A 113484-nucleotide genomic window follows, 5' to 3' on the forward strand; every position below is an offset into this window, starting at 1 on the left:
TTCTGCTGGAACTTGGCGACCCGGCCGGCCGTGTCGAGAACGCGCTGCTTACCGGTGTAGAACGGGTGGCAGGCGCTGCAGGTCTCGACGTGGATGGAACCGCCCTTGGCGGTGCTGCGGGTCGTGAAGGTGCTACCGCAGGAGCAGCTGACCTCGGTGGTCGTGTACTCCGGGTGGATGTTGGACTTCATGTCGCCTCGGTCCTTTCGTGGGTGGTCGCCGGGTCGCCCGTGCGGCGCCGACGCGTGGTGCGCGCCGGGCTCGGGCGTGAACCGGAACCGGTGGCCGATTGACCAGTGTGCCATGGGCGTGGGCCGACCCGTCAGGCGGGCCGCACAGCAGGTCCGGCTTCGTCAACGTGCCGGTCCCCTCCCGCATTCCCGCCCCGCCGCCCCCTATTCGCCCGCCCCGGCAAACCGGACATTCACCCGGAATCGGGGGACGGGTGTCGGATCCCCCGACGACCGGATGCAGGTGGTCCGGATCTCACGGTCCCCCGGCCGCATCGTCTCTCAGGTGGCCGAAGGCGACCCCTGAGCCGTCTCGCGGGGGCCCTGGCACGGGACGGGCCCCGGCCGTTCGCGTTTCCGCGGCGGCCGGGGCCCTTGCTCACCTTCTCAGGCAGCGGGGGTCCGGGCGGCTGCGGCGGCCCTCCGGGTGAGGGCGACGGTGGCCTCGGCGCGGACGCCGTTGACCGTCACCGCGAGCTGGACCGTCGCGCCCGGACGCAGCGCCGTCAGCACGCCGGTCGCCGGGTCGAACCGGGCCACGTGCCAGGGCCGCAGCCCGACGACCGATCCGACGAGGACGCTCGGCGAGGCGGACCAGTCCGCGCTGACCGGGGCGGCCACCGGCACGACTCGCCCGCCCGGCTGGGTCAGCGTCGCGGTGACCCGGGCCGGGGCGCCGACCGCCACCGTCTCCGGCGCGGCCAGCGCGAGCTGGTCGACGTGGGCGTGGAACTCGGCGGCCACCCAGCGGGGGCCCTCGGCGAGCGGGTCGCGGCGGGCCCGCTCGGCCTCGGCCGGGGTGACCGGGTCGACGCCGAACTCCGTCCAGCCGGTGAAGCCGCCGAGCTGCGCCGGGGTGGACGGATTCTTGCCCGAGTTGCCGTTGATCACGTACGGCACCCCGTCGACCCGGTCGGCGTGGAACGTGCCGACGTGGCCGTTGACGACGAGCGCGCCCTTGCCGGTGCGGTGCTGGAAGTCGGCGAGCCACTGCTCGACCAGCGCCGCCTCCTTGCGGTCGCCGAGCTGGCTGGCCTTGGCCGGGCTCGGGTCGCGCGGCGGGTGGTGGAACAGCACGGCCACCGAGCCGACGTTCCGGTCGGCGGCCGCCCGGTCCAGGGTGTCGCGCAGCAGCTCGACCTGGTCGAAGCCGCTGCCGCGCAGCGACCCGGCGGCCGTGTTGAGCGTGACGAACCGGGTGCCCGCGTGGTCGAAGACCCGCGAGGTGGCCCCGAACGCGGCGGTGAAGTTGCCGATCGGGGCACCCATGATCTCGTGGTTGCCGGGGACGTAGTAGTAGGGCAGCTCGCCGCCCAACTCCTCGTCGAGGATCCGCTTCGCCAGGGCGAAGTCCGCCGGGTACGCGGTGTCCACGAAGTCCCCGTTGATCACCAGGAAGTCCGGATCGGCGGCCCGGATCTCGCGCAGCGTGCGGCGGGCCTGGGCGACCAGGTCGCTGTCCGGGGCGGCGGCGACGAACTGGGCGTCGGACATGACCGCGAAGCGCCAGGGCGCCCCGTCGACGGTGCCGTCACGCAACACCACCCGGTCGGTACGCGGCTCCTCGGCCGGCGCGTCGACCGTCGGGGGAACCTTCGCCACCAGGTCGTCGACGACGATCTCGCTGGTGTACTGGGCGGCGGCGTTGGTCTCCGCGACGTAGAACCGGCGCACCCGCACCGGGTACTGCACCCCGGCCGGGACGGCGAACTCGACGTACTTCCAGCCGGTCCAGGTGATCAGCGGGCCGCGCAGCACGTGCTGGGTGTCCTGGGCGTCGTGCAGGTGCAGGCTGGGCCACTCCCCTTTGCCGCTTCCGTTGATCCACATGCCGAACGCCTGCGGCTGGCCGGGCACCTCGATCCAGGCCGGCGGGTCGGCGTACGCGGCGCGGGTGCCGGTGGACTGACTGAAGTCGTACGACATCTTCAGGCCGGTGCCGGTGTGGCCCGGCGCCGGGGCGACGGAGCCGCTGGCCCGGGCCTGGCTGAACTTCCAGGACGCCGCGTCGTCGAAGGTGGCCACCGGGACGTCGGTGAGCCCGACGGTGACCGGCAGCACGGTGGTCCGGGCCCCGACGCGCACGGTGACCAGGGCGGAGCCGCTGTCGGTGAGCGCCTTGACCGAGAGGTTGCCGTCCTCGGTGGGGGTGACGTCGAGCAGGCTCCGGTCGTAGTCGAGCCGCAGGTCGGCGGGCTCGATCGGGGCGGTGTTGCCCTCGGCGTCGTAGCCGACGACGCCGATCAGGGCGGCATCGCCGGCCCGCTTCAGGCCGACCCGGTCCGTGGTCGCGTCGATCCGGGCCAGCGGGCCGAGCACGGTGAGGGCGAGCGTCCCGCTGGCCCCACCCCGCTGGGCGGTGACGGTGGTGCGGCCGGGCAGGAGGGCCCGGAAGACGCCGCCGCGGTCGACCATCCCGTGGACCGCGGGATTCACCCGCCAGGCCGGGGTGCCGGCCGCCGGGCCGTACGTCTCGTCGTGGCCGGCGGCGGTGAGCCGGCGGGTCAGGCCGGGGAAGACCCGGTCGGGCCGGCCGCCCCGGACCGGGGCGACGCCCGGCGCGGCGGTCGGGTCGCTGGTGGTACGCAGCCAGTAGCCGGTGAGCCGGCCGCTGCCCTTCGGCGCGTAGATGGCCAGGCCGTTGGGCACGGCGCGCTCGGCACCGTCGGACGGGCTGTTCGCCACCTCGACGGTCGCCTCGCCGGGGCGGCGGGCCAGCAGGGTCGAGGAGCCGCCGCCGTCGAGGTTGAGCGCGGTCCACGCGCCCAACTCGGCCATCATCCGACCCATCTCGGTCTGGCTGACGCCCCGGCTGTCCACCTGCCGGCCGTCCACGGTGAGCATGATCATGCGCTTGCCGTCGGCGGTGAAGCCGACCGCGGTGCGCGGCGCCAGGGAGGCGTCGGCGATGCTCTGCACCGCCCCGTCGCGGACCAACACGCTGCTGCCGCCGACCGCCGCGCGCAGGGTGCCGCCGTCGGAGGGCTTCGGCTGGTACGCCACGCTCACCGCGTCGCCCGGCCGCAGGCCGGCGAGGGCGTCCGCGCCGGCGTCCCGGCCGAGCAGCACGGTGGTGCCGGCGGGGATCGGGCCGGCGCCGGCCGCCGTGGTCACCGTCGCGACGCGGCCGTCGACCACGGTCACCTCGGCGACGCGCTGCGCCCCCTCCACCGCACGTTCCCGGGTGTACGCGCCCCAGAGCGGGGTGAACAGGCCGATCCCGTTCGCCTGCACCATGTTGTTGAACTGGGTCAGCGGCACCGGGCCGGCGGGCAGGGTGGCGGTGCCGTCGAAGTTCACCTGGATCACCCGGCCGAGGCCGTCGGCGCTGATCGCGACGGCGTTGTTGTGCCCGGCGACGGGCGACTGGACCAACTCCCCGGCGCGTACCCCGATCCCCTGGGCCGCCCCGGAGTTGTTGATGTCGAAGAAGTCGCCGTTGACGGCGGCGACGGCCCGGGACCGGTCCACCGCACCGCGCAGCGGCTCGGCCTTCGCCACCTCGCCGGAGTTGACGTAGTCCACGGTGACCCCGCCGGTGAGGTCGGCGGTCAGCGCGTCGGCGCGTAGCCAGCCGTCGGCGTCGTAGCGGTCGAAGGAGGTCAGGTCGAGGCCGGGGGCGACCGGCCGGACGGTCTTCGCGGTTTCCAGGCCACCGGCCGGCTCGACGCCGGAGGCGGCGGCGCGGGTGGGGGCACTGGCCGCTGCCGGGTCACCGGCGAGGGCGACCGCGTCGGCGGGGGCGGACGAGGCGCGGGGGGCGTCCTCGGCGGCGGTCCCGCCGGCCGGGGCCGGGGGTGGGCCGGCCGTGGCCGGCGCGGGGCCGGTCAGGGTGAGTAGCGGCGTCAGCAGCAGGACGCCGGCGAGGTGAGCGGATCGACTGCGGGTACGCATGGGCGCCAGTCAACCCGACGGTGAACAGAAGTTTCAATACCTGGCGGCTTAACCGAAGGAAAACTTCACGTCGGCCGACCCGGCCGGCCTGCCCCGACGACGCGGAAGGGCACGGCCGCGAGCGGCCGTGCCCTTCCGTCAGTCCCTCCGGGTCACTCCCCCGGCGTGGACTTCGCGATCTGCATCAGGAACTCGATGTTGGTGCGGGTCTGCTTGAGCTTGTCGAGCAGCAGGTCCATCGCCGCCTGCGAGTCCAGCGAGTGCAGGACCTTGCGGAGCTTGTGGAGGATTGCCAGCTCCTCGGGTGCGAGCAGGACCTCCTCCTTACGCGTACCGGACGGGTTGACGTCGATGGCCGGGAAGGTCCGCTTGTCGGCGATCCTCCGGTCCAGCTTCAGCTCCGCGTTGCCGGTGCCCTTGAACTCCTCGAAGATGACCGTGTCCGCCATGGACCCGGTCTCCACCAGCGCCGTGGCGATGATGGTCAGCGAGCCGCCGTTCTCGATGTTGCGGGCCGCACCGAGGAAGCGCTTCGGCGGGTAGAGGGCCGTGGAGTCGATACCACCCGACATGATCCGGCCCGAGGCCGGCGCCGCCAGGTTGTACGACCGACCGAGCCGGGTCACCGAGTCGAGCAGCACGACGACGTCGTGCCCCAGCTCGACCAGGCGCTTCGCCCGCTCGATCGCCAGCTCCGCCACCGTCGTGTGGTCCTGCGGCGGACGGTCGAACGTGGCCGCGATGACCTCGCCCTTGATCGACCGCTGCATGTCGGTGACCTCTTCGGGCCGCTCGTCCACCAGCACCACCATCAGGTGGCACTCCGGGTTGTTGTGCGTGATCGCGTTCGCGATCGCCTGGAGCACCATCGTCTTACCCGCCTTGGGCGGCGACTGGATGAGTGCCCGCTGGCCCTTGCCGATCGGCATGACCAGGTCGATGACCCGGGTCGTCAGGATGTGCGGCTCGGTCTCCAACCGCAGGCGCTCCTGCGGGTAGAGCGGAGTGAGCTTGTAGAACTCCGGCCGACGCTTCGCCTCGTCCGGCTCCATCCCGTTGATGGTGTCCAGCCGCATCAGCGGGTTGTACTTGTCCCGCCGCTGCTCGCCGTCCCGAGCCGAACGCACCGCACCGGTGATCGCGTCACCGCGCCGCAGGCCGTACTTCTTGATCTGGGACATCGAGACGTACACGTCGTTCGGGCCGGCCAGGTAGCCGGTGGTCCGGACGAAGGCGTAGTTGTCGAGCACGTCGATGATGCCGGCGACCGGGACGAGGACGTCATCCTCGCCCACCTGCGGCTCGCGGCCTCCGCCGCCACCGCCACCGCCGACGCCAGCGCCGACGCCGTCCTCGCCGCGCTCACCACGGCCCCGACGGCGGTCCCGGAAGCGACTGCGCCGGCCCCGCCGGCCGCCGTTCTCGTCGTCGTCGTCGTTGTTGTTGTCACGATCTGCGCGCGGGCCCCGGTCGTTACGGTCGCCCCGGTCGTTGCGGTCACCGCGATCGGTCCGCTCGCCACGGTCGGCACGCTCGGCCCGGTCGGCACGCTCGGCCCGGTCGGTCCGCTCGCCACGGTCAGCACGCTCGGTCCGCTCGCCACGGTCGGCACGGTCGGTCCGCTCGCCACGGTCGGTCCGCTCGCCACGGTCGGGCCGCTCGGCACGGTCGGTCCGGTCGGGCCGCTCGGCACGGTCGGTCCGGTCGGGCCGCTCGGCACGCTCGGGCCGCTCGGCACGCTCGGGCCGCTCGGCACGCTCGGGCCGCTCGGCACGCTCGGGCCGCTCGGCACGCTCGGGCCGCTCGGGCCGCTCGGCACGCTCGGGCCGCTCGGGCCGCTCGGCACGCTCGGGCCGCTCGGCACGCTCGGGCCGCTCGGCACGCTCGGCCTGGTCCCGGCCGCCCCGGCCCTCGCCGCGCTCCCGGCGGCCCTCGCCGCGCTCGGCGGACTCGGTGACGGTCGCGGCCGGCGCCTCCTCGGCACGAGGCTCGGCCGGCCGGGTCTCGGCCTCGGCGGCCCGGGACTCGACAGTGGCGGCGGCCCGGCTGCGCCGGGTCCTGGTCCGGCCCTCGGTCGGCGCGGCAACGGCCGGCTCGGCCTGGGCCCGGTTCTGGTCGGCGCCGGACGGGGTCTGGGAGACCTCCACGTGCACCTCCTCACGGGCGGGGGCAGCAGCCGCGACCTCGGCCCGCGGTCGAGGGGTCCCGGTGGCGGCACCGCCCTGACGTTCGGTGATCGCGCTGATCAGCTCGCCCTTGCGCATGCGAGCCGTACCAGAGATGCCGAGCGACGCGGCCAGGCTCTGCAGCTCCGGCAGCAGCATCGCCGACAGACCGGTGCCGCTGCGCCGACGGCGAACGGGGGCGGCGGCGGTGGCGTCGCCAGCGACGTTGGAAACATCCGACGTCACGTCGGTGGTGTCGCTCAATGGATTCCTTCCCTCGATAGGCCGGGACTGCCCGGAGTCGACAAGCAGGTGGCCGGGCGGCCTCGGTGCACCCGCCTCGCATGACGCGTCGCGGGAGACTGTAAACAGCAGCCGGTCGGGGTTCCCGACTCACCAACATCGGTGAGCAGGTCTCGCCGTCTGCGGGCGACCTGCGGAAACTGCGGTGCGGCGTGGGCCTTAAGCAGAGGTGACGGGCTGACCGCCGAGAGCTTCGGGGGTTCGCCGACCCGCAGGAAGATCGCATGCTTCGCGGCTGTGCTAAGTCTAGAGCGTAATCAACTCTTCCGACCTGCGGCAACAGGGTCCCGCTCGGCGTGTCCAAGTCTACCCCGTGCGACCCGTGCTCCGTGCACGTCTATGGCCAACCGCAGAATCCGCCACCCTGTTCCCACCGAGAAGCCCGGGCCAGGCTCGCTCAGCGCCAGCACCGTCGGCCCGGCCCCACTGACCACGGCAGCCACACCGGCCGCACGCAGCGCGTCGACCAGGGCAGACGTGCCGGGCATCCCCTCGGCGCGGTAGTCCTGATGCAGCCGGTCGACCGTGGCGGGCAGCAGCAGGGCCGGCTCGGCGGTCAGTGCGTGCACCAGCAGCGAGGCCCGGCCGGCGGTGAGCGCGGCGTCGGCATGCGGGACGGAGCCGGGCAGCGCGGCCCGGGCCACGGCGGTCAGGCCGCGCTCCTCGGGCACGAAGACCATCGGCCGCACCCGGTCGTCGACGGCCAGCGAGACCGCGCGGGCGCCGGACGGCTCCGTCCAGGCGATCGTGAAGCCGCCGAGCAGACAGGGGGCCACATTGTCCGGGTGTCCCTCGATCTCCGCCGCCAGCCGCAGTGCGCCCGCGTCGTCGAGCCGGGTGTCGCCGTCGACGACCAGCGCCCGGGCGAGCTGCACGCCGGCCACGATGGCAGCCGACGAGGAGCCCAGGCCGCGGGCCTGCGGGATCCGGTTGACACATTCCACGGAAAAGCCCGACGGCTGGCCGCCCAGCGCGTCGAAGGTGGCCCGCATCGCCTGGGCGACGAGGTGCGCGTCGTCGTCGGGCAGCTCACCCGCGCCCTGCCCGGTCACCGTCACCCGGACGCCGTCGGGCACCACCTCGGCGGCCACGTCGTCGTACAGGCCAAGCGCCAGCCCCAACGCGTCGAACCCCGGACCGAGGTTGGCGCTGGTGGCGGGGACCCGGACCTTGACCGGCCCGGACACGAATGTCGTCGGCACGCGCTCATGCTAGGCCGCCGGGGCGGCCCGGCGGCGGTCCGCCCGGCCCGTGGGATTCGTCCGTCCCCGCCAGCCTGCCGGAACGGTCACGAGGCGTGACCCCACTCCCGTCCGACGGTCAGCGGGCCGGCGCGGGCTCGGCGACCGGGTCGGTCAGCGAGAGCCGCCGGGTGGCGATCCGCCAGCCGACCGCGTAGACCAGCGTGACCAGGCCGCAGCCGGCCAGCACCACCCGCTCGTCCACCAGGTCGATCACCCCGGCCACCACGAGCTGGCTGACCGAGACGGCGAGCGTCGCCAGCATCATGTCGGTGGCGAAGACCCGGCCGCGCAGCCGGTCCGGCACCTCGCCCTGAAGGGCGAAATTCGACATCACCCAGTTGCTCCCGCCGGCGAAGTGCGCCACGAAGACCAGCGCCAGCACCAGCGGGAACCAGTCGACCACCGAGGTGCCCAGGTAGGCCAGGCCGTAGAGGGACATCGACAGGGCCAGGCCGGGCAGCAGCCAGGCCCGGTTGGTCAGCACCCGGCGCATCAGGATCGGACCGACCAGCGCGCCGGCGCCGCGCACCGCGAAGAGCAGGCCGGTGCCGATCGCGCCCACCCCGTACAGGCCGGCGAGCAGCGGGAAGACGGTGAGCACGCCGTTGCCCAGTCCCACTGCGGACTTCACGGTGACCAGCCCGAGGACCCGGGGACGGTGACCGATGTAGCCCAGCGCCTCCCGGATCGCCGCCCAGGTGCGCTGGGCGGGCACGGCGGCGTCCCGGGGGGCCTGCAACGGACGGCGGATCAGCGCCGCCAGTCCCACCGCCAGCGTCAGGCCGACCGCGGCCACCCAGAAGCAGACGTACGGGCCTGCGGCGGCGCTGAGCACACCGCCCAGCGAGGCGCCGACGACGGTCATCGTGCCCCAGGCGGAGCCGGCGACCGCGTTGCCTGCGGCCAGTTCCTCCGGGTCGAGGACGTTGGGCAGGGCGGCCTGGGCGGCCGGGGAGTAGAACGCCTTCGCCACCGCCACCACGGCGATCCCCGCCATCGCCAGCCACGCCGTGTCGGCGCTGCGGACGCCGAGCAGCAGCAGCACGCCGAGCAGCGACGCCACGTTGGCCGCCATCATGATCTTCTTGCGGTCGAACCGGTCGGCGATCGTCCCGGTGTACGGCAGCAGCAGCGCCACCACGCCGGTGTCCACGGCCAGCACGAGCGCGCCCCAGACACCGCTGCCGGTCAGCGTCGGCAGCAGCACGAGCAGCGGCACCATGACGAACCAGTCGGCACCGAAGACGACCAGCTCGGCCAGGAAGAGATTGCGGAAGTCCCGGTTGCGGACCAGGACCGAGGTGGTGGGCGACACGTACCGGGACCCTACCCGCCGGCGCGTGGCAGGCTCGCCCGGCTCAGCAGCTCGGAGACGGTGACGAAGGTGAAGCCACGGTCCCGCAGCCCGGTGATCATGTCGGGCAGGCCGCGCAGCGCGATCAGCCGGTTGGCGGGCCCCACGTCGTGGGCGAGCAGGATGGCGCCCGGCTGCACATCGGCGACGATCCGGCGGGCATGCCCGGCGGGGTCGTCCGGGAACCTCCCCTCGAGCATCTGCACCGACCAGAGCACGAGCCGGTAGTTCAGCCGGACGGCGGCGTGCAGCACCGCGCCGCCGAGGTGCCCGTACGGGGGGCGGAGCAGCCGGGGGGCCACCCCGACCGCCTCGGTGATCGCCTCGTGCGAGCGGCGCAGGTCGTCGTAGACCTCGGTGGCGTCCTTCCGGGCCAGGTCGTGGTGTGCCCAACTGTGGTTGCCCACCTCGTGCCGGCCGAGCCGGTCGCGCAGGATGCCGCCGTGCTGGCGGACCCGCTCCCCCACCAGGAAGAACGTGGCCGGCACGGCGTACTGGTCGAGGGTGTCCAGCGCCATCGGCGTCCACTGCGGCCTCGGGCCGTCGTCGAAGGTGAGCGCGACCAGCCGCTGCTCGGTCCGGACCCCCCAGACGACCGACAGCTCGCCCGCGCCGACCTCCTGGCGGTCGCTGCCCAGGGTGGCGCTGGCCGGGCCGCCGGCCAGCGGCAGCTTGCGGTCGGCGATCCAGGTGGTCTCGACGGTCGCCCCGGCCCCCAGAACCCCGCCACCGACGACCAGCCCGGCCCGGCGCAGCACGGCCCGCCGCCCCCACCGACCGACGCCGTCCGCCATTGCCCGCTCCCGCCCCCAGTGAACCGCCGCCGAGAGCGATTCGAGACCGCCATTATGCGCGTGCCGACCAGGCGCACCGAGCCGGGTGTGCGGCGGACCCCGTACGCAACGCGCCCCCGCCGGAAAAACCCGGCGGGGGCGCGTGGTGGCTGCGAACGGCTACTCGGCCGGCGGCAGCGGGGACTGCCGGCTCTTCGGCAGCCGCAGCACCTCGAACTGGTCGGTGCCGTCCACCAGGGCCGCCGAGGGCGCCGGCCGGGCCGGGCCCGCGGGCCGGGCCTCGGACGCACCGGACGGCGAACCCACCAGCGCCGGCTCGCCGGGGCCGGTGACCGGGGCGTCGCCCGCGCCCGGCGCACCGGACTCCGGCGCCGACCCGCCGGTGCGCCGCAGACGGCGGGCCCGCAGCGACCCCTTGGTGTTCTCCACCATCGTGTACAGCGTCGGGACCAGGATCAGGGTGAGCAGGGTGGAGCTGAGCAGGCCGCCGATCACCACGACCGCCAGCGGCTTGGAGATGAAGCCGCCCTCCCCGGTCAGCCCGAACGCCATCGGCAGCAGGGCGAAGATCGTCGCGACCGCGGTCATCAGGATCGGGCGCAGCCGGCGCCGGCCGCCCTCGACCACCGCCTCCTGGACCCCCATGCCCTGCGACCGGTACTGGTTGATCAAATCCAGCAACACGATCGCGTTCGTCACCACGATGCCGACGAGCATCAGCACGCCGATCAGCGCCGGCACGCCCAGCGGGGTGCCGGTGGCCAGCAGCAGGCCGATCGCCCCGGTCGCCGCGAACGGGATCGAGATCAGCAGGATCAGCGCCTGGGTGAGGCTGCGGAACGTCGCCACCATGATCAGGAAGACGATCGCGATGGCGGCCAGCACGGCCAGCCCCAGGTCGGCGAACGCGTCCTCCTGGTCGGCGCTGACGCCGCCGATGCTGATGCTCGCCCCGGGCACGTCGATCGCGTCCAGCTTCTTCTGCAGCTCCTGGCTGGTCGCGCCGAGGTTCGCGCCGGTCCCCGTGCCGGTGACCGTGACGCTGCGCTCGCCGTCGATCCGGGTCACCTGCTGCGGCCCCTCGGCCTGGGTGATGTCGGCGATGTCGTCCAGCTTCACCGGGCCGACCGGGAGGGCGCGCAGCTCCTCCACGGTCGTCGGCGGCTTCCCGCCGCCGCGCAGCACCACGTCCTGCTGCCCGCCGTCGAGGGTCACCTGTCCCAGCGGAACGCCCCGGTACACCTGGGCCACGAGCTGCCCGACGGCCGCCTCGCTGAGCCCGACCCTGGCCGCGGCCAGCCGGTCGACGGTCACGTCCACCCGCGGCACCCGCTCGGCCAGGGTGGTCGAGACGTCCTCGACGTCGGCCGTGCCGGCCATCGCCGCCCGCGCCTGCTCGGCCGCCCGGGCCAGCACCTCCGGGTCGGCCGCCTGGACGACGACCGCCAGCTGGTTGGTCGCGCCCTGGCCCCCGCCGAAGCTCAGCTCACCCACCTCGGCGCCGAGGGCGTCGAACTCCCGGCGCAGCGTCCGCTTCACCTCGGCCGCGTCGGTGTCGCCGTCCAGCGCCACCGAGAAGGTGGCGGCGTTGTTACCCCCGCCGCCCGCCCAGGGCTGGTCGCTGCCGCCGGCGCTGACCTGGTACGTCTCGACGCCGTCGGTGCGCTCCAGCACCGCCTCGACCCGGCGGGCCGCCTCGTCGGTGGCCGCCAGGCCGGTGCCGGCCGGCAGCTGCTGGCTGACGGTCAGGGTGTCCTGGCCCGAGTCGTCCAGGAAGTTGGTCTTGAGCGCGCTGGACAGGCCGAACGTGCCGAGCAGCACCAGCAGGCCCAGACCCAGGGTGATCCAGCGGGTGCCCCGGCCCCGGGTGGCGAACCCGATCACGGGCAGGTACGCCCGCTGCAACGGGCTACGCAGCTCCTTCTCCTCGACCGCACGGCGTGCGGCGGCGTCGTCCGCCCCGCCCCGCTTCGGCTTCAGGAACCAGTACGCCAGCACCGGGATCACCGTCAGCGAGACCAGCAGCGAGGCGAGCAGGGCCACCGTCACGGTGATCGCGAAGGGCGCGAAGAGCTGCCCCACGAAGCCGCCGACCAGCGCGATCGGGGCGAAGACGGCCACTGTGGTCAGCGTCGACGCGGTAACCGCACCGGACACCTCACGGACCGCCGTGAGGATCGCCTCCCGCTTCGGCTCGCCGTACTCCAGATGTCGTTTGATGTTCTCCAACACCACGATCGAGTCGTCCACCACCCGGCCGACGGCGATGGTCAACGCGCCGAGGGTGAGCAGGTTGAGCGAGTAGTCGCCGATCCAGAGCGCGATCAACGCCACCAGCACCGACAGCGGGATGGAGACCGCCGTGACGACGGTGGAGCGCACCGACAGCAGGAAGACCAGGATGACCACGATCGCCATGACCAGGCCGAGCAGTCCCTCGGTGGTGAGGCTCTCGATGGACTTCTCCACGAAAGGCGCCTGGTCGAACACGACGGTCAGGTCCGTGCCGGAGGCCGAACGCAGGTCGGCGAGCCGGTCCCGGATCTCGTGGGAGATCTCGACGGCGTTGCCGTCCGGGGAGGCGATGACCGCGACGCCGAGGCTGTCCCGGCCGTTGGTGCGGGTGAGCGAGGTGGCCGGTGCGAGCTGCTGCTCCACGGCCGCCACATCGCCGAGCCGGACCGGGGCCGCCTTCGGCGCGGTCGGGGCCAGCACGATGTCCTTGAGGTCGTCGACGGAACGGATCGGCGTACCCACCTGGACGGTGAGCGACCGCGAGCCGTCGGAGACCGCACCGGCCGGCACGGCGACGCCGTTGGTCTTCAGGGCCGCGCCGATCGCGGTCGGCGCGAGCTTCGCGGCGGCCAGCTTGGCCGGGTTCGGGGTGACCGTGACGACCTGGTCGCGGGTGCCGGTCACGGCGACCGTGCGGACCCCCTCGATCGATTCCAGCTCCGGCACGACGGTGTCGCGCAGCTTGTCGGCCAGCGCCCGCTCGTCGCCGCCGCCGGCCGCGGCGATCATCACGACCGGGAGGTCGTCGGTGCTGCCCGTGAGGACCTGCGGGTCGACGCCCTCGGGGAGCTGGGCGTCGATCCGGCTCAGCGCGGTCTGCATCTTGTTGACCACGCCGTCCAGGTCGGTGCCGAACGCGAACTGCACCTGGACGGTGGTGGAGCCCTCGCGGGACGTCGAGGTGACCTCCTCCAGCCCGGGGATGCCCTGGAGGCTGTTCTCGATCGGCTCGGTGACCTGAGACTCGACGATCTCGGGCGCGGCACCGGGGTAGACCGCCACGACGAAGGCCCCGGGGAACTCCAGCGACGGCAGGAGTTGCTGCTTCAACGACGGCACGGCGAACAGGCCGAACATCGTCGTGACCACCGCGATGAGGGCGACCAGCCCCCGGTTGGCGAGGCTGAATCTGGCAAGCAGCGACATCGGCGAGGCTCACTCCTGAAGAAGAGGGCGGAACAGTCCGGTGAGGGGGATTCTGCCGCACCGGATCCCTTCTCCGGCGCGCGGGCCTCGGCCGGCGAGCCCGCCCCGGGGTGACCTGGGGAACGTCGGCGGGCCGTCAGGCCAGGTCGAGGGACCGGGCGGCGGCGAGCGGGTCGTTGGCGATGGTGATCGGCGCGGGAGCGGTGGAGATCGCCCACTCCGGGTCCTTGAGGCCGTGGCCGGTGACCGTGCAGACGACCGTGGCGCCGGCCGGGACCTTGCCGGCGTCGGCCTGCTGGAGCAGCCCGGCGACGCTGGCCGCGCTGCCCAACTCGACGAAGACCCCGACCTCGCGGGCGAGCAGCCGGTACGCGGCCAGGATCTCCCGGTCGGAGACGGCGGCGATCAGCCCCCCGGAGGCGTCCCGGGCGTCGACGGCCTTGGTCCAGCTCGCCGGGTTGCCGATCCGGATGGCGGTGGCGATGGTGGACGGCTCGCGCACCACCTGGCCGCTGACGATCGGCGCCGCCCCGGCGGCCTGGAAGCCGTACATCTTCGGGGCCTTCGTGGCGTTGCCGTCGCGCAGGTCCTCCGAGTACCCCATCCAGTACGCGGAGATGTTGCCGGCGTTGCCGACCGGCAGGCAGTGGATGTCGGGGGCGTCGCCGAGCGCCTCGACGATCTCGAACGCGGCGGTCTTCTGCCCGTGCAGCCGGTCCGGGTTGACCGAGTTGACCAGCGCGACCGGGTAGTCCTGGGCGAGCTTGGCGGCCAGCGCGAGGCAGTCGTCGAAGTTGCCGTGGACCTGGAGCAGCCTCGCGCCGTGCACCAGCGCCTGGGCCAGCTTGCCGAGGGCGATCTTGCCCTGCGGCACCAGCACCGCACAGGTGATCCCGGCGCGGGCCGCGTACGCGGCGGCGGAGGCGCTGGTGTTGCCGGTCGAGGCGCAGATGATCGCCTTGTCGCCGTGCTCGACGGCCTTGGAGACCGCGAGGGTCATGCCGCGGTCCTTGAACGAGCCGGTCGGGTTGGCCCCCTCGACCTTGAGGTGGACGTCGCAGCCGAGCCGGGCGGAGAGCACCGGCGCGGGCAGCAGCGGGGTGTTCCCCTCGTGCAGGGTGACGACAGGAGTGGCGTCGGTGACCGGCAGCCGGTCCCGGTACGTCTCGATCAGACCCCGCCACATGTCGCTCTCCTCGCCTCTGACCCGCCCCGCCGCGCCGCGCCGGGGACACCTCCAGCGTGGCCCAGCCTTCCCGACCCGCGCCCGCCGCACCCACGCATAACCACCAGGCGAGACGCGAACGCGGACCGGACTCCTCAGGCCTCGCCCTCGACCCGCAGCACGCTCGTCACCGACCGGACGATGTCCAGCCCGTGCAGCTCCCCCACGGTGGCGGCGAGCGCGGCGTCCGGCGCCACGTGGGTGACGATGACCAGCTCGGCGTCGTCGCCGGAGCCGGGACGGCCACCGCCCGCCGAGCCCTGCCGGACGGTGGCGATGGACACGTCGTGCCGGGCGAACACCCCGGCCACCGACGCCAGCACGCCGGGACGGTCGGCCACGTCGAGGCTGACGTGGTAGCGGGTCAGCGCCTCCCCCATCGGCCGCACCGCCAGGTCGGCGTACGCGGACTCGCTGGCCGCGCGCACCCCGGCCAGCCGGTTGCGGGCCACCGCCACCACGTCGCCGAGCACGGCGCTGGCCGTCGGCGCGCCGCCCGCGCCCCGGCCGTAGAACATCAGCTGCCCGGCCGCCTCGGCCTCGACGAAGACGGCGTTGAACGCGTCGCCGACGCTCGCCAGCGGGTGGGTCAGCGGGATCATCGCGGGGTGCACCCGGACGCTGACCGTGTCGGCCCCGGCGGCGTCCCGGCCCCGGGCGGCGATGCACAGCAGCTTGATCGTGCAGCCCATCGCCTTGGCGCTGGCCACGTCGGCGGCGGTGACCTCGGTGATCCCCTCGCGGTACACGTCCGCGGCGGTGATCCGGGTGTGGAACGCCAGCGAGGCGAGGATGGCCGCCTTGGCCGCCGCGTCGAAGCCCTCCACGTCGGCCGTCGGGTCGGCCTCCGCGTAGCCCAGCTCGGTGGCCTCCTCCAGCGCCTCGGCGAAGCCGGCCCCGGTGGCGTCCATCGCGGAGAGGATGAAGTTGGTGGTGCCGTTGACGATGCCGGTGACCCGGTTGACCCGGTCGCCGTGCAGCGAGTCGCGCAGCGGGCGTAGCAGCGGGATCGCCCCGGCCACCGACGCCTCGTAGTAGAGGTCCGCCCCACCTTCGGCCGCCGCGTCGTGCAGCGCCGCGCCGTCCTCGGCGAGCAGCGCCTTGTTGGCGGTGACCACGCTCTTGCCGGCCCGCAGCGCCTCGACCAGCCAGCCCCGGGCCGGCTCGATCCCGCCGACCACCTCGATCACCACGTCGACGTCGTCGCGCTTGATCAGGCCGAGCGCGTCGGTGGTGAACAGCGCATCGTCGACCGGCAGGGCGCCACGGTCCCGGCCGAGCCGGCGGACGGCGATCCCGACGATCTCCAGGGGCGCACCGATCCGGGCGGCGAGGTCGGTCGACTGCTCGTGCAGCAGCCGTACCACCTCGCTGCCGACCGTTCCGCAGCCGAGCAGCGCCAAGCGAACAGGTGAGGTCATCCGACATCCAATGCGAGCAGGTCTTCTTCCGTCTCCCGCCGGACGATCAGCCGGGCCCGGCCGTCGCGTACCGCGACCACCGGGGGGCGGGGCACGTGGTTGTAGTTGCTGGCCATGCTCCGGCAGTAGGCGCCAGTGCCGGGCACTGCGACAAGATCTCCGGGCTGCACGTCGGCGGGCAGGAATTCATCCTTCACCACGATGTCCCCGGACTCACAATGCTTTCCCACCACGCGGGCGAGCAGCGGCGGCGCGGCCGAGGCCCGGGAGGCCAGCGTCGCCGAGTACGACGCGTCGTAGAGGGCGGTACGGATGTTGTCGCTCATCCCCCCGTCCACGCTCACGTACGTCCGGATCCCGTCGACGTCCTTGACCGTGCCGACCTCGTAGAGCGTGAACACGGCCGGGCCGACGATCGCCCGGCCCGGCTCGATGGACAGGTGCGGCACGGCCAGCCGCTCGGCCGCGCACTCGCCGTCGACGATCTTGCGAAGCCGCTTGGCCAGCTCCTGCGGGGCGGACGGGTCGTCCTGGGTGGTGTACGCGATGCCGAACCCGCCGCCCAGGTCCAGCTCGGGCAGCTCGACGCCCCGGGCGTCGCGGATCTGCGCCTGGAGGGCGAGCACCCGCCGGGCGGAGACCTCGAAGCCGTTGGCGTCGAAGATCTGCGAGCCGATGTGCGAGTGCAGGCCGCGCAGGTCGAGCACGTCCTCGTCGAGGATCTTGAACGCGGCCGCGGCGGCGGCCCCGCCCGAGAGGGAGAAGCCGAACTTCTGGTCCTCGTGGGCGGTGGCGATGAACTCGTGGGTGTGCGCCTCCACGCCGACGGTGACCCGGATCAGCACCCCGGGGCGGACCCCGCGCTCCCGGGCCAGCGCGGTGAGCCGGTCGATCTCGGTGAACGAGTCGAGGACGATCCGCCCCACGCCCGCGTCCAGGGCCCGGGTCAGCTCGGCCATGGACTTGTTGTTGCCGTGGAAGCCGATCCGCTCCGGGGGCATCCCGGCGGACAGCGCGGTGGCCAGCTCGCCGCCGGTGCAGACGTCGAGGTGCAGGCCCTCCTCGGCGATCATCCGCACCACGGCCCGGCAGAGGAACGCCTTGCCGGCGTAGTAGACGTCGGCGTCGGCGAAGGCGGCCCGGAAGTCCCGGCAGCGCGAGCGCAGGTCGTCCTCGTCGAGGACGTACACCGGGGTGCCGAACTCGGCCGCGATCTCCCGGACGCCGAGCCCGCCGACGGCGAGCGCGCCGTCGGCGGCCCGGGTCGCGGTGCGCGGCCAGAGCTGCGGCACCAGGGCGTTGACGTCGACCGGGGTACGCAGCCAGGCCGGCCCCCGGTTGCCGATGTCGCCATGCAGCGCACCGGCCTCGTGAGCGCGCATGTCACATCCTCTCGGGCGCGGAGACGCCGAGCAGGCGCAGGCCGTTGGCGATCACCGTGCGGGTGGCGTCGTTGAGCCAGAGCCGGGCCCGGTGCAGGTCGGTGATCTCCTCGTCGCCGCGCGGCAGGATCCGGCAGTTGTCGTAGAACCGGTGGTACGCCCCGGCCAGCCCCTCCAGGTACCGGGCCACCCGGTGCGGCTCGCGCAGCTCGGCGGCGGAGGCGACCACGGCGGGGAACTCGGCGAGCGCCTTGAGCAGCTCGTTCTCCTTCTCGTGGGCGAGCAGCTCGGGGCGGAACGCGTCGGCGTCGCCCCGGGTCAGCCCCACCTCGGCGGCGTGGCGGCCCACGCTGGCCGTGCGGGCCGCCACGTACTGCACGTAGTAGACCGGGTTGTCCCGGGTGGCCCGGGTCCACAGCTCGACGTCGATGTCGATCGGCGAGTCGCTGGAGTAGCGGGCCAGCGCGTACCGGGAGGCGTCGATGCCGATCGCGTCGACCAGGTCCTCCAGGTTGACCACGGTGCCGGCGCGTTTGCTCATCCGCACCGGCGCGCCGTCGCGGACCAGGTTGACGAGCTGGCCGATCAGGATCTCCAGGGTGGTGTCCGGGTCGTCGCCGAAGCAGGCGGCCATCGCCCTCATCCGGCCGATGTAGCCGTGGTGGTCGGCGCCCAGCATGATCACCACGCGGTCGAAGCCGCGCTCGCGTTTGTCGAGGTAGTACGCGCAGTCGGCGGCGAAGTACGTCCACTCGCCGTTGGACTTGCGCAGCACCCGGTCCTTGTCGTCGCCGAAGTCCGTGGTGCGCAGCCAGACGGCCCCGTCGGTCTCGAAGACGTGACCCTGCTCCCGCAGCCGGGCGAGGGCCTGGTCCAGCTCGCCCCGGTCGTGCAGGTCCTTCTCGTTGAAGTAGGTGTCGAACTCCACCCCGAACTCGCGCAGCGAGGACTTGATCTCGACGAACATGAGCTGCACGCCCTCGACCCGGAACACCTCCCGGGCGGCGCCGTCGTCCAGCTCCAGCACGTCGGGCCGGCGGGCGCGCACCTCGTTGGCGATCTCCGCGATGTACGCGCCGCCGTAGCCGTCCTCCGGGGCGGGCTCGCCCTTCGCGACGGCGAGCAGGGACCGGGCGAACCGGTCGATCTGGGAACCGGCGTCGTTGAAGTAGTACTCCGTGCCGACCTCGGCGCCGGTGGCGCGCAGCAGCCGGCTGAGCGCGTCGCCGACGGCGGCCCAGCGGACCCCGCCGATGTGCACCGGGCCGGTCGGGTTGGCCGAGACGAACTCCAGGTTGAGCCGCTGGCCGGCGAGCGCGTCGCCCCGCCCGTAGGCCGGGCCGGCCTCGACGATCGCCCGGGCGAGCTGGCCGGCGGCGGCCGCGTCGAGCCGGATGTTGAGGAAGCCCGGGCCGGCGATCTCCACCGACTTGACCCCGGCGGCCCGGCCGAGCTGTTCGGCCAGCTCCGCGGCCAGCTCGCGCGGGGGCACGCCCACCTTCTTGCTCAGCTGGAGGGCGAGCGTCGAGGCGTAGTCACCGTGCTCGGGATTGCGCGGTCGCTCGACGGCCGTGCGCTCCGGGAGCGCCGCGCGGTCCAGGCCCCGGTCGACGAAGACGGCATGGGCTGCGGAGAGGACGGCGTCGGCCAGTTCTGCGGGAGTCACCGAACCATGTTATCGGGGGTAGACTCGGGCACTCGGCGGCGACCCTGCGCGTGAATTCCGGCCCGCCACCCACCCTGACCGACCGACCTGACGAGGCACGATGAGCATCAGCACCCCGGGCGGCCCAGAGCGCCGTCCGACCGTGGTCACCACCGGCAAGAAGCCGGCGGCGGGCCGGCCCGCGTCCGGCGCCAAGCCCGGGGCCGGCAAGTCGACGGGCGACAGCCCACGCCCCGCAGCCGGCGGCAAGGGCAAGGGCCCCCGCAAGCCGATCGCCCCGGTGAAGGTCAGCCAGGGCCGGTCCTGGGGGCCGATCGCGCTGTTCGCCGCGGTCGGCGTGCTCGCCGTGGCGATCATCGGCTTCGGCGCATGGGCCACCTTCCAGGGTTCGAAGTCGTGGGAGAAGCGGGCCGACGACATCAGCGGCATCGTCAACTTCCGCGACAAGGACCCGGAGCTGGTGAAGGGCAGCAACCACCAGCAGGGCTCACTCAAGTACGCGCAGGCCCCGCCGGTGGCCGGCCCGCACAACGCGTCCTGGCAGAACTGCATGGGCGACGTCTACGACGCGCCGATCGCCAACGAGCACGCGGTGCACAGCCTGGAGCACGGCGCGGTGTGGATCACCTACCGCCCCGACCTGCCCGCCGACCAGGTGGCGAAGCTCAAGGACAAGGTCGCGGGCAAGGAGAAGATGATGCTCAGCCCGTACGAGGGGCTGGACAAGCCGATCTCCCTCCAGACCTGGGGATACCAGCTCAAGGTCGACAAGGCCGACGACAGCCGGATCGACGAGTTCATCAAGACGCTGCGGGTGAACGCCTCGATCGAGGGCCCGACCGCCAACTGCGCCACGGGCATCACCGCCACCGGCACCACGCCGCGTGACGGCAACCAGATGCCCACCCAGTGATCCGGACAGCGAGGACGGGGACCCGATGACCGCACCCACGACGACGGACCGCGACCTGGCGGATGGCCCGGTGGACGATGGCCGGCCGGCCGGGCGCCGGTTCGGCGTCCTGGTGGTCGCCGCCGCCGTCGTGGTCGGTCTCCTCCTCGGGTACGCGGGCGGCCTGCTCACGCCGAGGCTCACCCGCCCGGGTGACGCCTCGGCGGAGGCGGGCTTCGCCCGGGACATGACCAGTCACCACGCCCAGGCGGTGGAGATGGGGCTGATCGCGTTCCAGCGCGGCACCGACCCCGAGGTGGTCAGCATCGGCGGCGACATCGCCACCGGCCAGCAGGGCGAGCTCGGTGCCATGCAGGCGTGGCTGCGCTCCTGGGGCCTCGACCCGACCGGGTCGCAGCCCCGGATGGCATGGATGCCGGACGGCGAGGACACGGTGCGCGACGGGCTGATGCCGGGGATGGCCACCCCGGAGGAGTTGGCGAGGCTGCGCGCCGCCCAAGGCAGGGAGCTGGACGTCCTGTTCGTGGAGCTGATGATCCGGCACCACACCGGCGGCATCCACATGATCGACGGCATCCTCGATGTCAGCGACCAGCCCGACGTCGTGCGCACCGCCCAGACCATGAAGAACACCCAGCAGACGGACCTCACGAACCTCAGGGCCGCCCTCGCCCGACTCAAGGGCTGAGGCAACCCGCGCACGACTTGGAAGGCCCGCGTCCCGCCAGCAAGGTGGGGTGCGGGCCTTCCGTCGTCCACCCGCCTCTCCCCTGAGCCCTTGTCCACCTGCCCCCGAGCCTCTGTCCGATTAGCCGGTTTGACGGCTTGACGCCCAAATGCTGCGGTTGGTGGACTTTTCTACCTACATATCGTGACCAGTAGCGATTCGGGCTCGTTGCGCAGGACGTGGGGGTTGCACTCAGAGACGCAGGGCGCTCGGTCACCAGCTGGTGCCGGCGCCACACCATCGGCGGTGACGGAACGGTGGCAGCCGTTCGTCGCGGACAGCGGCAGGGCGAGCCGGGAACGCTCAGCCGCGAACAGGAGCTGGAACTGATCGACGTCCTGCGGGGCGTCCACCCCGACGAGTTCGGCCTGGACGAGGAGCTGTGGACGCGGCAGAGCCTCACCGCGCTCGTCCAGCGCCGGTTCGACCCGGCGATGGACGTCGGCGCCGTCGGGGCGTACCTGCGGGCCTGGGGGTTGGGGCCGCGCGAGCCGCGCGAGCGCGCCTGCGGGCTCTGCGCCGGCGCGGTCGAGCGCTGGGTGCGCAGCGAGTACCCGGCGATCACCCGGGCCGCCCAGGAGCACCTGGCCGAGGTCTACTGGCTCGGCCGGGTCCGGCTGCGCGGGACGATGCCGGCGGCCGACGTGGTCTCCGCCGTCTCGTCGCGGGGGCGGGTCCGGTTCATGGTGACCACCCCGTCGGTCGACCCGCCGCTGCCCCGGGACTTCGTGCTGCGGCTCAGCGGGGTCGAGGAGCGGCCCGTGCACCTCATCGTCGACGGCTCCTGGCCGAAGAACGAGTGGCCGCGCCGGCTCCCCCGGCGGATCGCGTTGCACCCGCTGCCGAGCTGCGGGCGCGTGGCCGCCGCCTGACGGCTGGCCAACCGGGCGACCAGCACCGCCACGTCGGCGACACGAAGTCGATCACCGATACCGATTCGGCGATCGTCGGGGACGTTTGCTAGTCTTCTCCAGTCGCTGAGCCCCCGTAGCTCAGGGGATAGAGCACCGCCCTCCGGAGGCGGTGGCGCAGGTTCGAATCCTGCCGGGGGCACCAGAGTCAACCAGCACGAAAAGGCCCCTGACCAGGGAAGATCCGGGTCAGGGGCCTTAATCGTGTGTCCGGCCGTCAGAAGATCTTGATCACCCCTCAGCCAGCCGGTACGCCCGCATGATCGTCTGGTCCACGGTGTTGCCGGCGCTGTCCGTCGCCCTGGCCCGCAGCGACACGTACCCGGCGGACGCCGGATGGCGCAGGGTGAGCGTCCCGCCGTTACCGGAACGCTTCAGCTCCGCCCGCTGCCAGGTCTGCCCGTCGTCGTACGACACGTCGACGTTGAGCGCCCGGACCGCTCCGGCGGCCGAGCCGGGCTGCCGGAGCACCGTCACCGGGAACCGGACCGTGGCCCCGGCGGGTGCCGCGTTGACCTCGTCGAGCCGTGGCGCGAACCGCACCACCGAAACCGGCAGCATGGTGTTGCCGCTGCCGTTGGCGCCGGACCGGAAGGTCCATTCGACGGTGGTGCGGGTGGCCAGGCTGGCCGGTGCGGCACGCTGGGCCTCGAACCGGAGCCGGTAGCCCGCCTCGGCGGCCGGGACGTTGAAGCTGCTCTCCCAGCCGTTCGCCGTGCCGACCAGCACCCCGTCCCGGTGCAGCGAGGTGGTGTAGTCGGCCTCCTGCCCGAGCCCGAACCGGTCCGCCGCGTCCGAGTACAGCGACAGGTAGGTGTGGATGGTGTCGCCGATCCGGGCCACCTCCTTCGGCTCGCGGTCGGGATCGTCGAGGCCGAAGAAGGCCGGACCGAGCACACCCCGGTTCCAGCTCTCCTGGTAGGCACAGCCCGCCCGGTAGCGACTCACCCCCCACAGCGAGGTCAGCAGATGCTTGTTGTCCTCGCTCTGTTCGGAAAAGCCGTTCTGCCAGGTCAACCCGTTTCCCGCGAGGTAGTACTCGGTCCGGGTGGTGGGCAGCGCGAAGCCGATGTCGATGAGGAATCCACCGCTGGGCAGATCGTCCGCCGCCGCGATCGCACTGAACCGACCCCGCAGCCCCGGAGCGGAGTTGGCGTACGAGTGCCGCACCGTGGCGAGGTCGTCGGGGCGCACGTTCCGGGTGAACCCGGTGGGCAGCCGACCCCGCTCGTACCAGGCCAGGCGGTAGCCGTACGGGCTGTTCAATCTCCCGTCGACGCCCCCCTTGGCCCACTGGCTGCCGATCTTCGCCCAGACGCCGTCCAGCGGGTCCACCGGACCGAGCTGCGCGCTGTACATCCCATCGAACGAGTCACCGAACGACAACGTGGCGACGCCGAGGTTGTCCCCGGTCGGGATGGCCGCGATCAGCTCGGCCAGGATCGAGCCGGCCGTCGGGTCGGGCACGGTCACCTGGAGTGGTCTGCCCAGCCGGGCATCCAAGTTGACGGTCTGGTCCCCGGTCAGCTCCAGCCGGGGCCACACCAGGTGGGTCCACTCGCCGTCCGGGCCGTAGATCCAGGTGTAGACCAGGTACCTGCCACGGGGCAGCCGCAGCCGGCCGTTGGCGGGCACCGCGATTTCCGTGGTCTCGCCGTCGATCCGGAACACCGCCGGCTGGACGTCGGTGGCCGGTGCCCCGTCCCGGCCGGTGTGCACCAGGGTCAGGTCGTAGCTCTCGACCTCCCGGCCGACCGAGATCGGGGTGTTCACCACCAGGTTCCCGGCGGTGGCCAGCAGGTAGCCGGCGTAGTTGCCGTCCTGGGTGCCCAGCCGGGTGTCCGCGGTCACCGTGGTCCGCGCGTCCCCGCCGGCCGGTACGGTGAGCCGACTGGCGCCCAGGGTGAACATCCCGGCCGGGGCCGGCGCGCCGGCCGGTCCGGTGGCCTGCACCGCCAACTCCAACTGCACCGGTTGGTCGCCGCTGTTGTGGTAGGTGACGGTCTCGACCACCGGTTCGTCGTCGCCGTGCGGCCACCGGTGTGACCCGAGCGCCACGCTGGGCGGGGTCACCGTGACCGACTGGTGGAGCGCCCGGCCCAGGTCCACCCGGCCGGCGCCCTGCCCGAAGATCCCGATCTGGGTCGAGCGGACCGCAGCGGCCATCAACGTGGCCTTGAGTCGTTCGCCGGACCAGTCCGGATGCTGCTGCGCCAGTAGCGCCGCCGCGCCGGCCACGTGTGGGCTCGCCATCGAGGTACCCGAGAGGGCGACATAGGCCTCGCCCGGACTGCCGAACCCGGCGTCCGCACCACGCGCCGCGGTGATGTCCACTCCCGGGGCGGTCAGGTCGGGTTTCACCGCGGCGTCACCGATCCCCGGTCCCCGGCTGGAGAACCTCGCGAGCGCGTCGGTCCGGTCGACCGCGCCGACGGCCAGCGCGGCCGGGGCGCTGGCCGGTGAGCCGACCGACGCATCCGCGCCCTCATTGCCGGCGGCGACCACGAAGAGGGTGCCGTACCGGGCACTCAGCTCGGCCACCGTCTGCTCCAGCGGATCGGTCTCCGGACCGTCCGGGCCACCGAGGCTGAGGTTGACGACCTTCGCGTGCCGCTCGGTGACGGCCCACTGCATCCCGGCCATGATCCACGACTCGAAGCAGCCATACACGGCGCAGACCTTGCCGCTGACCAGCGAGGCGTCCGGGGCGACTCCCCGGTTGCGCCCGTCCGAGGCGGCTCCGCTGCCGGCCACCGTGGACGCCACGTGGGTGCCGTGTCCCACCAGGTCACGGTCGTCCTCAAGGCCCTCGGTGAAGTTCTCGCTCGCCACGACCCGGCCGGCCAGGTCCGGATGGGCGACGTCGATCCCGCTGTCCAGGACCGCCACCGTCACCCCCGCCCCGGTGTAGCCGGCCTGCCAGGCCGCCGGCGCGCCGATCTGCGGCACGCTGGTGGCCAGCGACGGTTTACGGAGGCCGTCCAGCCACACCTTCCGGACCCCACCGGTCGGGGCGAATCCCTGGGCGCCGGTGCCCAGGCTTCGCCAGAACGTGCCGGCGTCGCTCCGCTTCGCGCGTACCGCGAAGGTGGCCCGGCCGGGCAGGGCGCGGACCACCCGAGCCCCGGCGCCGGCCCGGGCGGTCCGGGCAGCGTCGGCGTCGGCGTACGTCACGATCAGCGGCAGGTCGGAGCGCCGGTCGTCGTACCCGCTGTCGAGCAGCGTGGTGATGTCGAACAGCCGGCGGTCCAGCAGGCCGGCGCGCAGCGGGCCGACCGCGTCGCTCGGCACCAACCGCAGGTGGTCGCCCACTCTGCTGCCCTGGAAGGTGACGTTCTCCCGCCCGGGGCCCCGGGCGACCGACCACCGGGCCTGGTCCGCGCCGTACACGGTGACCCGGTCTCCGGTGAGCAGGGTGACCGTCCGGGCCAGTTCCTTCGACGCGGTCCGTGCCGGCGGCGACGCGGCGGCGAGGTCCGGCCGTACGGCGACAGGCTGACCGCCCGCCGCTGCGGCACTGGCGCCGCCCGGCGTGAACGGTGCGGCGGCCAGGACGGCCACGACCAGGCCCAGTCCGCCGGCAACCGGTTGTCGGCGGATGCGCATCAGTTGTTTCCCTTCGCACACTGCCAGCGGACCGCTGCGGAACCGCTGGTACCGGCGGCGAGCGTGCCGGCGTCGTTCAGCGCGTACGCGTACACGTGTGCCCCGCTGGCGAGGCCGGGAAGTTCACGAACGGTTCCGGCCGGATCCCGCAGCGCGGCGGTCCGATCGGCGGTGTGATTGACCACCGCCTCACCTCGGGGGTTGACGGCCTCGATCCGGCGGTCCTCCAGCGCGGTGGCCTGGCCGGTCGCGAGGTTCCACAGCACCGACTCGCTCGAACCGACCACGATCGGGCGCCGGGCCGTCTTCCGGTCCAGCGTCGCCGATACGTCCTTCGGATCGCGGGACAGCAGGCCGTACGCCCAACCGCCGCGCACTCCGTGCGCGGCACCGCCCACCATTCCCGCCAGACCGGCCAGCTGGCTGCCCTGCCCGTTGGCGTCCCACTGATAGGGGACACTGTTGCTGCCGTCCTCCAGCGCACCGACCACGACACCGGCGTCGGAGATGCCGGAGGCCATCGCCCCGCGCGGTGCGGTCAGCACGTCCGCCCGGGGGGTCGCGCCGACGCCACGCCAGACCACGGCCACCGTCCGATTGGACGTGAACAACACGCCGGTCACGTCTCCTCGGGAATTGACCGCGTTCGCCTCCGCACCGCTGTAACCCGGTGGAACCGGCAGTTCGACCACCTTGCCCCCGACGTACGCCCAGGCGAACGACCCCCCGGATGTGCGCTGACCCTCGCCGACCACCATCCCGCTGTCGTTCACTCCGTGGGCCTCGCCGATGCCGTTGATCTTGATACTCGCCGCCTTCGTCCCGTCCCAGCGGACCGGCGTAGCCAGTGACCCGCCGGCCGCGGTGAAGCCGACCAGGTACCGGCCGCTCGGTGACCCGTCGTTCACCTGGCCGGACGTCGCCCGGCCCGGCAACGCCAGCGCCTCGACGGCGCACCCGGCGGGCCGGGCCGCAGTCCCGGGCAGTAGGGGCAGCGACGCAGGCTGAGCGACCGGGTCGGCCGATCCCGGGTCGACCAGCCCGATCCCGCCGACGGTGGCCAGCCCGAGCAGGAGGACCCCGGCGACCGTCGCGGTCGCACGGCGCTGTCGGCGTACCCGCCGACCGCGGACGAGCAGCCCGCCCGACGTCAGCCGGCCGGCCGGGACCTCCGCTGTGGACAGCAGCGAACGGACCGCCGCCGAGTCGCGGTCCTCGACATCGTTCCTCGTCACGTCGCCGCCCATCGTGTCGCCGGTCATCGTGTCGCCGGTCATCGTGTCGCCGGTCATCGCACACTCCCTGTCGCAAAAAGTCGGTCGTTGTCGGAAGGGGCCGGCCGGGCTGGAGCGGGTGCGGCGTCGAGCCACTGCGCACCCAGCAGACCGCGCAGCGCGGCAAGTCCCCGGGATGTCTGACTCTTGACGCTGCCCACCGAGCAACCGAGCGCGTCGGCCGTCTGCTGCACGGACATGTCACAGAAGAACCGCAGTACCAGCACACTGCGCTGCCCCCGGCTCAGCGTGCCGAGCGCCGCGCGCACCGCGTCGGCGTCCTCGACGCCCAGGCCCGCCGGTGCCGGCGACTCCGGCATCCGCCACGCCAACAGCACCCGCGCCCAGGACCGGCGGGTCTCGTCGAGGTAGCGGCGTACCAGAATGCGGTGCACGTATCCGTCGATGTTGTCGACAGCCCTCACCTTCGACCACCGCAGGTAGACCGCGACCAGGGTGGACTGCACTATGTCGTCGCCGCGGTGGGCGTCCCCACAGAGCAGATAGGCGGAACGCCGCAGCCGACCCAGGGCCGCCGAGACGTACTCGACGAACTCCTGGTCATCATCTGTCGACAAACTGGGACTCCTCTCTCCGGTGTCACCCTTCTATCGGGATCGGCGTGGGAGTCGGTTGACAGCATGGGCCGAAAATTCGGCCAGTTTGATTCAGAAGTACAAGTACGACGAGCGCGGGACGGCGCGGGACTAGAAGCAACGCCGTTCAGTTAGGGCTGGCTGTCCGGTGTCAAGGTGATGATGTTGATTTCGATGGTGGCTTGGTAGGTGGTGCGGTTGATGTTCGGGCCGCGGGCGTTGTATTTGCTGATGGCGCGTTTGACGATGCGTGCTTTGGTGCGTACGCGCCGGTTGGGCATGAGGCCGGCCAGGACCTGTCGGCCGATGACGCCGACCAGGTCGATCGTGGTGCCGGCGATGACGCTCGCGGCCTGAACGATCTGGTCGCGGGCGGTGTTCAGGGCGATGGTGAAGCTGGCCCGGTCGGGGTCGGTGCCGGCGATGCTGTCGGTTGCGTCGACCATCGCGGTGCGCAGTACTTGGTAGGTGATGAGCAGGGCGTAGATTTCCTGCTCGATCCCGGTCGGGGTGCGTGAACGCAGGACCCGGCCGTCGAGGATGGTCGATTTTAGTTCGAGGTAGGCCGTCTCGATTTCCCAGCGCTGGTGGTAGAGGGCGATCAGTTGGCCGGCGGGATAGCGGTGGTGGTCGAGCAGGGTGGTGATCAGCCGGTAGTGGCCGGTCTGCCGGACGCCGTTGGCGATGATGGTGATCTCGGCGTCGATGACGCGGACGGTGAGCGGGCCGAGCTGTGACTGGTGGGAGCCGTCGTCGTGGCGGCCTCGGACCGGTAGACGGCGTCCACTTTTGGCAGCGCACGAGAACGTCGGCGCCGGCTGCGGCAAAATTTTGCAGGAGTGCGGCGGCGGCGAAGTTGCGGTCGGCCAGGATCAGCATCCCGGGTCGTAGGCTGCGGGCCAGTTGCGGGGCGTATCCGGTTTCTCCGGTGCTGGCTGATCCGAACACCGCGTCGATGATGTGGCGGGTGCCGCAGGAGACCAAGGCCAGCATGCGGATCGTGGGATAGCCGCCGGTGCCGTGATTGCAGCGTTGCTTGGTCAGCGCGGCGAGGTTCGCCGTGCTGTCCGCCACGCTGATCATCGTGCCGTCGATCGCGCAGACGAGCAGGCCACGCCACGTCACGGCGGTCATTGCGGTCGTGACGGCCGGGCCGCGTAGTAGATCGAACAGTGCCCGCATCGGGGCCACGCCGAGTCGCTGGCGGGCCTGACGCAGCGCGCTGGCCGAGGGAGTGGTCAGAGCCAATGTGCGTAACCCGGCGGTCAGCCGATGCCACACCTGGATATAGCCCTGATCGGCGAACAGGCAGGCCGCGAGCAGGAGGTAGACCACGACACGGGCCGGCAGCAGGCGGATCCGCTGCTGGACCGCGCCGCAGCGTTGCAGAGCGTCGTCGACCATGTCGAACGGCACCAGCTGGGTCAGCTCACCCAGATGGCCCGGCGCGAACCGGCCCGCCGCGACCGTCCTGGTATGGGTTATGGCAATCTGATCAGGCAGCGGAGCTCCCGGTGTTGAGGGCGTCTTAGAGTGACCACCCTCTATACAGGAGCTCCGCTGCTTTCATGCCCGCGACACACCTTGACCACCGCCCGAACCGCCTAACTGAACGGCGTTGGGACTAGAAGCGCGGGCCGCAGGCCGGACGTGGACCGGCGCGACGCGGGGTCCGTCCTCGCGTCGCGCCGGTCGTCGCGCCCGGGTCACTGGGCAAGTTCGCCGGCCGGCTCCCGCTCCGGGGCCGACTCGCCGGCCTCCGTCGGCGTCGGTCCGGCCGACCGGCGGCGCAGGGTGGCCAGGGCGACCAGCAGGGCCGCGGTGACCAGAGCCGCTGCGACGGCGAAGGCGGTCCGGTAGCCGGCAGCGAGCGCGGCGACCTCGGCCCAGCCGGCCCCCCGCAGGTCGCCGGTGCGGGTGGCGGCCAGGGTGGCCAGCGCGGCCACCCCGAGCGCACCGCCCACCTGCTGGGTGGTGTTGACCAGCCCGGAGGCCAGGCCGGCGTCGGCCCCGCTGGCTCCGGCCATCGCCAGCGTGGTCACGGCCGGCATCGACAGCCCACCGGCGAGGCCGAAGAACAGCATCGCGGGGAGCACGTCGGACAGGTAGCCGCCGTCGGCCGGTATCCGGGCGAACAGCAGGAACGCGACCAGGGCGGACGCCAGCCCGGTGAGCAGCACCGCCCGGGCACCGTACCGGGCCATCAGCCGGCCGGCGAGGCCGATCGAGACCGCCCCGATCATCAGCGGGGCGGGCAGGAAGGCCAGCCCGGTGGCCGCCGCATCGAACTTGAGGACCACCTGGAGTTCCACCGCGAGCAGGAACTGAAGGCCGAGGAACGCGGAAACCATGAGGAACTGGACCGCGTTGGCGGCCACCAGGTCGGGGGTGCGCAGCACCCTCGGCGGCAACAACGGGGTGGCGGTCGCCCGCTGCCGCAGCACGAAGCCGCCGAGCAGGACGGCGGCGAGTGCGGCGGCGCCGAGCGTGCGGGCCGACGTCCAGCCGTGCTCACCGGTGCCGACGATCGCCACCACGGTGGCCATCAGGCCGGCGGTGACCAGCACCGCGCCGAGCAGATCCAGGCCGGCCCGCAGACCCAGGCCCCGGTCGGCCGCGATCAGGCGTACGGCGGCCAACAGGATCACCACCCCGATCGGCAGATTGATCAGGAAGATCGCTGGCCAGCCGACGAGGTCGGTGAGCACTCCCCCGGTGAGCATGCCGAGCGAGGCGCCGGCGGCACCGGTGAAGCTGAAGACGGCGATGGCCCGGCCCCGCTCGGCCGGTTCCGGGAAGAGCCGGACGATCAGGCCGAGGCTGACCGCCATGGTGAGCGCTCCGCCGATGCCCTGGAGGAAACGGGCGGCGACCAGCACCCCCGGCCCGGTCGCCACCGCGCAGAGCAGCGAGGCGAGGGTGAAGAGCGCGACGCCGGCGAGGAAGACCTGCCGGCGGCCGAGCAGGTCGCCGAGGCGCCCGGCGAGCAGCAGCAGCCCGCCGAAGGCGACCAGGTAGGCGTTTACCACCCAGGCCAGGCCGGTCGCGGTGAAGCCGAGGTCGCGCTGGATCGCCGGCAGCGCCACCGCGACGACGGTGCCGTCCAAGATGATCATCAGGCTGCCGGCGCAGAGCACGAGCAGCGCCGGCCAGCGGGGCGGGACGGAACGGGTCATCACCGGATGCCTCCTTGGTGCACTGTTTGTTACCGAAGCCATCATCTGTGACTATGAGGCGGAGCGTAAGGAGGCACTTTCATGTCCCAGGAGAACAACAATGTGCCCGTGACGACCGGCAGCCTGACGAGGTGCGAGGCCGGCGACCGCCCCTTCCCTCCGGGCCAGGCGAAGGCGTGCACGGTCCGCGAGGTGCTCGACCGGGTGGGCGGCAAGTGGAGCATCGGCATCCTGGTCGCCGCGTCCCAGGGTCCGGTGCGCTTCACCGAGCTGGAGCGGCAGATCGAGGGAATCAGCCGGCGGATGCTCACGCTCACCCTGCGCAACCTCGAGCGCGACGGTTTGCTGCACCGGCGGGTGTACCCGACGGTGCCACCGAAGGTGGAGTACGCCGCCACCCCCATCGCACTGGAGCTCTACGAATCACTGGTCGCCCTGACCAGCTGGGCCGAGCGGCACCACACCGCAGTCGCCGACGCCCGGGGCGCCTACGACCAGGCGCACGGCACCGCGGACTGAATCCGGCCGTGCTCTCGGGTGTCCGGCCGACGGATGCCCGGAGCCGGTTCAGCCGGGTCACGGGCGCTCAGCGCGCTCCGCATGGGCGCGGACCTGCGAGCGGATGCAAGGAACCGACCATCCGCCCATCAAGCTTGACGAATCCCTGCGAAATCGCCGGGAATCTGCCGGAGAACCGTTGGTCAGGCGGTTGAGCCCGTGCCAAACTCCCCGGCATTCCAAGCGAGCCCGCCGGAGGGAACAGATCATGCCATCGCTGCCAGCCCAGGACCATGCCCATCTTTCGATGGACCGTCGCCGGTTGCTCGGCCTGGGCGTCGGCGCGGTCACCGCGGCGGCCACCGGCGCGGTGGTCGGCGGTTCGCCCGCGGCGGCCGGCTCGCCCGGGCACGGTGGGCCGGGCAGGCCGGGGTCGTCGGGGTTCGCCCTGCTGGGCGACACGCAGATCGACGTGAATCTTCCTGAGCGGACCGAGGGGGTGCGCTGGGTGTACCAGCAGATCGCCGCGGCGAACCCGCCGATCGTCTGCCACGTCGGAGACCTCGTCGAGCACGGCTCGGTGGCCGAGTACGACACCTATCTGGACACCATCCCGGCGGCGTTGCGGCCCCGGATCCGGCACGTGCCGGGCAACCACGACTGGCGGTGGGACAGCACCGCCGGTAAGCGGTACGGATCGCTGTTCGGGCCGAGCCGGTACTCGTTCGACTTCGACGGCCTGCACTTCGTCGCGCTGGACCCGAGCCACCTGCTCCAGGAGCCGGGCGGATTCGGCGAGTCCGGCATCCAGTGGCTGACCCGCGACCTGGACAGGGTCGCGCCCGGGATGCCGATCGTGCTGCTGTGTCACTTCCCGTTCGGCGGCGACAACTACTACGTCTCCGACCAGGAGCGGCTGCTGAAGCTACTCGACCGCTACGACGTGCGGGCCATGTTCGCCGGGCACGTGCACGAGGAACAGGTACAACGGTTCAACGGGGTGGCCCAGCTGGCGGTCGACGACACCCGTGGCACGCCGATCTACTACTGGGTGCAGCGCGCGGTCGGGTCCGACGGCCCGGTGCTGAAGGTGACGGCCGTGCAGCGGGCCGCCGACGGCAGCGCCGAGTCCCGGCCGGTGCTGGACATTCCGCTCGCCGGCCCACGGATCGCCGCGGAGCAGCGACCCCAGGCGGTCTCGCTCGACCCGGCCGGCGCGGCGCTGGCGGTGTCGGTACGGCTCTCCCCGCACGCCCGGGCCAACAACGTGCAGGCCAAGCTCTACCCGCAGCACACCTACGGGCTCAAGGACGCCGGCCCGTGGCGGAACCTGTCCCCCGACTCCGCCGGCCGTCGGTTCACCGGCGGCCTGGACATCACCGCGCTGCCGCCCGGCGAGCACCGGATGACCGTGCGGGTCACCGACCCCGACGGCGCCTGGCACGAGCAGACCCGCGCTTTCGCCCTCCCCGACGCCGGCCGGCGACTGCGCTGGAGCGAACAGCTCGGCGCGCCGGTGCAGGCCGGCCTGGCCGCCCGGGACGATCTGCTGGTCGCCGCGACCACCGGCGGGACCGTCATCGGCGCCCGGCCCACCCGCCGTGGGCTGCAGCGGCGCTGGCAGACCCGGATCGGCCCGGTGCACGGCCGGCCGGCGTTCGCCCCCGACGGCAGGACCGTCTACGTCCCCTCCGACGACCACCGCCTCTACGCCCTCGACCCGGCCACCGGGCGCCGCCGGTTCGCCCACGACGCCGGTGCCCCGGTGCTCGGCAGCCCGCTGGTGACCACGGTCGACGGCCGCACCCTGGTCGTCCTCTCCGCCGGCCAGACCCGGCAGGCCGTCGACGCGCGCTCGGGCGAGACAGTGTGGACCGTCGCCGGCCGGGGCATGTTCGCCGGGCGTGCGGCCAGCGACGGTGCCCGCGTCTACGCCGGAGCCGGGGACGGCAACGTCTACGCCCACGACGCCCGCACCGGTGCCGCGCTGTGGTCGTTCTCCGCCACCACCCGCACCACCGCCTACAGCCGCCTCATCTACGGCCCCTGGGCGGACACCCTGGAGGTACTTTCCAACGGACTGCTCCTGGTGTCCACCGTGACCAACGCGTTCGCGCTCGACCCCGCCACCGGCGAGCCCCGCTGGTCGATGGCCGGCTCCTACATCTACGATCCACCGCGACGTCGCGTGGACCCCGACCACCACCGGCCTGCTGGTCGGCCTCGACCTCACCACCGGGTCGGTCCGGACCCGGCTCCAGCTGACCACCACCGCATACTGCTACAGCCCAGCGGTCGTCATCGGCGACATGTTCCTCGTCGGCGACCAGGACGGCCTGCTACACGGCATCGCGGTGGCCTGACGACCTGGTGGTCCCCCGTTCGGCGCCCCTACGCCGATGGCGGGGCGTACGGGTTCTTGCCGGCCCGGACGGCGTCGAGCAGCGCGGCGGTCCGCGCCTTGACCGCCGCGTACGGGCCGGCGCCGTAGCTGACCCGGGCCGCGCCGAGCCGGGCCATCTCCGCCAGGCTCGGGGCGCCGGGCTTGAAGACCAGGTTCACCGGGGCGTCCGCGCCGGCCACGAACTCCGCGATCTGCTCCGGGTCGGTCAGGAAGATCGGGTAGACGCAGTCCGCCCCGGCGGCCCGGTAGCGCCGGGCCCGGCGGACCGCCTCGGCGGTACGCCCGGCCGGGTCGCCGGCCTCACGCAGGTACAGGTCGATCCGGGCGTTGAGCACCAGCGGCACCCCGGCCGCGTCGGCCGCGGCCCGGACGGCGGCGAGCAGGTCGGCCTGCTCCTCCACGTCGTACAGCGCCCCGGTGCGCGGGTCGGAGTCCTCCAGGTTGCAGCCGACCACGCCTGCGGCGAGCATCCGCTCGACCAGCTCGGCCGGGCTCAGGCCGTACCCCCGCTCCAGGTCGGCGGTGACCGGGACCGGCACGGCGCGGGCGATCCGGGCGACGGCGGCGAACATCTCATCGACCGGGGTGGCCTCGCCGTCGGCGTACCCGAGGGACTCGGCGACTGCGGCGCTGCTGGTGGCGACGACCGGGAAACCGGCTGCGGCGACGGCCCGGGCGGACCCGGCGTCCCAGGCGTTGGGCAGGACCAGCGGGTCGCCGGTCTTGTGCAGGGCACGCAGCGCGTCCGCGCGCTCGACGAGGGTCGATGAGTTTTCGGTCATCACCGCATCATGACAGCCATCGGGGCGACGGCTGTTCTTCCAAAGAGCCGTGTCGCGTACTGCGAGGGCGGTGTTCCCGGCCCTCCGGGCCCTTGCCGGCGTGCCGGCACCCCCCCGTGGCCCACAATCTGTTACCGAGGCCATCGCCTGTGACCCTCAGGCGGAGCGGAAGGAGGCACTTCGATGTCCCAGGGAAAGAGCGGGGTGCCCTTCGCCCCGGGCCAGGCCCCGGCGTGCACCGCCAGGGAGGTCCTGGACCGGGTGGGCGGCAAGTGGAGCATCGGCATCCTGGTGGCCGCCTCCCACGGGCCGGTCCGCTTCACCGAGCTGGAACGGCAGGTCGAGGGGATCAGCCGGCGGATGCTCACCCTCACCCTGCGCAACCTGGAGCGGGACGGGCTGCTACGCCGCACGGTCCATCCGGCGGCGCCGCCGAGGGTCGAGTACGCGGCAACGGCCATGGCCCTGGAGCTGCACGAGTCCCTGGTCGCGCTGACCACCTGGGCCGAGCGGCACCGTACCGCCATCGCCGACGCCCGGGCCGCGTACGACCGGGAGCACTGCGCCGAGCGCTGACATCGGTGTCGTTGCGTGACGAACGGGGTACAGCGAACCCGGACCGGGGGGCTGTGGCGAAAGCCACCCGACCTCTCTGACCGATCGGTCAGGGTCTGACCGATCGGTCAGGCATGCTGGTGGGCGGGAGGTGGCCGACATGGCTCGCGTAGTACCGGAGACGCATGCCGAGATTCTCGCCGCAGCGGCGCGGCGGTTCGCCGTGACCGGGTACAAGGGCACCTCGTTGCAGGACCTCGCCCGCGAGGTCGGCGTCTCGAAGGCCACCGTGCTCTACCACTTCGCCAGCAAGGAGGCCCTGCTCAGCGAGCTGATGGCCCCGGCGATCACGGTGCTGCACGAGCTCGACGACCGGTTCGCCGGGCTGGCCGGCGCGGACGCCCAACGGGTCGCCGGCGAGGGCTTCGTGAACCTCGCGGTGCGCTTCCGGCGGGAGATCGCGCTGCTCCGCGGGGAGTTCCCCGTCCTGCTACAGCAGCCGGCGTTCGCGCATGTGCAGCAGATCTCCGAGCGGCTGGTCGCGGCGCTCGCCGGCCACTCGACGCGCCCGGCGACCCGGATCGCGGCGCTGGTCGTCCTCGCCGGGATCGCCGAGACGTGCGGCGAGTTCGGCGACGTCGCCGACGACGAGCTGCGCGACGCCCTGCTCGGGCTGGTCCGGCGGGCGCTGGCCCCTCCCGACTGACCCCACCACCGTCCAGTTCACCAACGATCGAGGACAAGAATCTGATGTCGACCCTGTTGTACCGGCTCGGCCGAGCCTCGCTGCGCCGCCGACGGCTCGTCGCCGTCGTCTGGCTCGTCGTGCTCGTCGGCCTCGGCCTCGCCGCGGCGACGCTGCGCGGCCCGACGACGAGCAACTTCACCATGCCCGGCACCGAGTCGCAGCAGGCGATCGACCTGCTCAGCGAGCGGTTCCCGGAGGCCAGCGGGGCCACCGGCACGATCGCCCTGAAGGCTCCGGCGGACGGCCAGCTCGCCACGCCCGAGGGTCAGGCCCTGGTCAAGCAGGTGACCCAGGAGGCGGCCACCCTGCCCGGCGTGGTCGCCGCAGTCGACCCGTACCAGGCCCAGGCGATCACCCCGAACGGCCGGTACGCGCTGATCCAGGTGCAGTTCGCCGGCCGCGCCGACGACGTCACCGACGACCAGCGCGACGCGTACGAGAAGGTGGGCGCGCAGGCCGAGGCGCAGGGCTGGCAGGTCGCTCCCGGCGGCGAGGTGCTCAGCGGCGAGCCGGAGATCGGCTCGACCGAGGCGCTGGGCGTCCTGGTGGCGGCGATCGTCCTGGTCATCACGTTCGGCTCGCTGGTCGCGGCCGGGATGACCATGCTCAACGCGCTGATCGGCGTCGGCGTCGGCATGGCCGGCCTGTTCGCGCTCAGCGGCGCGATCGAGCTGACCAGCACCGCGCCGATCCTGGCCCTGATGCTCGGCCTGGCGGTCGGCATCGACTACTCGCTGTTCATCACCTCCCGCTACCGGCAGAACCTGCTTGAGGGGTTGTCGCCGGAGGAGGCCGTGGGCCGGGCCGTCGGCACCGCCGGCTCGGCGGTGGTCTTCGCCGGGGCCACCGTGGTCATCGCGCTGGCCGGCCTCGCGGTGGTGCAGATCCCGTTCCTGACCGTGATGGGCCTGGCCGCCGCCGCCACCGTGAGCGTCGCGGTGCTGGTCGCGATCACCCTCGCCCCGGCCCTGCTCGGCTTCGCCGGCGTCCGGGTGCTCCCCCGCAAGCTGCGCAAGACCGAGGCGGCGGCCAACGGCGCGGACCCGACCGAGACCCCCGAGGCGGCAGCCGCGGCGGAGGACCGGTCCGGCTTCGGCTTCCGCTGGGCACGCCTGGTCACCCGGCTGCGCGTACCGGTGATCCTGGTCGCCCTGGTCGGCCTGGGCCTGCTCGCGCTGCCCGCCCCCGACATGCGGCTGGCCCTGCCGGACGCCAGCACGGCCGCCACCGGCTCGCCGGCCCGGGTGAACAGCGACCTGATCCGGGAGAGCTTCGGGCCGGGCTTCACCGGCCGGCTCGCGGTGGTCGTCACCTCCGACTCGCAGGGGGCCACGGCCGCCGCCGCCCCGCAGGTCGCCCAGCTCGTCCAGCAGACGAACGGGGTGCTCGCGGTGGCCCCGCCGCAGACCGACCGGACCGGACGGACCGTGCTGCTCGGGGTCATCCCCAAGAGTGGTCCGACCGACGAGGCCACCGAGAACCTGGTGCACGACATCCGCCGGCAGGTCTCCGGCGTCACCGGCGCGGACGTGCTGCTGACCGGCGCGACCGCGATCGGAATCGACGTGTCGGAGAAGCTCTCCGACGCGCTGCCGGTCTACCTGGTGCTCGTCGTCGGCCTGTCGATCCTGCTGCTCATGTTGGTGTTCCGGTCGATCCTGGTGCCGGTCAAGGCCGCCCTGGGCTTCCTGCTCACGGTCGCCGCGACGTTCGGCATCACCGTCGCGATCTTCCAGCAGGGGCACCTGGCCGACCTCGTCGGCCTGGACACCCCGAGCCCGCTGGTCAGCTTCCTGCCGATCCTGCTCATCGGCATCCTGTTCGGCCTGGCCATGGACTACGAGGTCTTCCTGGTCTCCCGGATGCGGGAGGACTTCGTGCACGGCGACACCGCGCAGCAGGCCACCGTCAACGGCATGGGGCACGGCGCCCGGGTGGTCACGGCCGCCGCGCTGATCATGATGGCGGTGTTCGGCGGCTTCGTCTTCCTCGAAGACCCGATCATCAAGTCGATGGGCTTCGCGCTGGCCGTCGGCGTGGCCATCGACGCCTTCGTGGTCCGGATGACCATCGTCCCGGCGGTGATGTCGCTGCTCGGCAAGGCGGCCTGGTGGATCCCCCGCTGGCTCGACCGGCTGCTGCCCAACGTGGACATCGAGGGCGAGGGGCTGCGCGCCCACCTCGCCGAGAAGAAGCCCGCCGACGCCTGACCGGTCCGGACGGGCCCCGCACCGCCGCTCACCCGGCGGGGCGGGGCCCGTCCGGCTCAGACCCCCGCCGGGTACGTCTCCAGCTCCCCGAACGAGGTGAGCGCGGGCAGCGGTTGCAGCGCGGTGGTGTCGTCGCACCAGACGAAGGCGTCGTAGCGCTCGCCCAGCCGGGTCGGCACGTAGTTGCCCCACGACTCGAAGGTCGGGTCGTAGACCACGCCGATCGCCCGGTGGTCCTGCTCCTCGGTGACCCAGCCGGGCTGGTCCGGGCCGCCGAAGACCAACACCGCGCGCTCCGGCAGCAGCTCGTGCAGCCGCCGCTCGACCGAACCGGGCCGGGCCGGCGGCACCACCATCGCCTCGGCGGGCGACCCCCACCGGGGAGCCGCCACCACCGTCCCCCGGTAGCCGCCGAAGCCGACCAGCACCACGTCGTCCGCCCCGTGCCGCTCCCGGGCCAACTGGCCGATGTTGACCAGCCCGTCGGCGGCCATGTCGGTGGCCCGGGCGTCGCCGACGTGGGTGTTGTGCGCCCAGACGATGCCCCGGGCGTCCGGGCCGTGGAAGTCCAGCAGCCGGTCCAGGGTGTCCGCCATGTGGATGTCCCGCACGTTCCACGACTCCGGACCGCCCGCCACCATCGCCCGGTAGTAGCGCTCCGCGCCGGCCACCACCTCCGCGTTCTGCCAGGCCGAGAAGCGGTCCGGGCCATCCGAGGCGGCCTGTTCCCGGGTACGCGCCAGCAGCTTGATCACCTCTTCCTCGCAGCGCGCCGAGACGAACCGGCTGGCCGCCCCGTACTCCTCGACCCGCCGCCCGTACGGCTCGAAGCACCGGTACGCCTCCTGCGCGGCCTCCAGCGAGGCCGGTTCCTCCTCGCCCAGGTAGTCGAAGATCGCCTGCATCGACTCCCAGAGGCTGTAGACGTCCAGGCCGTGGAAGCCGGCCCGGTGTTGGGCCGGCTGCTCCAGGTTCCACGCCCGCAGCCAGCGGCAGAACCGGGCCACCTCGGCGTTGGCCCACATCCACGTCGGCCAGCGCTCGAAGCGTTCCAGGGCGGCCTGCGGGTCGGCGAGGCCGTTCGGGGCGGCGGTGACCGACCGGTGCACCCGCTCGCAGTCCGGCCAGTCCCCCTCCACGGCGACGAAGGAGAAGCCCCGCTCGGCGATGAGCCGCCGGGTGAGCTGCTCACGCAATCGGTAGTAGTCGTGGGTGCCGTGCGTCGCCTCGCCGATCATCACGATCCGGGCGTCCCGGATCCGCTCCAGCAACGGATCGAAGTCGCTCGGCGCGCCGAGCCGCTGTACCAGCATGTCCGCGGCTACCCGCCCCCCTTCGGGGCAAACCGCCCGCCCGCCGGACCCGGCGGGGTGGGGTTCGGCAGCCGGGGGCGGGCATGTCGTGCGGTGCAGCGGGTAGTGGGCTGGTATGACGGTCAGCGGAACGGAGTTGCAGGAGTACCTAACCGGGCTCGACTACCCCGCTTCCCGGGAGGACCTGGTCCGCTGGGGGCAGGAGAACGGCGCCAGCACGGAGGTGTTGCAGATGCTCCGCGCGCTGCCGGCTGAGGAGTTCGACTCTCCGACCGAGCTGAGTCAGGCGCTGAGCGGTCTCGCCTGACAAGACGGCGGTCAGCCCGGGAGGTCGACGGTGCGGCCCTCGGCGCGGGCGGTCTCGGCGGCGACCAGGACGGCCACCACCTCCCGGCCGAACCGGACGTCGCAGCGGTGGTCCCGGGTGCCGGAGTCGATCTCCTCGGCGAGCTGGTCGATCGCGACGGAGAACGCGGTCAGCGCGTTGCCGTCCCCGGGCGGGACCTCCAGCACGCCGTCCTCCCCGAAGAAGACGAAGTCGCGGGTGGTGGCCTCGGGCGGCGCGTCGAGGGTGAGCGACACCGTGCTGGTCGCCCCGCCGTCGTGGGTGAGCAGCAGGTGGACCAGGCCGCTCGGGCCGTCGACGGCCGCGACCCGGGTCACCCGGCCGAGCACCGGCAGGATGATCGACAGGGCGTGCGGGCCGATGTCCCACAACGCGCCCCGGTCCCGCCGCCACTGCGACGCGCCGTACGGGTTGCCGGGCTGGAAGATGGACGTGAACATCGTCGCCCGGGCGTGCTGCCACCCCCCGGCCGCCGCGGTCGAGGCGAGGAAGCCGGTCACGTTCGGGTGGAACCGCTGGGTGAAGAACACCACGGAGGCGACGCCGGACTGCCCGGCCGCGGCGACCACCCGATCGGCGTCGGCGAGGGTGAGCGCCAGCGGCTTGTCCAGCAGCAGGTGCCGGCCGGCCGTGGCAGCCCGGACGGCGATGTCGGCCTGCACGTCCGGGGGCAGCGCCACGGCGACCGCGTCGGAGGCGTCGATCAGCGCGTCGATCTCGGTGAAGACGGGCACCCCGTGCCGCCGCGCCAGCTCCGCCGCCTTGTCGGGGTTGCGGCCCCAGACCCCGGCCAACTCGGCACGGGGGTGCGCGCCGATCGCCGCCGCGTGCGTCTCCGCCGCCCAGTGGCCGGTGCCGAACAAGCCGAACCGCAGCACGTGTACTCCCGGTGTCGTCGCTGGCCACGGCGGTCCCGTGGCCGTGATCCACGCTAGTCGCCCGGCCGGTCCGACGCAGCCGACGGGTCGGACCGAACCGGGCCAGGGCACCTGCGCTCCGGCGAACCCGGGCGGATCGGACCAGGCCGGGCCGACCCGCGCACCGGCCGACCCGGACGCACCGGAGCAGGCCGGGCCGGTTCGACCATGGGCGGGCTGACGGTTGGCGCGGGCGGAACCGGTAGCGGGCGCGGCGGCGGACCGGGCCGGGGCGAGTACTACACCGGTTAGTAGGCTGTCCCGGTGACCGAGACTCCGACGCCGGTGGCGTCGATGACCAGCGCCGCCGCGGCCGGCTCGCCGGTGGACGGGATCCTCGCGACGGCGACGATCGTGCTGTCGCTCGTACTCGCGGTGTGGGCACTGGTGGCGGCGATGCGCAACCGGCCGCCGGACCGGGTGCAGGTTGCCGGCCTGGCCGTGCTGGAGCTGGGCCTGCTCGCGCTGACGGTGGCGGCGCTGGTGGCGCTCGGCGGCGGCGAGCGGCCGGGCGAGCCCGGCGCGTTCTTCGGCTACCTGGTGACGCTGGTCTGCCTGCCGGCGCTGGCCTGGGTGCTGGCCCGGATGGAGCCGACCCGGTGGGGGTCGGCGATCATCTGCGCGATCTGCCTGGTGACCCCGGTCGTGGTGGTCCGGCTGCAACAGACCTGGGAGGCGCTCGGTGGCTGAGACGAAGACCCCCCGGCTGGCCACCAACTCCGGGCCCGGCCGGCTGCTGATCGCCGTGTACCTCGTGTTCGCCATCGCCGCGACCTCCCGGGCGGGGTTGCAGATCGCCACGAAGTTCGACGAGGCCCCGGTGGCGTACCTGCTCTCGGCGCTGGCCGCGCTCATCTACATCGTGGCCGCGGTGGGGCTGGCCCGGGCCGGCCACGCGGGCCGGCGGATCGCGCTGGCCTGCTGCGCGGTGGAGCTCGTCGGGGTGGTCGGCGTCGGCGCCCTCAGCCTGGTCGACCCGGACCTCTTTCCGGACGAGACGGTCTGGTCGCAGTTCGGCAGCGGCTACGGCTACGTCCCGCTGCTGCTCCCCGTGCTCGGCCTGCTCTGGCTCTGGCACACCCGCCCCCACCCCCACCCCCACTGACCCCCCGCGCTCTTTCACGGAAAGAGTGGGCATGGGACGCGAAATGGCCACTCTTTCCGTGAAAGAGCGGCCACTTCGTGGGGGGAGGGGGGAGGGGGGAGGGTTAGGAGTTGGGGCCGCCGGATACGTAGATGACCTGGCCGGAGACGAAGGACGCGCCCTCGCTGGCCAGGAACGAGATGGTGTGGGCGACGTCCTCGGGGCGGCCCACCCGGCGGACCGGGATCTCCTGCTCGGTGTGCTTCTGGAGGGCCTCGAAGTCCACCTTCATCCGGGCGGCGGTCGCGGCGGTCATGTCGGTGACGATGAACCCGGGGGCGACCGCGTTGACGGTGACGCCGAACGGGCCCAGCTCGATGGCGAGGGTCTTGGTGAAGCCCTGCATGCCCGCCTTCGCCGCCGCGTAGTTGGCCTGCCCCCGGTTGCCCAGCGCCGAGGTGCTGGACAGGTTGACGATCCGGCCCCACTTCCGCTCGACCATGTGCTTCTGGGTGGCCTGGCTGAACAGGAACGCGCCGCGCAGGTGCACGCCCAGGACGGTGTCCCAGTCGGCGTCGGTCATCTTGAACAGCAGGTTGTCCCGGAGCACCCCGGCGTTGTTGACCAGCACGGTCGGCGCGCCCAGCTCGGTGGCGACCCGCTCGACGGCCGCCTCGACCTGGCCCCGGACGGCGACGTCCGCGCCGACGCCGAGGGCCCGGCCGCCCGCCGCGACGATCGCGTCCACGGTGTCCCTGGTGGCCGACTCCTCGATGTCGACCACGGCGACGGCCAGGCCGTCGGCGGCGAGCCGGCGGGCGGTGGCCGCCCCGATCCCCCGCGCGGCCCCGGTGACGATCGCGACCCGCTGCTCCTCGGACATGCCTACCTCCCGGTAACCTACGGCGATCCCCGGAGCCTAGCCCACCCCGCCGGTCAGAGGGCGGCCCCGCGACAGAGGCGGGGAGCCCACCCCCGGGGTCAGTAGGCGGCCCCGCGACAGAGGCGGATCCAGCGGTAGCCGTACCCGGCGAGCTTGAGCGCGTCGAGCTTGCCCACCTCGCCGTAGTTGCGGTCGGCGAGGACGTCTCTCGGCAGGTCCGCCTCGTCGGCGAGCGTGCCGAGGTCGACCTCGACGTCGTCGGTGCCGAGGTTGTGCAGGAAGACCATCGTCCCGGTCGGACCGTCGGCGCGGTGGGCGAGCACCCCGTGCGGCATCGGCACGTCGATGTGGGTGGTCGAGCCGGAGCCGATCTCCGGTGCCTCGCGCAGCGTCCGGATCATCCGCTCGAACCACGACAGCAGCGACGTGTGGTCGCCGCGCTGGGCGGTGACGTTGACCTTCTCGTACGAGAAGTCGCCCTTGTCGATCACCGGGCGGACCAGCTTCTCCGGGTCGGCCGTGGAGAAGCCGGCGTTCGGCTTGTACGACCACTGCATCGGGGTACGGATCGCCTCCCGGCCGGGCAGCGAGAGGTCCTCGCCCATCCCGATCTCCTCGCCGTAGCGCAGCACCGGCGTGCCGCGCAGCGAGAACTGGAGCGCGTACGCCAGCTCGATGCGCCGTCGGTCGTTGCCGAGCATCGGGGCGAGCCGGCGACGGATGCCCCGGTCGTAGATCCGCATGTCCTCGTCGGGGCCGAACTCGGCGTACACCTGGTTGCGCTGCTCGGTGGTGAGCCGGGACAGGTCGATCTCGTCGTGGTTGCGCAGGAAGGTGGCCCACTGCCCGCCGGTGGGCAGGATCGGGGTGTCCCGCAGGGCCTCGATCACCGGCTCCGGGTCCTGGCGGGCCAGGGCGAGCACGAGCCGGCCGTTGAGCATGAAGTCGAAGAGCATGTGGATGCGGTTGCCGGAGCCCGCGCCGTCGCCGAAGAAGGTGGGAAGCTGGTCGGGCTCCACGTTGGCCTCGGCGAGCAGGACGGCGTCGCCGCGCCGCCACTGGACGTGCTGACGCAGCTCGGTGAGGTACTCGAAGTCCTTCGGCGAGTTCGGGTTGCCCGGCTCGGTCAGCTCGATGATGAACGGCACCGCGTCCATCCGGAACCCGGAGACGCCGAGCTGGAGCCAGAACGAGACGATCTTCTTGACCTCGGCGCGGACCTCGGGGTTGTTGAAGTTCAGGTCGGGTTGGTACTTGTAGAACCGGTGGTAGTACCAGGCCTTGGCGGTCCGGTCGTAGCTCCACGTCTCCTTCTGCTCGCCCGGGAAGACCATGCCCTGGTGCCGGTCGTCCGGCTCGTGGTCGGCCCAGACGAACCAGTCCCGGTACGGCGAGTCGGGCGAGGACCGGGCGGACTGGAACCACGGGTGCTCGTCCGAGGTGTGGTTGACCACCAGGTCGATGATCACCCGGATGCCCCGGTTCTGCGCCTGGTGCAGCAGCTCGGCGAAGTCGCCGAGGGTGCCGAAGCGGGGGTCCACGTTGTAGAAGTCGGTGACGTCGTAGCCGTCGTCCTTGTTCGGCGACGGGTGGATCGGGTGCAGCCACAGGCAGGTCACCCCCAGCCGGGCCAGGTAGTCGAGCCGGCCGATGAGGCCGCGGATGTCGCCGACCCCGTCACCGTCGGAGTCCGCGTACGTGTCGATGTCGAGGCAGTAGACGACCGCCTCGGAGTACCACCTGTCACCCATGCCGGCGTACCTTCTCCGATTCCGGCTCCCCGCAAACGTGAACGCCGCCCGCGTCGGGGCGGGTGGGCCGGGTCGCGGGCCTCGGCAGCCCCGGAGCCCGGGCGACGGGACCGGCGGTAGCGTGCCGGTCATGGATACGGGGTCGAACAGCGGAGACCGGGACATGGATGCGGGGTCGAACGGCGGAAACCTGGACGTCGACTGGGCCGAGGGCCGGTGGCTGCACCGGCCGGTCCGGTCGGAGCCGACCCTCGATGGCGGGCTGCTCGTCGAGCCGGGCGCGGGCAGCGATTTCTGGCGGCACACCAGCTACGGCTTCGTGCACGACGACGGGCCGGCCCTGCTCGCCCCGCTGCCCGGCGGCACCGCCGTGGAGGTCGACTTCCGGCTCGACTACACGGAGCAGTTCGACCAGGCCGGCGTGCTGGTCCGGGTGGACGAGCGGAACTGGGTCAAGGCCGGGGTGGAGGTCAGCGACGGCCAGCCACAGGTCGGGGCCGTCGTCACCCGGGAGTTCTCGGACTGGTCGGTCGCCCCGGTGCCGGACTGGTCGGGGCGGGACGTCACGGTCCGGGTCAGCCGGGCCGGCGACGCGTTGACCGTCCGGGCGCGGGCCGGCGGGGAGCCGTGGCGGCTGGTCCGGGTGGCCCCGCTCGCGCCGGACGCCGAGGCGACGGCCGGCCCGTACTGCTGCGCGCCGAGCCGGGCCGGGCTGGTCGTCCGGTTCACCGGCTGGCGGCGCGGCCCGGCCGACGCGGCGCTGCACCCGTCGGGCTGAGAACGCAGTTGGATCGTGGGCCTGTCCGATGTTGGGAGAGGTGGGGCCTCAGGAGTCCTCCGGCGTGTTCCACACGGTGACCCGTGCGGTTACCTGGAAGGAGTCGTCCGGATAGCGGGTGACCTTGAACATGGCAACCCGATCCTTGTTGGTGGTCAGGCAGCCGATCCGGTCGATCGGGATATGAACCCACTCGGCGCCGTGTGTGGAGACGCGGTCCGCGCATTGCTGCCTGGTGGGCTCGCCCGGTCCCGGCCACAGGGCGATCTGCCCCCAACTTGCGTGTAGCGCACCATCCGCGTTGGCCGAATCCCGGTTCAGGTCGTCGTCGGTCGAGAAGTACCTCTGCACCGTCGGCGGCACGGTGTCGAGATCGACGCCGAGGGTGGCGAACCGCACCTCGCCGCTCCACCGAACCTCGCCGATCGACGGGGCGGTCGCGCTGGAAACCGGCGGGGTCACCGGGGTGGCCGCAGGACCCGGCGTGGCCGGGGAGGTGGCCGAGGCATTCGGCATCGGTGTGGCGCCGGCCGGGCCGCTCGCTCCGGCATTCGGCGTGCTCTCCGGCGGTGCGTCCCTGTCGTCGCCGCTGGCCACCCCGTAAACCGCCACAGCGGCCGCGATCAGGGCTCCCACCAAGCTGATAAGGGCGCCCAGCACGGCCCCCCTGCCACTCCCGTCCAGTTTCTGGTGGTAGTGGCGGCTCAGGCGTTGCCGCAGGCTCCGCCGCTCGTCGGGCTTGTGGTTGCTGGGCATACCCTCCGGCACCGCCACCGCGATTCCCCTCCTCGCCTCGACCCTGACGGGCCGCCCGGGCCCATCGACCATCATCATGGCAAAGCGGGGAGGCGGGTCGCACGTGCGGACCGAAGGCCCAAGAGACGGGTTGCGTCCGGGGGAGCACCGTGCGACGTGCCGGCGTCGGCCCGGACGGGGGGTGCGGTCACCGGCAGGTGTGATCGCCTCCGGGATGGGTAACACACTTTGATCCCCCGGCCAGCTTTCAGCGGAAGGACCCTCATGGCCCACGCCCAGGACGTCGATCCTTCGCAGTTCACCGGCCTGACCGGGTGGGTGGCCAGCGTCATCGACTCGCTCGGCGCGGTCGGGGTGGCCGCGCTGGTCGCCCTGGAGAGCATCATCCCGCCGATCCCGAGCGAGGTCGTGCTGGCCATGGCGGGGTACCTCGCGGCCGAGGGGCGGTTCAACCTCGTCCTCATCGTGGTCGCCGCGACGGTCGGCTCGGTGGTCGGCGCGCTGGTGCTCTACTGGCTCGGCGCGGCCGTCGGCGAGGACCGGCTGAAGCGGTGGCTGGATCACATCCCCCTGGTCGACCGGGAGGACCTGGAGAAGGCCAACCGGTGGTTCGAGCGGCACGGCCGGTGGGCGGTGCTGGTCGGCCGGGTGGTGCCGGTGGTGCGCAGCCTGGTCTCCGTCCCCGCCGGGGCGAACCGGATGCCGCTGGGCGAGTTCATCCTGCTGACCACGCTGGGCAGCGGGGTGTGGAACGCGCTGATCGTCGGCGCCGGCTTCGCGCTCGGGTCACGCTGGGAGGATGTGGACCAGTACAGCAGCTGGTTCAACTACGCGATCTTCGCGGTCTTCGGCGTGATGGTCGTGGGCTGGGCGGTGAAAAAGGTGCGCCGCCGCCGCGCGCGGCGCGACCGGCAGTCCATGACCACCGGCCGCTGACCGCACGCTGCTGCTGCTGCTCAGTTGTACTGGGCGGTGATGCTGGTGAACTCCCAGGTGTTCTGGGCGATGCCGGAGCAGTTCGACACCACTCCCCCGCCGGGGCACGGCCGGTCGCGGTTGACGGCCCAGAAGGTGAACCGGGACAGGCTGCGGGCCTTTGCCCAGTCGCGGATCTGCGTCCAGGTCGCCGCGGTGGTCAGCTCCTGCTGGTCGGACAGGCCGTTCATGCCGGAGATGCCCATGTGCGTGTACGCCGTGGCGTCGGACCAGCCGAAGGCGCTCTTCAACGCGTTCTTCAGCCCCTCGGCCGCGTTGACGGTGCTCTGGTACATGTTCGCGCCGCCGGCGAAGTCGAACGGCATGATGGTGAACGTGTCGATGTTCGCCCCGAGCGCGGCGGCCTGGTTGATCAGCCGGGTTCCGTAGTACGACGGCCCGGTGGTCGTGGTGCCGAAGGTGACGATCGTCTTGATCCCCGGGTTGTTCTGCTTGACGATCTTCAGCGCGCCGAGGATCCGGTCCTGCACCGCCTCGTTCTCGAACTCGTCGCTGTTCTCGATGTCGATGTCGATCGCCTTCAGCCCGTACGCGTTGATCACCTGCTGGTACGCCCCCGCCAGCGCGCTGGCCGACGAGCAGTTCGGGCCGAGCTTGTTGCCGCTCCACCCGCCGAAGGACGGGATGACGTCGCCCCCGGCGGCCCGGATCGCGGCGATGGTGTTGGCGTGCGCGCCGCCGGTGAGCGGGCCGCTGCCGTCCCAGGCCGGGGTGCAGCCGCCGCCGGAGAGTACGAACGCGATGGTGAACCACTTGATCCCGGTCGCACCCATCACCGTCGAGGGCGCGGGCGGGTCGCCCCAGCCCGGGTAGAGGTACGGCGCGGCGGCCATCGGGGCGTTCCCGCCGGAGCAGCCGGTGGTGGTGGCGGAGACGGCCGGCGACTTCGCCGACTCGCCCGAGGAGTTGTACGCCGCCACGGTGTAGCTGTGCGCGGAGCAGGTGGCCAGCCCGGACACCGTCGTCGAGGTTCCGGTGAGGGTGGCCTTCACGGTGCTGCCCTCGTACACCCGGTAGCCGGTGACCGTGCCGGAGACGGCGTTCCAGGCCAGCGAGACCGAGGCGGCGGTGGTGCCGGTGACCCGCAGCCCGCCCGGGGTGGCCGGGCCGCCCGGGTTGCCGCCGCCGGTGCAGGAGCCGCCGTTGACGGTGCAGTTGGTCGGGTCGCCGGTGCCGGCGACGATGAACCCGAACGACGTGCTGGCGCCCGGGGCGAGGGCGCCGTTCCAGGACTTGTTGACGGCGGTCACGTGCTGACCGGCGGTGGTCATCGTGGCGTCCCAGAAGGAGCCGAGCGAACTGCCGGCGGGCAGGTCGAACTGGACGTTCCAGGAGCCGATGCTGGCCGAGGTGTTGTTGGTGACGGTGAACTTCGCCTCGTACCCGCTGCTCCAGCTTGAGGTGCGGACGAAGGCGGCGGTGGCCGCCGACGCGGCCGGCGGGGCCACGAGGGTGGCCGCGACGACGGCGGCGGCGAGCGCGGCGGCGAACGTCGCCGCGCGGGGGGACCGGAGTTTCACGGTGGCCTCCAGGGACCGGTGGTGGGGGTTTCCGCCCGAGGGGGGTGGGCGGGGCCGCCGGCCCGCGCGGGGCGGGCCGGCGGTGGTACGGGGGCGGTGCTGCGGGGTGGCGGTGCGGGGGTGGTGCGGCCGGGTCAGGGGCAGTGCAGGGCAGGTTGGGCCAGGGTCAGGGTCAGGTCACGGCAGGGTGGCCAGGTGTGGCTTGACGGTGCGGGCGAAGCCGTTGCCGTTGCTGACGTCCCAGTTGACCGACCAGGTCATCGCGCCCCGGATGCCCGGGTAGGTGCGCGGCGGGCGGAAGCTGCCGCAGTTGGTGCCCTTCGCCAGGCAGTCGAGGGCGGCGTTGACCACGCTCGGGGCGACGACGCCGCCACCGGCCGCGCCGGGGCCGGCGGGCAGGCCGAGCCCGACCTGGTCGGGGCGCAGCCCGGCCTCCAACTGGATGCAGGCGAGCGCGACGATGAAGTTCACCGTGCCCTGGCCGTACGCGGCGTTGTTGTCGCAGCCGAGCATCGCCCCGGAGTTGTAGAACTGGGTGTTGACCACGGTGAGGATGTCCCGGATGTCCAGGGCGAGCTTGAAGTAGCCGGCGGCCGGGGACTGCATGTCGATGGTCTGCGGGGCCATCGCGATGATCAGGTTGGCCCCGACCTTGGCCCGCAGGGCCCGCAGCGCCTGGGCCATGTACGTCGGGTTGAGGCCGTTCTCCAGGTCGATGTCGACGCCGTCGAAGCCGTACCGCTGGATGAGGGCGTACGTGGTGTCGGCGAAGGCGGTGGCCGAGGCCGCGCTGTTGACGGCGACCCGACCGGTCTCGCCGCCGACGGAGAGGATGACCTTCTTGCCGCGCGAGTGCAGGGTCCGCACGTCGGCGGTGAAGTCGGCGTCGGTGTAGCCGCCGAGGGCGGCGGACAGGCCGGGGTCGACGGCGAAGGTGACCGCTCCGGGGGTGCCGGTGGCCTCGGCGAAGGCGACCGCGACCAGGTCGTATTCGGCGGGGACGTCGCGCAGCCGCAGCTCGACCGCCGGGTTGTCGAAGTTGTGCCAGTAGCCGGTGAGCAGGTGCTTCGGCAGGCCGCCGGTGGGTGGGGCGGTGGTCGGGGGCGGGGTGGTCGGCGGCGGGGTGGTCGGGGGCGGGGTCGTCGGGGGCGGGGTGGTCGGGGGCGCGGTCGTCGGGGTGGGGCCGCCGCCGCAGGGTGCGCCGTTGAGCTGGCAGTTGGTCGGGCTGCCGGAGCCGGTGGCGAGGAAGCCGAACGACACCGACGCGCCGGGGGCGATACCGCCGTTCCAGGAGCGGTTGGTGAAGGTGTACCGCTGGCCGGAGGTGGTCAGCAGGGCGTCCCAGTAGCTGCCGACGGCGGTGCCGGCCGGCAGGTCGAAGGTGACGGTCCACCCGGAGATGGCCGTGGCGCCGCCGTTGGTGATCGTGTACTTGCCCTCCCAGCCGGAACCCCAGTCGGAGGTCTTGACAAAGTTCGCGGTGGCTCCGGCGGCGAACGCCGGCAGCGCCACCCAGGCCGCCCCGATGGTCGCGGCCAGCGCCGTCACCAGGGCAAGGACAATGGATCGGGAACGCTTCATGCAACCCTCCACGCCCGGACGGGCATTCATGCTCGTCTACGTTGGCGCCTATTATTAGGACTGTTAACTGTTTCTGTCCAGAGGGTGACGCGCATCGACGGGTCCCGGTCCCTCACGGAGGTGTGCGAGGAGGGCCCCAAGCCCGTGCCGGAGGCGTCGGGCAGGGGCTCTCCCCGCACCGTCAGCGGCGGCCGGTGGACCCGTCCCGGTCGTCCGCCCGGGTCCGGACGGGCGTCACCGCGCGCCCCCGCCGCCGACGGTCAACGGACCTCGACGGGTGCCGCCTGGGGGCGGCGCAGCACCGCCTGCTCCGCCGCCGTCCACGCCGTCGTGGTCACCAGGTAGAGCACCGCCGCCAACGGCACCACCAGCGCGACCAGCACGGTCAGGTACGGCAGCAGCGGGACCAGCCGGCCCAGGGTCGCCGCGCCCGGCCCCTCGGTCGGCGTACCGGCCACGGTGCCCACGGCAGCCGCCGCGCGCCGCGCCCGGCGCGACGACCACCAGGCCAGCGCCACCAGCGCCGCCAGCAACACCCCGAACAGCGGGCCGGCCGCCCCGGTCAGGCCGTCGGAGAGGTGCCAGCCCAGCGGCACCCCGGCCAGCCGCTCGTCGAGCAGGCCGATGCCGCCCTCGTTCGTGCTGAACAACCGGTACATGATCAGGAAGAACGGGGCCTGGAGCAGGGCCGGCAGGCAGCCGGCGACCGGGCTCGCCCCGGCCGACCGGTAGAGCCCCAACAGCTCGCTCTGCAACCGGGCCGGGTCGTCGGCGTGCCGGCGTTGCAGTTCGCGGACCTGCGGGGCGAGGGCCGCGCGGCGCCGCTCCCCGCGAACCTGGGCCAGGGTGAGCGGCGAGACCAGCAGGCGGACGGCGACGGTGAACAGGACTATGGCGGCGGCCGTGGCGGCCCCGCCGGTCAGCGGGTGCAGCGTGTCGGCGAGCCAGGTGACAACGGTCGCGGCGGCGGAGACCGCGCCGCGCAGCGGTGCGAAGGCGAGCATGGGTGACCCCTCGGTCCGGTTCCGGATGCCCCGACCGGCCCGGAGACGGGCGCGCGGCGGGACGGACGACGGCGGAGGCGGCCGGATGACGGATGGCGGATGGCGGATGGCGACGGGGAATGCCCCGTCCGCCGCCCCGGGGCCGACGGGCCCCGTCCGCCGCTCCAGGGGGCCGACGCCGACGGAAGCCGGCGCGGCCCGGGAAGCTACCCGGCCGCGAGGCCCAGGCCCGGCGCGCGGGGTCGGGGGCGGCCGGCGGCGTCCGGGTCGACCTGCCGGGGAACACCCCGACGCCGGGCGCGTTCCCGCAGGCCGACGCCGTGCCCGGCGGCCCTGGCAGGGGGGCCGGCCGCCACCCCGGGGCGCGCGGCGAGCAACACGGCGAGCAGCACGGCGGCGGCCACGGCCGCCCCGGCCAGCAACTCGGCCGGGCGGTCCGCGAACACGGTCAGGTGGGTGAGCGCGTACGCCCACATCCCCGTCACCGTCAGCAGCAACCCGCCCACGCGATCACCCTATGCCCCGCCGTCCACCCCGAAGGCCGGGAGCGTTCCTCCCCCGAACGCCGAAGCCGGGAGCGTTCCTCGTTCGAGCGCGGGCCGGGTCCCGGCAACGGGGATACGGAACACGAGCGGCGTGCCGACGGGCAACACGCGGGCGGCGGAGTTTCCCCGCACCGATACTGCGGGTAATGGCCGGTCACGTCGCGGCACAGCGCCGCGACCGGCACGGAAACGGACGGTGAGGACGATGAGCGGTTCAGTGGTGCAGCGGGAACCGAACGTGGCCCCGGGCGGCACCGACCTGCTCACCGTCGGCGTCGAGGAGGAGTTCCTGCTCGTCGACCCGCACACCGGCACCGCCGTGCCGGCCGTGGACCTGGTGATGGAGCAGGTGCCAGCCGAGCTGCGCGGCCAGGTCGAGCGCGAGTTCCAGACGAGCCAGATCGAGATCGGCAGCCCGCCGGGGCTGGAGCTGTCGTCGATCCGGCACTCCCTCGGGGTGCTGCGCCGGGCGCTGTCCGAGGCCGCCGAGCGGGCCGGCGTACGGGTGCTGGCCATCGGCACCGGCCCGGTCGACGGCCCGGTGCCGCCGGTGGTCGACAAGCCCCGCTTCGACCGGATGATCGAGCGGTTCCGGCTGCTGGTGCCCGGTCCCGGCAACAACGGCATGCACGTGCACGTCGGGGTGCCGGACCCCGAGACCGGCGTCCAGGTGCTCAACCACGTCCGGCCCTGGCTGCCGATCCTGCACGCGGCGACGGTCAACTCCCCGTTCTCGGCCGGCGTGGACACCGGCTACGCGAGCTGGCGCTCCGTGGAGTGGGAGCGGTGGCCGTCGGTGGCGCCGACGCCGTACCTGGAGTCGCACGAGCACTACGAGCGGCTGATCCGGCAGCTCATCGCCAGCGGCGTGATGCTCGACGAGGGGATGCTCTACTGGTACGCCCGGCTGTCGGCGAAGTACCCGACGGTGGAGCTGCGCATCGGCGACGTCTGCCCGTCGGTGGACGACGCCGTGCTGGTCGCCGCCCTGGTCCGGGCCCTGGTGGCCAGTGCGATGACCGACATCGCCGAGGGCCGGCAGCCCGTCCGCACCGACCACCACCTGCTGGTCGCCGCGCACTGGCGGGCCGCCCACGACGGGCTGGAGGGCGACGGCGTGGACCTGACCGACGGCGAGCTGCGCCCCGCGTGGGAGCTGCTGGACCGGCTCGTCGAGCGGCTCCGGCCGGCGCTGGAACGGCACGGAGACCTGGCCGAGGTGACCGACCTGCTCGGCGGGCTGCGCCGGCACGGCACCGGGGCGGCCCGGCAGCGGGCGGTCTTCGCGCGTACCGGGAACCTGGTGGACGTGGTGCACGACGTGGCGCGGCAGACCCGTGGCTGAGCCCACCGCAGCCGCGCGGGCGTCCCGGCGGGACGGGCCCGCCCGCAGGCGCGGGACGGCAGGATGACCGGCGTGGCGCAACGGCTCGTCGTCATCGGCGGGGACGCCGCCGGCATGGCGGCGGCCTCCCAGGCACGGCGTCGCCGCGACCGGTCGGGCCTGGAGATCGTGGCCTTCGAGCGGGGGCACCACACGTCGTACTCGGCGTGCGGCATCCCGTACTGGATCAGCGGGATGGTCGCGGACCGGGACCAGCTCGTCGCCCGCGCCCCGGCCACCTTCCGCGACGAGTTCGACATCGACGTCCGGCTGCGGCACGAGGTCACCGCGATCGACCTGGACCGCCGGGAGGTGGTCGCCCGTGACCTCGACCACGGCGGCGAGGTCCGCGAGCGGTTCGACGACCTCGTGTACGCCGCCGGAGCGGCGCCGACGAAGCCCGGCTGGGCCGACACGGACATGGGCGGCGTCTTCGGCGTGCAGACCCTCGACGACGCCGGGAGCCTGCGCGACTGGCTGGACGGCGACCCGACGCCCCGGCGGGCGGTGGTGGTCGGCGGCGGCTACATCGGGGTGGAGATGGCCGAGGCGCTGGTCCAGCGCGGGCTGTCGGTCACCCTGGTCGAGAAGGCCGACCAGCCGATGGCGACCGTCGACCCGGACATGGCCGCTCTCGTCGCGACGGCCATGCGCGGCATCGGCATCGACATCCGTACCGGCGTGGGGGTGACCGGGCTCGACCAGCGCGACGGCCGGGTGTCCGCCGTGATCACCGACGACGGGCCGGTGCCGGCCGACGTCGTGGTCCTGGGCCTGGGGGTACGCCCCAACACCGCCCTCGCCGAGGCCGCCGGCCTGCCGGTCGGCTCCTCCGGCGGGATCCGGGTGGACCGGCGGATGCGGGTGGTCGGGGCGCCGGGGGTGTGGGCGGCCGGCGACTGCGTGGAGAGCCTGCACCTGGTCAGCGGCCTGCCGGTGCACGTGCCGCTCGGCACCCATGCCAACAAGCAGGGCCGGGTCGCCGGGATCAACCTCGGCGGCGGGTACGCGACCTTCCCCGGCGTGATCGGCACGGCCGTGACGAAGGTCTGCGAGCTGGAGGTGGGCCGCACCGGGCTGCGCGAGCGGGACGCCACGGCCAGCGGCTTCGAGTTCGTCTCGGTGGTGGCCGAGTCGACGAACCGGGCCGGCTACTACCCGGGGGCGCGGCCGATGACGGTGAAGCTGATCGCCGAGCGCCCCACCGGGCGGCTGCTCGGGGCGCAGATCGTCGGCTGGTCGGAGGCGGCCAAGCGCATCGACACCCTGGCCGTGGCGCTGTGGAACGGCATGACGGTGGACGAGATGACCGCACTCGACCTCGGCTATGCCCCGCCGTACGCGCCGGTCTGGGACCCGGTGCTGATCGCGGCCCGCAAGGCCGTCGACGCCCTCGACCGCAGCCGGGGATAGACCGAACCTGTCGGGGGGCGCGGTTAGCGTGTGCTCGCTGTCGCGGTGCCGGGTCCGGCGCGCTTCCCCCCGAAAGGCGATGCCATGTCGCAGGAGACGACCTACCTCGAACTATCCGAAGTGGACGGAGCGGCGCACAAGTTCTACGAGGTGGTGGTGGACGACACCACGATGACCGTTCGCTACGGCCGGATCGGCGACCAGGGTCAGGTGAAGACCACGGCCTTCCCGGACAACGCCCGCGCCCGCGCCACCGCCGCGAAGAAGATCGGCGACAAGGTCCGCAAGGGGTACGCCCCGGCGGTGCCCGGCGCCCGCCAGAAGCGGCCGATCTCCCGCCGCCAGATCGTCAGCACCCGCTCGACCGCCCGTACCGCCCCGGTGCTGTGGCGGTACGCCTCCGGCGCGCCCGCGTTCGGCATCTTCGTCGACGGGCAGCACTGCATGGTCGGCAACGAGCACGGGGTGATCACCACCCTCGACCACGACGCCCGGGTGCTGAACCAGGTCCGGCTTCCCGAGGGGGTGAAGTCCATCGTCGCCGACGACGCCTGGATCTACGCGGGCTGCGACGACGGCAACGTCTACGACCTCTCCGGCAAGGTGCCCCGGGTGGCGTACGCGATCACCCCGGAGATCGACATCTACTGGCTGGACATCCACGACGGGGTGCTGGGCGTCTCCGACGCCGACGGCGGGATCGCCGCGATCGACCACGAGGACGAGTTCCTCTGGCGGCGGCCGGGGCGCGGCCGGTCCGCGTGGATGGTGCGCTGCGACGCCGACGCGCTCTACCACGGCCACTCCCAGGGGGTGACCGGCTACGACTGGCGCACCGGGCGGGAGCTGTGGCACACCCGCACCGGGTCGGTGCTCTTCGGCTGGCAGGAGCGGGACGCCGTGTTCGCCGGCACCGGCACCCGCGAGGTGGTGCGGCTGCGCAAGGACGGGCACACCGAGCGGTCGTACCGCTGCGACGCCCCGGTCTTCTCCTGCGCCACCGCCGAGGACGGTCGGTACGTCTTCGCCGGCGACAACCAGTCCTCGATCTACTGCTTCGACGCGGCCGGCAACCGGCTGTGGAAGCTCGGCACCGGCTGCGGCTCGGCGTACTCCATGCAGTATCACGACCAGCGGCTCTACGTGGTCACCACCTCGGGCCACCTGGCCTGCGTCGACGCGAGCGAGCCGGCGATCCGGGCCGCCGAGCAGGGCAGCGTGCCGGAGGTGGTGGACGTCAAGGCCCCCGCGCGGCTGCCCGAGCCGGCGGCCTGGACCACGGTGGAGGTCGCCACCGACGACCTGGGTGGCGTGGTGGTGCAGTGCGTCGACGAGGGCGGCCGGCTGCGCGTCCACGTGCTCTCCGCCGGCTACCAGCGCGACTGGACGGTGCAGTTCCCCAAGGGCATCCGCGAGGCGGGGGCGCGCTACCTGGTCACCGAGGTCCGCCAGGCGGGCCGGGGCGGCTTCTACCGGGCCTACGGCGACATCCGCCGGCTGCGCTGAACCCGGCCGGCGGCTCGCCCGACCCGGGAGAGGAGGGCGTCCTTCTCCGCCGGGGCCGGCGTGCCGCCGGCCGGTGCCGCCTCCGTGGGGCGACGCGGCTCAGCGGCGGACCGCCGCCCGGGCCGCCTCCGGGGTGTCGGCGGCCAGGGCAGCCTTGGCGATCTGGCGGCACTCGTCCAGGGTGTGCGCGGCCAGGGACTCGCGCACCGCCGGGATACTGCGGGGGGCCATGGACAGGCTGGTTATGCCCAGCCCAGCCAGGACCAGGGCAAAATCCGGATCCGCAGCGGACTCTCCGCACACGCCGACCGGCTTGCCCGCCTCGACGCCGGCCGCCGCGCAGGAGGCGATGAGCCCGATCAGCGCGGGCTGCCAGGGGTCGAGCAGTTCGGCGAGGTCCCCGCACATGCGGTCGGCGGCGAACGTGTACTGGCTGAGGTCGTTGGTGCCGATGCTGAGGAAGCCCACGTCACGCAGCACCTGGCCGGCGCGCAGGGCGGCGGCCGGCACCTCGATCATCACGCCGGCGGTCGACAGGCCATGCTCGCGGCAGGACACGGCGAACGCGGACGCCTCCGCCGCCGTGGCGACCATCGGCGTCATCACCCAGACCTCGGCGTCCTCCGCCGCAGCCGCCACCGCGATCGCGCCCAGCTGCGTGGTAAGCACGGACGGAGTCTGCCGCGCGACCCGCAGACCGCGGATGCCCAGCGCCGGGTTGGGTTCACCGGCCAGGCGCAGGAACGGCAGCGGCTTGTCGGCGCCGGCGTCGAGGGTGCGCACGACGACCTTGCGGCCGGGCAGCGCGGCGAAGACCTCCCGGTACGCGGCGACCTGTTCCTCATGCGACGGCGGGTCGCTGCGGTCGAGGTAGAGCAGCTCGGTGCGGAACAGCCCGACGCCTTCGACCTCGCCGGTGAGGTCGCGGGCGGAGCCGATGTTGGCCAGCAGCGCGACGGGATGGCCGTCCGCGGTCCGCCCGGGGCCGTGGGAGCGTGCGCGGCGTTCGATCTCCGCGAGCCGGGCGGCGTTGACGCCGGTCGCCGTCTCGGCGGAGACGCCGGTCGCCACGACGCCGGTCGAGCCGTCGAGGCTGACCAGCGTGCCGTCGGCCACGTCCAGGATGCCGGCGCAGCGGACCACGGCCGGTATGCCGAGTGTCCGGGCCAGGATCGCGGTGTGGCTGGTCGGCCCGCCCTCGGCCGTGACCAGGCCCAGCACCAGGGCCGGGTCGAGCCCGGCGGTGTCGGCGGGCGCCAGGTCGCGGGCGATGAGCAGGAACGGGCGGCCGGGGTCCGGAACACCCGGCATCGGCAGCCCCAGGCACGCCGCGACGAGGCGGTCCCGCAGGTCGTCGAGGTCGCTGACCCGCTCGGCGAGGTACCCGCCCGCGGCCTCGAAGGCGGCCCGGTGCACGGCGAGCACGTCGGTGATCGCGTGCGGGGCGTCCGTGCCGCCGTCAATGGCGACGTCGGCCGCGTCGATCAGCGTCTCGTCCTGCGCCATCATGACCTGTGCCCGCAGCACCTCGGCGGCGGTCGTGTCCGGGGCGGCGTCGGCGCGACGGGTCAGGTCGGCGGCGACGGCGAGGACCGCCGCCCGGACGGCCGTCTTCTCGGCCGAGGGGTCGACGGTTGCCGGGGCGGGCGGCAGGGCGGGTGGCGGGGCCAGCCGGTGGACCGGCCCCGCCGCACCGCCGGGGCTGGCCCCGATTCCCCGGAGTTCACGCATCGACGGCGTCCAGATCACGCGCGAGGAGGTCGGCCAGGGTGTCGACGGCTGCCTGCGCACCGTCGCCGTCGGCCTCCAGGGTGACCTCGGTGCCCTTCTTCGCGCCGAGCGACAGCACGGCGAGCATGCTGCGGGCCGGCACGGGTTTCTTGTCGCCGGTGCGGATGGTGACCGGCACCGGCTGCTTCGCCGCTTCGGCGACGAACAACGCCGCCGGGCGGGCGTGCAGCCCGCTGGCGGAGCCGACGACGACTGTCCTGGTGGGCACGGATCCTCCTACGGTTCGATCGTCACCTTGATCGCTTCGCCACGGGCCACGATGCCGAAGGCGTCGAGGGCACGGTCGAGCGGCAGGCGGTGGGTGATGAGGTCGGCCACCGGCACAGAGCCGTCGGCGATGAGCCGCAGCGCCTGCTTGTTGTGCTCGGGGCTGGAGCCGTTGGCGCCGACGATGGCCAGTTCGCGGTAGTGCACGAGGTTGGAGTCCAGGGAGATGACCGGCTTGTCCTTCGGCAGGCCGCCGAAGAAGCTGATCCGTCCCTGCCGCGCGGCCATCTGCACCGCCTGTTCCTGGGCGGCGCCGGCTGCGGTGGCGGTGATGACGACGTCGGCGCCCCGGCCCTCGGTGAGTTTGAGCACCGCGTCGACGACGTCGGTCTCGGCACCGCAGATCGCCGCGTCCGGCTGGACCAGGTTGGCCGCCAGGTCGAGGCGTTCGCGGTTGAGGTCGACGAGGAACACCCGGGCCGCGCCGCGCGCCCGGGCCAGGCGGACGTGCAGGCAGCCGATCGGCCCGGAGCCCACGACGACCACGTCGTCGCCCTCCCCGACACTGGCGAGGTTCTGGCCGTTGAGGACGCAGGCGAGGGGCTCGGCGACGGACGCCTCGGCGAAGCTGAGTCCGTCGGGGATGCGGTTGAGCCCGTCGACGTCGAGGACGTTGTGCGGTACGACCATGTATTCGGCGAACCCGCCGTCGAAGTGGTACCCCATCGACACCTGGCTAGGGCACACGGTCATCCGGCCGCGCCGGCACTCCGCGCACTTGCCGCACGGGATTGCGGCGATGACCTGGACCCGGTCCCCCGGCTGCCAGCCCGAGACGTCGCCGCCAACCTCCACGACCTCGCCGGCGATCTCGTGGCCCATGACGCGCGGCGGGACGATGTGGTGGTGGCCGAAGCGGGAGATCTTCACGTCGGTGCCGCAGGTGGAGCAGGCCCGGACGCGGATCTTCACGTCGGCGGGGCCCGGCGTGGGCTCGGGCGCGTCCTCGATGCGGATGTCACCGGGGGCGTGGAATCGCACAACTCTCACGATGGTTCCTCTTCAAGGATGGTGATCACTTCATCGGCACTTGTCGAGTTTCGTAGCCGCTCCGCCTGCGCCGGGTCCATCAGCACCGAGGCGAGCCTGGCCAGGATGTCCACGTGCCCGTCGCCTGCCGCGGCGATGGCCACGCAGACCCTCACGTCGAAGCCGTCCCAGTCGACGCCGCCGGGGAAGCGCAGCACCGCGAGGGCGTCGCGCTGGACCGATTCCTTGCTGTTGAGCGTGCCGTGCGGGATGGCGACGCCCTCCCCGATGTATGTGGAGACACTCTGCTCGCGGGCGAGCATCGCGTCCACGTATGCCGGGGCGACCGCGCCGGTCTCGACGAGCACCGCACCGCAGCGGCGGATCGCCTCGTCCCGCGATCCGGCCCGCTCGTCGAGCCGGATCGCGTCACGGGACAGCAGCTCAGCCACTCAGCTCACCACCACGCTGCACCGCGTTCACGACCTTGGTGACGGCCGGGTCGCCGATGAACACCTGGATCGGCACGATCACCTTGTCGGGCGCACTGACCCGGGCCCGGGCGGCAAGCCCCCGGTGGCAGATGACGACGTCGGCGTCCGCCGGGATCGAGTTGACCGGCGTGTGCTCGACGGTCACCGCGTTCTTTGCCAGTTGCCGCCGTAGCTGGCTGGCCAGCATCACGCTGCTGCCCATGCCGGCGTCGCACGCGACGACGACCTTCTTGATCTCGGTGCCGTTGATGGTGGGCATGGCGTTCAGACCTCCAGCTTCGCCGACTTGTTGGTGGCCTCGTCCGGGTCGACGATCGTCTCCTCGTCGGGGCCGAGGGGGTCCTCGGCGGGTTCGCCGCGGCCGAAGCCGAGCAGGGCCGAGGCGATCGCGAAGGTGACCGCGGTGGCGATGACGACGCCGAGGACGACCCCGAAGTAGTCGCCCTTCGGCGTGACCGCCAGGTAGGCGAAGATGCTGCCCGGCGACGGGGTGGCGACCAGGCCCGCCCCCGTGATCATGAAGGTGCCGACGCCCGCGGCGCCGCCGCAGATCATGGCGAGAATCAGCTTCGGCTTCATCAGCACGTACGGGAAGTAGATCTCGTGGATGCCGCCGAGGAACTGCACGATGATCGCGGCCGGGGCGCTGGGGCGCAGCGCGCGGGGGCCGAAGACCATGAAGGCGAGCAGCAGGCCGAGGCCGGGGCCGGGGTTGGACTCGATCATGAACAGGATCGACTTGCCCTTGTCCGCCGCCTCGGCCATGCCCAGCGGGCCGAACACCCCGTGGTTGATGGCGTTGTTGAGGAACAGCACCTTCGCGGGTTCGACGAGCACCGAGGTCAGCGGCAGCAGGTCCTTGTCGACGAGCCAGTCGACGCCCGAGCCGGCCTGCTTGGTGAACCACTCGACCACGGGGCCGATGCCGTAGACGCCGCCGATGGCCATCACACCGCCGATGATGCCGGCGCTGAAGTTGTCGACCAGCATCTCGAAGCCGGGGCGGATCTTGTTCTCGACCAGGCCGTCGAACAGCTTGAGGACGTAGGCGGTGAGCGGGCCGATGATCATCGCGCCGAGGATCATCGGCACGTCGGCGCCGACCACGAGGCCCATGGTCGCCACCGCACCGACGACGGCGCCGCGCTGCCCGTGGACCAGCCGGCCGCCGGTGTAGCCGATGAGCACCGGCAGCAGGATGCTGATGATCGGGCCGACCAGTTCGGCAAGGGTCTTGTTGGGGAACCAGCCGGTCGGGATGAACAACGCGGTGATCAGACCCCAAGCGAGAAACGCGCCGATGTTGGGCATGACCATCGCGGCCAGGTGACCGCCGAGGCGTTGCACCGAGGCTCTGAAGCCCTGGCCTTGCACCTTGGGTGTGTAGGAGGAGGTCACGGGGGCATCTCCTTCAGGAGGGGGACCGGGCGGCAGCGGGGGGAGAAGCTCGTCCGGTCAGGGGTGGATGGTGACGGCGTGGCGGAACAGGTCCGCGGGGCCGGGCATGCGGCTGCCGGGCAGGCTCACCGCGGCGGCGCCCCAGGCAAGCCCCTCGGCGAGGGCGGCGGCGCCCCGCGCGCCCGCGGCAAGGAACCCGGCGAGCAGCGCGTCGCCGGCGCCGACGGTGCTGCGGGGCCGGACGACCGGGCAGCTACCCATGACGACCCCGTCGGCGTCGACGAGGACGGCACCGTCGGCGCCGAGGCTGGCCACGACGGTGCCGGCCCCCCACGCCCGCAGGCGCTGGGCGGCGTCGACCACGTCGCCGAGGTCCGCCAGGGGAATGCCGACCACCTCGGCCAACTCGTCGCGGTTGGGCTTGAGCAGGGTCGCCCCGGCCAGGGCGGCCTCACGCAGGGCGGGGCCGCTGGTGTCGACGGCCACCCTGACGCCGGCGGCGCGCAGCTTCCGGCACAGCTGCGCGTAGGCGTCGGCGGGCAGGCCGGGCGGGACGCTGCCGCACAGCACGACCCAGTCGGCATCGCCGGCGCGGGTGAGCACCCGGTCGGTCACCTCGTCGAGCTCCGCGCGGAACATGGTCGGGCCGGGCTCGTTGACCTTGGTGACCGTGCCGTCGGGCTCGGCGAGGGTGATGTTGGAACGGGTCCGTCCGGAGATCGGCACCGCGAGGACCTCCACCCCCTCCGCCTTGAGCAGGCGGATGAGCTGGTCGCCCTCGTCGCCGCCGGACGGCAGCACCGCCACCGACGGCACCCCGTTGGCCAGCAGGGCCCGGGACACGTTGACGCCCTTGCCGCCGGGGTCGAGGTGCGCCGTGGCGGCCCGGATGACCTCGCCCCGGGTGAGCGAGTCGACCTCGACGGCCCGGTCGAGGCTGGGATTGAGGGTGACGGTGACGATCATGCCCTGCCGGCTTTCATGCTCGTGCCACGCGGACGCCTGCGGACTCCAGGTCGCCGACCAGGTCGGAGTCGGCGCGGCTGTCGGTGATGAGCAGATCGAGGTCGGCCAGCTCGGCGAACCGGGCCAGGTAGTCGTTGCCGATCTTGGTGTGGTCGGCGACCAGTACCGTGCGGCGGGCCGCACGGACCATTGCCCGCTTCACCGCCGCCTCGGCCGGGTCCGGGGTGGTCAGGCCGCGCTCGACCGAGATGCCGTTGGTCCCGATGAACGCGACGTCGACGTAGAGGTCCGCCAACGGCCGCAGCGCCCAGTCGTCCACGGTCGCGAGGGTCTTCCCGCGGACCCGTCCGCCCAGCAGCAGGACATTGAGGTTGGCACAGGTGCCGAGGGTCGTGGCGATGACCGGCGAGTTGACCACGACGGTCAACTCCCGGTCGACCGGCAGCAGCTGGGCCAGCCGGGCGGTGGTGGTGCCGGCGTCGAGGATGATCGCGCCCTCCTCGGGCACCTCGCTCAGGGCGAGCTTGGCGATGCGCTCCTTCTCCTCGATGAGCACCGCGTCGCGCGCCGCCAGGGCGGGCTCGAACCCGATCCGTTCGACCGGGATCGCGCCACCGTGGACCCGGCGTAGCACCCCGGCCCGCTCCAGGATGGTGAGGTCGCGCCGGATGGTCTCCGGCGTGACGCTGAGCTCCTCGGCAAGGCCCGCCACCTCGACCCGGCCCTCGGTGCGGGCCATGCGAAGGATCTCCTGCTGCCGCTCTTCGGCGTACACGATGTTGTTTCACCGCCGTTTCGTTTTGCTTGTGCTTTGTTTACGCCCGGATGAGTGGGAAGTCAAGAGGTCGGCCACAGAAACCCACACCGCCGGGCCGAGCAGTTGGGTCCGCTGGCGAGCGCCGGCTGCTGGACACCGCGCTGGGGCAGGGTCCGGGGCTGGGGCGGGGTCCGGGGCTGGGCGATCGGGCACACCCGGGCCTGGAGCATCGCCGGGGGCGCGGTGTTCGGCCACCAGATCGAGACGGCCCGCTGGCTCGCGGGCTTGGCCAGCTACCGCTGGCAGGTGGGGCACCAGTAGAGGTTGCGCCCGGCGAGGTCGCCCCGGCGCACCTCGCCGGAGCAGACGTGGCAGGGCTGGCCGGGGCGGCGGTAGACGTACACCTCGCCGCCGTGCCGGTCGACCCGGGGCGCCCGGCCGGTGACCTCCGGCAGGTGGGCATCCCGGACGGTGTCGATCCGGCCCACCTCGACGGCCCGGGTCATCAGCGCCACCAGGTCCGCCCACAACTCCCGCCAGAGCGCCGGGGTCAGCTCCCGGCCGGGCAGCAGCGGCGGCAGGCCGGCCCGGAACAGCGCCTCCGTGACGAAGATCAACCCCGTGCCGGCCACCACCGACTGGTCGAGCAGCAGCGCCGCGAGCGGGGTCGGGCTGCGGGAGATCCGGGCGTACGCGCGGGACGGGTCGGCGTCGGCGCGCAGCGGGTCGGGGCCGAGCCGGTGGCGCAGCGCCGCCACCTCGGGCGGGGTGAGCAACTCACAGGCGGTGGGGCCGCGCAGGTCCAGCCAGTGCGCGTCGCTGGTCAGCCGCAGCCGCACCTGGCCGACGGGCGGCGGCGGCTCGCCCGGCCCGTCGGCGAACCTGCCGTACAGGCCGAGGTGCACGTGCAGGGTCAGCTCGTGCGCGTAGTGGTGCAGCAGGTGCTTGCCGTACGCCTCGGTGTCGTCCAGGACGGTGCCGGACAGCCGGGCCGCGCCCTCGGCGAAGCGGCCCTGCGGGCTGGCGGCCTGCACCTTGTCGCCGGCGAACAGTTCGGCGTGCCGGGCGGCGAGGCGGTGGATGCTGTGTCCCTCTGGCACGCCGCAACGGTATCTCCGACCGCCGACCGCCGACCGCCGGTCCCGCCGGCCGGGCGCGGGTCACCCGAGCGCGATCCTGACGCGACCTCCGTCCTGTCGCCCCCACCACCCAATCCGGTTCCCGGCGACGGCAGCGCCACCCCGAACGGGTGGTGGAAGTGTCGGCGGGGCTCCGGTTGGGTACCTCGGACGCCGTACCGCGTGGCTGCCGACCGGCGCTTCCGAGGCCTCCACGCATGGATCAGGAGGTGATGAGGTGAAGATTCCTTCGCTGTTGTCCCGCCGGAACGAGCCGGCGACGACGAACGACAGCAACGGCGACGGCCACGTCGACGAGTTCGAGAGGGCCGTCGCGACGGACACCGGCAGCCGCCCCGACGGGCGGCCGGTGCTCACCGACCGCGGCGACGAGCAGACGACGTACCGCAGCAGCACGACCGCCAGCGACGGCGAGCGGGCCTCGGACGCGGAGCGACAGGCCGCGGAGCAGGGAGCCCGGGCCCGCGCCGCGACCGCCCGCGCGGCCACCGCCCGCACCCCGGACGGCGAGACCAAGCGGCCGACCACCGGCCCGTCCACCGCCACGGCCGCCCCCACCACGACCGGTTCCCCCACCACTGAGCCGACCCTCGACCTCGACCGGAACCGCACCGCCGGACGGCCGCTGCCGGCCGACCCCACGAACGGACAGCCGGCGGGCCGGGGCCGTACCGCCGAGCCGTCGACGCCGGTGGACCGCACCGCTGCCGACGGCGAGACCCGGCCGGGGCCGGCAGCGGCCGGGCCGAAGCCCCGGTCCAGCCTGCTCGCCACCCTCGGCCTGGTCGTCGGCGTCGCCGGGGCGCTCGCCGTGCTGACCGGGACCCTCGCCGGGTACGGCATCGCGATCGGCGTGCTCGGGGCGGTGCTGTCCGTGTTCGGCCTGCTCGCCACCCGGCGTCGGCACATCGCCGGCAAGACCGACGCCCTGCTCGGCATGGCCTTCGGCGTCGCCGCCGTGGTCCTCGGCGTGCTGGCGATGACCGGCCAGTTCGACTGGCCGACCACGGACGGCGACTGGGTGCAACGGCTCCGTGAGTGGCTCGACTCACAGTTTGTCGACCGCTTCTGACGGGCAGTTGATCTCCGCCGGCGGTTCGCCGGCCCAGCCCGACCAGTCTGGTGGTTCACCAGCCGGGCACATCCTCTTTCGGGGGGCGGCGGTTCGCCGCCCCCCGAAACACGTCCGGGCCCGCCTCCCCACCGCCACACCGTCTTAACCAAAACACCCCCACCCGTCCCACCCCACCCCACCCCTTCCCCGCGATCTTGCACTTTGGGCCCTCGGTACGCCCGTTGTGCCCCTTTCGCCCGGGCCGCAACTGCAAGATCGGCGCGGGAGGGGTGGGGTGGGCGGGGTGGAGCGGCGGGGTGGGGCGGGGTGGAGCGGCAGGGTGGGGCGGGTGGGGTGTTGATCGAATAGTGGTCTGCGCAATGAATCGTCGGGTGGGGCCTGCTATACGCAATGATCAGTCGGTCTACGCAAGTTCCACCGGTGGATGTCGTTGACGCCGGCCGCATACCGTTGGGCCACGGCGCCAGCCCCGTGGGCCGAAGGTGGCCGGGGCGCGCCCGACCCCTGGGAGCAGGACAATGACGATGGACGCCACCAGCCAGCGCTTGCTGATGTGCCGGCCGACGTACTTCGCCGTCGACTACGCGATCAACCCGTGGATGGACCCCACCGCGCCGGTCGACGCCGACCTGGCGATCCGGCAGTGGGAGGAGCTGCGCGGGATCTACCGCGAGCTGGGCCACACGGTCGAGGAGATCGCCCCGCTGCCCGGCCTGCCCGACATGGTCTTCGCCGCCAACGGCGGCACCGTGATCGACGGCCGGGCGATGGCCGTGCAGTTCCGCGACCCGCAGCGCGCCGACGAGGCCCCCGCCTACCGGGCCTGGTTCGAGGCCGCCGGCTTCGACGTGTACGACCCGAAGCACGTCAACGAGGGCGAGGGCGACATCCTGCTGGCCGGCGATGTCCTGCTGGCCGGCACCGGGTTCCGCACCGCGCACGCGTCGCACGCCCAGTTGCAGGAGGTGTTCGGCTATCCCGTGGTCACCATGCAGCTCGTCGACCCGCGCTTCTACCACCTGGACACCGCGCTGACCGTGCTCGACGAGCGGACCGTGGCGTACCTGCCGGAGGCGTTCTCGCCCGGCAGCCAGGCGGCGCTGCGCCGGCTCTTCCCGGACGCGGTCCACGCCACCATGGCCGACGCCGAGGTGCTGGGCCTGAACGCGGTCGGCGACGGGCGGCACGTGGTGCTGCCCGCGCAGGCCACCGACCTGGCCGCGAAGCTGCGCGACCGGGGCTACGAGACCATCGGTGTCGACCTGTCCGAGCTGCGCAAGGCCGGCGGTGGACCGAAGTGCTGCACGTTGCGGCTCCGTCAGGGAAAGGCGAGCAATTGATCGTGGACGACAGGCTGCGGACGCCGGGCGCGGTCCGGGACGCCGAGCGCTTCACCGCGCACAACTACCACCCGCTGCCGGTGGTGATCACCTCCGCCGAGGGGGCCTGGCTCACCGACGTGGACGGCCGGCGCTACCTGGACTGCCTCGCCGGCTACTCGGCCCTCAACTTCGGCCACCGGCATCCGGGGCTGATCGCCGCCGCGCACGCGCAGCTCGACAGGCTGACCCTGACCAGCCGGGCGTTCATCCACGACCAGTTCGCCGACTTCTGCCGCGAGCTGGCCGAGCTGTGCGGCAAGGACCTGGTGCTGCCGATGAACACCGGCGCCGAGGCGGTGGAGACCGGGATCAAGGTGGCCCGCAAGTGGGGCTACCAGGTCAAGGGCGTGCCGGCCGGGCAGGCGAACATCGTGGTGGCCGAGGGGAACTTCCACGGCCGCACCACCACCATCGTCAGCTTCTCCACGGACGAGGACGCGCGGGCGGACTTCGGGCCGTACACCCCGGGCTTCACGGTGGTCCCGTACGGCGACCTGGACGCGCTGGCCGCCGCCGTCGACGAGAACACCGTCGCCGTGCTGCTGGAGCCGATCCAGGGCGAGCAGGGCGTGGTGGTGCCGCCGGAGGGCTACCTGCCGGGCGTGCGCCGGGTCTGCACCGAGCGCAACGTGCTCCTCGTCGCCGACGAGATCCAGTCCGGCCTGGGCCGGACGGGCACCACCTTCGCCTGCGAGCACGAGGGCGTGGTGCCCGACATGTACCTGCTGGGCAAGGCGCTCGGCGGCGGCATCGTGCCCGTCTCCGCAGTCGCCGCGAACACGGACGTGCTGGGGGTGCTCAAGCCGGGCCAGCACGGCTCCACCTTCGGCGGCAACCCGCTGGCGTGCGCCGTCGCCACCGAGGTGGTCCGGCTGCTGGCCACCGGCGAGTTCCAGCGCCGCTCGGCCGAGCTGGGCGAGCGGCTGCACGCCGGCCTCCAGTCGCTGGTCGGCAAGGGGCTGGTCGCCGTCCGGGGCCGGGGCCTGTGGGCCGGCCTGGACATCGACCCGACGCTGATGACCGGCCGGCAGGCCTGCGAGCGGCTGATGGAACGGGGCGTGCTCGCCAAGGACACCCACGGCTCGACGCTCCGACTGGCCCCGCCGCTGGTGATCACCGCCGAGGAGATCGACCACGCCGTGGCCCAGCTCGCCGCCGTGCTGGCCGGCTGATCCTCTCGTACGACAGCGGCGGGCGTCGGGACCACGGTCCCGGCGCCCGCCGTCGTGCGTCCGCCCCGACGGCCCGGGTCAGGGCCGGGGCAGGCGCATCGCCATGGTGGGGGCCTCGGCCATCACCGAGGTGGGGGTGAACGGGGCGCCCGTCGGAAGCTCGTCGGCGCGGCCGATCTGCACCCCCGGGTACAGCTCGACCATGTCGTTGGCGGAGAGCACCCGGGACTGCTGCGGCCTCAGCGGAATCCGGTCCGGCTCGGCCAGCGAGCCGGACGGGCGGATGCCCGAGCCGTTGGTGCTGACGTCGGTGACGATCACCTCGCCGACCCGCAGCTCGAACCGGACGTGGCCACGGCTGATCCAGCGCCGCGCCTCGTCGTTGAGCCACTGGCCGAGCACGATCCCGCCCTGCTGCTCCGGCGCACGCCCGACCAGCACCGACTGCCCCTCGGTGAGCACGAACCGGCGGCGGATCAGCCCGCCGACGCGCACAGCCAGCACCTCGGTACGCGGGCGCGGCCCGGCGTCGCCGAGCCGGGCGCCGTGCCGTGGGCAGGTCGGCACCCCGCCGCGCAGGGTGGGTGGCGGCTGCCCGGCCGGGGCCCGCTCCACCCGGGCCAGGTCGGCGAACGCGCCGCCGCCCCCGCCGCCGCCGAACAGGGCGCAGCCCGGCTCGGGGCAGCGCCACTGCCGGGCGAGCAGCTTCGCGCCGGTCGCCGAGCGGGTGCCGGCGATGGGCACGTTCCCGCCGCCGACGTGGCCGATGAACACCGGCCCGCCCGCGCCGGGCACCGGTGCCAGCACCCGGCCGGGCTGCTCGGCCACCCATGGGAACCGGCCGCGCAGGCCGTCGAACCGGGCCCGGCTGAGCACCGGCAGCCCGAGCAGGTCGGCGACCTCCAGCATCCGGTCGCCCGGGTTGTCGAGCACCTCCACCAGGCCGTCGTCGGCCCAGCGGCGGACCACCATCCGCTCGTTGGACGTCAGGTCGGCGTCGGAGAGCAGCGCCCGGTGCACGATCGCGTAGACCGGGACGCTGTCCTCCTCCAGGTCGCGGGCGAGCGCGTCGATCACCATGCCCAGCCGCAGCAGGCTCGCCGGCCGGCCGCCGTCGAGGTCCTGGTACCGGATCACCTCGGCCAGGTCGAGGACGGCCCGGGCCAGCGACGGGTCGGTGCAGACCCGCCCCTCGATGGCGTCGAGCACCTTGCTGATCTCGAATCTCATCGGGCACTCCGGACGATGTCGTCGATCCGCCGCGCCAACTCCAGGTCACGGTCGGTGATTCCACCCGCCGAGTGGGTGACGCATCGGAAGGTGAGGGTCCGCCACCGGATGTCGATGTCGGGGTGATGGTCCAGTTCCTCGGCCACCTCGGCGACCCGGTCGACCACGGCGATCGCCGCCGGGAAGCTGCCCAACTCGGTGGTACGGCTGATCCCGGTCGGGTCCCCCGTCCAGTCCGCCAGGCCGCCCAGCCCGTCTCGCACCGCCTCTGCGGTGAGCACGTCTGCCATGGCCCCGACCCTACCGGCTGTGCTGTGCGACCGGCTCTCCCGCCACCTCGTCCACCCCCCGCCGACCTGCGCGGACGGGCCTGTCAGGGCACTGGGCGGGCGAAGGCGGCCGCTGACGGACCAGCGGTTGTCGCCCCGGCCCGCTACGCTGGCCCGCGGCCCGGCCGGGCAGCCACGCCGCCGCCCGGCCCACCCTTAACGAGGAGTCATCCACAATGAACACTCGACGGCTGGCAACCACGGGGGTCGCGCTCGTCGCCGCGTTCGGTCTCGGTCTCGGCCTCACCGGCTGCGGCAACGAGACCGGAGGGGACGCACCAGCCGGCAACGGCAATGCTGGCGCGAGCGCGAGCGCGGCGCCCGCGAGCAGCGCCCCGGCCGACGCGCTCGCCGAGCTGACCGCCGCCGCGCTGAAGCTGAACGAGCAGAGCGTCCGGATGACCATCAAGTCCTCGGTCATGAACGGCGGCGGCCTGATGGACCCGCGGAGCAAGTCCGCCGACATGACGCTGGACCTGGGCGCTCAGGGCGGCAAGATCCGCATGGTCACCATCGGCGACGACATGTGGCTCAAGGCGAACAGCATCTCCAAGAAGTGGCTGCACATGGACGCCACCAAGCTCGGCGCCAACGGGCAGCTGAACCTGATGCCCGACGGCGACCCGGGCGGCGCCAAGAAGATGATCGATGGCGTGGTCGACGTGAAGAAGACCGGCGAGGGCGCTTTCTCCGGCACGCTGGACTACACCAAGGCCAACCCGGATGCCAAGGACATCAAGGCGCTCGGGACGAAGGCCAAGGCAGTCCCCTTCACCGCGAAGACCGACGCCGAGGGCCGGCTCGTCGAGCTGGACGTGGACACCAGCGTGCTGCTCGCCTCGCTGGGCAAGATGACCACCACGTACTCGGACTTCGGGGCCACCGTGTCGCCGGAGAAGCCTGCGGCCGGCGAGACCGAAGAGGCGCCGGAGTCGCTGAAGAAGGCGTTCGGCGGCTGACCTGTGCGGAACACCGGGACGGGGCGGTGCCGGTCGGCGCCGCCCCGTCCCGCGTCCGGGCTCAGCCGCGCAGCGGACGTCCCACCTCGTGCAGGTGGGCGAGCGCCTGCCGGTACGACTCGACCAGCCCCGTCTCCGCGTACGGCAGGTCGAGCTCGGCGCAGTACGCCCGCACCAGGGGTCGGGCCCGGCGCAGGTTCCCTCGGGGCATGTTCGGGAACAGGTGGTGCTCGATCTGGTAGTTCAGCCCACCGAGCGCGCTGTCGACGAACCGGCCGCCCCGCACGTTGCGCGCGGTGAGCACCTGCTTGCGCAGGAAGTCGAGGTCGTCGTCGGCCGTCGGCATCGGCATGCCCTTGTGGTTCGGGGCGAACGCGCAGCCCATGTAGAGCCCCCACAGACCCTGGTGGACGGCGATGAACGCCAGCGCCTTCCCCGGCGACAGCACCGCGAACAGCAGGCCGAGGTAGCCGATGGCGTGCGCCGCGAGCAGCAGCCCCTCGACGATCCGGTGCCGCATCGGCGTCGCGTACCGGCCGTCCGCCCCCCGGGCGACCAGCGCCCGCACGCTCGCCACGTGCAGGGCCAGCCCCTCCAGCAGCAGCATCGGGAAGAACAGCCACGCCTGCCGGCGGGCCACCCGGCGGCCGAACCCCCGGGTCGCGGCGGCCTGCTCGTACGTCCAGACCAGCGCCCCGGCCCCGACGTCCGGGTCCTCGTCCTCATGGTTGGGGTTGGCGTGGTGGCGGTTGTGCTTGTCGACCCACCAGCCGTAGCTGAGCCCGATCGCCAGGTTGCCGGCGAGTAGCCCGGTCACCTCGCTGGGGCCCCGGCGGCGGAACATCTGCCGGTGCCCGGCGTCGTGCCCGAGGAACGCCACCTGGGTGGTGGCCACCGCCAAGCCGACCGCCACCGCGAGCTGCCACCACGAGTCGCCGACCAGCGGCACCGCCACCCAACCCGCGACGAAGGCCGCCACGGTCAGCGCGATCCGGGCCGCGTACCCGCCTGGCCTGCGGTCCAGCAGACCCGCCCGGCTGACCCGCCGGGACAACTCCGCGTAGTCGCTGCCCCGCCTGGCGGGCCGGTCCACTGTCGCTGCACGCACCATCTGGGCTCCTGCGTCTCCACACCGAGGCACGCCGGACGGCGTGCCCTACCGTCAGTCTGCGGGCGGCCGGTTGCGCAGCGTAACCCGGGCATCCCCCGTCTCCGGGGTAGGGCGTGCCCTACCTCGCCCCGCCCGGGCTCCCTCCGGCCCCGCCCCGCCCTACCCCGATCCCTCGGCCTTCGCCCTGTTCACCGCGCCTGCCCGCACGCGGGGAACCGCCGGCGGGTTCACCCCATCCGGCCGACCACCGCCCGGAGTCGGGCAAGATCGCGCCGACGCCGCTCGTAGGTGGCGGCCAGGCCGATCAGGGCCAGCCCGCCGACGGCCAGGAAGATCCAGCGGGGCAGCAGGTCCCAGCTACGCACCAGCTCGTGCAGCGCGAGCAGGGTCAGGGTGATCCCGCCGAGCAGCACCGGCGCCTGCCAGCGACGGGCCGACCCGGCCAGCACCACGGCCAGTGCGCCGGCCCCGAGCAGCAGCCGCCGCCAGGGCTGCGGCTCCGGCGCGAACAGCACCGACACCAGGCCGGGCAGCAGCGCGGCGGCCAGCCCCGGTCCGAGCGCGAGCCAGCTGTTCAGGCCCGGCCGGGTGCGCAGCGCCACCACCCCGGCGGCCAGCGCCACCCCGGCCGTCGGCAGGGTGTACGCCTCCAGCAGCACCACCCCGCCCGCGCCCAGCAGCAGCCAGGTGCCGAGCAGCTCGCTGCCCCCGGCGATGCCCGCGAACGCCCACCGCCGCCCGGTCGGCTCGCCGCGGCGCAGCAGCCGCAGCCCCACGGCGACCCCCCAGAGCACGCAGACCGCGGCGGCATGCCGGGGCGACCCGCCGGCCAGCAGCACCGCGAGCAGGGCGACTGCCTGGGCGGCGGCGTCCAGCGCCGGGCCCCGGGCCGGGTCGCGCCCGGCCGGCAGCGCGGCGACGGCCAGGACCAGCACCGCGACCGTCAGCACCGCGAACGAGGCCGAACGCAGCGGCAGGCTCGCCGCCAGCGCGGCGGTGACCGCGAACCCGGTCGCCGCGCCGACCGCCACCAGGGCCCCGCCCAGCCGGACCGGGCCCACCCGGCCCCCGACGGCGACCGCAGTGGCGGCCACCACCAGCGCGCCGAGGCCGGCGAGGGTGCCGACACGGGTGGCGAGCAGCCCGGCCAGCCCGAACGCGGTGGCCACCAGCCCCACCGGCACGGTGACCGGGACGAGCAGCGGCCGGGGCCCGGCGAGCGCGGCGGCCAGCAGGGCGGCCAGCCCGGTGAGCAGGAGGACGGCCGGCACCACCGGCCACGGCGTGCCGGCGGCGACCAGCAGCACCGGCAGCGCCGCCGCGGCGAACGGCAACGCCGACAGCAGCACGCCGGCCAGGGTCCCCCCGCCCACCGGCGCCCCGGAACGCCCCACGTCGGCCGGCCCTCCGGCCCGCTTCCAACCCACGAGCACGGCCGCCAGGGTGAGCACGAGCAGGGCCACGCCGGCCGGGGTGGCCTCCGAGACCGTCCCACCGGTCGGCGCGCCGGACCAGGGCAGGACCGGCCCGCCGTGCGGGGCGACCAGCGCCGCCACGACCGCCGGGGCGGCGGCGAGGAGCGCGATCACGAGCAGCACCGTGCCGGCGACCCGGGGCGCGTCCGTCGGGTGGGTGCCCGGCCCGGCGAGCACCGCCAGCAGCACAGTCAGCGCGGCGTAGAGCGCCACCGGCTCGTCGGCCCGTACGACCAGCGGCGCCAGCCCGGCCAGCGCGGACCCGACGGCGAAGGCGGTCGAGGCGTAGCCGGTCAGTTCGGGCCACCAGCGGCGAACGGCGCGCAGGCCGACCAGCGCCAGCCCGACGGCGGCAAGTGCGGCCCGAGCCTGCCACCAGGGTGCCGCCCCGGCCGCGAAGCACGCGACGGCCACCGTGCCCTGGACGGCCAGCAGCGCGACGGCCAGGGCGGCCCCGCCGACGCCCCGGCCGACGCCGGTGGCCCGGCGGCCCCGGGCGGCGACCGCCGTCCCGACCAGCACGACCGCGCCGAGCAGCACCGCCTCCCCGGCCGGCGTGGCCAGCCCGACCAGGAGGGCGTGCCCGACCAGCGCCCCGCCGGCGACCGCCGCCACCAGCGCCTCCCACCAGGGCCGGGCCCGGGTGACCGCGTACAGCAGCAGGGCCGCTCCGACGACCAGGTCGGCGGCGGGCACCGCCGGCCACGGCACCGGCCCGACGCCTGTGATTGCGAGGGTGCCGAACGCGACCGCGAGCACCCCGGTGACCGGCCTCGTCACCCGGGGCAGCAGCACCGCCAGGGCCACCGCCGCCAGCACCACGGCGACGGGGACCTGCCACCCCCACGACAGGTCCGGAGCGGCGCCGACGCCCCGCCACGGCGGCAGCGCCCGGCCCACCGCGACCGCGCCGAGCACGACCGCGAGCAGCGCGGCGACGTGGGCGGCCCCGGTGGCCACCACCAGGGCCCCGACCCGGGGGCCGGGCCCGGCCAGGCGGGGCAGCGGCCGGACCGCGCCGACCAGCGCGAGGGCGATCAGCGCCGTCGCCACGGTCAGCAGGTTCGGCCGCAGCTCCGCCACCGGCCGGAGCAGCGCCAGGGCGAGCACCGGGACCACCGCACCGGCCGTGATCGCCCGGAACAACCGGCCGCCAGCGACCAGCGCCGCGCCGAGCAGCGTCAGGGCCACCAGCAGCAGCGGCCCCCCGGCCAGCAGCGGCGTGCCGGCGGCCCGGCCCAGGGCGAGCGGCACCAGCGCGCACCCCGCCGCGGCGGCCAGCGCGACCCCGTGGCCCAGCCAGGCCAGTACCCGCCCGGCGGCGACGGCCGACCCCCCGGCGGCCGTCGCCAACACCGCCGGCCCCCCAACCACCGGCCCCCCAACCACCGCCGGAACCGGACCGACCCACGCACCGGGCACCCCCGTCGGCCCGGGACCGATCGCCACACCCGGGCCGCGCAGGGCGGCGACCACGGCCAGGTTCAGCGCCGCGACGCCGATGAGCACCAGCGTCCACCCGGCCGCCGAGGGGCGGGCCGGGGCGGCGAGCAGGGGCAGCACCGGCTGCACGGTGAGCAGCGCCGCGAACCACGGCACCGTGAGGCGGGTCAGCCGGCCGTAGCCGACCGCCAGCGCCGCGCCGGCCCCCCCGACCAGCGCGGCGTAGCGGGCGGCCGACCAGCCGGCCACCCCGAACAGGTCCACCGACCAGGCGGCGTACCCGTCGAGCACCACCAGCAGCAGCCCCACGGCGGCGAAGGTCTCCGCAGTGCCGCGCAGCCCGCGCCGCGCCAGCAGCGGCGGGACGGCCAGGGCGAGCGCGGTGAAGGCGAGCAGGATCAGCGCCCGGCCGACGACGCCCACGGCGGCCCACGCGACCGCCGTGAAGACCACCGCCGCGGTGCCGAGCAGCAGGCCGCCGAGGACGAAGAGCAGCCCCTGCACCGTCCGGGTGGAGGTCTCCGCCCCGCCGACCGGCGCGGCCGGCACCGGCCGCTGCGGCGGCACCGGCCCGGGCGACCCGGCCGGAGCCGGTCCGGCGCCCCACACCGCCGGGCCCGGCACGGGCCGGCCGGGGGCGACCGCAGGCGCGGATGCGGGAACGGGCCGGGCGGGACCGACGGCGGGCGCGGGCGCGGGAACGGGCCGGGCCTGCGGCGGCGCGGCCGGGCGCGGGGCGCCGGCCGGGGTCACCGCCCGCACCAGGGCCGCCAGCTTCGCCCGGCGGGCCTGCGCCGACCGTACCGCCCCGGCCAGTTCGTGGTACGCCCGGCGGGCCTGCTCCACCCGCCCGGCGAGCAGGACGATCTCCCGGTCGAGCCGGATCACCTCGGCTGCGGCCGGGTCAGGCGCCCGACCGCAGCGCCGGCAGCCGACGCGCAGGTCGGCGGGGGCGCCGCACCCCGGGCAGGGGTAGCCAGTGGTGTCCACCCGGCCATCGTGCCGACCGTGATCCACCCCGCCCAGAGTGCGGGTACTCAGGGGCGGGTCTGCTCGTGCACCCAGGCCGCGTAGTCGGGGTTGCCGCTCTCCGCCCGGCTGACCAGGATCTCCGGCACCTCGTACGGGTGGGTGGCGCGGATCTGGTCGACCAGCGCGTTCACCCGGTCCGGCGCGGTCTTGAACAGCACCGACCACTCCGAGCTGGTCTCCACCGCGGACCGCCACCAGTAGGTGCTGTCCACCTGGCCGCCCACCTGCGCGCAGGCGGCGAGTCGACCGGCCACCGCGGCGGCCGCCAGAACGTCCGCGACGGAGCGGCTGTCCACCACCGTCGTCACCACGCTGATCTGCTCCACGACCGCACCCTACGCGGCGTCGACCCCGTCGTGGTGCGCTGCGATCCATTCGTCGATCCGCGCCCACCAGTCGAAGAGCCAGTCGATGCGCTCCTGCTTGCCGACGGGGACCTCCTCCGGCGGCACGGACCAGAACCGCATCACGATCCGCTTGTCCATCGGCAACTCCCGCCAGACGTCGGCGACGGTGAGCATCCGGTCCAGCCCAGTGTGCGCGACGAAGATCACCCCGGCGTCCGGGGCCGCGTCCAGGGCGGCGAGCAGCCCGCCAGGCTGCGGCGCGAGCACGTGCTGCATCCGTTCGGCGCGCAGCGCCATCCGCTCCAGCCCCAGGGACCGCAGCCGGTCGATGGCCCGCAGCCTGCGGCGCGGGGTGAAGTTGCCGCCCTCCGGGAAGATCACGAAAGCGTCGTTGTCGTCGAGTCCGGTGGCGAGGTGGCCGATCTGCTCGGCCACCGGCCCGTCCCGGTTCCCGGCCGGGGCCAGGAACCGGGACGGCAGCCGGTTGAGCAGCACGTCGATGGCCGGGTCCCACTGGAGGCTGTCCTTGAGCACGATCCGGGGCTCCCGGTGGAACCAGTTGACCAGCGCGTGGATCAGGATGAACGAGTCGCCGGGCCCGGCGTGCCGGCAGAGCACCAACTCGGGTCGGCCGGGCAGCGCAGTGTCCGGGTCGGTGCCGACCACGTCGATGCTCAACCGCAGCGTCCACCGGGCCTGCCAGAAGAGCACCCGGAGGAACCACCCGGCGAGCACGTAGTGCGCCCGCTGGAACGGCGGCGTGCGCTTCCACACCCCGAAGCCCGAGGCCAGCCAGAGCACGAACAGGGCGAGCAGCGCCGCCGCGTCCCAGATCAGGTAGACGCAGCCGATCCAGAGCAGCCGCAGCGGCCGGAGCCGGCCCGGCACCAGCGGGGACAGCGCCAGCGCGGCGAACGCCCAGACCGGCAGGGTGGTCACGACCAGCACCGCGAGCAGCACCACACCGGGTGCCAGCAGCAATCGGCGTACCCACCGGGGTGGCAGCGGCATCAGCGTTCCAGGTGGGTGGCCAGGTAGCGGCGGGAGGCGGTGTACGCGCGGCTGATCCGCCGCCCCACCGCCGCCATGTCCCGGTACGCCCACGGGCTGTCCTCGCGCGGTCCCGGCCCCCCGGTCGGCAGCACGTGCACCCGCACCCCCTCGGGCAGCGCCGCCATCTCCCGGGCGAACCGGTGCCGGCGGGCGATCTCGAACGCCACCTGGGCGATCTCCCAGGGCCGCCGGGGCGGGGTCAGCTCCCGCTCGATCCGGCCCACCTGGAGGACGAAGATCTGCCGCGCCCCGACGGCCACCGCCTCGCCGATCGGGATGGAGTTGACGATCCCGCCGTCGATGAAGTGCTGCCCGCCGATCTCGGTGGGCGGCAGCAGCCCCGGCACCGAGGCGGAGGCGAGCACCGCGGGCACCAGCGGCCCGCTGTCGAACCAGTGCTCGGCGGCCCGCTCGATGTTGGCCGCGCAGCACCGGAACGGCACCCGCAGGTCGGCGAACGTGGTCTCCTCACCGAGTTCCGCCTCCAGCAGCCGGCGCAGCGGCCGGGGCGAGTGCAGGTGGGTGCGGGCGGCGAAGCGGCGAAGCTGCCGGGCCACCGAGTCGCCGTACACCTCGCTGGCCTCGGGTGAGGCCCAGAGCCGGACCAGCCGGTCGGTGACCGCCTCGGTCGGGTCGGCGGCCACCAGCGCGCCGTTCACCGCGCCGATCGAGGTGCCGAGCACCATGTCAGGCCGGACGTCGGCGCGGAACAGGGCACGCAGCATGCCCACCTCGACCGCACCGAGAACTCCACCGCCGCCGAGCACGAACGCCACCGGACCGCTGACCATGCCGTCCATCCTGGCACGGCCCGTCCGGTCGGCCATCCACCGCCCGAGCTGCCACCGGCCACGGGCCGGACGGGTGGAACCGGACGGCCCGTTGACACGCTCGACACATTCGCGCAACCTGATACCGCCCCGACACCAGGCAGGTGCGCTCCGTGATGGCAACACTGCACGCCGGAAGGCTGCTGGCCCGCAGGTACCGGCTCATCGACCAGATCGGCGCCGGTGGCATGTCGGTCATCTGGCGTGCCCGGGACGAGGTGCTGGACCGCACGGTGGCGCTGAAGGTGCTCGCCCCCTCGCTGGCGGCGGACGCCCGGTTCCGGGACATGGTCCGCGAGGAGGCGCGCAGCGCCGCCCAGCTCGTCCACCCGCACGTGACGGCGGTGCACGACTACGGCGAGACGCTCGCCCCGGACGGCAGCATCACCTCGTTCGTGGTGATGGAGCTGCTCGCCGGGGAGGAGCTGGAGTACCGGCTGACCGAGGGCCCGCTGCCCTGGCCGGACGCGGTCGAGATCGGCGCCCAGGTGGCGGAGGCGCTAGCCGCGGCGCACCGGCTCGGCATCGTGCACCGGGACATCACCCCGGCCAACGTGATGATGACCCCGGTCGGCACCAAGGTGCTGGACTTCGGGATCGCCACCCACATCGGCGCACCGGACGAGGACGAGGACGGCGGCACCTTCGGCACCCCCGCGTACGTCGCCCCGGAGCGGCTGGACGGGGCGCCGACGCAGCCCGCCACCGACATCTACTCCCTCGGGGTGCTGCTGTACGAGATGCTGACCGGGCGGGTGCCGTACCCGGCGGACACCTGGGAGCAGCTCGGCGCGGCGCTGGAGACCGGCGACGCCCCGCCCCCGCTGGAGGCGCCGGGGCTGCCGACCGAGGTGGCCCGTATCTGCCTGCGGTGCCTGTCCCGGGAGCCGCGGGACCGGCCCACCGCGCACCATGTCGCCCTCGCGCTGCGCGATCAGCTCCTGCCGGCCGACCCGCAGGCCGCCACCATGCTCGCCCCGACCATGACCCTGCCGTCGATCGTCGGCCCGCCCGAGCCCCCGCCGGCCCCGGTCGCCGGGCCCACCGGGCCGCCGCCCGTTGCCGTGCCGGTCGCGTCCACTCCGGACACGGCGCCGCCGGCCGGGCGCGGTCGGCGGCGCGTCGGGTCCGATCGTCGCCGCTGGCCGGTGCCGGTGCCGGTGATCGCGGTGGGGGTCGTGGTGGTCACCGGGCTCGCGCTGCTCCTACCGACGCTGACCCGGGACGCGGACCCGCCGCCGCCCGGGGCCGCCCCGCCGGGCGCCCCGATGGTGGCGGCGTCGACGCCCGCCCCGGATCCGTCCCCGAGCGCCACATCCCGGCCGCCCGGCCGGACTCGGCCCACCCCGTCGGCGGCGACCACGCCGCCTGCCCCGTCCGGCGGGAGCCTGGCCGAGGCGGCCAGCCGGATCGACCAGCTCATCGAGGCGGGGGTGGCCGACGGCGGGATCCGCGCCGACGTCGGCACGGACCTGCGCAACCTGCTCGGCCACGCCACCGCCGCAGGCGGCCGGGGCGACCTGGCCGTCGCGGTGCGGCGGGCCCGGGACAAGGTCACCGACCGGCGGCGCGAGGGCAGCATCACCCCGGCGTACGCCCGCCAGCTCGACACGGCCTTCCAGCAGCTCGGCGTGACCCGGGTCTGACCCCTCGGGGTCGGTCCGGGGCGACCCGGCCGGACGGCGCGGGCTCGGGGCGGCCCCGGTCAGCGGGCGGTGACGGGGACCGGACGGCGGGTCGCCGCGTGCCCGGAGGTGCCGAGGAAGTCCCGGTACACCGCCTCGTAGCCCAGGGCCATCCGGGAGGTGGAAAAGTTCTGCGCCACGTGTGCCACGCACGCCACCGGGTCCAGCCGTCCGGCCTGCCGCAGCGCGCCCGGCAGGTCCTCGGGGCGGTCACAGACCAGACCGGTCACGCCGGGGCGGACCAGCTCGGGCACGGCCCCCCGGCGCAGCGCCACCACCGGCGTACCGGTCGCCATCGCCTCCAGGATCACCATCCCGAACGGCTCCTCCCACTGGATCGGCATGATCAGGCAGTGGGCGTCCACGAGCATCCGCAGGGTGGCGTCCCGGTCGGCGTTGAGCACCACGGTCACGTCCTCGTCGAGCATCGGCTCGACCACCTGCTCGTAGTACCGGCGCTCGGCGGGCTCGTTGCACTTGCCGGCGAGCACCAGCGGCAGGCCCGCCGACCGGCAGGCCCGGACCGCCACGTCGGGGCCCTTGTCCGGGCTGAACCGGGCCAGCCAGAGCACCGGGCCACGGCCCGGGACGGCCTTGTGCGGCACGTCCCGGGTGTCGAGTGCGTTGTGCACGGTGCCGACCCACGGCAGCCCCGGGTTCAGCCGGCGCTGGGTGTGTGAGATGGCCACCAACCCGACCCCGTGGTCGGTGCTGCCGAGCACCGTGCCGTACTCGCCGACCGGGTTGCCGTGCACGGTGGCCACGGTGGGCACCGCCCGGCGGCCGGCCACCAGCGGCCCGATGGTGGTGTGGTCGTGCACGAGGTCGAAGTCGTCCGACCCGACGAGGCGGTCGACGCGGGCCAGGTGGGCCAGTTCCGGCAGCGACTCGCCGAGCCGGTCGTACTGGAGGTCGTCGCACGTGGAGACGTATCCGGCCCGGGTGCCGTGCTGCGGGCCGGCTCCGAAGACCGTCAGCGTGTGCCCCAGCTCGACCAGCGCGTCCACCAGCCCGGCGACCACCTGCTCCAAGCCGCCGTAGCCGGGCGGTGGCACGGAGAGCCACGGCGGAACCACCATCGCGATCCTCAACGGGTGCTCCCCCGAGCGGTCGGACGGCAGGTCGTTCACGGCCACGAGTCCTCCCCGTTGTGGTCCCAGTGCGCGTGATCGGCGACGCTTTCCCGCCCGGGACGGTGGTCAAACCGACCGCACGGCGCCCGCGTGGCCCGCGCCGGATGCTGGGCGGGGTGCATGAATGCCTGGCGGGTAGGGCGGCGCTGAGCGGGTACGCCGACACCGAATTCGACAAGCCCCAGCTAGCCGGCCACCACGAGCCGGTCGTCGACGGCCCGCACCCCCGGGGCCGACCAGGCGATCCGTGCCGCCTCGTCCCGTTCCCACCAGGAGCGGACGACGCCGCTGAGGACCACGGTGTCGCCGCGCACCCGGGCCTGCACCCGCTCGCCGAGAATCCGGGACACGGCCCGTTGCACGTCCTGCCGGGCGGGTTCGCCGGTCGGCCGCCGCGCGGGGCCGACCTCGACCAGGTTGGTCACCCCGCGCACGCCCCGCAGCCGGCGCAGCTCCCGTTCGGCGGTACGCCGCTGCCAGCCGAACTCCACCTCGCCCCGCAGGATCAGCCACCCGTTGGCGGCGGTGACGTCCAGCCGTTCGGCCGGCACGAAGCTGTCCCACTCCAGGGCCCGCCCGGCCGCGAGGGCCAGCTCGGTGTCGGTCTGCCCGGGGAGGTCCGGCGGGCGTACCTCGATGTCGTCGGCGACCGCGTGGACGCCGCGGATCCGCTGGGCGCACCGCACGGCCGCCCAGCGGTGGGCGTAGCTGTCCACCGAGCCGGTGAGGGTGACCACGCCGTGCAGCACGGCCACCCCGACCACGGTCGGCGGGACCTGGGGATCCCAGTCCAGCTCCGCGAGGACGTCGCGGTGGATCTGCGGATCGGTCCGGGTGCTCGTAGCCGTGTCCATTGGTTCCCCCTTCCGCGCCACCGCGCGTGGTCACCGTGCCCGGCGAGGGGGTGAGACCGGCTCACCCGGATCGGGTGGGAGCGGGGCGGGGACGGGCTGGAACAGGGAAAAAGGCGGTGGGTGACGGAGCCAACCCCCTTGGCTCCGCCACCCACCGCCCCGGAGGAGGTAGGTCTATTGGTGTTACGACGTCTCGGAGAGCGTTACGGTTGCCGTCGCCGCCGATCCATTTCGCTGATATTTCACCTCGACCCGATCGCCGACCTTGCCGGCCTGGACGGCGCCCACCAGATCGTTGGAGTCGTTGACCACCGTGTCGCCGAACTTGGTGATCACGTCGCCCCGCTGGAGGCCGGCCTTCTCGGCGGCGCTGCCCGGGGTGACGGTCGCGACCACCGCGCCGCCGTCCTCGCCCGGGCTCACGCTCACCCCGAGCGAGGGGTGGCTGACCTTCTCGCCGCGCTGGAGCTTCCCGGCGACGTCCTTGGCCTTGTTGCTCGGGATGGCGAAGCCGACGCCGATGTTGCCGGTGCTCTGCCCGGAGGTGGCGATGGCCGTGTTGATGCCGATCACCTCGCCCCGGGTGTTGACCAGCGCGCCGCCGGAGTTGCCCGGGTTGATCGGGGCGTCGGTCTGGAGCAGCCCGGCGATCGAACTGACGCCCTGGCTCGGATCCTGCTGCTGGCCCTCGCCGGCCTGGATCGTGCGGTCCCGGGCGCTGACGATGCCCGCGGTGACCGAGCCCTGCAGACCCAGCGGGCTGCCCAGGGCCAGCACCTGGTCACCGACCTGCATGCCGTCGCTGTCGCCGAATTTGGCGGCCTTGAGGCCGCTGACCCCGGTGGCCTTCACCACGGCCAGGTCGGTCTTCGGGTCGGTGCCGACGATCTTCGCCTCGGCGGTCTTGCCATCGGCGAAGACCACCCGCACGGTGTCGCCGCTGGCGGAGGCCACCACGTGGTTGTTCGTGAGCACGTAGCCGTCGGCGCTCAGGATCACGCCGGAGCCCTCGCCGCTGCCGGTGGTGATCGAGACCACGCTGTCCTGCACGGCGGCGGCGATCTTCGGCAGGTCGGCGCTGTTGATCACCGGTGCGGCGGAGTAGGTGCGGGTGACCCCGCCCGAGTCGCCGTCCACGGCGAGCGCGAGCGCGCCACCGGCGACGCCGGAGCCGAGCATCAGCGCGAACACCGCGACGCCCGCGCCGGCCAGCTTGGCGATCCGGCTCGGCTTCGGGGCCGGGCCCTGCGCCCACTGCGGGACCTGCTGGCCGGGGTACTGCGGCGGCACCGGGCCGCCCGGGTACGCGGGACTCCCGGCGGGCGGGCCGTACCCGGGGGTCGCCGGCCCGTGCTGGCCCCCCGCCGACCAGCCGGACTGCTGCCCGGGCTGCCAGGGGCTGTTCGGGTACTGCCCGGCCGGCTGCTGCTGCCCGGCGACCGGGTACGGCGGGGCGGACGGGGGGGCGGCCGGCGGTGCGTAACCGCCGTACGGGTGCGGGCCGGGGCCGGAGACCGGAGCGGCCGGACCGGAGACCGGAGCGTGGGGGACGGCGGGCGCGTCAGCCGAGGTGGCGGGCGCGTCAGCCGAGACGGGGGATGGGGTCGTGGGGGCGGCCGGCGCGGCCGGGGCGGACGGCTCGACGGCCGGGGAGTCGGACTGCCCGGGCTCGACGCGGGACAGCTCGGCGGTGGGGTACGACGGCTCGGCGTCGGAGGGCGCCGTCCGCCGCTGCGGGTCGGTCTCGTACTCGGTCATGTGTACACCTTCTCCCCTGCCACTGCGATCAGCCTGGAACCCGCCTGGAAGTTGCCTGAAAGTCACTCGCCCGAATCGTCGATGTCCGGCAGCAGCGGCAGCCGAACCCGGAAGGTCGCGCCCCCGCCGGGGGTCTCGGCGACCTCGACGGCGCCGTGGTGGGCGGCCACCAACGCCGCCACGATGGCCAGGCCCAGCCCGGTCCCGGTGGCCCCGCCGGCCCGCCGGGTGCGGGCGGCGTCGGCCCGGTAGAAGCGTTCGAAGACCCGCTCGGCCTGTTCCGGGGAGAGCCCGCGGCCGGTGTCCGCGACCTCGACCACCGCCAGGTTCCCCGGCTCGGTACGCAGCCGCAGGGTCACCGAGGCGTCCGACGGGGTGTGGGTGAGCGCGTTGGTCATCAGGTTGCCGATCACCTGGCGCAGCCGGGCGTCGTCGCCGAGGACCACCAGCGGCCCGGAGCCGGGCTCGATCTCCAGCTCGATCCGCCGGTCGGGGGCCACCACCCGGGCAGCCTGCACGGCGTCGCCGGCCAGCAGCGGCAGCTCCACCGGGGCGAGCGAGAGCGGGCGCTCCCGGTCCAGCCGGGCGAGCAGCAGCAGATCCTCCACCAGCAGCCCCATCCGGGACGCCTCGTCCTCGATCCGGCGCAGCAGGCCGGCGGTCTCCTCGGGGGCCCGGGCGGCACCCTGTCGGTACAGCTCGGCGAAGCCCCGGATGGTGGTCAGTGGCGTACGCAGCTCGTGCGAGGCGTCGGCGACGAACTGCCGCATCCGCTCCTCGGAGCGCCGGGCCCGGGTCTCGGACGCCTGGGCGGCGGCTGCCGCGTCGCGGGCGCCCGCCTCGGCCGAGCGGGCGGCGATCTCCGAGGCGGCGCGGGCGGTGAACGCGGCCTCGATCTGGGCGAGCATCGTGTTCAGCGCCCGGGACAGCCGCCCCAGCTCCGAGGTGGGGAAGGGCTGCCCCTCCTCCGGGTCGGGCACCCGCCGGGTCAGGTCGCCGCCGGCGATGGCCCCGGCGGTGCGTTCGATGTCCACCAGCGGCTTGAGGCTGGTCCGCACGATCGCCGCGCCGATGGAGGCGAGCAGAATCAGCACCGCCCCGCCGACCAGGAGGTCTATCCAGACCAGCCGCTTTACCGCCAGGTCCACGTCAGTCAGGTGCTGCCCGACGGCGAGCACCCGGCCATCCGACAGCTCCCGGTAGAGCATTCGCCAGCGGCCCCCCCGGTCCTGTGCCTGAACGTTGAACGGTTCGCCCTCCTCGGCGCGGAAGCCGGCCAGGTCGGCCGGGATCGGCGGCAGGTTGTCCGCTAGCAAGCTGCGGTCGTACCCGATGAACCGGGCCTGGTTCTCGTCGGCGAGCGCGACGACGTAGTCGGTGGGCAGCGTCGCCAGCGCACGGCGGGCCTCCAGGTCGGGGAGCACGCCACCGACCTGGGTGCTGGCCGACTGCAACTCGCCGTCCACCTGGCCGATCAGGTAATTGTGCAGGAAGTACGTGGTCAGCGAGCTGATCACCACCAGTGCGGCGGCGACCAGGGCCAGCACCGCCGCGACCAGCTTGATCCGCAGAGGGACGCCGCGCAGCCTGCCCTTCGCCTCCGATACGACGCTCACGCCGCCGGCTTGCGCAGGACGTACCCCACTCCGCGCAGGGTGTGGATCAGGCGGGGCTGGGTGTTGTCGACCTTGCGCCGCAGGTAGGAGATGTACGACTCGACGATGTTGTCGTCGCCCCGGAAGTCGTAGTTCCACACGTGGTCGAGGATCTGCGCCTTGGACAGCACCCGGTTGGCGTTGAGCATCAGGTACCGCAGCAGCTTGAACTCGGTCGGCGAGAGCTGCACCCGCTGCCCGGCCCGGTGCACCTCGTGGGTCTCCTCGTCCAGCTCCAGGTCGGCGAAGGTGAGCCGGGACGGGGCCTGCTCGCCGCTGGCCGTCCGGCGCAGCACGGCCCGGATCCGGGCGGTCAACTCCTCCAGGCTGAACGGCTTGGTGACGTAGTCGTCGCCGCCCAGGGTCAGCCCGCGGATCTTGTCGTCGGTGGCGTCCCGGGCGGTCAGGAAGACCACCGGGGTGCGTGTGCCGCCCTCGCGGAGCATCCGGATGACCTCGAACCCGTCGAGGTCGGGCAGCATCACGTCGAGGACCACCAGGTCGGGGCGGTGGTCCTTGGCGGCGCTCAGCGCGGCGCTCCCGCTGGTCGCGGTCGCCACGTCGAAGCCGGCGAAGCGGAGGCTCGCGGAGAGCAGTTCGAGGATGTTGGGGTCGTCCTCGACGACGAGCAGTCGCGCCTCGGTCTGGGTAGCGGCCATGCCGTCCATCATCCGTGACATGGCTGCGCCCACGCTGGGCGGTTGCTGGAAAAACCCTGAGAGCCCGCCGGGCCGGTCAGCGCAGCAGGTGGCGCAGCCCGTCCAGGGCGCCGTCGAGCACCCGGATCGCCGTGCGGAGCTGGGCGTCGCTGGGCTGGCCGGCGCGGACCAGGCCGCCGACCTCGACGGTGAACGCGGCCAGCCGCTGGTCGAACTCGCCCAGCAGGGGCGACTCCCCCGCCGGGGCGGCCGGCCGCGCCGGGCCCGGGTTCGGCGGCTCCCACCTGGCACGCCGGGTCTGCCGGGTGGCCTCGCGCAGCTCCCGCTTGAGGTCCTGGACCGAGCCGCGCACCTCGGAGCGGATCTCGCCGGCCAGGGCGGAGAGGTCCGCCACGGAGGCGCTGATGTCGGACTCCAGGGTGGCCAGCTCGCCGGCCCGCTGGCGCAGCTCGGCCCGGCCCGGCTCGGTGATCTCGTAGACCTTTCGACCACCGGCGGCGGTGTGGGTCACCAGCCCCTCGACCTCCAGCCGCTGGAGCCGGGGATAGATGGTGCCGGCGCTGGGCGCGTACAGGCCGAGGAAGCGGTCCTTCAGCAGGAGGATCAGCTCGTACCCGTGCTTGGGGCCGTCGTCGAGGAGCTTGAGCAGGTAGAGCCGGAGCCGCCCGTGGCTGAACACGGCGGTCACGGCAACTCCTCCTCCTTTTCGTCGTCGACGGGGCGGGCGAGCAGCGCGATGCTGCCGGAGGTCGCGGACGCCCAGAGCTTACCCGCGCCCGTGCCGATGACCCCCTCGCTGTCCCGCACTCCGCCCAGCCTGGCCCGGTCGCGCACCTCGGGGAACCCGCTGGTGATCCGGCCGGAGGTGGTGTGCAGGTGCACGGCGAGGTCGCTGTCCCGGCGGACCCGGACGGTGATGGCGCCGGAGATGGTGTCGAGCCGGATCTCCCCGTCGCGCGGGTTGTCCAGGTCGCAGGTGATCTTGCCGGAGACGGTGTGCGCGCGGACCGTGGCGGCGGCGCTGTCGGCGAGGACCACCTCGCCGGAGACCGTCTCCAGGATCAGGTCGCCGGCGGCGTCCAGCGCCTCCACCCGCCCGGAAACGATCTTCGCGGTGGTCCGGCCCCGGACGCCCATCAGGGTGATCTGCCCCGTCGTGACCTTGGCCTGGGTCTGCCGGCTCAGGCCGGAGGCGACCAGTGCCCCGACGACCAGGGTCAGGCCGGTTGGCACCTCGGCGGGGACGGCGATCGAGACGTCGGCCCGGAAGCGCTGGACGAGCTGACCGAGCCACCAGAGCATCCCGGGCCTCCTCGGGTGCCGTTCGTGCCGGACGGTCAGCACGCCGTCCCGGTGCTCGACGATCACCGGCCGACGGCTGATCCGGGTGACGTCCACCCGGGCCGGGCCGTCCGTGCCGACCACGTTGAGCCGCCCGGAGACCAGGTTGACCTTCAGCGAGGTGACCGGCTCGTCCAGGGTGAGTCGCTGCGGGCTGTCGACAGTCCAACTGGCCATGGTTTCCTCCCCGGCCGGACGTGCCCGAGCGGCGCGTCCGCGAAGGAAATGTAACGCGATACATCGCGACTGAGCAAGGCTGTCGCGTGTCGGGAAGGCGTCCGGAAGGACGCCGCCGGGCGGGATGAGATGGTGGTCCGCGTCACCGGCGACGCCAGGAGGGACCGTCCATGACAGTGATCATTCCGGCGCGATTCAACGGGCCGCCCGGCTCGGGCAACGGCGGCTGGGCCGCCGCCGCCCTCGCCGCCGCTGCTGGGCACGACGGGCCGGTCGAGGTGACGCTGCGGCAGCCGCCGCCGCTGGAGACCCCGCTGACCGTGGCCGGCGGGGAGGTCCGCGACCCCGGTGGCCGGCTCGTCGCCGAGGTGCGGCCGGCCGGGGACACCCCGGAGGCGGTGCCGCCGGTGAACCTCGGCACGGCGCGGGCCGCCGCGGCGGCGTACCCCGGGCTGGCTGAGCATCCCTTTCCCGGCTGCTACGTCTGCGGGCCGGACCGGGTCGACGGCCTGCGGATCTTTCCCGGCCGGCTGCCGGACGGGCGGACGGCCGCGCCGTTCACCGTTCCGGCCGAGGCCACTCCCGAGACGGTCTGGGCGGCGCTGGACTGCTCCGGGGGCTGGGCCGTGATCGGCCCCGGCCGCCCGTACGTGCTCGGCCGGATCGCCGTCGTGCTGGACGCGCTGCCGGCCCCGGGCGACGAGTGCGTGGTCACCGGCGTGGCGGACGACACCCGGGGGCGCAAGGCGCTGGTCCGCACCACCCTGTACGGCCCCGACGGCCGCCTGCTGGGCCGCGCCCGGGCCACCTGGATCGCGCTGCCCGGGGCGTGACCCGGCGGGCGACACCGGGCGTCTCGTCCCTGGGGAGGATGCCCTCCTGCCTGAGACGGAGCCGGGTGTAGGTGTCGCGCCTGATTGACCTGGTTGCGCCGTCTTGCCACGCTGTGCGACGGCGCATCCGCAACAGCGCCGCACACGTCGGCGCGTCCACGCGCCACGCACGGGAGGAGAACGATGTCTGACGGGCAGCGAAGCCCCACCACCGACAGCGGTCAGATCGTGGTGTCCGGCCTGACGAAGCAGTACAAGAACGTCCGGGCGGTCGACAATCTGTCGTTCACGGTCGCATCGGGGCGGGTGACCGGCTTCCTCGGCCCGAACGGCGCCGGCAAGACCACGACGCTGCGCATGCTGCTGAACCTGGTCACCCCGAGCGGCGGCGGTGCGACCATCGGCGGCCAGCGGTACGTCGACCTGGCCGACCCGCTGCGCCACGTCGGCGCGGTGCTGGAGGCGTCCAGCGCGCACAAGGGCCGCACCGGGATCAACCACCTGCGGGTGATCTGCGCGGCGGCCGGGCTGCCGAAGCAGCGGGCCGACGAGGCCCTCGCCCTGGTCGGGCTGACCCCGGCGGCGAAGCGCAAGTTCAAGGGCTACTCGCTGGGCATGAAGCAGCGCCTCGGCATCGCCGCCGCGATGCTCGGCGACCCCCGGGTGCTGATCCTCGACGAGCCGGCGAACGGGCTCGACCCGGAGGGCATCCGGTGGATGCGTGGCTTCCTCAAGGGCCTGGCCCACGAGGGCCGCACGGTGCTGGTCTCCAGCCACCTGCTGTCGGAGATGCAGCTGCTCGCCGACGACGTGGTGATCATCGCGGCCGGCAAGCTGATCCGGCAGGGGCCGGTCGAGCAGGTGCTCGGCTCGATGGCGCAGGGCGGCCAGGTGCGGGTGCGCACCCCGCAGGCCGACGAGTTGGTCGCGGCGCTGCGCGCGCAGTCCGCGACGGTGGAGACCGGCGAACACGGCGTGCTCCTGGTCGGCGGGCTGGACGCCCCGGCCATCGGCAAGGTCGCCCTGGCCGCGAAGGTGGAACTGCACGAACTGACCCCGGAGCGACCCGACCTGGAACGGGTCTTCCTGGAGCTGACGGCCGGAAAGGCGGGCATCCGATGAACCTCGTCCGATCCGAGCTGCTCAAGATCCGTACTACCAGCACCTGGTGGATCTTCGGGCTCATCTCGCTGCCGCTGTGGATCCTCGCCCTGCTGTTCAACTGGTTGCAGACCGACGCGCTGGCCGGCGGGACACTCGAAGACGTGCCGGCCGAGCAGGCCGACCAGATCCAGGCCGTGCAGTCGGCGGACAGCCTGGCCGCCAACATCTACACCAACGGCCAGTTCTTCGGGCTGCTCATCGTGATGCTGCTGGGCATCATCGTGGTGACCAGCGAGTTCTTCCACCAGACGGTGACCACCACGTTCCTCACGGCGCCGCACCGCACGGCGGTGATGATGGCGAAGCTGGTCGCCGGGGCCGTGATCGCGATGCTGTTCTGGCTGGTCACCACCGCGCTCAACCTGGTGTTCGGCGCGCTGATCCTGAACAGCGTGGACGTCGGCGCCCAGTTCGGCAGCGGCGCGGTCTGGCGGGCGGTCGGCCTGAACGCGCTGGCGTACCTGCTCTGGTCGGTGCTCGGGGTCGGGATCGGGGTGCTGATCCGCAGCCAGATCGGCGCGACGGTCACCGGCATCCTGCTCTACCTGGGTGGCTCGATCGGGGCCATCGCCGTGCTGGCCCTCCTGGCCTCCAAGTACGGCGAGTGGATCAACAAGCTCCAGGTGGCGGTGCCGTCGCTGGCGTCGTCGCTGATGGTCAGCGGGGCCGAGATCCCGGGCAACCCGCCCCGCTGGGTGGGGGCGGCGGTGCTGATCGGGTACGCCGTGCTGGCCGGCGTGATCGGCGCCCTCACCCTCCGGCGGCGCGACATCTCCTGACGCCTGCGGTCGACGCGGCGACCCGGCCCCGGTACGTGATCACCAGATCGCGTACCGGGGCCGGGCCCGTTCCAGCCGGCGGTCAACTGGACACGCGGCGTACCCCGGACTTCTGCATCTTCTGTGAAACGGACCACGCGCCGGAGCCGGAAATGCCTAGCGTGGTCCTACGGCGTAGCCTGGGAGCCGTCTTCCGTCCGCCCGCGTACCGGGGCGATGGCTGGCACCGCGTGACACACAAACCCGCGTGAAAGAGGCGATTACCGGCCGTGTCGACCCAGCAGACTTCGCAGGAGAACCCACTGGCGGGTTTCGGCCCGAACGAGTGGATCGTCGAGGAGATGTACCAGCGCTACCTCGCCGACCCAAGCAGCGTCGATTCGGCCTGGCATGACTTCTTCGCCGACTACCGGCCGGCGCCCGGCGCCGCCACGCCGCGCCCCGACGGCCAGGCCGGCAAGGCGGCTGCCGCCGCGCCGGAGCCCGCCGGGCAGCAGGAGGCCAGCGCCACCGTCGCCCGGCCGGCCGCGAAGGCCGAGCCGACCCCGGCGAAGGCCGCCGCGCCGAAGGCGGAGCCGGCCACGAAGCCCGCCGCGCAGCCGGCCCCGGCGAAGGCCGCCCCGGCGAAGCCCGCCCCGGCAGCCAAGGCCGCCCCGGCGAAGCCGGCCGTCTCCGGCCCGCAGACCACCCCGCTGCGCGGCGTCGCCGCGAAGATCGTCCAGAACATGGACGCCTCGCTCAGCGTGCCGACCGCGACGAGCGTGCGCTCCGTCCCGGCCAAGCTGCTGGTGGACAACCGCATCGTGATCAACAACCACCTCGCCCGCGGGCGAGGCGGCAAGGCCAGCTTCACCCACCTGATCGGGTACGCGATGGTCCGGGCGCTCGTCGAGCACCCGGAGATGAACAACTCCTTCGCCGAGGTCAACGGCAAGCCGGCGGTGGTCCGCCCCGAGCACGTCAACCTGGGCATCGCGATCGACCTGGCCAAGCCCGACGGCTCCCGCAACCTCGTGGTCCCGTCGATCAAGGGCTGCGAGCGGATGGACTTCCGGCAGTTCTGGCAGGCGTACGAGGACGTGGTCCGTCGCGCCCGGCGCAACGAGCTGACCATGGACGACTACTCCGGCACCACGATCTCGCTGACCAACCCGGGCGGCATCGGCACGGTGCACTCGATCCCGCGCCTGATGAACGGGCAGAGCGCGATCATCGGCGTCGGCGCGATGGAGTACCCGGCGCCGTACCAGGGGATGAGCGAGGCCACCTTGGCCGAGCTGGCCGTCAGCAAAATCATCACCCTGACCAGCACGTACGACCACCGGATCATCCAGGGCGCGCAGTCCGGCGAGTTCCTCAAGGTCATGCACGAGCTGCTGCTCGGCGAGCACGGCTTCTACGACCAGATCTTCACCTCGCTGCGCATCCCGTACGAGCCGGTGCGCTGGATGCGGGACGTCGCGGTCGACTCCGAGGGCCAGATCAACAAGACCGCGCGGGTGCACGAGCTGATCCACGCGTACCGGGTGCGCGGCCACCTGATGGCCGACACCGACCCGCTGGAATTCAAGATCCGCAAGCACCCCGACCTGGACGTGCTCCAGCACGGGCTGACCCTGTGGGACCTGGACCGGGTCTTCCCGGTCAACGGCTTCGCCGGCAAGCAGCGGATGAAGCTGCGGAACATCCTCGGCGTGCTGCGCGACTCGTACTGCCGCCGGGTCGGCGTGGAGTACATGCACATCCAGGACCCGGAGGAGCGGCGCTGGATCCAGGAGCGGATCGAGCGCAAGTACGAGAAGCCCAGCACCGACGAGCAGAAGCACGTGCTCAACCGGCTCAACGCCGCCGAGGCGTTCGAGACCTTCCTGCAGACCAAGTACGTCGGCCAGAAGCGCTTCTCGCTGGAGGGCGGCGAGTCGCTGATCCCGCTGCTCGGCGAGGTGCTGGAGTCCTCCGCCGAGGCGGGGCTCGACGAGGTCGTCATCGGCATGGCCCACCGCGGCCGGCTCAACGTGCTGGCCAACATCGTCGGCAAGCCGTACGAGAAGATCTTCTCGGAGTTCGAGGGGCACCTCGACCCGCGCTCCACCCAGGGCTCGGGCGACGTGAAGTACCACCTCGGCCAGAACGGCAAGTTCACCACCCCGGACGGCGAGCACGCCGTCAAGGTGTCGGTGGTGGCGAACCCGTCGCACCTGGAGGCCGTCGACCCGGTGCTGGAGGGCATCGTCCGGGCCAAGCAGGACCGGATCGACCTCAAGCTGGAGGGGTACACGGTGCTGCCGCTGGCGGTGCACGGTGACGCCGCCTTCGCCGGTCAGGGCGTGGTCGCCGAGACGCTGAACCTGTCGCAACTGCGCGGCTACCGCACCGGCGGCACGGTGCACGTGGTGGTCAACAACCAGGTCGGCTTCACCACCGCACCGGAGCACTCCCGGTCCAGCCTCTACAGCACCGACGTGGCCCGGATGATCGAGGCGCCGATCCTGCACGTCAACGGCGACGACCCCGAGGCCGTGGTCCGGGTCGCCCGGCTGGCGTTCGAGTACCGGCAGGCGTTCAACAAGGACGTCGTGATCGACATGGTCTGCTACCGCCGGCGCGGGCACAACGAGGGCGACGACCCGTCGATGTCCAACCCGCAGATGTACCAGATCATCGACTCGAAGCGGTCGGTCCGGAAGCTGTACACCGAGGAGCTGATCGGCCGGGGCGACATCACCGTGGAGGACGCGGAGGAGCTGCTGCGCGACTACCAGTCGCAGCTGGAGCGGGTCTTCAAGGCCACCCGGGACGCCGCCTCGGCGCCGAAGCAGCCGGCCCGGCAGCGCCGCGAGGACGAGCCCGAGCCGCAGGTGGAGACCGCCACCAGCGTCGACGTGGTCAAGGCGGTCGGCGACGCCCACGTCAACCTGCCGGAGGGCTTCACCCCGCACAAGCGGATCCAGCAGCTGCTCGACCGGCGGGCCAAGATGTCCGTCGAGGGCAACATCGACTGGGGCTTCGGCGAGATCATCGCCTTCGGCGCGCTGCTGCACGACGGCGTCACCGTCCGGCTCGCCGGGCAGGACTCGCGCCGTGGCACGTTCGTGCAGCGGCACGCGTCCGTGGTGGACGCCAAGACCGGCGCCGACCACCTGCCGTTGCAGTCACTCACCGCCGACGGCGAGCGGTCCCGGTTCTTCGTGCACGACTCGCTGCTCAGCGAGTACGCGGCGATGGGCTTCGAGTACGGCTACTCGGTGGAGAACATCGACGCGCTGGTCTGCTGGGAGGCCCAGTTCGGCGACTTCGTCAACGGCGCCCAGTCGGTGATCGACGAGTTCATCTCCTCCGGCGAGGTGAAGTGGGGCCAGCGCTCTGCGGTCACCCTGCTGCTGCCGCACGGCCACGAGGGCCAGGGCCCGGACCACACCTCCGGCCGCCCGGAACGGTTCCTCCAGCTCTGCGCCGAGGACAACATGCGGGTGGCCATCCCGACCACCCCGGCGAGCTACTTCCACCTGCTGCGCCGCCAGGCGCTGTCGCCCAAGCGCAAGCCGCTGGTGGTGTTCACGCCGAAGTCGCTGCTGCGGCACAAGCTCTGCGTGTCCCCGGTCGAGGACTTCGCCACCGGCACCTTCCAGCCGGTGCTGCCCGACACCGCCGCTCCGGCGCCGGAGCAGGTGAAGCGGGTGCTGCTCTGCTCGGGCAAGGTCTACTACGACCTGTTCCAGGCCCGGGCCGACCGGGGCGTCACCGACACCGCGATCATCCGGATGGAGCAGCTCTACCCGCTGCCCGTCGAGGAGATCCGGGCCGCCCTGGCGCAGTACCCGAACGCCGAGGACTACGCCTGGGTGCAGGAGGAGCCGGCCAACCAGGGCGCGTGGAGCTTCGTCGCGCTCAACCTGCTGGAGCACCTGAGCGAGATCCGGCTGCGCCGCATCTCCCGCCCGGCCGCCGCCGCCCCGGCGGTCGGCTCGGCCAAGACGCACGAGGTCGAGCTGAACGCGCTGATCGAGGCGGCCCTGCCCCGCCCGTGACCTGACCGCACCGCGCGCAGCGGGGCAGCGACCGTCACCACGACGGCCCGCTGCCCCGCTCGCGTCGGCGGACCACCCGACCCGGCCGCCGGCCGGGCCCAGGAATGAGGACGTACGGATGTACTTCACCGATCGCGGGATCGAGGAACTGGTCGAGCGCCGAGGCGAGGAGCAGGTGAGCGTGGAGTGGCTGGGCGAGCGCCTGCGCGACTTCGTGGACCTGTTCCCCGAGTTCGAGACGCCGATCGAGCGCTTCGCCACCTGGCTCGCCCGCCTCGACGACCCCGACGACGAGTAGCCGCCGGTACCGCTGCGGGGGCGTGCCACCCGACGCCGGCCCGACCCGGTCCGGTCACGATCCGGCCGCGCCGCTTTCGGCCGGCCCGGGGTCGGGGGGTTCGACTGCATCGGAAGGAGCGGCCCGAGCGTCACCGGCCCGCTCGGCGAAGGCGCGCGCCCAGACCGCGTCGACGTCAGCCCCGGGCGGGAACCGTCCGGCCAGTTCGAGGTCGACCAGCCCGTGCGCCAGGCCCCAGAGCACGCGCGCCTCGGTCAGGTCTCCCCCGGTCATCCGGAGCAGCGGTACGGCGGCAGCCGCCTCCACGCCGGGTGCGAGGCGCTCGCGCGCCAGCGGCAGCCGGGTGGCGATCTCGTACAACCGGGGATGCCGCAGCGCCCAGGCGCGGTAGGCGACGGCGAGCGAGGGCAGATCGGGTGCAGCCTCCAGGGTCGCGCCGAGCCGCTGCAGGGCCCGCTGTTGCAGGGCGGCCTCGATCTCGTGCTTGCCCGCGACGTGCTTGTACAACGAGGGTGCCTGGATGCCCAGTTCGTCGGCGAGCCGGCGCATCGTGACGGCCTGTGGTCCGGCGCGCTCCAGCAGGCGTTCGGCCACGTCGACGATCTCCTCGCGGCGGGTCACCGACGCGGCTCCGCCACCCAGCCCCGGCAGAGCACGAACGCCACGACGAGCAGCACCGACAGGGCACCGTCCCAGGCCAGGATGGTGCCGGTCCCCTCGATCGCGGGGTTGCGCGAGTAGGCGAGCGCGGTCACGGTCATGGCCACCTTGTGGAGGATGACCAGCGGCCACACCCCCCGGTAGCCCCGGGGACGCACGGCCAGCAGGGCGAAGAGCCCGGCGAAGACCACGAAGCCGTACGCCCGCCACGTCTCGACCACCGTGCCGGCCGGCTCCGCGTCGGCCACGGTGCCGTACGCGCCCAGCGCCGCCGCCACCGCCGCCACGGCGGCCAGCCAGAGCAGCGCCCGGCCGATCCGGTCCCGGACCGGCCCCCCGCCGGTTGTCGCGGGTCGGGCTCCCATGGTCGTCATTGCGGTCATCGCGGCACCGTCCTCAGGTGTGGCTAACACTGTTAGCCACGACGTTAGCGAACGCCGTTAGCCTGGTCAAGGCCCCGCAGCGACGCCCGCCTCCGGACCACCGGCACCGGGCCGAAGGACCCGAGCGGGGGGGTAGCGCGATCTTGTAACGTGAGAGCGTGGCACGCAGCGTGTACCTGACCAGCGTCGGTTCCGGCGGAGGCAAATCGACCATCGCGCTCGGCCTCGCCGAGCTGCTCTCCCGGCAGGTCGAACGGATCGGCGCGTTCCGGCCGCTGGTCCCCGGCCGTGGGCCCGACCAGATCCTCGCCCTGCTCACCGAGCGCTACCGGATCGAGATCCCGGTCGACGAGCTGCACGGCTGCACCTACGCCGAGGCGAGCGCGCTGGTCGCCGACGGCCGGCGGGAGGAGCTGATCTCCCGGATCGTCGAGCGGTACCGGGACGTCGAGCGGCGCTGCCCGGCGATGGTGGTGGTGGGCAGCGACTTCGCCGACGGCGGGGACGGCGCGGGCCCCCGCGAGCTGGCCTTCAACGCCCGGCTGGCCACCGAGTTCGGCAGCGTGGTGGTGCCGGTGATCGACGGCTTCGGGCAGGAGCCGGAGGCGATCGCGGCCGCCGCGCGTGGGGCGTACCACGATCTGGAGGACCTCGGGGCGACGGTGCTGGCGGTGATCGCCAACCGGGTGCCGGGGCCGATGACACTGCCGGAACTGCCCGTCCCCACGTACGCCATCCCGGAGGTGCCGGCCGTGTCGGCGCCGACGGTGGCCGAGGTGGCGGCGGCGCTCGGCGCCACCCTGCTGGCCGGCGACGACGCCGCGCTCGGCCGCGACGTGCTCGACTACGTGGTCGGCGCGGCGCACGTGCCGACCCTGCTCGACCACCTGACCGAGGGCGCGCTGGTGATCACCCCCGGCGACCGGGCCGACTTGGTGGTGGCGGCGAGCGCCGCGCACGTCGCCGGGCAGGTATCCCTGGCCGGCGTGGTGCTCACCCTCGGCGAGCAGCCGGACCCCCGGGCGATGAAGCTGGTGGAGGGGCTGAACACCGGGTTCGCGGTGCTGTCGGTGCCCAGCGACAGCTACGACACGGTGGCCGCGTCCAGCCGGATCGAGGGGCGGCCCAGCGCCGCGAACCCGCGCAAGGTGGAGGCCGCCCTCGGCGCGTTCGAGAGGTGCGTCGACACCGAAGCCCTGTCCCGTCGGCTGCGGGTCAGCCGCTCCGAGCGGGTCACCCCGCTGATGTTCGAGTACGACCTGATCGACCGGGCCCGGGCCAACCGCCGGCGCCTGGTGCTGCCCGAGGGGACGGAGGAGCGCATCCTGCGCGCGGCGGAGATCCTGCTGCGCCGGGGGGTGGCCGACCTGACCCTGCTGGGCCGCGCCGACGACGTCGCCCGGCGCACCCGGGAACTCGGCATCGACATCACCGGCGCGGACGTGGTCGACCCGGCCACCAGCGAGTGGCGCGACGAGTTCGCCGAGGCGTACGCGAAGCTGCGCGCCCACCGGGGCGTGACGGTCGAGCTGGCCCACGACGTGGTGGCCCAGCCGAACTACTTCGGCACGATGATGGTGCACACCGGGCACGCCGACGGGATGGTCTCCGGGGCCACCCACACCACCGCCGCGACCATCCGCCCCGCCTTCGAGATCATCCGCACGGTGCCCGGGCTCTCGGTGGCCTCCAGCGTCTTCTTCATGCTGCTCGCCGACCGGGTGCTGGTGTACGGCGACTGCGCGGTCAACCCCGACCCGGACGCCGCCCAACTCGCCGACATCGCCACCTCCTCGGCCGACACCGCCGCCCGGTTCGGCATCGAGCCGCGGGTGGCGATGCTGTCGTACTCGACCGGGGACTCCGGGGCGGGGGCGGACGTGGAGAAGGTCGCGGCGGCCACCCGGCTGGTCCGCGAGCGCCGCCCGGAACTGCTGGTGGAGGGCCCGATCCAGTACGACGCGGCGATCGACCCGAAGGTCGCGGCCACCAAGCTGCCCGACAGCGCGGTCGCCGGGCGGGCCACGGTGTTCATCTTCCCGGACCTGAACACGGGCAACAACACGTACAAGGCGGTGCAGCGCTCGGCCGGGGCGGTGGCCGTCGGCCCGGTGATGCAGGGCCTGCGCCGGCCGGTCAACGACCTGTCCCGGGGCGCCACCGTCCCGGACATCGTCAACACCGTCGCGATCACCGCCATCCAGGCCGCCGCCGGGGAGTCGTCATGATTCGGGTACTCGTCCTCAACTGCGGTTCCTCGTCGGTGAAGTACCGGCTGTACGACGGCGACGAGGCCCGCGACTCCGGGACGGTGGAGCGGGTCGGCGAGCCGGGGGGCGGCCCGGCCGACCACGAGACGGCGGTCCGGGAGATCCTCGACCGGCTCGACCTGGCCGGGCTCACCGCCGTCGGGCACCGGGTGGTGCACGGCGGGCGGCGCTTCGCCGAGCCGGTGCTGATCGACGACGCGGTGTTCTCGGCGATCGAGGACCTCGTCCCGCTCGCCCCACTGCACAATCCGGCGAACCTGGCCGGCATCCGGGTCACCCGCGAGGCGCTGCCCGGCGTGCCGCAGGTCGCCGTCTTCGACACCGCGTTCCACCACACCCTGCCCGAGGCCGCCGCGACCTACGCGATCGACCGGGACATCGCCCGGCGGTACGACATCCGCCGGTACGGCTTCCACGGCACCTCGCACGCGTACGTCTCCCGGCGCACCGCCGAGCTGCTGGGCCGGCCGTACGAGGAGCTGAACACGATCACCCTGCACCTGGGCAACGGGGCGAGCGCCTGCGCCGTGCAGGGCGGGCGCAGCGTGGCCACCTCGATGGGGATGTCCCCGCTGGAGGGCCTGGTGATGGGCACCCGCAGCGGCGACCTCGACCCGACGATCATCTTCCACCTGCGCCGCGAGGGCGGCCTGGGCGTGGACGAGATCGACGACCTGCTCAACCACCGCAGCGGCCTGCTCGGCCTGACCGGGGTCAACGACATGCGCGAGGTGCTGGCCCGCCGCGACGCCGGTGATCCGGCCGCCGCGCTCGCCTTCGACGTCTACCGCCGCCGGATCACCGGGTACGTCGGGGCGTACTACGCCCTGCTCGGGCGGGTGGACGCGATCACCTTCACCGCGGGGGTGGGCGAGCACGCCGCCGCAGTGCGGACCGCCGCGCTGGCCGGGCTGGAGCGGCTCGGCATCGCCGTCGACCCGGGGCGCAACGCCGGCAGCGGCGACCGGGTGATCTCCCCGGACGGCATGGAGGTCGCCGTCTGTGTGATCGGCACCGACGAGGAGCGCGAGATCGCCCGGGAGACCCGCACGGTGGCCGGGACGGCCCACTGACCCCGCCCTGCCAAGCACCGGCACCGGCCGGCCAAGCCCAGACCACGAGCGGCCAAGCACGGGCCCGGCCGGTCAGGCCCAGCCGAGCCTCCGCCGGGCCGGGTCGCCGGGGCCGGTCAGGCCAGGGCCAGCCAGGCGACCACGGCCACCAGCACCACCGCGACGACCGCGACGCCGGCGATCAGGGGAGCCCGGGACGCCGTCGGGACGGTCGGGGTGGCGGCCTCCGGCGCGTGGGCGAACGCCCGGAACTGCTCTGTGTTGCCGCTCGGGTCCAGGTACTTGTCAGACATGGGCCAGACCATAACCAAGGCGGCCCGGCCGAACCGCCCCCAGGCTGGCGAATCGCCGCAGGACCGCCGGATCGGGGGAGCCGCCCCCGCCGGGTGGCTTCGCCGACCGGTCCGGACGGCGGGGGCCCGCCGGCCCCGGGCCGCCTACCGTGGGGGGCGTGGGGGGCGTGGGGGTGCGACGGCTGATCGCCGTGCTGATGACGGCGCTGCTGGTCGGCTGCGGCCCGGCCACCGCCGCCGCTCCCGGCGGGGAGCCGCCCGCCCGGTCCGCGCCCGCCGGGGCGTACCCGGTCGGGGTGCGGACGTTCACGCTCGACCCGGCCGGCGCGCGCCCGCTGCCGGTGACCGTCTGGTTTCCGTCCGGCCCCGGCGGGGTCGCCCGGGGCCGGTTCCCGGTCGTCGTGTTCAGCCACGGGCTGGGCAGCCTCCCCGAGCTGCACGCCCCGCTGACCACCCGGTGGGCCGCCGCCGGGTTCGTGGTGGCCGCTCCGGCGTACCCGCACACCCGACGCGGGGCGGCCCGGTTCACCCGGGCGGACGTGCGCAACCAGCCGGCCGACGGCTGGCGGCTGATCCGGCACCTGGTCCGCCTCGACGCCCGCCGGGGCGACCCGCTCGCCGGCCACCTGGACGTCGCCCGGTTCGCCGCAGCCGGGCACTCGGCGGGCGGGTTCACCAGCGCCGGGATGCTCACCTCCGGGCACTCCCCCCGGCTGCGGGCGGGCGTCGTTATCGCCGGGGGCGGCCTGGCCGGCGCGTTCGCCGGTCCCTCCGCGCCGGTGCTGTTCGTGCACGGCGACGCCGACCCGGTGGTGCCGGTGACCGTCGGCCGGGCCGCGTACGCCCGCACGCCCGGCCCGGCCGCGTTCCTCACCCTCACCGGCCAGGGCCACGGCGCGTACCTGACCCCCGGCCACCCCGGCTTCCCCCAGGTCCTCGCCACCACCACGGACTTCCTCCGCTGGGCCCTCTACGGCGACCCCACCGCGCTCCACCGCCTCCCCACCGACGCCCGCTCCCCCGCCACCACCTGGCTCCCCCGCCTCCCCACCCCGCCCCTCTGACCCCCGCCCCAGACGAGATGGGCCTGTCTCGCGGGCCTGCCTCGCTAAGGGTGTTTCCGGCGATCTTGCAGTTGCCGCCCCGACATTTAGTGCGAAAGGTGCGAATCGTGGGCCCTAAGTGCAAGATCGCGGGAGTGAGGGGTGGCGGGGTGGGTTGGGTTGGGTTGGGGTTGGGTTGGGGTGACGGGAGGGGTGGGCGTAGAGGGGCGGCAGGTGAGGGCTATCGGCGAGGTGCTGGAGGTGGCTCGGGAGGGTGGGATGGGGGTTTGGCTGCGGGGTGGGTGGGCGATGGACTTCCACCTCGGCGAGGTGACCCGGCCGCACCTCGACGTCGACTGGTACTGCTGGCGCGACGACGTCGACCGGCTGTGCGCCGCGCTGCTCGGCCGGGGCTGGCGGGTGGATCCCCGGGTGCCCGTCGACACGCAGCTCGACCTGCTGCGGGACGACGTCGAGCTGAGCTTCGCGTACCTGACTCGGGACGCGTCGGGGCGGTTGGTGGTGGGCGGCGGGCCCTGGGCGGGTACGCCGCTGCCGGAGGGGATGCTCGACGGGCCGCCCGGCCGGATCGGCGACCTGACCGCGCCGATCATCTCCGTGGCCGCCCAGATCGAGTTCAAGGAGATGTATCCGATCTGGATGCCGCAGCGGCCCCGTCGCTCGAAGGACATCGCCGACATCGCCCGCCTCCGCGCCGCCGCCACGCGTCCGGCGGCCCCGACCGGCCGAGCGGGTCCGACCGGCCCAGCGGGTCCGACCCCGCATTCCGGGTGATCGGCCGCTCGCCTGTGGTCCGATGCCGGCCGACGGCCACGCTCCGCGAGGCACAATCGGGTTCATGCCCCGTCGCCGCACCGCCGCCCTGCTCGCCGCCGCACTGCTCACCGTCGGCGTCGTCGGCTGCTCGGGCGAGCCGGAGCCCAGCCAGCGCGCCGTCGCGCCGACGCAGCCGACGGAGCCGCCGAAGGCGACCACCCCGGCGCCACGCGTGCCCGCCGGCACCGCGCCGAGCGGGTCCTTCGCGGTCGGCGTACGCCAGCTCAAGCTGAACCGCGACGGCGACCGGCCGCTGCCGGTGACGATCTGGTACCCGGCCCGGGGTTCGGCCGGCGGCTCGGCGGAGCGGTCCGCGCCCGCGGCGACCGGCCGTTTCCCCGTGGTGATGTTCAGCCACGGCCTCAACGGCCGGCCGGACGACTACGCGACCCTGCTCACCCGCTGGTCGGCGGCCGGCCTCGTGGTGGCCGCGCCGACCTTCCCGCACACCGCTCGGGGCGGTGACGGCAACGTGTTGGACGTGCTCAACCAGCCCGCCGACGTGTCGTACGCGCTGACCCGGGTGCTCGCCCTCGACGCGAAGGCGGGCGATCCGCTGCGCGGCCGGCTGGCCACCGACCGGGTGGCCGCGGCGGGGCACTCGGCCGGCGGGGTGACCACGATCGGCCTGTTCACCGCCGGGCGGGACGACCGGCTGGACGCCGGGGTGGTCTTCGCCGGCACCGCCCTGGGCGTGGGGACGGCGTTCGCCGGGGCCGCCGCGCCGCAGCTCTTCGTGCACGGCGAGGCCGACGAGGTGGTCGGCTACGCGTCGGGCCGGGCGGCGTACGACAGGGTGCCCTGGCCCAAGGCGATGCTGAGCCTGCCGAAGGGCGACCACGGCCGCGCCCTGCTCACCGACGGCGCGGCCCTGCGGGTGGTCTCGGACACCACCGTCGAGTTCCTCCGCTGGACCCTGTACGGCGACGCGGCGGCCAGGGGCCGGCTGCCGGTCGAGGCCGCCCGGGGCGGCCTCGCCACCCTCGACGACCGGCTGTGAGGCCCCTCCCGCCGGGGCCCGTTTCGGCCGAGGGCCGATCAGGCCGTGTGGCCGATCAGGCCGAGGGCCCGATCAGGCCGTGTGGTCGATGACGATCTTGCCGAAGACGTCGCCCGAGTGCAGCCGGGCGAAGGCGTCCTCGACCCGGCTGAACGGCACCACGCTGTCCACCACCGGGCGCACGTCGTGCTCGGCGCAGAACGCCAGCAGCTCGGTCAGCTCGCCCGGAGTGCCCATCGAGGTGCCGAGGATCTCCAGCTGCATGGCGAAGACCCGACGCAGGTTGACCTTCGGCTCGTGCCCGGCGGTCGCCCCGGAGACCACGATCCGGGCCATCGGCGCGGCCGACTTCAGCGAGTGGTCGAAGGTGGCCGCCCCGACCGTCTCGACCACCACGTCGACCCGCTCCGGGAGCCGGGCGCCGGGCTCCAGCGCGGTCGCCCCCAGCTCGGTGATCCGTTCCCGCTTGCCGGGGTCGCGGCTGGTCGCATACACCCGCTTGCCGAGCGCGACGGCGAGCGCGACGGCCGCCGTGGCGACGCCGCCGCCCGCGCCCTGGACCAGCACCGACTCGGCGTCCTCCACCCGGCCCTTGGTGGTCAGCATCCGCCAGGCGGTGAGCCACGCGGTGGGCAGGCAGGCGGCGTCAGCGGCGGACACGCCGCCCGGCAGGGGCAGCAGGTTCATCCGGGGTACGGCCACCCGCTCGGCGAGGGTCCCGGGGAAGCGCTCGGAGAGGATGGACATCCCGCGCGGGTCGCCCGGATCGGCGACCAGCGGGTAGACCACGACCTCGTTGCCGTCCGGGTCGGTGCCGACGGCGTCGCAGCCGAGGATCATCGGCAGCCGGTCCGCGTCGAGCCCCACGCCGCGCAGCGACCACAGGTCGTGGTGGTTGAGCGAGCTGGCCCGCACCTGCACGGTGACCCAGTCGTCCTCGGGGTGGGTCGGCTCGGGACGCTCGCCGACGGTCAGCGCGGAGAGCGGGTTGTCGGCGTCGAAGCTCGACGCGAAGGCGGCACGCATGGTCCGCACCGTAGCAAGGAGCGGGCATGTCAAGAAGGGCCCCTTCTCCTGCCGGATGGCAGCGAAGGGGCCCGTCGTCCCACCTCAGGCGCGGGCGACGCCGTCGCGGCGGGCGGCCTCGGCGACGGCCGCGGCCACTGCGGGGGCGACCCGCGGGTCCAGCGGGGACGGCACGATCGCGTCGGCGGTCAGCGTCTCCGCCACGACGCCGGCGATCGCGTCGGCGGCGGCCACCTTCATGCCCTCGGTGATCCGGGTGGCCCGGGCGTCCAGCGCGCCCCGGAACACGCCGGGGAAGGCCAGCACGTTGTTGATCTGGTTCGGGTAGTCGCTGCGGCCGGTCGCGACCACCGCGACGTGCCGGGCGGCCACCTCGGGGTGCACCTCGGGGGTCGGGTTGGCCAGCGCGAAGACGATGCCGCCGGGGGCCATCCCGGCCACCGCTTCCTCCGGGATCTGCCCCCCGGAGACGCCGATCAGCACGTCCGCGCCGCGCAGCGCCTCGGTGACGTCGCCCCGGCGGCCCGCGGCGTTGGTGTCGGCCGCGAGGGCGGCCTTGGTGCCGGTGAGCTCGGCCCGGTGCCGGCCGATGATCCCCTTCGAGTCGCAGACCACCACCCGCGCCGGGTCCACTCCCCCGGCGATCAGCATCCGGGTCACCGCCACGCCGGCCGCTCCCGCGCCGCTGACCGTCACCCGCAGGTCGCCCAGCTTGCGGTTGAGCAGGGCGGCGGCGTTGCGCAGCGCGGCGAGCACGACGATCGCGGTGCCGTGCTGGTCGTCGTGGAAGACCGGGATGGGCAGTTCCTCGTCGAGCCGGCGCTCCACCTCGAAGCAACGCGGCGCGCTGATGTCCTCCAGGTTGATCCCGCCGAACGAGGGGGCGATGGCCTTCACCACCGCGACGATCTCGTCCACGTCCTGGGTGTCCAGGCAGACCGGCACCGCGTCCACGCCGCCGAACTGCTTGAACAGCACCGCCTTGCCCTCCATCACCGGCAGCGCCGCGCGCGGGCCGATGTTGCCCAGCCCGAGCACCGCAGACCCGTCGGTGACGACCGCGACGGTGTGCCCCACCCAGGTGTAGTCGTCGGCCAGGGCGGGGTCGGCGGCGATCGCCTCGCACACCCGGGCCACCCCGGGGGTGTACGCGAGGGAGAGGTCCTCCCGGCTGGTCAGCGGGACGGTGGAGGCGACGGCCATCTTGCCGCCGGCGTGCAGTCGGAAGACGGGATCGGCGGGATCCACGATGGACGAAGGCATGGTGACTCCAGGATCTGTCGAGCAGATGGAGCGTCCGGCTCGGCCGCGAGGTGAGGCGACGAGCGGCGGTACGCGGTGCGGGGGGTCACCCGGGCACCTGCCGAGCATAGTGTCGGCCGTGAACACCGGATGTGAGTAGGGTCATACTCGGGAGTAGCTCAAGGGCGGCGCAGGCGGCCCGGCCGGGGCCAGTACCGGGCCACCACCCGGCCCTGCACGTCGGCCACGCCGTACACCCGGGAGTCGTCGGTGACCAGGTCGTTGTCGCCACGTACCCACCACCCGCCGTCCTGCGAGCGGACCGCGCGCTTGACCACCAGCAGGTCCGGGCGACTGCGGAAGACGGCCACCACGACGTCGCCGGCACGGACCGGGCGGCCGCCCCGGCGGACCAGCACGGCGTCGCCGTGGCGCAGGGTGGGGACCATCGACGGACCGGCGACCAGCACCGCGGCGAGCGGCCCGCGCAGCCGGTCGGCGGCCCGGGGTTCGTCTGGGCGCACCGGGTTTCACCTCCGCGCCGTCGGGGAGCATGTCCAGGAGTAATGTCGTCTTGGATCATCGCAAACTTCACATGGAGGATCCCGATGCGACTTCCACGCATCCTCACGCCGAGCGTCACCGCCAGCGCCCACTGCGACCTGCCGTGCGGCATCTACGACCCGGCCCAGGCCCGGATCGAGGCCGAGTCGGTCAAGGCGATCGCCGAGAAGTACCAGGCGAACACCGACCCCGAGTTCCGCACCCGGGCGCTGATCATCAAGGAGCAGCGCGCCGAGCTGGTCAAGCACCACCTGTGGGTGCTGTGGACGGACTACTTCAAGCCGGCCCACTTCGAGAAGTACCCGAACCTGCACACCCTGTTCAACGAGGCGACCAAGCTGGCCGGTGCCGGCGGCGCCAAGGGCAGCGTGGACCCGGCCAAGGCCGACGAGCTGCTGACGAAGATCGACGAGATCTCGAAGATCTTCTGGGAGACCAAGCAGGCGTGAACGCCGGCCTCATCCCGACCGTACGGCCGGCACGTCCCGAGGACGTGCCGGCCGTCGTCGCGATGGTGCACGAGCTGGCCGAGTACGAGCGGGCGCCCGACCAGTGCCACCTGAGCGCCGGGCAACTCGACGCGGCCCTCTTCGGCCCGGCACCGGCGCTGTTCGGTCACGTGGCGGTGGACGACGCCGACCGGCCGCTCGGCTTCGCGCTCTGGTTCCTCAACTTCTCCACCTGGGCCGGCGCGCACGGCATCCACCTGGAGGACCTGTACGTCCGCCCGGAGGCCCGGGGCAGCGGTGCTGGCCGGCGGCTGCTGGCCACCCTGGCCGCGATCTGCGTGGAGCGGGGCTACCGCCGGCTCGACTGGTCGATGATCGACTGGAATCCGGCCGCCCGGTTCTACGCCGCGGTCGGCGCCGCGCCGCTGGCACAGTGGGTGCCGTACCGGCTGGCCGGGCCCGCCCTGCACGCGCTCGCCGAGCAGGCGCGCGGCGGCCTCTCGGCCGCAACCGGCGGCGCACCCCAGCACCCTTCGGCCTGACGGGGTAGAGTCCCCGCCGGGGGGATGAGCGTGACTCAACTGACCGGCCAGCCAGCGACCGACGACGACGTGGTGCACCTCACCGTGCCCGCCGACGGCGGCTACCTCGGCGTGCTCCGTACCGCCACGGCCGGCCTCGCCGCCCGTCTACAGTTCGCCCTCGACGAGATCGAGGACCTGCGGATCGCCGTGGACGAGGCGTGCGCCATGCTGCTCGCGATCGCCACCAGGGACGCCGAGCTGGAGTGCCGGTTCGCGGTGACCGACGACGCGCTCACCGTCGAGGTGACCGTCCCGACGGTGCGCGGCGCGACGCTGCCCTCCGAGTCGTCCTTCGCCTGGAAGGTGCTGACCGCGCTGACCACGGCCGCGTCGGCGAACGCGGCGAACGGCCGGGCCACCATCTCCCTGCTCACCCGGCGCGCTTCCCGCTACTGACCCCCGCGACCCGCCGGAGGCCGGCTAGTAGCCGAGGGCCCGGGTCGTCGGCGGGCTGACCAGCAGGGCGGACACCCCGAGGCCGAGCGCCATCAGCGGCAGGCCCAGCCACCCCAGGCCGCCCTGGATCATGTACCAGCCGACCGGCAGCAGCATGAGCTCCAGGACGATCGCCGGGGCCCGGGCCCCGGCCCGGCGCCGGCTCAGGGCGCCGCCGAGCGCCCACAGCGCCGCCGCGCCACAGAGGGCGAAGGCGGTCACCAGCAGCGCCGACGGCAGGTCGGTGGTCTCGGCGGTGAGGTCGGCCCAGACCAGCCAGGCGGCCACCAGGGCCAGCGCGACCGCCTCCGCCCGGAGCAGCCGGACCGCCCATTGCAGCGGGGTGGGATTCCGGTCCGAGTCGATGGTCACGCGCGACACGATACCCGTGGTGGATCGCGGTACAGTGCCGCCCATGCGGGCCGTCCTGGTCGTCAATCCGAAGGCCACCACCACCAGCGAGCGCAGCCGGGACGTCCTGGTCCGTGCGCTGCGCAGCGAAGTCGACCTGTCGGTGCGGTACACCCGCCGGCGGGGCCATGCCACGGACCTGGCCCGGGAGGCTGCCGAGGAGGGCGTCGACCTGGTGGTCACGCTCGGCGGTGACGGCACGGTCAACGAGGTGGTGAACGGCCTGATGACGGCCGACCCGCCGACCATCCGCACCGGGAGGACGCTCGCCGAGCGCCTGCCGGCGCTGGCCACCGTTCCGGGCGGCTCGACGAACGTGTTCGCCCGGGCGCTGGGCCTGCCCCGGGAGTGGCCCGAGGGCACCAGCATGATCCTGGAGGGGTTGCGGCTGGGCCGGTCCCGGACGGTCGGGCTGGGGCGGGCCGACGACCGCTACTTCACCTTCTGCGCCGGCTTCGGCATCGACGCGGCGGTCATCCACCGGGTGGAGCAGGCCCGCCGACGGGGCCGGGTCTCCACTCCGGCGCTCTACCTTCGGTCGACGGTGAACCAGTACTTCCTCCGCTCGGACCGGCGCCACCCCGCGATCACCCTGGAGCGGCCCGGGGCGGCCGCCGAGGGCGAGCTGGCCACCGTCATCGTCCAGAACACCGCGCCGTGGACGTACCTGGGCGAGCGGGAGATCAACCCGAATCCGGAAGCGTCCTTCGATCTCGGGCTCGACGTGCTGGCGATGCGTCAGCTCCACGTGGCGAGCACAGCACGCACAGTGACCCAGGCGCTCTCCCGGGCCCCGGATCCCCGGGGCCGCCAGGTGCTGCGGCTGCACGACGTGAACGAATTCACCCTGTTCACGAGCCGCCCGCAGGCCTTCCAGCTGGACGGGGACTACCTCGGCGAGCGAGAGAAAGTTAGATTTGCATCCGTTCCGGCCGCACTGAGAGTAATCTGTTAGGCCTCGGGTACAGCCCTTGGTCAAGCGGTCCCCCACACCGTGTTGACACGGTGGCCGCAACACCGAGGGCGAGGTGCCGGAAATGTCAGCAATGTCACGCGTAGTGTACTATATTGATCCTCGACTGTGGCACGGCGGGTTGCTGGATCACTCTAGAACCCGGACAAAAGGGTCGTGAGCTTGCTCACCGCTTGGAGTTTTTCCGAGCGTCGCCCTTGACATTGCGTGAGTTCGTGAAAGTATTCACAAGCGAACTTGAGTTACCGGGACATTGCCTGGATATGCTCGCCGTGTTGAGCTGTTCCAGCAGGTCCCAGGGGCCGCAAGAGCCTGCTCACGCAGCGCCGAATTGATGGACGCGAACCGTCACCATTCGGCGTGCGGACGCATATAAGAAAAGCACCAAAAGCAAATCTGCCACCCATCCAGAATGAGGAGTGTTGCCGCCATGGACTGGCGTCACCATGCTGTCTGCCGCGACGAGGACCCGGAGCTGTTCTTCCCGATCGGGACGTCCGGTCCGGCCCTCCTGCAGGTCGAGCAGGCCAAGGCCGTCTGCCAGCGCTGCTCCGTGACCGACCAGTGCCTCCAGTGGGCACTCGAGTCCGGTCAGGACGCTGGCGTCTGGGGCGGGATGAGCGAGGAGGAGCGGCGCGCCGTCAAGCGTCGCGGTGGTCTCCGGGTGCTGCGCGCTCACTCCGCCTGACCTGCACCGAACTAAAGGCTCGACGCCCCGGCAGGGCAACTCCCTGCCGGGGCGTTCTGCCGTCCGGACGGCGTCGACGAGGCCCGGGGGCCGGCGGACGGCGTCGTCGGCAGGCGACATCGCCCCGACCCCGGGTGCCGCCGGGCGGCGTCAGCGAGGGCCGGGAGCCGGCACGCCGCCACGGCGGTACGCCGTGCGCGGCGGTGGGCGTCGAGGCCGGCCGTCCACCGCTGCGTCCACCCGGCGCAGCACCAGCGCGGCCAGCTCCGGGGCGTCGGCGAGCGGCCCGGACACCGTCACGGCACCGGCCGACCGGGCCCCCGCCACCACGGCGTCGTGGAAGAGGCCGGCGGCCAGGAAGTACGCCGACACGGCCACCCGGCGGGCGCCCGCCGCGCGCAGCCGGGCCACCGCCGCTCCCGTGAGCGGCGGGGCCGCCGAGGCGTACGACACCCGGCAGGGCACCCCGAGTTCGGCGCCGAGCGCCGCGGCGACCCGCCCCACCGACCCGCGCGCCCGGGGATCCCGGGTGCCCGCCGCCGCCAGCACCAGCGCGTCGAACCGCCCCGGCTCAGCCTCGGCCAGCCGGCGCCGCAGCCCGGCCAGCAGCGCGGCGTCGACCACGCCGTCGGCGGGGCCGAGCACGTCGGATACGCGTACGTCGATCGGCGGGCCCGAGTCCCGGGCCGCCGCGACCGCCGCCGGGACGTCGACCCGCCGGTGGTACGCGGCGGTGAGCAGCAGCGGCACCAGCACCGCCCGGGGATGACCGGCCGCCGCCAGCGACCGCAGCACGGCCGCCGGCCCCGGCTCGGTGTGGTCCAGCCAGCTCGTCGACACGGTCACGCCGGGACGGGCGGCGGCGACCGACCGGGCCAGTGCCCGGGTCGCCTCGGCCGCCCGGGGATCCCGGCTGCCGTGCGCGACCAGGACCACCGGGTCCGGGGCCGTTGGCGACGGCCCCGCGACCCCGGCGACGGTCAGGGGTGCAGGCCGCACTCGGTCTTCTCGAACATCGCCCACCGGCCGGCCCGGGGGTCCTCCCCCGCCTTGGTCCGACGGGTGCACGGCCAGCAGCCGACCGAGCCGTAGCCACGCTTGAACAACTCGTTGACCGGGATGTCGTGGCGGGCGACGTAGGCGTCCACGTCGGCCTGCCGCCAGGCGGCGATCGGGTTGACCTTCACCTTGCCGCGCCGGGCGTCGAAGGTCACCACCGGCGTGTTGGCCCGGGTCGGCGACTCGTCGCGACGCAGGCCGGCGGCCCAGGCGTCGTACCCGGTCAGCGCGCGCTCCAGCGGTTCGACCTTGCGCAGCCCGCAGCAGTCGTCCGGGGAGCGGTTGAACAGCCGGGGGCCGTACTCGCCGTCCTGCTGGCCCACGGTGAGCCGCGGACGGATCGAGCGGACGTTGACGGGCAGCCGCCGGGCCACCTCGTCGCGGACCCGCAGCGTCTCCGGGAAGTGCAGGCCGGTGTCGAGGAAGATCACGTCCACCCCGGGGGCGACCCGGGAGACCAGGTGGGCCAGGACGGCGTCGGCCATCGAGCTGGTCACGCAGAGCCGGTCGCCGAAGGTCTCGGCCGCCCAGCGGGCGATCTCCAGCGCCGGCGCACCCTCCAGCTCCCGCCCGGCCCGCTCGGCCAGGGCGCGCAGCTCCTCCGGGCCCCGCCGGGTCGGGTCGGTGGGCTCCGCGCCGCTGCGGGCCGGGTCGGTGGGCTCCGCGCCGCCGAGCCCCACCAGTCCGAGGCCCGCCGCCGACACGACGCTCACCGGGTCACCGCCCGGCTGAGCAGCCCCGTGAACCTCACCGTGAAGACCCGGGCGCAGGCGTGGCACTCCCAGGCGCCGTGGCCCGCCTCGCTCGGCCGCAGGTCCTCCTCGCCGCAGTACGGGCAGTACAGGGGTGCCGATCGGGTCTCGCTCATCGCAGTTCCTCCTCGTCGGCTCTGATCACCCAGTTGGCGAACGTCTCGCCCGTGGTCCGGCCGGCCAGGTAGCGGCGGGCCAGTCGCTCCACGTACTCCGGAAGCTCGTCGGCGGTGGTCTTCAGGCCGCGCAGCTTGCGGCCGAAGCCGGCGGTCTGCCCCTGCGCCATGCCCAGGCCCCCGCCCAGGTGCACCTGGAAGCCCTCCACCTGGCGGCCGTCCTGGCCGACCACGAGCTGGCCCTTGAGGCCGATGTCGGCGACCTGGGTGCGGGCGCAGGCGTTCGGGCAGCCGTTGATGTGGATGGAGATGTCCGCGTCGAAGTCCCGCAGCCGCTCCTCCAGCCGGGCCACCAGCTCCTCGCCGCGCGCCTTGGTCTCGACGATGGCGAGCTTGCAGTACTCGATCCCGGTGCACGCCATGGTGCCGCGCCGCCAGGCCGACGGCCGGGCCGCCAGGCCGATGCCGCCCAGCTGCGCCACCAGCGAGTCGGTCCGCTCCGCCGGCACGTCCAGCACCAGCAGTTTCTGGTACGGGGTGAGCCGCACCCGGTCGCTGCCGTGCGCCTCGACCACGTCGGCCAGCCGGGCGAGCTGAGGGCCGGAGACCCGGCCGACCACCGGGGCGGCCCCGACGTAGTAGCGGCCGTCGCGCTGCCGGTGCACCCCGATGTGGTCGACCGGCCGCTCGGGCAGCTCGGGGGCGGGACCGTCGAGCAGCGTGCGGCCCAGGTACTCCTTCTCCAGCACCTCGCGGAAGCGCTCCACGCCCCAGTCGGCGACCAGGAACTTCAGCCGGGCCCGGTTGCGCAGCCGGCGGTAGCCGTAGTCGCGGAAGATGCCCACCACGCCGGCCCAGACGTCCGGGATCTCTGCCAGCGGCACCCAGACGCCGAGCCGCTTGGCCAGCATCGGGTTGGTCGACAGGCCGCCACCGACCCAGACGTCGAAGCCGGGGCCGTGCTCGGGATGGTCGACGCCGAGCAACGCGATGTCGTTCGTCTCGTACGGGGTGTCCACCAGCCAGGAGATCGACGTCTTGAACTTGCGCGGCAGGTTGGAGTACTGCTTGTCTCCGACGTACCGCCGGACGATCTCGTCGATCGCCGGGGTCGGGTCGAGCAGCTCGGCCTCGGCCACCCCGGCGACCGGGCTGCCGAGCACGATCCGGGGGCAGTCGCCACACGCCTCGGTGGTCTGCAGGCCGACCGCCTCCAGCCGACGCCAGATCTCCGGCATGTCCTCGACCCGGATCCAGTGGAACTGGATGTTCTGCCGGTCGGTGATGTCGGCGGTGTCCCGGGCGAACTCCCGGGAGATGTCGGCGATGACCCGAAGCTGGGCCAGGTTGAGCTGCCCGCCGTCGACCCGGACCCGGAGCATGAAGAGCTCGTCCTCCAGCTCGTGCGGCTCCAGCACGGCGGTGCGCCCGCCGTCGATGCCCGCCTTGCGCTGGGTGTAGAGCCCCCACCAGCGGAACCGGCCGCGCAGGTCCAGTGGGTCGATCGAGGCGAAGCCCTGGTGGGCGTAGATGCTCTCGATCCGGGCCCGGACGTTCAGCGGGTCGTCGTCCTTCTTGATCCGCTCGTTGGCGTTGAGCGGCTCGCGGTGGCCGAGCGCCCACTGGCCCTCCCCGCGCGGACGGCGGGGGGCCCGGGCGGCGGGCGTCGTGGGAGCGTCGGGCCGGGCGGGGGTGCTGCTGACCGCCATCGCGGCGTCCTCCGTTGTCTGCTGTGCCTCATGGCGCGGGCGCACGGCCGGCCCGCGGTACGGGCCATGGACAACGGTGTCGGACGGCCGGCGCGGGAACGCGCGCCCGAGACGAGGGGTCGGGCGTCGTCAGTAGGCCGGACAGATGGCGCTGCGCACGCGGCCGTAGTCGACGTGGCGACGGGCCACGAAGCGACGGACGACGGCGGCAAGCATGCGGCCATGCTCCCACACCCCGAGGGGCCCTACCAGTGACAGCGTGGGTGATCCCACATCACGGGCCGCCGATGCGGGCTGGGGCCAAGATCGCCCTCGATCAGGGATTCTGTCCCCGCCCCGGGAGCGACCCTGACGCGTCCCCGGGGCGGCCGACGTGTGGAAGGCTCGACGGCGTGGACGAATTGCCCGGAAGGCGGCATTCGCCGGGGTGGTTCGGTCCGGTCTGGGGGTGGCCGGCGCTGGTGGCCCTGGCGGTGACCGGCGCGGGGGTGGGCTCCGCCCAGCCGTGGCGGGACGAGTTGGCCACCTGGAGCGCGGCCACCCGCCCGCTGGGCGCCCTGGCCCGGATGGCCGGCGTCATCGACGCGGCGAGCTGGCCGTACTACCTGCTCATGCACGGCTGGGTGGCGGCGTTCGGCGACTCCCCCACGGCGCTGCGGCTGCCGTCGGTGCTGGCCACGGCCGGGACGGCCGGGCTGACCGCCGCCCTCGGGTGCCGGCTGTTCGGCCGGCGGGCCGGGCTGCTGGGCGGGCTGCTGTTCGCGGTCCTGCCCGGCACGTCCCGGTACGCCCAGGAGGCCCGCCCGTACGCGTTCGTAGCCCTCTTCGCCGTGCTGGCGACGCTGCTGCTGGCCCGGGCGCTGGACCGGCCGGGGTGGCGCCGCTGGGCCGGGTACGCCGCCGCCGTCGCCGGGCTCGGCCTGGCCCACCTGGTCGCCCTCACCCTGCTCGCCGCCCACGCCGCGACCGCGCCGTACGCCCACCGGGCCGCCGCCCCGCGCCCGGCCGGTGCGCCACGGTCAGCCCCCGCGCACACCCGTCGACCCTGGCCGCCGTGGGGCTGGCTGATCGCGGTGCTGGCCGCCCTGGCCGCGCTGGCCCCCCTGGTGCTGCTGGCCGTCGGCCAGCGGGGCCGGCAGCTCGACTGGGTCGACCGCGCCCGGCCGGCCGACCTGGCCGCCCTCCCGGGCGCGGTGACCCAGAGCGGCGCGGTGGGCGGGCTGCTGCTGGGGCTCGCCGCGCTCGGGGCCGCCCGGTCGGGGCGGCGTGCCCTGCTCCCGGCCGCGTGCGTGGCGCTACCGGTGCTGCTGGTGTTCCTGGCCGGGCTGGCCGGGCCGCTCTGGGTGCCGCGCTACCTGTTCTTCACCGTCCCGTTCGCCTGCGTCCTGGCCGGCGCGGCGCTGGGCGCAACGGACCCGGCGGCGAGATCGGGCCCGGCGGGGCGGGCGCCGGAAGGGGGCGGGGTGTCGCTGCCGGCGGCGCTGGGCGTGGTGCTCCTCGCCGGCCTGCTCGGCCTGCCCGACCAGGCCGCGCTGCGGCGCAGCCACGAGTGGCCGCGCGACGCGCTGGTCGACTACCGGGGCGCGGCCCGGGTCGTCGACGAGGGACGCCGGCCCGGGGACGCGATCGTCTTCTCCCCCCGGGACAGCTGGCTCTTCCTCGACCTTGGCGTCCGTTACCACCTCGGCGACCGGCAGCCCCGGGACGCCCTGGTCGTCCGGGACCGGGACGCGCGCGGGGACTACTGGGCCGACGAGTGCCCGCGCCCGGCCGAGTGTCTGGCCGGGGTCGCCCGGGTCTGGCTGGTGGTCGCCGGCCGGCGGGCCGACCCGGTCGACGCGGTGCCCGGCGCGACCGGGGACGCGCTGCGCGACGGTTTCACCGTCGAGCGGGTCCACCCGCGCCCGGGCCTGACCGTGGCGCTGCTCACCCGGTGACCCGGTAAAGACCCGCTGTGCCACGCCCGGGCGGCCCATCGTCGATGTCCGGCAGCAGCGGCAGCCGGACCCGGAAGGTGCGGTGGCCCCCTGGCCGGCGAGCCGGCCGGTCAGGAGCGGATCAGGGGAACCACCAGGACCGCCTCGGTGCCGCCCTCGGTGCCGTTGCGCAGCTCGATGGTGCCGCGCAGCTCCCCGGTCACCAGCGCCCGGACGATCTGGAGGCCGAGCCGGCCGCCGCGCTCGGCGTCGAACTCGGCCGGCAGCCCGCGCCCGTTGTCGGCGACGGTGACGTGCAGTTGCTTGCGGAACCGGTGCGCCGAGACGACCACCAGCGGCACGGCCGCCGGGCCGGGCTCCGTGGCGACCGGCAGGACGCGGTCCGCCTCAGGCCGCGCGGTCCCGCCCGCCGTCGGGGACCCGGCCGCCGACGACTCAGCCGCCGACGCGGTCCCGGCCGCCGACGCGGTCCCGGCCAGCGGGGCGGGACCGGGCGCAGGGGCCTCCGGGGCCGGCGGGAAGCCGTGCTCCACCGCGTTGAGCAGCAGCTCGTTGAGGACCATGACGAGCGAGGTGGCGATCTCGGCGGGCAGCACCCCGAAGCTGCCCCGGCGGCGCATCCCGACGGTCTGTTCGGTCGCCGCGACCTCGGTCGCCGCGCTGGCCACCCGGTCGACGATGCCGTCGAACTCGACCGCCTCGTCGCTGGACATGGAGAGCGTCTCGTGCACCAGGGCGATGGAGGCGACCCGGCGTACCGACTCCTCCAGGGCGACCCGGGCCTCGGGCATGGCGACGCGGCGGGCCTGGAGGCGCAGCAGCGCGGCGACGGTCTGCAGGTTGTTCTTCACCCGGTGGTGGATCTCCCGGATGGTGGCGTCCTTGGTGATCAGGGCGCGGTCGCGGCGGCGTACCTCGGTGATGTCGCGGACCAGGACCAGCGCGCCGATCGGCACCCCGGCGGGCATCAGCGGCAGCGCCCGGGTGAGCATGGTCGCGCCCCGGGCGTCGATCTCCCGCCGGGGCGGCGCCTCGCCGCGCAGCGCGGCCAGGATGGCGTTGCCGGCGTCGGTGCCCTCCAGCGGGTCGCCGGCCAGCCGG

100 protein-coding genes, 1 tRNA gene and 1 pseudogene (2 of these 102 only partly in view) are annotated in these 113484 nt (G+C 73.6%); 40 read left to right on the forward strand and 62 right to left on the reverse strand.

Annotated elements, in window-relative coordinates; translation table 11 throughout:
- From rpmE to argS, 11 genes are all read right to left on the reverse strand, one after another.
- A protein-coding gene (gene rpmE, locus GVV04_RS05660; protein WP_117665559.1) for a 50S ribosomal protein L31 crosses the window boundary here: on the reverse strand, positions 1–191 show its 5' portion. It extends 34 nt beyond the left edge of the window; only the first 191 of its 225 coding nucleotides appear in the window; the start codon lies at positions 189–191; its stop codon lies off the left edge, out of view.
- Positions 192–617: 426 nt separating this feature from the next.
- Positions 618–4124 carry a phosphodiester glycosidase family protein gene (locus GVV04_RS05665; protein ID WP_161685190.1) on the reverse strand — a complete coding sequence of 1169 codons (3507 nt, stop codon included), beginning with the start codon at positions 4122–4124 and terminating at the stop codon, positions 618–620.
- 152 nt (positions 4125–4276) lie between these two features.
- Entirely contained in the window at positions 4277–6553 is a 2277-nt protein-coding gene (gene rho / locus GVV04_RS05670; RefSeq protein ID WP_161685192.1) for a transcription termination factor Rho, read from the reverse strand.
- A gap of 296 nt (positions 6554–6849) precedes the next feature.
- Positions 6850–7794 (reverse strand): homoserine kinase, encoded by a 945-nt coding sequence (thrB, locus tag GVV04_RS05675; protein ID WP_161685194.1) that lies wholly within the window; start codon positions 7792–7794, stop codon positions 6850–6852.
- Positions 7795–7912: 118 nt separating this feature from the next.
- On the reverse strand, positions 7913–9151 hold the full coding sequence (locus tag GVV04_RS05680; protein ID WP_161685195.1) for an MFS transporter: 1239 nt from the start codon (positions 9149–9151) through the stop codon (positions 7913–7915).
- A gap of 11 nt (positions 9152–9162) precedes the next feature.
- Positions 9163–9984 (reverse strand): polysaccharide deacetylase family protein, encoded by an 822-nt coding sequence (locus GVV04_RS05685; RefSeq protein ID WP_161685197.1) that lies wholly within the window; start codon positions 9982–9984, stop codon positions 9163–9165.
- A gap of 159 nt (positions 9985–10143) precedes the next feature.
- Positions 10144–13425, reverse strand: a complete 3282-nt coding sequence (locus GVV04_RS05690; RefSeq protein WP_161685199.1) for an efflux RND transporter permease subunit — start codon at positions 13423–13425, stop codon at positions 10144–10146.
- A 136-nt stretch (positions 13426–13561) separates the two neighbouring features.
- Positions 13562–14611: a threonine synthase gene (gene thrC / locus GVV04_RS05695; RefSeq protein WP_161685201.1), complete on the reverse strand. Its 1050-nt coding sequence runs from the start codon at positions 14609–14611 to the stop codon at positions 13562–13564.
- Between the two features lie 134 nt (positions 14612–14745).
- Positions 14746–16071 carry a homoserine dehydrogenase gene (locus GVV04_RS05700; protein ID WP_161685203.1) on the reverse strand — a complete coding sequence of 442 codons (1326 nt, stop codon included), beginning with the start codon at positions 16069–16071 and terminating at the stop codon, positions 14746–14748.
- Positions 16068–17453: a diaminopimelate decarboxylase gene (gene lysA, locus GVV04_RS05705; RefSeq protein ID WP_161685205.1), complete on the reverse strand. Its 1386-nt coding sequence runs from the start codon at positions 17451–17453 to the stop codon at positions 16068–16070. The genes GVV04_RS05700 and lysA overlap by 4 nt, the downstream gene beginning before the upstream one ends.
- Position 17454: 1 nt before the next feature.
- Positions 17455–19119, reverse strand: coding sequence for an arginine--tRNA ligase (gene argS / locus GVV04_RS05710; RefSeq protein ID WP_161685207.1), 1665 nt, complete (start codon positions 19117–19119; stop codon positions 17455–17457).
- 100 nt (positions 19120–19219) lie between these two features.
- Between argS and GVV04_RS05715 the strand changes: the two genes are divergently transcribed.
- The 4 genes from GVV04_RS05715 to GVV04_RS05730 all read left to right on the forward strand — a co-directional run bounded on the left by GVV04_RS05715 (position 19220) and on the right by GVV04_RS05730 (position 21815).
- A complete protein-coding gene (locus GVV04_RS05715; RefSeq protein ID WP_161685209.1) occupies positions 19220–20032 on the forward strand; it encodes a DUF3105 domain-containing protein in 813 nt (270 codons plus the stop codon).
- A 25-nt stretch (positions 20033–20057) separates the two neighbouring features.
- Complete coding sequence (locus GVV04_RS05720; RefSeq protein WP_161685211.1) at positions 20058–20720, forward strand: DUF305 domain-containing protein; 663 nt, start codon at positions 20058–20060, stop codon at positions 20718–20720.
- Positions 20721–20938: 218 nt separating this feature from the next.
- A complete protein-coding gene (locus tag GVV04_RS05725) occupies positions 20939–21631 on the forward strand; it encodes a winged helix-turn-helix domain-containing protein (RefSeq protein WP_161685213.1) in 693 nt (230 codons plus the stop codon).
- Positions 21632–21740: 109 nt separating this feature from the next.
- Positions 21741–21815, forward strand: a tRNA-Arg gene (locus GVV04_RS05730).
- Between the two features lie 86 nt (positions 21816–21901).
- On the opposite strand, the gene GVV04_RS05735 is transcribed toward GVV04_RS05730, so the two are convergent.
- The 5 genes and pseudogenes from GVV04_RS05735 to GVV04_RS34720 all read right to left on the reverse strand — a co-directional run.
- A complete protein-coding gene (locus GVV04_RS05735) occupies positions 21902–25276 on the reverse strand; it encodes a S8 family serine peptidase (RefSeq protein WP_235965720.1) in 3375 nt (1124 codons plus the stop codon).
- Entirely contained in the window at positions 25276–26568 is a 1293-nt protein-coding gene (locus GVV04_RS05740) for a hypothetical protein (RefSeq protein WP_161685215.1), read from the reverse strand. Before GVV04_RS05740 ends, GVV04_RS05735 begins: the two co-directional genes overlap by 1 nt.
- The gene (locus tag GVV04_RS05745; RefSeq protein ID WP_161685217.1) at positions 26565–27128 is read right to left on the reverse strand and encodes a SigE family RNA polymerase sigma factor; all 564 of its coding nucleotides are present in this window, start codon (positions 27126–27128) and stop codon (positions 26565–26567) included. The genes GVV04_RS05740 and GVV04_RS05745 overlap by 4 nt, the downstream gene beginning before the upstream one ends.
- A 149-nt stretch (positions 27129–27277) precedes the next feature.
- Positions 27278–27973: a transposase gene (locus GVV04_RS33885; RefSeq protein ID WP_268926238.1), complete on the reverse strand. Its 696-nt coding sequence runs from the start codon at positions 27971–27973 to the stop codon at positions 27278–27280.
- Positions 27900–28535, reverse strand: a pseudogene (locus GVV04_RS34720) (IS4 family transposase); the annotation flags it as partial. The gene GVV04_RS33885 and the pseudogene GVV04_RS34720, both read right to left, overlap by 74 nt.
- Here GVV04_RS34720 and GVV04_RS34725 point away from each other — a divergent pair.
- Positions 28419–28667, forward strand: coding sequence for a hypothetical protein (locus GVV04_RS34725; RefSeq protein WP_235965933.1), 249 nt, complete (start codon positions 28419–28421; stop codon positions 28665–28667). The pseudogene GVV04_RS34720 and the gene GVV04_RS34725 overlap by 117 nt on opposite strands.
- 185 nt (positions 28668–28852) lie before the next feature.
- Here the strand turns inward: GVV04_RS34725 and GVV04_RS05755 are convergent, their stop codons facing one another.
- Positions 28853–30322 carry an MFS transporter gene (locus GVV04_RS05755; protein WP_201752975.1) on the reverse strand — a complete coding sequence of 490 codons (1470 nt, stop codon included), beginning with the start codon at positions 30320–30322 and terminating at the stop codon, positions 28853–28855.
- A 102-nt stretch (positions 30323–30424) separates the two neighbouring features.
- Between GVV04_RS05755 and GVV04_RS05760 the strand changes: the two genes are divergently transcribed.
- Together GVV04_RS05760 and GVV04_RS05765 are read left to right on the forward strand one after the other, a co-directional pair.
- Complete coding sequence (locus tag GVV04_RS05760; RefSeq protein ID WP_407938777.1) at positions 30425–30841, forward strand: winged helix-turn-helix transcriptional regulator; 417 nt, start codon at positions 30425–30427, stop codon at positions 30839–30841.
- A 247-nt stretch (positions 30842–31088) separates the two neighbouring features.
- On the forward strand, positions 31089–33311 hold the full coding sequence (locus GVV04_RS05765; RefSeq protein WP_161685222.1) for an outer membrane protein assembly factor BamB family protein: 2223 nt from the start codon (positions 31089–31091) through the stop codon (positions 33309–33311).
- On the opposite strand, the gene GVV04_RS05770 is transcribed toward GVV04_RS05765, so the two are convergent.
- The gene (locus GVV04_RS05770; RefSeq protein ID WP_161685224.1) at positions 33212–34006 is read right to left on the reverse strand and encodes an isocitrate lyase/PEP mutase family protein; all 795 of its coding nucleotides are present in this window, start codon (positions 34004–34006) and stop codon (positions 33212–33214) included. The genes GVV04_RS05765 and GVV04_RS05770 overlap by 100 nt on opposite strands.
- Positions 34007–34189: 183 nt before the next feature.
- Between GVV04_RS05770 and GVV04_RS05775 the strand changes: the two genes are divergently transcribed.
- The 3 genes from GVV04_RS05775 to GVV04_RS05785 all read left to right on the forward strand — a co-directional run bounded on the left by GVV04_RS05775 (position 34190) and on the right by GVV04_RS05785 (position 37519).
- A complete protein-coding gene (locus GVV04_RS05775; protein ID WP_161685226.1) occupies positions 34190–34582 on the forward strand; it encodes a winged helix-turn-helix transcriptional regulator in 393 nt (130 codons plus the stop codon).
- A 139-nt stretch (positions 34583–34721) separates the two neighbouring features.
- Positions 34722–35267, forward strand: coding sequence for a TetR/AcrR family transcriptional regulator (locus GVV04_RS05780; RefSeq protein WP_161685228.1), 546 nt, complete (start codon positions 34722–34724; stop codon positions 35265–35267).
- A 44-nt stretch (positions 35268–35311) separates the two neighbouring features.
- Complete coding sequence (locus GVV04_RS05785) at positions 35312–37519, forward strand: MMPL family transporter (protein ID WP_161685231.1); 2208 nt, start codon at positions 35312–35314, stop codon at positions 37517–37519.
- Positions 37520–37575: 56 nt separating this feature from the next.
- Here GVV04_RS05785 and GVV04_RS05790 read toward each other — a convergent pair whose 3' ends face one another.
- A complete protein-coding gene (locus tag GVV04_RS05790; protein ID WP_161685233.1) occupies positions 37576–38832 on the reverse strand; it encodes an erythromycin esterase family protein in 1257 nt (418 codons plus the stop codon).
- Positions 38833–38947: 115 nt separating this feature from the next.
- Here GVV04_RS05790 and GVV04_RS05795 point away from each other — a divergent pair, with 115 nt between their 5' ends.
- Positions 38948–39139, forward strand: coding sequence for a DUF2795 domain-containing protein (locus GVV04_RS05795; protein ID WP_161685235.1), 192 nt, complete (start codon positions 38948–38950; stop codon positions 39137–39139).
- An 11-nt stretch (positions 39140–39150) separates the two neighbouring features.
- On the opposite strand, the gene GVV04_RS05800 is transcribed toward GVV04_RS05795, so the two are convergent.
- Entirely contained in the window at positions 39151–40053 is a 903-nt protein-coding gene (locus tag GVV04_RS05800) for a Gfo/Idh/MocA family protein (protein WP_161686697.1), read from the reverse strand.
- 336 nt (positions 40054–40389) lie between these two features.
- Between GVV04_RS05800 and GVV04_RS05805 the strand changes: the two genes are divergently transcribed.
- Positions 40390–40785: a hypothetical protein gene (locus tag GVV04_RS05805; RefSeq protein ID WP_161686699.1), complete on the forward strand. Its 396-nt coding sequence runs from the start codon at positions 40390–40392 to the stop codon at positions 40783–40785.
- Complete coding sequence (locus tag GVV04_RS05810) at positions 40778–41200, forward strand: hypothetical protein (protein WP_161685237.1); 423 nt, start codon at positions 40778–40780, stop codon at positions 41198–41200. The genes GVV04_RS05805 and GVV04_RS05810 overlap by 8 nt, the downstream gene beginning before the upstream one ends.
- 103 nt (positions 41201–41303) lie before the next feature.
- On the opposite strand, the gene fabG is transcribed toward GVV04_RS05810, so the two are convergent.
- A complete protein-coding gene (gene fabG / locus GVV04_RS05815; RefSeq protein WP_161685239.1) occupies positions 41304–42062 on the reverse strand; it encodes a 3-oxoacyl-ACP reductase FabG in 759 nt (252 codons plus the stop codon).
- Between the two features lie 98 nt (positions 42063–42160).
- Entirely contained in the window at positions 42161–43813 is a 1653-nt protein-coding gene (locus GVV04_RS05820; protein WP_161685240.1) for an alpha-amylase family protein, read from the reverse strand.
- A 130-nt stretch (positions 43814–43943) separates the two neighbouring features.
- Between GVV04_RS05820 and GVV04_RS05825 the strand changes: the two genes are divergently transcribed.
- A complete protein-coding gene (locus GVV04_RS05825; RefSeq protein WP_235965721.1) occupies positions 43944–44591 on the forward strand; it encodes a DUF1349 domain-containing protein in 648 nt (215 codons plus the stop codon).
- Between the two features lie 48 nt (positions 44592–44639).
- Here GVV04_RS05825 and GVV04_RS05830 read toward each other — a convergent pair whose 3' ends face one another.
- Positions 44640–45365, reverse strand: a complete 726-nt coding sequence (locus GVV04_RS05830) for a hypothetical protein (RefSeq protein ID WP_161685242.1) — start codon at positions 45363–45365, stop codon at positions 44640–44642.
- A 246-nt stretch (positions 45366–45611) separates the two neighbouring features.
- Between GVV04_RS05830 and GVV04_RS05835 the strand changes: the two genes are divergently transcribed.
- Positions 45612–46283 (forward strand): DedA family protein, encoded by a 672-nt coding sequence (locus tag GVV04_RS05835; protein WP_161685245.1) that lies wholly within the window; start codon positions 45612–45614, stop codon positions 46281–46283.
- Positions 46284–46303: 20 nt separating this feature from the next.
- Here GVV04_RS05835 and GVV04_RS33895 read toward each other — a convergent pair whose 3' ends face one another.
- The 4 genes from GVV04_RS33895 to GVV04_RS05855 form a co-directional block, all read right to left on the reverse strand.
- Positions 46304–47863, reverse strand: a complete 1560-nt coding sequence (locus tag GVV04_RS33895) for a cellulose binding domain-containing protein (RefSeq protein ID WP_161685249.1) — start codon at positions 47861–47863, stop codon at positions 46304–46306.
- 177 nt (positions 47864–48040) lie between these two features.
- A complete protein-coding gene (locus GVV04_RS05845; protein WP_161685252.1) occupies positions 48041–49444 on the reverse strand; it encodes a chitinase in 1404 nt (467 codons plus the stop codon).
- Positions 49445–49704: 260 nt separating this feature from the next.
- Positions 49705–50448, reverse strand: coding sequence for a YidC/Oxa1 family membrane protein insertase (locus GVV04_RS05850; protein ID WP_161685254.1), 744 nt, complete (start codon positions 50446–50448; stop codon positions 49705–49707).
- Between the two features lie 206 nt (positions 50449–50654).
- Positions 50655–50954, reverse strand: coding sequence for a DUF6412 domain-containing protein (locus GVV04_RS05855; RefSeq protein WP_328822225.1), 300 nt, complete (start codon positions 50952–50954; stop codon positions 50655–50657).
- A 235-nt stretch (positions 50955–51189) separates the two neighbouring features.
- Here GVV04_RS05855 and GVV04_RS05860 point away from each other — a divergent pair, with 235 nt between their 5' ends.
- The 3 genes from GVV04_RS05860 to GVV04_RS05870 all read left to right on the forward strand — a co-directional run bounded on the left by GVV04_RS05860 (position 51190) and on the right by GVV04_RS05870 (position 55296).
- A complete protein-coding gene (locus tag GVV04_RS05860) occupies positions 51190–52338 on the forward strand; it encodes a carboxylate-amine ligase (protein ID WP_161685256.1) in 1149 nt (382 codons plus the stop codon).
- Positions 52339–52410: 72 nt separating this feature from the next.
- Positions 52411–53790 (forward strand): FAD-dependent oxidoreductase, encoded by a 1380-nt coding sequence (locus GVV04_RS05865; RefSeq protein WP_161685258.1) that lies wholly within the window; start codon positions 52411–52413, stop codon positions 53788–53790.
- Positions 53791–53874: 84 nt separating this feature from the next.
- On the forward strand, positions 53875–55296 hold the full coding sequence (locus tag GVV04_RS05870; protein WP_161685261.1) for a WGR domain-containing protein: 1422 nt from the start codon (positions 53875–53877) through the stop codon (positions 55294–55296).
- Between the two features lie 99 nt (positions 55297–55395).
- Here the strand turns inward: GVV04_RS05870 and ptsP are convergent, their stop codons facing one another.
- Genes ptsP through GVV04_RS05910 form a run of 8 tightly spaced genes read right to left on the reverse strand, consistent with a single transcriptional unit; the run spans position 55396 to position 61956 of the window.
- Positions 55396–57027, reverse strand: coding sequence for a phosphoenolpyruvate--protein phosphotransferase (gene ptsP, locus GVV04_RS05875; RefSeq protein WP_161685263.1), 1632 nt, complete (start codon positions 57025–57027; stop codon positions 55396–55398).
- Entirely contained in the window at positions 57020–57295 is a 276-nt protein-coding gene (locus GVV04_RS05880; RefSeq protein ID WP_161685265.1) for an HPr family phosphocarrier protein, read from the reverse strand. Before GVV04_RS05880 ends, ptsP begins: the two co-directional genes overlap by 8 nt.
- A gap of 8 nt (positions 57296–57303) precedes the next feature.
- A complete protein-coding gene (locus GVV04_RS05885) occupies positions 57304–58344 on the reverse strand; it encodes a zinc-dependent dehydrogenase (RefSeq protein ID WP_161685266.1) in 1041 nt (346 codons plus the stop codon).
- Entirely contained in the window at positions 58341–58775 is a 435-nt protein-coding gene (locus GVV04_RS05890; RefSeq protein WP_161685268.1) for a PTS sugar transporter subunit IIA, read from the reverse strand. Before GVV04_RS05890 ends, GVV04_RS05885 begins: the two co-directional genes overlap by 4 nt.
- Positions 58768–59076, reverse strand: a complete 309-nt coding sequence (locus GVV04_RS05895) for a PTS sugar transporter subunit IIB (RefSeq protein WP_161685271.1) — start codon at positions 59074–59076, stop codon at positions 58768–58770. Before GVV04_RS05895 ends, GVV04_RS05890 begins: the two co-directional genes overlap by 8 nt.
- Before the next feature lie 5 nt (positions 59077–59081).
- Positions 59082–60215, reverse strand: coding sequence for a mannitol-specific PTS transporter subunit IIC (gene mtlA, locus GVV04_RS05900; RefSeq protein ID WP_161685274.1), 1134 nt, complete (start codon positions 60213–60215; stop codon positions 59082–59084).
- 57 nt (positions 60216–60272) lie between these two features.
- The gene (gene pfkB, locus GVV04_RS05905; protein ID WP_161685277.1) at positions 60273–61181 is read right to left on the reverse strand and encodes a 1-phosphofructokinase; all 909 of its coding nucleotides are present in this window, start codon (positions 61179–61181) and stop codon (positions 60273–60275) included.
- Between the two features lie 13 nt (positions 61182–61194).
- On the reverse strand, positions 61195–61956 hold the full coding sequence (locus GVV04_RS05910; protein WP_161685280.1) for a DeoR/GlpR family DNA-binding transcription regulator: 762 nt from the start codon (positions 61954–61956) through the stop codon (positions 61195–61197).
- A gap of 54 nt (positions 61957–62010) precedes the next feature.
- Here GVV04_RS05910 and GVV04_RS05915 point away from each other — a divergent pair, with 54 nt between their 5' ends.
- On the forward strand, positions 62011–62259 hold the full coding sequence (locus tag GVV04_RS05915; protein WP_161685283.1) for a hypothetical protein: 249 nt from the start codon (positions 62011–62013) through the stop codon (positions 62257–62259).
- Here GVV04_RS05915 and GVV04_RS05920 read toward each other — a convergent pair.
- Positions 62232–63038 carry an Fpg/Nei family DNA glycosylase gene (locus GVV04_RS05920; RefSeq protein WP_161685286.1) on the reverse strand — a complete coding sequence of 269 codons (807 nt, stop codon included), beginning with the start codon at positions 63036–63038 and terminating at the stop codon, positions 62232–62234. The two genes, GVV04_RS05915 and GVV04_RS05920, sit on opposite strands and share 28 nt — an antisense overlap.
- A gap of 256 nt (positions 63039–63294) precedes the next feature.
- Here GVV04_RS05920 and GVV04_RS05925 point away from each other — a divergent pair, with 256 nt between their 5' ends.
- The 3 genes from GVV04_RS05925 to rocD all read left to right on the forward strand — a co-directional run bounded on the left by GVV04_RS05925 (position 63295) and on the right by rocD (position 66706).
- Entirely contained in the window at positions 63295–64149 is an 855-nt protein-coding gene (locus tag GVV04_RS05925) for a DUF308 domain-containing protein (RefSeq protein WP_328822226.1), read from the forward strand.
- A 527-nt stretch (positions 64150–64676) separates the two neighbouring features.
- The gene (gene ddaH / locus GVV04_RS05930; RefSeq protein ID WP_201753091.1) at positions 64677–65492 is read left to right on the forward strand and encodes a dimethylargininase; all 816 of its coding nucleotides are present in this window, start codon (positions 64677–64679) and stop codon (positions 65490–65492) included.
- Entirely contained in the window at positions 65492–66706 is a 1215-nt protein-coding gene (gene rocD / locus GVV04_RS05935) for an ornithine--oxo-acid transaminase (RefSeq protein ID WP_328822289.1), read from the forward strand. The genes ddaH and rocD overlap by 1 nt, the downstream gene beginning before the upstream one ends.
- A gap of 78 nt (positions 66707–66784) precedes the next feature.
- Here rocD and GVV04_RS05940 read toward each other — a convergent pair whose 3' ends face one another.
- On the reverse strand, positions 66785–67936 hold the full coding sequence (locus tag GVV04_RS05940) for an FHA domain-containing protein (protein WP_201752978.1): 1152 nt from the start codon (positions 67934–67936) through the stop codon (positions 66785–66787).
- The gene (locus GVV04_RS32105) at positions 67933–68226 is read right to left on the reverse strand and encodes a 4a-hydroxytetrahydrobiopterin dehydratase (RefSeq protein ID WP_201752979.1); all 294 of its coding nucleotides are present in this window, start codon (positions 68224–68226) and stop codon (positions 67933–67935) included. The genes GVV04_RS05940 and GVV04_RS32105 overlap by 4 nt, the downstream gene beginning before the upstream one ends.
- Before the next feature lie 215 nt (positions 68227–68441).
- Here GVV04_RS32105 and GVV04_RS05945 point away from each other — a divergent pair, with 215 nt between their 5' ends.
- Positions 68442–69224: a hypothetical protein gene (locus tag GVV04_RS05945; protein ID WP_161685294.1), complete on the forward strand. Its 783-nt coding sequence runs from the start codon at positions 68442–68444 to the stop codon at positions 69222–69224.
- Between the two features lie 61 nt (positions 69225–69285).
- Here the strand turns inward: GVV04_RS05945 and GVV04_RS05950 are convergent, their stop codons facing one another.
- The 5 genes from GVV04_RS05950 to GVV04_RS05970 all read right to left on the reverse strand — a co-directional run bounded on the left by GVV04_RS05950 (position 69286) and on the right by GVV04_RS05970 (position 76476).
- Positions 69286–70335 carry a fatty acid desaturase family protein gene (locus GVV04_RS05950; RefSeq protein WP_161685297.1) on the reverse strand — a complete coding sequence of 350 codons (1050 nt, stop codon included), beginning with the start codon at positions 70333–70335 and terminating at the stop codon, positions 69286–69288.
- Between the two features lie 227 nt (positions 70336–70562).
- Positions 70563–74243, reverse strand: a complete 3681-nt coding sequence (locus GVV04_RS05955; protein ID WP_161685300.1) for an SCO7613 C-terminal domain-containing membrane protein — start codon at positions 74241–74243, stop codon at positions 70563–70565.
- Positions 74244–74290: 47 nt separating this feature from the next.
- The gene (gene cutA / locus GVV04_RS05960) at positions 74291–74611 is read right to left on the reverse strand and encodes a divalent-cation tolerance protein CutA (RefSeq protein ID WP_161685303.1); all 321 of its coding nucleotides are present in this window, start codon (positions 74609–74611) and stop codon (positions 74291–74293) included.
- A 9-nt stretch (positions 74612–74620) separates the two neighbouring features.
- Positions 74621–75643, reverse strand: a complete 1023-nt coding sequence (locus GVV04_RS05965) for a 1-acyl-sn-glycerol-3-phosphate acyltransferase (RefSeq protein ID WP_161685306.1) — start codon at positions 75641–75643, stop codon at positions 74621–74623.
- The gene (locus tag GVV04_RS05970; protein ID WP_161685309.1) at positions 75643–76476 is read right to left on the reverse strand and encodes a patatin-like phospholipase family protein; all 834 of its coding nucleotides are present in this window, start codon (positions 76474–76476) and stop codon (positions 75643–75645) included. Before GVV04_RS05970 ends, GVV04_RS05965 begins: the two co-directional genes overlap by 1 nt.
- Positions 76477–76631: 155 nt before the next feature.
- Between GVV04_RS05970 and GVV04_RS05975 the strand changes: the two genes are divergently transcribed.
- Complete coding sequence (locus tag GVV04_RS05975; RefSeq protein ID WP_161685312.1) at positions 76632–78161, forward strand: serine/threonine-protein kinase; 1530 nt, start codon at positions 76632–76634, stop codon at positions 78159–78161.
- A 59-nt stretch (positions 78162–78220) separates the two neighbouring features.
- Here the strand turns inward: GVV04_RS05975 and GVV04_RS05980 are convergent, their stop codons facing one another.
- The 7 genes from GVV04_RS05980 to GVV04_RS06010 all read right to left on the reverse strand — a co-directional run bounded on the left by GVV04_RS05980 (position 78221) and on the right by GVV04_RS06010 (position 85777).
- Positions 78221–79279 carry a glycosyltransferase family 4 protein gene (locus GVV04_RS05980; RefSeq protein ID WP_161686706.1) on the reverse strand — a complete coding sequence of 353 codons (1059 nt, stop codon included), beginning with the start codon at positions 79277–79279 and terminating at the stop codon, positions 78221–78223.
- Positions 79280–79518: 239 nt separating this feature from the next.
- Positions 79519–80187 carry a BON domain-containing protein gene (locus tag GVV04_RS05985; RefSeq protein WP_161685315.1) on the reverse strand — a complete coding sequence of 223 codons (669 nt, stop codon included), beginning with the start codon at positions 80185–80187 and terminating at the stop codon, positions 79519–79521.
- A gap of 183 nt (positions 80188–80370) precedes the next feature.
- Positions 80371–81945 carry a trypsin-like peptidase domain-containing protein gene (locus GVV04_RS05990; protein ID WP_161685318.1) on the reverse strand — a complete coding sequence of 525 codons (1575 nt, stop codon included), beginning with the start codon at positions 81943–81945 and terminating at the stop codon, positions 80371–80373.
- Between the two features lie 62 nt (positions 81946–82007).
- Entirely contained in the window at positions 82008–83561 is a 1554-nt protein-coding gene (locus tag GVV04_RS05995; RefSeq protein WP_161685321.1) for a sensor histidine kinase, read from the reverse strand.
- The gene (locus tag GVV04_RS06000; protein ID WP_161685324.1) at positions 83558–84259 is read right to left on the reverse strand and encodes a response regulator transcription factor; all 702 of its coding nucleotides are present in this window, start codon (positions 84257–84259) and stop codon (positions 83558–83560) included. The genes GVV04_RS05995 and GVV04_RS06000 overlap by 4 nt, the downstream gene beginning before the upstream one ends.
- A gap of 76 nt (positions 84260–84335) precedes the next feature.
- Positions 84336–84947 (reverse strand): PadR family transcriptional regulator, encoded by a 612-nt coding sequence (locus GVV04_RS06005; protein WP_161685327.1) that lies wholly within the window; start codon positions 84945–84947, stop codon positions 84336–84338.
- Positions 84944–85777, reverse strand: a complete 834-nt coding sequence (locus GVV04_RS06010) for a DUF4097 family beta strand repeat-containing protein (protein WP_161685328.1) — start codon at positions 85775–85777, stop codon at positions 84944–84946. Before GVV04_RS06010 ends, GVV04_RS06005 begins: the two co-directional genes overlap by 4 nt.
- Before the next feature lie 176 nt (positions 85778–85953).
- On the opposite strand from GVV04_RS06010, the gene GVV04_RS06015 reads away from it, so the two are divergent.
- The 5 genes from GVV04_RS06015 (at position 85954) to GVV04_RS06035 (ending at position 92879) form a co-directional block, all read left to right on the forward strand.
- Entirely contained in the window at positions 85954–86610 is a 657-nt protein-coding gene (locus GVV04_RS06015; protein ID WP_161686708.1) for a hypothetical protein, read from the forward strand.
- Positions 86611–86793: 183 nt separating this feature from the next.
- The gene (locus GVV04_RS06020; RefSeq protein ID WP_161685330.1) at positions 86794–87732 is read left to right on the forward strand and encodes an ABC transporter ATP-binding protein; all 939 of its coding nucleotides are present in this window, start codon (positions 86794–86796) and stop codon (positions 87730–87732) included.
- Positions 87729–88553 carry an ABC transporter permease gene (locus GVV04_RS06025; RefSeq protein ID WP_161685333.1) on the forward strand — a complete coding sequence of 275 codons (825 nt, stop codon included), beginning with the start codon at positions 87729–87731 and terminating at the stop codon, positions 88551–88553. The genes GVV04_RS06020 and GVV04_RS06025 overlap by 4 nt, the downstream gene beginning before the upstream one ends.
- A 269-nt stretch (positions 88554–88822) precedes the next feature.
- Complete coding sequence (locus tag GVV04_RS06030; protein WP_161685337.1) at positions 88823–92581, forward strand: multifunctional oxoglutarate decarboxylase/oxoglutarate dehydrogenase thiamine pyrophosphate-binding subunit/dihydrolipoyllysine-residue succinyltransferase subunit; 3759 nt, start codon at positions 88823–88825, stop codon at positions 92579–92581.
- A gap of 118 nt (positions 92582–92699) precedes the next feature.
- Entirely contained in the window at positions 92700–92879 is a 180-nt protein-coding gene (locus tag GVV04_RS06035; RefSeq protein ID WP_161685339.1) for a DUF6104 family protein, read from the forward strand.
- A 54-nt stretch (positions 92880–92933) separates the two neighbouring features.
- Here the strand turns inward: GVV04_RS06035 and GVV04_RS06040 are convergent, their stop codons facing one another.
- Positions 92934–93500, reverse strand: a complete 567-nt coding sequence (locus GVV04_RS06040) for a TetR/AcrR family transcriptional regulator (protein ID WP_161685342.1) — start codon at positions 93498–93500, stop codon at positions 92934–92936.
- Positions 93497–93922 carry a hypothetical protein gene (locus tag GVV04_RS06045; protein WP_161685345.1) on the reverse strand — a complete coding sequence of 142 codons (426 nt, stop codon included), beginning with the start codon at positions 93920–93922 and terminating at the stop codon, positions 93497–93499. Before GVV04_RS06045 ends, GVV04_RS06040 begins: the two co-directional genes overlap by 4 nt.
- A 158-nt stretch (positions 93923–94080) precedes the next feature.
- On the opposite strand from GVV04_RS06045, the gene pta reads away from it, so the two are divergent.
- The gene (pta, locus tag GVV04_RS06050) at positions 94081–96150 is read left to right on the forward strand and encodes a phosphate acetyltransferase (protein ID WP_161685348.1); all 2070 of its coding nucleotides are present in this window, start codon (positions 94081–94083) and stop codon (positions 96148–96150) included.
- Entirely contained in the window at positions 96147–97265 is a 1119-nt protein-coding gene (locus GVV04_RS06055) for an acetate/propionate family kinase (RefSeq protein WP_161685351.1), read from the forward strand. Before pta ends, GVV04_RS06055 begins: the two co-directional genes overlap by 4 nt.
- Before the next feature lie 116 nt (positions 97266–97381).
- Here the strand turns inward: GVV04_RS06055 and GVV04_RS32110 are convergent, their stop codons facing one another.
- Complete coding sequence (locus GVV04_RS32110) at positions 97382–97558, reverse strand: hypothetical protein (RefSeq protein WP_201752981.1); 177 nt, start codon at positions 97556–97558, stop codon at positions 97382–97384.
- Positions 97559–97755: 197 nt separating this feature from the next.
- Between GVV04_RS32110 and GVV04_RS06060 the strand changes: the two genes are divergently transcribed.
- From GVV04_RS06060 to GVV04_RS06070, 3 genes are all read left to right on the forward strand, one after another.
- Complete coding sequence (locus tag GVV04_RS06060; protein WP_201753098.1) at positions 97756–98622, forward strand: alpha/beta hydrolase family protein; 867 nt, start codon at positions 97756–97758, stop codon at positions 98620–98622.
- Between the two features lie 213 nt (positions 98623–98835).
- Entirely contained in the window at positions 98836–99396 is a 561-nt protein-coding gene (locus tag GVV04_RS06065) for a nucleotidyltransferase domain-containing protein (protein ID WP_328822228.1), read from the forward strand.
- Positions 99397–99460: 64 nt separating this feature from the next.
- Entirely contained in the window at positions 99461–100438 is a 978-nt protein-coding gene (locus GVV04_RS06070; protein ID WP_161685357.1) for an alpha/beta hydrolase family protein, read from the forward strand.
- A 72-nt stretch (positions 100439–100510) separates the two neighbouring features.
- On the opposite strand, the gene GVV04_RS06075 is transcribed toward GVV04_RS06070, so the two are convergent.
- The 3 genes from GVV04_RS06075 to GVV04_RS06085 all read right to left on the reverse strand — a co-directional run bounded on the left by GVV04_RS06075 (position 100511) and on the right by GVV04_RS06085 (position 103230).
- Entirely contained in the window at positions 100511–101473 is a 963-nt protein-coding gene (locus tag GVV04_RS06075) for a zinc-binding dehydrogenase (protein WP_328822229.1), read from the reverse strand.
- A 75-nt stretch (positions 101474–101548) separates the two neighbouring features.
- The gene (locus GVV04_RS06080) at positions 101549–102727 is read right to left on the reverse strand and encodes an NAD(P)-dependent malic enzyme (protein WP_161685363.1); all 1179 of its coding nucleotides are present in this window, start codon (positions 102725–102727) and stop codon (positions 101549–101551) included.
- A gap of 158 nt (positions 102728–102885) precedes the next feature.
- A complete protein-coding gene (locus GVV04_RS06085) occupies positions 102886–103230 on the reverse strand; it encodes a S26 family signal peptidase (RefSeq protein WP_328822230.1) in 345 nt (114 codons plus the stop codon).
- A gap of 84 nt (positions 103231–103314) precedes the next feature.
- Between GVV04_RS06085 and sodN the strand changes: the two genes are divergently transcribed.
- Genes sodN through GVV04_RS06100 form a run of 3 tightly spaced genes read left to right on the forward strand, consistent with a single transcriptional unit; the run spans position 103315 to position 104699 of the window.
- A complete protein-coding gene (sodN, locus tag GVV04_RS06090; RefSeq protein ID WP_161685366.1) occupies positions 103315–103719 on the forward strand; it encodes a superoxide dismutase, Ni in 405 nt (134 codons plus the stop codon).
- Positions 103716–104261, forward strand: a complete 546-nt coding sequence (locus GVV04_RS06095) for a GNAT family N-acetyltransferase (protein ID WP_407938763.1) — start codon at positions 103716–103718, stop codon at positions 104259–104261. The genes sodN and GVV04_RS06095 overlap by 4 nt, the downstream gene beginning before the upstream one ends.
- Positions 104262–104291: 30 nt before the next feature.
- Positions 104292–104699 (forward strand): ATP-binding protein, encoded by a 408-nt coding sequence (locus GVV04_RS06100; RefSeq protein ID WP_161686716.1) that lies wholly within the window; start codon positions 104292–104294, stop codon positions 104697–104699.
- 24 nt (positions 104700–104723) lie between these two features.
- Here the strand turns inward: GVV04_RS06100 and GVV04_RS06105 are convergent, their stop codons facing one another.
- Positions 104724–105110 carry a hypothetical protein gene (locus GVV04_RS06105; protein WP_161685369.1) on the reverse strand — a complete coding sequence of 129 codons (387 nt, stop codon included), beginning with the start codon at positions 105108–105110 and terminating at the stop codon, positions 104724–104726.
- Between the two features lie 43 nt (positions 105111–105153).
- Between GVV04_RS06105 and GVV04_RS06110 the strand changes: the two genes are divergently transcribed.
- Together GVV04_RS06110 and GVV04_RS06115 are read left to right on the forward strand one after the other, a co-directional pair.
- Complete coding sequence (locus GVV04_RS06110) at positions 105154–106104, forward strand: diacylglycerol/lipid kinase family protein (protein WP_161685372.1); 951 nt, start codon at positions 105154–105156, stop codon at positions 106102–106104.
- 448 nt (positions 106105–106552) lie between these two features.
- Positions 106553–106810, forward strand: coding sequence for a WhiB family transcriptional regulator (locus GVV04_RS06115; protein WP_161685375.1), 258 nt, complete (start codon positions 106553–106555; stop codon positions 106808–106810).
- A gap of 150 nt (positions 106811–106960) precedes the next feature.
- Here the strand turns inward: GVV04_RS06115 and GVV04_RS06120 are convergent, their stop codons facing one another.
- From GVV04_RS06120 to GVV04_RS06130, 4 genes are read right to left on the reverse strand one after another with little or no spacing between them, the layout of a single operon-like run.
- Positions 106961–107809: a sirohydrochlorin chelatase gene (locus tag GVV04_RS06120; RefSeq protein ID WP_161685377.1), complete on the reverse strand. Its 849-nt coding sequence runs from the start codon at positions 107807–107809 to the stop codon at positions 106961–106963.
- Positions 107791–108582, reverse strand: coding sequence for a phosphoadenylyl-sulfate reductase (locus GVV04_RS06125; RefSeq protein ID WP_328822231.1), 792 nt, complete (start codon positions 108580–108582; stop codon positions 107791–107793). The genes GVV04_RS06120 and GVV04_RS06125 overlap by 19 nt, the downstream gene beginning before the upstream one ends.
- A complete protein-coding gene (locus GVV04_RS32115; protein ID WP_201752984.1) occupies positions 108579–108737 on the reverse strand; it encodes a hypothetical protein in 159 nt (52 codons plus the stop codon). Before GVV04_RS32115 ends, GVV04_RS06125 begins: the two co-directional genes overlap by 4 nt.
- On the reverse strand, positions 108734–110446 hold the full coding sequence (locus GVV04_RS06130; RefSeq protein WP_161685380.1) for a nitrite/sulfite reductase: 1713 nt from the start codon (positions 110444–110446) through the stop codon (positions 108734–108736). The genes GVV04_RS32115 and GVV04_RS06130 overlap by 4 nt, the downstream gene beginning before the upstream one ends.
- Positions 110447–110838: 392 nt before the next feature.
- Between GVV04_RS06130 and GVV04_RS06135 the strand changes: the two genes are divergently transcribed.
- Positions 110839–112383: a glycosyltransferase family 39 protein gene (locus GVV04_RS06135; protein WP_328822232.1), complete on the forward strand. Its 1545-nt coding sequence runs from the start codon at positions 110839–110841 to the stop codon at positions 112381–112383.
- A 110-nt stretch (positions 112384–112493) separates the two neighbouring features.
- Here the strand turns inward: GVV04_RS06135 and GVV04_RS06140 are convergent, their stop codons facing one another.
- A protein-coding gene (locus GVV04_RS06140) for a histidine kinase N-terminal domain-containing protein (protein ID WP_161685385.1) crosses the window boundary here: on the reverse strand, positions 112494–113484 show its 3' portion. Its footprint extends 668 nt past the window's final position; 991 of the gene's 1659 nt are visible here — the last part of the coding sequence; the start codon falls outside the window, past its right edge; its stop codon occupies positions 112494–112496.

This window comes from Micromonospora rubida (assembly GCF_009908295.1).
Lineage (GTDB): Bacteria > Actinomycetota > Actinomycetes > Mycobacteriales > Micromonosporaceae > Micromonospora > Micromonospora rubida.

What these genes read in the sequence shown, in the direction of transcription:
- GVV04_RS06025 (WP_161685333.1), top strand. Translation starts at nt 87,729, where the DNA reads ATGAACCTCGTCCGATCCGAGCTGCTCAAGATCCGTACTACCAGCACC.
- GVV04_RS32110 (WP_201752981.1), bottom strand. Translation starts at nt 97,558, where the DNA reads ATGTCTGACAAGTACCTGGACCCGAGCGGCAACACAGAGCAGTTCCGG.
- GVV04_RS05965 (WP_161685306.1), bottom strand. Translation starts at nt 75,643, where the DNA reads ATGCCGCTGCCACCCCGGTGGGTACGCCGATTGCTGCTGGCACCCGGT.
- GVV04_RS05850 (WP_161685254.1), bottom strand. Translation starts at nt 50,448, where the DNA reads ATGCTCGCCTTCGCACCGCTGCGCGGCGCGGTCTCCGCCGCCGCGACC.
- GVV04_RS05835 (WP_161685245.1), top strand. Translation starts at nt 45,612, where the DNA reads ATGGCCCACGCCCAGGACGTCGATCCTTCGCAGTTCACCGGCCTGACC.
- GVV04_RS05950 (WP_161685297.1), bottom strand. Translation starts at nt 70,335, where the DNA reads ATGGTGCGTGCAGCGACAGTGGACCGGCCCGCCAGGCGGGGCAGCGAC.
- GVV04_RS06070 (WP_161685357.1), top strand. Translation starts at nt 99,461, where the DNA reads ATGCCCCGTCGCCGCACCGCCGCCCTGCTCGCCGCCGCACTGCTCACC.
- GVV04_RS05685 (WP_161685197.1), bottom strand. Translation starts at nt 9,984, where the DNA reads ATGGCGGACGGCGTCGGTCGGTGGGGGCGGCGGGCCGTGCTGCGCCGG.
- GVV04_RS05825 (WP_235965721.1), top strand. Translation starts at nt 43,944, where the DNA reads ATGGATACGGGGTCGAACAGCGGAGACCGGGACATGGATGCGGGGTCG.
- GVV04_RS06000 (WP_161685324.1), bottom strand. Translation starts at nt 84,259, where the DNA reads ATGGCCGCTACCCAGACCGAGGCGCGACTGCTCGTCGTCGAGGACGAC.
- GVV04_RS05990 (WP_161685318.1), bottom strand. Translation starts at nt 81,945, where the DNA reads ATGACCGAGTACGAGACCGACCCGCAGCGGCGGACGGCGCCCTCCGAC.
- GVV04_RS06130 (WP_161685380.1), bottom strand. Translation starts at nt 110,446, where the DNA reads ATGGCGGTCAGCAGCACCCCCGCCCGGCCCGACGCTCCCACGACGCCC.
- GVV04_RS05790 (WP_161685233.1), bottom strand. Translation starts at nt 38,832, where the DNA reads ATGCTGGTACAGCGGCTCGGCGCGCCGAGCGACTTCGATCCGTTGCTG.
- GVV04_RS05970 (WP_161685309.1), bottom strand. Translation starts at nt 76,476, where the DNA reads ATGGTCAGCGGTCCGGTGGCGTTCGTGCTCGGCGGCGGTGGAGTTCTC.
- GVV04_RS06115 (WP_161685375.1), top strand. Translation starts at nt 106,553, where the DNA reads ATGGACTGGCGTCACCATGCTGTCTGCCGCGACGAGGACCCGGAGCTG.
- GVV04_RS34725 (WP_235965933.1), top strand. Translation starts at nt 28,419, where the DNA reads ATGCCACACCTGGATATAGCCCTGATCGGCGAACAGGCAGGCCGCGAG.
- GVV04_RS32115 (WP_201752984.1), bottom strand. Translation starts at nt 108,737, where the DNA reads ATGAGCGAGACCCGATCGGCACCCCTGTACTGCCCGTACTGCGGCGAG.
- GVV04_RS05805 (WP_161686699.1), top strand. Translation starts at nt 40,390, where the DNA reads ATGACCAGCGCCGCCGCGGCCGGCTCGCCGGTGGACGGGATCCTCGCG.
- GVV04_RS05715 (WP_161685209.1), top strand. Translation starts at nt 19,220, where the DNA reads ATGAGCATCAGCACCCCGGGCGGCCCAGAGCGCCGTCCGACCGTGGTC.
- GVV04_RS06045 (WP_161685345.1), bottom strand. Translation starts at nt 93,922, where the DNA reads ATGACCGCAATGACGACCATGGGAGCCCGACCCGCGACAACCGGCGGG.
- GVV04_RS05845 (WP_161685252.1), bottom strand. Translation starts at nt 49,444, where the DNA reads ATGAAGCGTTCCCGATCCATTGTCCTTGCCCTGGTGACGGCGCTGGCC.
- GVV04_RS05870 (WP_161685261.1), top strand. Translation starts at nt 53,875, where the DNA reads ATGTCGCAGGAGACGACCTACCTCGAACTATCCGAAGTGGACGGAGCG.
- GVV04_RS06055 (WP_161685351.1), top strand. Translation starts at nt 96,147, where the DNA reads ATGATTCGGGTACTCGTCCTCAACTGCGGTTCCTCGTCGGTGAAGTAC.
- GVV04_RS05985 (WP_161685315.1), bottom strand. Translation starts at nt 80,187, where the DNA reads ATGGACACGGCTACGAGCACCCGGACCGATCCGCAGATCCACCGCGAC.
- GVV04_RS05775 (WP_161685226.1), top strand. Translation starts at nt 34,190, where the DNA reads ATGTCCCAGGGAAAGAGCGGGGTGCCCTTCGCCCCGGGCCAGGCCCCG.
- GVV04_RS05690 (WP_161685199.1), bottom strand. Translation starts at nt 13,425, where the DNA reads ATGTCGCTGCTTGCCAGATTCAGCCTCGCCAACCGGGGGCTGGTCGCC.
- sodN (WP_161685366.1), top strand. Translation starts at nt 103,315, where the DNA reads ATGCGACTTCCACGCATCCTCACGCCGAGCGTCACCGCCAGCGCCCAC.
- GVV04_RS05765 (WP_161685222.1), top strand. Translation starts at nt 31,089, where the DNA reads ATGCCATCGCTGCCAGCCCAGGACCATGCCCATCTTTCGATGGACCGT.
- thrC (WP_161685201.1), bottom strand. Translation starts at nt 14,611, where the DNA reads ATGTGGCGGGGTCTGATCGAGACGTACCGGGACCGGCTGCCGGTCACC.
- GVV04_RS06080 (WP_161685363.1), bottom strand. Translation starts at nt 102,727, where the DNA reads ATGCCTTCGTCCATCGTGGATCCCGCCGATCCCGTCTTCCGACTGCAC.
- GVV04_RS05895 (WP_161685271.1), bottom strand. Translation starts at nt 59,076, where the DNA reads ATGCCCACCATCAACGGCACCGAGATCAAGAAGGTCGTCGTCGCGTGC.
- ddaH (WP_201753091.1), top strand. Translation starts at nt 64,677, where the DNA reads ATGGACGCCACCAGCCAGCGCTTGCTGATGTGCCGGCCGACGTACTTC.
- GVV04_RS06035 (WP_161685339.1), top strand. Translation starts at nt 92,700, where the DNA reads ATGTACTTCACCGATCGCGGGATCGAGGAACTGGTCGAGCGCCGAGGC.
- ptsP (WP_161685263.1), bottom strand. Translation starts at nt 57,027, where the DNA reads ATGCGTGAACTCCGGGGAATCGGGGCCAGCCCCGGCGGTGCGGCGGGG.
- GVV04_RS05795 (WP_161685235.1), top strand. Translation starts at nt 38,948, where the DNA reads ATGACGGTCAGCGGAACGGAGTTGCAGGAGTACCTAACCGGGCTCGAC.
- GVV04_RS05700 (WP_161685203.1), bottom strand. Translation starts at nt 16,071, where the DNA reads ATGACCTCACCTGTTCGCTTGGCGCTGCTCGGCTGCGGAACGGTCGGC.
- GVV04_RS06010 (WP_161685328.1), bottom strand. Translation starts at nt 85,777, where the DNA reads ATGGCCAGTTGGACTGTCGACAGCCCGCAGCGACTCACCCTGGACGAG.
- GVV04_RS06020 (WP_161685330.1), top strand. Translation starts at nt 86,794, where the DNA reads ATGTCTGACGGGCAGCGAAGCCCCACCACCGACAGCGGTCAGATCGTG.
- GVV04_RS05980 (WP_161686706.1), bottom strand. Translation starts at nt 79,279, where the DNA reads ATGGTGGTTCCGCCGTGGCTCTCCGTGCCACCGCCCGGCTACGGCGGC.
- GVV04_RS05820 (WP_161685240.1), bottom strand. Translation starts at nt 43,813, where the DNA reads ATGGGTGACAGGTGGTACTCCGAGGCGGTCGTCTACTGCCTCGACATC.
- GVV04_RS05785 (WP_161685231.1), top strand. Translation starts at nt 35,312, where the DNA reads ATGTCGACCCTGTTGTACCGGCTCGGCCGAGCCTCGCTGCGCCGCCGA.
- GVV04_RS05740 (WP_161685215.1), bottom strand. Translation starts at nt 26,568, where the DNA reads ATGACCGGCGACACGATGACCGGCGACACGATGACCGGCGACACGATG.
- GVV04_RS05735 (WP_235965720.1), bottom strand. Translation starts at nt 25,276, where the DNA reads ATGCGCATCCGCCGACAACCGGTTGCCGGCGGACTGGGCCTGGTCGTG.
- GVV04_RS05755 (WP_201752975.1), bottom strand. Translation starts at nt 30,322, where the DNA reads ATGACCCGTTCCGTCCCGCCCCGCTGGCCGGCGCTGCTCGTGCTCTGC.
- GVV04_RS05720 (WP_161685211.1), top strand. Translation starts at nt 20,058, where the DNA reads ATGACCGCACCCACGACGACGGACCGCGACCTGGCGGATGGCCCGGTG.
- fabG (WP_161685239.1), bottom strand. Translation starts at nt 42,062, where the DNA reads ATGTCCGAGGAGCAGCGGGTCGCGATCGTCACCGGGGCCGCGCGGGGG.
- lysA (WP_161685205.1), bottom strand. Translation starts at nt 17,453, where the DNA reads ATGCGCGCTCACGAGGCCGGTGCGCTGCATGGCGACATCGGCAACCGG.
- GVV04_RS05945 (WP_161685294.1), top strand. Translation starts at nt 68,442, where the DNA reads ATGAACACTCGACGGCTGGCAACCACGGGGGTCGCGCTCGTCGCCGCG.
- GVV04_RS05665 (WP_161685190.1), bottom strand. Translation starts at nt 4,124, where the DNA reads ATGCGTACCCGCAGTCGATCCGCTCACCTCGCCGGCGTCCTGCTGCTG.
- GVV04_RS05975 (WP_161685312.1), top strand. Translation starts at nt 76,632, where the DNA reads ATGGCAACACTGCACGCCGGAAGGCTGCTGGCCCGCAGGTACCGGCTC.
- GVV04_RS05770 (WP_161685224.1), bottom strand. Translation starts at nt 34,006, where the DNA reads ATGACCGAAAACTCATCGACCCTCGTCGAGCGCGCGGACGCGCTGCGT.
- GVV04_RS32105 (WP_201752979.1), bottom strand. Translation starts at nt 68,226, where the DNA reads ATGGCAGACGTGCTCACCGCAGAGGCGGTGCGAGACGGGCTGGGCGGC.
- GVV04_RS05780 (WP_161685228.1), top strand. Translation starts at nt 34,722, where the DNA reads ATGGCTCGCGTAGTACCGGAGACGCATGCCGAGATTCTCGCCGCAGCG.
- GVV04_RS05940 (WP_201752978.1), bottom strand. Translation starts at nt 67,936, where the DNA reads ATGAGATTCGAGATCAGCAAGGTGCTCGACGCCATCGAGGGGCGGGTC.
- GVV04_RS06060 (WP_201753098.1), top strand. Translation starts at nt 97,756, where the DNA reads ATGACGGCGCTGCTGGTCGGCTGCGGCCCGGCCACCGCCGCCGCTCCC.
- pfkB (WP_161685277.1), bottom strand. Translation starts at nt 61,181, where the DNA reads ATGATCGTCACCGTCACCCTCAATCCCAGCCTCGACCGGGCCGTCGAG.
- GVV04_RS06110 (WP_161685372.1), top strand. Translation starts at nt 105,154, where the DNA reads ATGCGGGCCGTCCTGGTCGTCAATCCGAAGGCCACCACCACCAGCGAG.